The following is a 115,343-nucleotide window of genomic DNA, read 5'->3' as shown; positions in this document are numbered from 1 at the left end:
TTTCTTGAATAGCTGAATATTATTATCTACGCCTTTTTGCTCATGCAGCCGCGATGCCGAAAGGAATACAAGAGCATCCTGTGGGATACACAACTCCTCTCTCAGTTGCTCTTTTAGGAGCACATCATCGCTAAAAAGGGCTTGATCAATACCATTTTCAATCTTAATAACATTATTGCTGTTACAGATTTGATTCGTTGGAAAGCTTGTCAAATCATTAAATACCGCATCACCTACAGCCACAATCCAGTCAAAATGCTTGTAGTGTCTGGCGTCCCCGTAGAATCCTTTTATATTTTTAATACAAGAAAGAATTTTTTTAATTTTACCGGTTTTTATTTTTGATAATATCTCACCAACTGACGTGCCATGCGCCTGCATTATAAACTTGGCATTTGGAAAGTCATTCTTGTACTTCAAACAACTAAATGCACCTGCACTAATACTTATCACTGCTCTAACATTTTCTTTCTCAGGCCAGCCAGAGATAAGTTGTTCTGTCTCTTTCCACCACCCGGTTGAATATTCAGCTATCGGTATGTTTTTTAATGTAATAACATCAGGATACGATGAATTCTCTTTTACTGGTTCAGTTTTCAGTTCGGTTGTCACAACAGTGACTTTATAACCACTCTTACCTAACTCAACAGCCAGATCCCAGGCAACAACTTCCATACCACCTAAATGATGAAAAGGAAGCGAGCGAGAGAATATGATTATTTCATTACTCATTAATCATATCCTTATAGATTTTCTCTAATTTTTTTGTCTGAATATTAATATTAAAATGCTGCCGAACTCTTTCCCTTCCATTGCTACCAAATGTACGTTTCAACCCGGCATCACGTACCAAAGTTAGCATTCTCTCAGCTAGTTCATTACTGTTATTTTCTTCAACCAGAAAACCCGTCTTTGCATCTAGTACTACTTCTGGTATACCACCATGATTGGTGCCAATAACAGGTACTCCTGTTACTGCAGCTTCCAATAACACCATTCCCAACCCTTCTGCATCGCCCGTTTTAGCCGTTAAGCTGGGTAAAACCAGCATACTTGCCTTACGCATCCATTGCATTACCTCTGCATGGGGAATAGCACCAACAAACCGAACATTGGCTTCAAGATCTAAAGCGGTCACTTGTGCTTTCAACTGTGGTAATAAAGGACCATCCCCTACAATGACCAGTTGAGCATCTTTCTCGCTCTTTTTTATCTGGTGTAGAGCCTTCAACAGTACCGAAGTGCCTTTCTTTTCAACCAGACGAGCAACATGCAATATGATACCGGTATCTTCAGACTCATCTCTCTGCTGGTATTTATCAGTATCAATACCGATATAATGCTGAATCAGTTTATTCTCAGGGAAACCATTTTTTAGTGCCTGCTCAGCAATAAAATTTGATACGCAAATAAACTTGTCGCCTTGCTGCTTTAACGCATTCTGGCGGAACAGATAATTTATCCATGCAGGTGAGCGCGAAGCAAGGAGGTCTTTTGCTGTCACAGTAACATCGAAGCCATGCAGCGTTGTAATCAATGGTACTTTTACACGTTTTGCTAAAGCAAGCGCATACACACCATCAATAGCAAAATGCGCATGGATCAGATCTAACGCAGGAGTATTTTTTAGTGGAGTATCATATGGTGCAGCTGATGTCGTTAGCGCATTATACGCTTCTGAAAAACGTTCAGTCACAGAGCCATTACGATTAAGAACATAACTCGGCGTGTCTTTAACCGGCGTACCGATAATCTTCCGACCAATATAGCACTTGTTATAAGCCTGAATTGACTCAGCCTGTTGCTGTATAAAAACTTCAGATCCCTTGAATAACTGATTACGGAATATACCTACTGTTTTCATTTTATTTCCTTATCGTACTTCCGTATTGGCGTATTACCCGCTATACCCAAACCAAGCATGACAGCTAAAGCTATCATTTGATGTTGTTCACCAATTAACCCAAAGTTTTCACCGAAACCATGAGCAAACTGCCACAACAGCACCATAAGAAGTGTATAACCTATGTTTTTCTGTTCTTCGTTAGCTATGGTTGAAATAGCTCGCAAGGCGACTTTTACGCAAGCCAGCATAAATGCAGCCCCCATAAGTGATGCCAACACACCGGATTTGGACCATAAGTAAATCAGTGTGTTATGAGGAGGGAGAAAATAGTCTGTGTGCTTACTGTAATCCGCTTCCCAGCCACCAAACCCTTGCCCCATAATAGGGTTTTTAATAAATTCCCCCAGGGCGTAGCTCCATATCTGATAACGAGTTTCAGCGGTTTCCGTTGATTGGTGCAGAAAACCATGTTGTTCCGCAATACCAGCAACAACCGCAACCATAATGAGTAATAAAGCAAAACTCCCACCAGCCAAAGTAACAACTAATCTACTATTTTTATTTAACTTTAAGTAAAAAATAAAAAGTGGTATTAATACAGCGAATAAAACACCTGCTTTTGATCCGGTAAAGAAAACAGAGACCCACAAAAAGAGAGCCATTAACAGTGAAATTTTCGATTTATGGACTTTAAAAATCCCCCATGCCATAAATGCACATACACCGACATAGCAGGCTGCTGCATTAGCATTAACAAATAGTACCCCACCAGCCTTCACAGGATCGTAGAAGTTATTCCTGACACCATTTAACAGACCACTAAGAACATTAGGCCCCATTAGATAATTACTGATGGGTGAAAGAACTATTGATAACTCCAACTGTTCATCAAGCCTGAACATTATTATTGTTACAGCCTGTAGGCAAACAGCGAATAACATTATATTGATGATTTCATACAATGCTTCTCTATTATTACTGGCGAGACAGTACACAGAGCTACTGATAATAATAAACTCAATATAATATGCAATATCTCTTATTCCCATTGATTTTTCTACTGACCAATACAAACTCACCGTACTAATACCAATTAATAATAGCAGTGAAATGCTTGTTGGTTTCGCAAGAAAGACATTGGCACTTTTAAAAAACTCTGGTAATAAGAGTGCAGGAAGAAGAAATGCAAGTGGGACATCAGACCCACCCAGTTGTACCAAATACAACTGAGGAACTGTGCAAACCAGCACCAGAAGCAACCGATGCTGTAAAGGTAGAGCAAGGCACAAAAAGAAAATAATCGCGCCTAATATCCCTAACAAAACTTCAATCATTTATATTTACCTGTGAGGTTTCACTAGTTAAATTCATTAACTATTAATCAACAGAAGCAACTCATCCCGCTTGCTCTCCATCAACGCATAATCGCCTTTTGTCTCAACATTAAGACGAAGTAAAGGCTCAGTATTGGATGTCCGCAGGTTAAAACGCCATTGTTCAAATGTAAGGCTCAACCCATCAGTGTAATCAACTGAAACGGCATGGGGTAAATACTGCTGTTCAATTTTGGCAATCAGCTGTACCGCATTGGTTACCTTGCGGTTGATTTCACCAGAAACAGGGAATTTCTCAATTCGCGCTTTCACCAAATCTCCCAGCGTTTTCCCGGTTGTCATGAGTAATTCAGCAACCAACATCCAGGGGATCATCCCACTATCACAGTAAGCAAAATCACGGAAATAGTGATGGGCGCTCATTTCACCGCCGTAGACTGCATTTTCTTTGCGCATTCTCTCTTTGATGAACGCATGCCCCGTTTTTGACATAACGGGAACGCCACCACTCTCTGTAACTATATCAATGGTATTCCACACCAGGCGGGGATCATGAATGACCTTCTCACCTTTTTGTTTACGCAGAAAGGCTTCGGCTAATAAACCAACAATATAATACCCTTCAACAAAGTTGGCGTTTTCATCAAATAAAAAACAGCGGTCAAAGTCGCCGTCAAAAGCGATTCCCATATCTGCGTTGTTGGCTAATACAGCGTTCGCAGTATCTTGCCGAGATTCTGGCAACAGTGGGTTGGGAATACCGTGTGGGAAAGAACCATCTGGGTTATTGTGAATTTTAATCAGTTGCACTGGCAGTTTTGCATCAGCGAAACGTTTTTCCAGTTCATCAACTACATGTCCGGCAGCACCATTACCAGAGTTGATAACAAGTTTGAGGGGTTTATGCCTGAAGTTATCAAGGTTCACATACCCCAGTAAGTGATCCACGTAATCATTCAACAAATCAATTTTTGTATACTGCCCGGGTTTGATACTCGCATCAGTAGAGAAGTTATTCTCTTGTGCAAGGCGTTGAATTTCATGCAGCCCCGTATCACCACTGATTGGTTGAGCTCCCTGGCGAACCAATTTCATCCCATTGTAGTTAATAGGATTATGACTCGCCGTTACTTCAATACCGCCATCCATTTCCAGGTGAAAGGTTGCAAAATAGATTTCTTCTGTACCCGACAAACCGATATCGAAGATATCACAACCAGCATCCATCAGGCCCCGGGCAAGCGCCATTTTGAGCGACTCACTGGTTTCGCGTACATCGCCCCCTAACACTACCTTTTTCGGTTTCAGGCATTGCGCGTAAGCACGGCCAATGCGCCATGCTATATCTTCATTAAGCTCAGTACCTAATTTCCCACGGATATCATAGGCTTTAAAACATGTTAATTTTTGTTCTTGTTTGTTGTCCATTTACTGAATCCTTTGAACATCATCTTCACCTAAATAACTGCCAAACTGGATTTCTAAAACTTCCAGGTCAATTTTCCCAGGATTTGAGAGCTTATGTTTCTTACCTACGGGAATAGTTGTTGATTCATTCTCTGTAAGGAAAAACGCATTGTTATCTACCAGAATGGAAGCTGTGCCTGCCAGCACGACCCAGTGCTCAAGCCTGTGGTGATGTAACTGTAAGGAAAGTTCTCCGCCGGGAATAATTGTGATGCGATTGACCTTATAACGTGTATTCATCACCAGAGTTTCAACATGCCCCCATGGTAAATACCGTGTTGGGTGCTCCCGGAATTCGCTGCGCGACTGCGATTTCAGGTATTCAACAACCACTTTTACGTCCTGAACACTGTCTTTATTCGAGACAAGCAATGCGTCCTTCGTGTTCACTATCACCAAATCGCTGACGCCCAATGTCGCCGTTAATTTGTCCTCACTGCGGATATAACAATCTCGCGTATTGTGGGCAAAGACATCCCCGGTAAGTGCGTTCCCATTGTTATCATGATCAGAGGTTTCCCACAGTGCGGACCATGACCCTACATCATTCCAGCCAGCATCCATGGCAGCAACAATACCCGCCTGAGTATGTTCCATCACTGCATAATCGATGGAATTAGATGGGCATTTTGAAAATACGTCTTTATTGAGTTTGATAAAGTCTAAATCACTGACAGGCTGCATCATTGCACTTCGGCAGGCGTCCAGAATTTCCGGACAATATGCACTCACTTCTTTGAGGTAGACTGAAGCCCGGAACATAAACATTCCGCTATTCCACAAGTATTCACCACTATCAAGGTATGCCTGCGCAGTAGCTAAATCTGGCTTTTCAACAAAGCGTTTGATTTTCCAGGCTGTTGATTCCCCTACTTGCTGCATATCTCCGCGCTGAATATAGCCATAACCGGTTTCTGGCTGCCCCGGAACAATACCAAACGTAACCAGTTTTCCTTGCTCAGCAAACGGAATGGAATTACGGATAACAGAGTGAAAAGTATCTTCATCCGCAATCAAATGATCGGCTGCCAGTACCAGAAGAATAGGATCATCACCCGTGCGTATAGCATGTAATGCAGCAAGGGTAATTGCAGGTGCCGTGTTACGACCGACGGGCTCAAGAATAATATTACCAGCCAGCTTATTCAGTTGCCTGAGTTGTTCAGCGACCAGGAACCGGTGATCTTCATTACAGATAACAATAGGATCCTCTACGGCTAACCCCTCAAGGCGGGAAATCGTGTTCTGTAACATCGACCCCCCCTGGTGAAATGACAGAAATTGCTTGGGCTGCAATTCTCGGGACATCGGCCATAACCGACTTCCTGTTCCCCCTGCCATGACAACTGGAAGTAACATCCTTCTTCTCCTGCTTTCTTCAATCAAGACTGGCTTGTGTGTAAAAAAGGCACGCTACCGCCCCTGGCTTACGCTACCAGAAGCAACAGGCGCAAATTGGCAGCGTAACCGCAGCTTCCATACAGGTTGAGGTCACGCCATGTAGATTAGGGCATAAAGCAGAGTCCGTCCTGGAATCTGAAGATAAATTTTATTGGTGTTATATAAGAGAAAAAGACCACCCTGAAAGCATCAAGGTAGTCTCTTCAATTTACTGCATCAGTTGAGTTGGCAATCAGCCATTCGCTTCCAACATCTTCTCAATGCTCTTACGGAACTTCTGCCCTTCTTTCAGGTTACGCAGGCCGTAGTTCACAAACGCCTGCATGTAACCCATTTTTTTGCCGCAGTCGTAGCTTTCGCCTGTCATCAGGGTGGCTTCAACTGGCTGGGTTTGGTTCAGTTCGGCAATGGCGTCGGTAAGCTGGATACGGCCCCAGGCACCGGGTTGTGTGCGAGCCAGAATCGGCCAGATATCTGCAGAGAGCACATAGCGGCCAACGGCCATCAGGTCTGATTCCATTACCTGGGGTTCGTCTGGCTTCTCGATAAAGTCCACAATACGGCTAACTTTACCTTCGTTTTCCAGCGGCTCTTCGGTTTTGATAATGGAATACTGCGATAAATCGCCGTCCATACGTTTCGCCAGCACCTGGCTGCGGCCGTGCTCATTGAAGCGGGCAATCATGGCAGCAAGGTTGTAGCGCAACGGGTCTGCACTGGCGTTATCAATCACTACGTCTGGCAGAACCACCACAAACGGGTTGTCGCCAATGGTTGGGTGTGCACACATAATGGAGTGGCCCAGCCCAAGCGGCTGCGCCTGGCGAACGTTCATAATCGTTACGCCTGGCGGGCAAATAGACTGAACTTCAGCAAGCAACTGGCGTTTAACACGCTGTTCCAGCAGGGCTTCAAGCTCATAGGAAGTATCGAAGTGGTTTTCTACGGCATTCTTAGAGGAATGGGTAACCAGAACAATCTCTTTGATCCCTGCGGCCACAATTTCATCGACAATGTACTGAATCATGGGTTTGTCGACGATGGGTAGCATTTCTTTAGGAATTGCCTTGGTGGCTGGCAGCATTGCCATTCCCAAACCGGCTACCGGAATAACGGCCTTCAAATTACTCATGTTCACTCCCACCTCACTGGTTGAGGAATTATAGTCCTTTGGCACTCTCGCGCCAGCACGTTTTGTTAACAGTGCCTGGCTCGCCATCTTAGCGCCCGGCACAATCGAAATAAATTGAAAAATTTGCTTTTCAGCATTATCCGTACAGGGCATAACCAGTTGTCAGCTTACGTATGCCAAATTTTCAAAAACGGCTATGCTCCGCGGCGCGGTAGTGCAAAATTCAGCTGTTTGGTGTTTACATGCACCTGGTCGATACGGTCGATATCCACCGAAGCGCTGCCATGGGTATCTACCGCATGCACGTTCGCCATAGATAACAGCGTGTCTTCCCGTGCTGAAAAGTGCCCGCGCACATCTTTACGTAAATCGAAATGCAATTTTAATGCCGGGCCGTCTGCCCGGTCGCGAACCACGTTGATATCGCGCAAAAACAGGTGCTGTGGCTTGTTATGCAATTCAATCCCGGCCTGCTGAATATTCAGGTTGGTGATCGCCACAAACGAAGTATCGTTGCCGGAAGAAATTTGAATGCCGCGCAGCGGAAGTTTTGCCTGGCGGTTATCCAGCCGCACGTCATTCAGTTTGAAATTCTGTGGAATAGATAAATACTTGCCGCGCACAGTACCGTAACCAATCAGCATACCTGCGCTATTCACCATATCTATGTTATCTATCACAAAATCATCACAACCATAAATAGCGACGGTGGCGTTATCAATCCCCGCTTTGCGGCTGAACAACGGGCTGATGTTGCGCGCTTTCACATTGCGAATCACAAAGTGTTTGCCGTTTTCCACATGCACTAACTGGCGGCAGTTACTGCCGGTAATATTCGCCACTACAAAGCGTTTTACCGTTTGGCTTTCCGGGTAGTTGTTGTCGTAGGTACTGCCCGCAAGCCCAATGCCAATGCCCCAGTTAATTTTGCCGTTGGTGCAATTAATGTTGTCGATAACATGGTCGGAAATCAGAATATCGCTGTCGTTAATCGCAACATTCCATTCCACGGCATCACCCTGCAAGTCGTTAAACCGGCAGTTGGTAATGCGCACGCCTGTCATCTGGTTATGGAACCCCTGGCGCAGAATGGCGTAGTTGGCGTGGTGAACATGCAGGTTATCTATGGTGAGGTCACTCATCTTGCCGGGGTTACGCCCGCCAATATAAATCTGCATTACCGGGCCGAAGCCGGTCATTTCCAGGCCGGTGATTTTGTTACCCGAGCCACGCACATCCAGAATAATATTGTGCAAATGCCCGCCGTTTTGCCCTGTTACATGGCAGCCATCCTGCAACACAAACCGGCCTTTGCCATTGCCTTTAATTTCACCGCTCACTAACAGCTTTTTATTGGCGGGGATAAACACCGCGCTGTTGAAGCCGTCGCAGGTGAGCCCGGCCGGCACTTCCACTACATCTGCCGCGGCGAATGCCTGTTTAAAGGCCTCTGGCCAGTTGCTCTGGTAGAAGTTTTTGACACTCACAGTAGACGGGCCCGCGGCGCGGGCATAACGGGAAAGTAGCGGTAAGGAAGCCAGTGCTGCGCCGGTCTGGATTAACCGGCGGCGGGAAAGCGTTGATTTAAGTACAGGCATAAATCCTCAGTTTCGGTTTACAGCGTTTGAAGCAGGTCGGCGAGCTGGCGGTAAATACGCTGCTGGTTAAACTCACCTTCCACTTTGGCACGGGCGCGGGCCAGTACCGGCCGCAACTCCTCTTCACCTACATGGGCAAAGGCCTGCAGCCTGTCGGCCAGGGCTTCGGCATCGTGCTCTGGCACCAGCCAGCCAGATTCACCGGATTCAATCAGTTCAGGAATGCCGCTGTGCAGGGTAGATACCACCGGTATCCCCACTGCCATAGCTTCCATTAATGCCACCGGGATCCCTTCCATGTCGCCGTCCGCGCCGGTCACGGATGGCAATAAAAACAAGTCTGCTTCATCCAGCATGGCTTTCACTTCATGGCTGGGTTTAAACCCGGGCATAAAGACCTGGTCGTCCAGCTGGAATTGTTCAATCAGGGTTTTCAGGCGGCGTTCCCACGGGCCAATGCCCAAAATGTGGTAGCGAAACGGCACACCGCGCGCTTTCAGAATGCGGCAGGCTTCAATGGCAACGTGCAGCCCTTTTTTCTCTGTAAGCCGGGCCACAGAAACAATAGATAACGGCGTGCCGGGTACTTTCAGTGGGCGGCGGGAGAATTTCTCCATATCCACGCCCATGCGGGAAACCGTGATTTTGTCTGGCGGGCAGCCCATATCTTTCAGGCGGCTGGCCCACAGCTCACTGATAGGCAGCATCATGTCGCCACGGTTAAACAGTTGCTGGTATTCCGGGGTGTAATGTTGCAGCACTTCACGGTGGGAAATATCAATGCCGTGGAACACGGTGGCGATTTTGCCGCGCAGCGCACCCAGTTCACGCAGCTTGGCGGCACTGACACCCGCCGGGCCAAAGTGGGCGATAAATACATCGGCTGTGACGGGTTCAGGCAAGCCACCGCACACTGCAGACAAAATCAGGTTGCGGGCCTCGTTGCCGTAGCGCTTCATGTTCAGCGCCCGCCAGGTGCTGGCTCGCCCCAGGCCTTTCAGGGTTTGCGACAGCCGGTATTTCATTTTGGCTCCGCGCCCTTCGGGTTCATCCAGCAGGTAGTGGGTTTTCGCCGCCAGGTTGTACTGGGTGTAAGCGGCGTGGGTGTTTTTGGTGTCTCCCTTCGCCAGGGAGACAATTTCTACCTCGTAGCCCATTTCAATAAAGGCGACGATTTGGTTGAGTACAAAAGTTTCCGAAGCAAGGGGAAACTTCAGCAGAAAAAAGCAAACTTTCATGGCTTATTTGGCCTCCAGCACCCGGTCAATGACGCTTTTCACCATGGCCATGCCACTGGCGCGTTCGGCATCCACTGCCGGTTTAAGACGGGCATTCAGGGAATCGAGCTGGCCCAGGGTATCGGCCACTAACCCGGCCAGTGAGCCATCCAGCAACTGGCGAATGTCTATGGCCATTTCTGGCAGGCCCAGTTGCTGCATAATGCCGGCGGATTTGTGTTCGTAGTTGATGGCAATCGCCGGTGTGCCAAAGTTCATGGAGATAATGGCGGAGTGCAGGCGTGTGCCCACCGTCAGTGAACAGGCAGCAAGGATTTTGCCCATTTCCAGGTCGTTCAGTTCATCCATAACCACATGGTAGTTTTCTGGCTGGTTCACATAAGCCGCCAGTTTCAGCGCCACCATGCGGTCGTCTTTGTTGTAACTGTCGATACCGGTACAGGTAGACAACGCCACCACCTGGTAGCCCTGGTCAATAATGCGGTTTACCACAGTGGCGAACGCCTGCTCGTAGGCTTGCTGGGTGGTGCCCAGGCGTTTGTCGAACGGGGCCAGTTCACGCAGCGTTACGGCAACTGTGGGCTTTTTGGCGATGGTATCCAGCCAGTGCTGCACCGCGTAACTGGGGGCAAAGTTGTCAACCTGGTGGTCCACCAGCCAGGCGGTGTCCACCCCGGCTTCCACTTTGCGGGTATCTATGTTGCTTTGCTTCATCAGATCCAGGCTAACGGATTCACGCAAAATCAGTGCGTCACAGTGGCCGAACACATAGCTTGCCAGTTGGTTGAACTGCGGGTCCTGGAACGGGCCCACACTGTGCCCAATCATATACACGGGCTTTTTCGCCATCAGGCTGCACAGCGCGTGTTCAAACTGGGGAACACCGTACAAATCGACAAAGAATGAGCCGCCCACCTGAATAATGGCGTCGTACTCTTTAAGCGCGCCAACAAAATCGGTAAACCCGCGCGGCAGCGTGATGTTGCGCATACGCCCGGTGTTGGTCACTTTTGCCAGTAACACCTGGTGCTGGTAACGGCGGCGCAATACTTTCTTCACCCGCCCTACCAGGCCGCTGGCGTTCAGGTGTTGTTTCATTTGTTTGTACAGTGGGTCGCCCATTACTGGCCTGTCCAGCAACCATGCGGAACTGACAGGGTAACGGCTCATGACATCCACATCGGCCTGGGGCGCAATGGTGGCAATGGCATCGATAAGGCCACGTAAAATGGCACTGTCGCCACGGTTGCCGCAGGTGTGATTGCCAAGAATCAGTAATTTCATACAGACCTCTTAATGGGGTTCTTCCGTTCAGCATCGGGGTGTCCTCACCCCGCCCGTAATCCGGGAACATGCCTAAAGTAAAAAATCAGGGAAATCAGCCAGGTGAGCAGCTCGCCTGCGTTACTGTGCCCGCAATAATGTTTTCAGGCGCTCATTGCGGCAAAACTGCCGTTTCAGCTCCACCACCAGCGGGTTACGCGAAATCACCAGTGTGGCAATAAACGCCAGCACACCCGCCGCAACCTGGGTAGTGAACACCACTCCCAGTGCAGCATGGCCGTGCATTGCCAGCCCCAGGGCGTAGCTCACCACAATGGTGGGCAAAGACAGGTAGAACGGCAGCCAGATACTCAGGGCATACTCTTTGTAGCTGGAGCCCAGCACCGGTTTGATCATCACGAAGTAGCTCAGCACCGTGTTAATGATTTGCACCAGCAAAAAGCCCAGAGTTACCCCCAGCGCGCCGCCCGTCATGCCGCCAACAATAATGGCCGGAATAAACAGAAACGTTTTGAATACGTTGAATTTAAAGCTGATATCCACGCGGGCTTTCGCCATCAGCAAAGAGCCGATAGGGTTACCAATCGCCCGTAACAGACCCACAATGCACAGCAGTTGCAAAATCGGGGTAATGAACGCCCATTTCTCACCGAACACCAGCGGAACAAAAGTGCCGGAAACCACCATCAACCCCAGCAGTGCCGGGAAGTTAATAATCCCCACTACCGAGAGCAGCTTGTAGAAATTGACTCGCAGTTTTTCCGTGTCGTCCTGGATTTTGGCAAATGCCGGGAACAGTACGCGGGTAATAATCGGGTTCAGTTTCATGGGTGGCACAACCGCCACGTTGTACGCCAGGTTGTAGCCCCCGGCCACGCTGGCACCCAGAATACGCGCCAGCACCAAAGTGGAAAGGTTGGTGTTCAGGTAGTTGATAACGCTGTCTGCCGTGAGCCAGGCGCCAAATTTAATATTCGCCGAAACCGATTTCAGGGAGAACATCAGCCCCGGGCGGTAAATTTTGCGGCCAAGAATACCAAATAGTGTGGTGCGCACCGTGGTGTTCACCAGGTAGCCCCAGATGGCGGTCATTGCCACTGGCCAGTAATGGGCGCTCGCCACAGTGAAAGTGAACCCGGAAAGCACCGAGAACGATTCCACCGCGCCAATCTTGCTGAATTCCAGCTCTTTTTGCATCAAAGCGCGGAACTGCTGGCCGTGAGGGATTATCACAAAGGCCACAGACAGCGTCTGGATCAACGGCGCCAGGTCCGGGTTATGCAACACCCCGGCAATCACGTGGCTCAGTGAAAACACCGCCACGCACACCACAATACCAATGCTCACATTCAACCAGTAGAGCGTGGTCAGTTCTAACTGGCTGATGTCTTTGCGCTGAATAATCGAGTTGGCGATACCAAAGTCAGAGAGCGTATCCGCCAGGGCGATAATCACCAGGGAAATGGTCAGCAAACCAAACTGGTGGTTATCAATTATCCGCGCCAGCACGGTCATCTGAATCAGCCCCAGGCTGATAATGGTCAGCGTGGAGATAGCGGACCATTTGGCTCCGCTGATGGTTCTCTCTCTCAGGCTCATTAGTAGGCCGCCTTATTCACAAAGCCCTTGAACACAGTGAGAAAAACAATTTTGATGTCCAGCCAGAGGCTCCACTCGCGGATATACTCCAGGTCGAACTCAATACGTTTTTCCATTTTTTCCAGGGTGTCGGTTTCCCCACGCCAGCCATTAATTTGCGCCCAGCCGGTAATGCCAGGTTTCACTTTATGGCGCAGCATGTAGCCTTCAATCAGGCTGCGGTACTGTTCGTTGTGCGCCACAGCATGGGGGCGCGGGCCAACAATCGACATGCCACCGGTCAGCACGTTAATAAACTGCGGCAGTTCGTCCAGTGAGGTACGGCGCAGGAAGCTGCCCACCCGGGTTACGCGCGGGTCACTGCGGGTGGCCTGGGTAACCACACTGTCGTTTTCCATGACGCGCATCGAGCGGAATTTCCACACTTTGATGGGTTTGCCGTCCATGCCGTAACGGGTCTGGCGGAAGATAATCGGCCCCGGTGAGCTCAGTTTCACCGCGGCGGCAATGCAGCACAGCACAGGCGAAATCAGCAGCAAAATAAAGGCCGACAGGCAGATATCTTCGATGCGTTTAATCACGCTGTTCACCCCATTGAGCGGGGTATCAAATACCGAAACAACCGGCACGCCATTTACGTCAATGGTGCGTGAATGCAGGATGTTAAACGTGAACACATCCGGGATAACCATAACGGAACAGGTGGTGTCTGCCAGTTGGTGAACCAGCTCTTTGAGTTGCACTTCATCTTTCATCGCCATGGCAATGTAGACGTTGTGAATCTTGCCCGCTTTGGCGTCTTCCACCAGTTGGTCCAGGGTGCCTGCCCAGCGGTCTGGTACCCCGCCCGGCTCCGGGTCGTGGTATACGCCCACTACATCAAACCCCATCCAGGGCTCGTTGCAGAAGGTTTCCACCAGCGACAACCCGGCAGGCATTGCGCCTGCGACGGCCACGCGGCGGGTGTTGTACCCACGGTTACGCAGGAAACCGGCACCATAACGAATGGCGGCCCGGCAAATAACCAGCCCCATCGCGCCCAGCACATACCAGCTTAAATACACCCGGAAGGTGCCGCCAAAATCGTTACTGAAGGCCAGTAAACCGGCACTGAAAATAATGCTGAGGGTCCAGTTCTGTAACAGCAGCCCGATCTCGGTGCCAAAACGCACACCACGCCAGGAGCGGTAAAAGTCGGTAATTCCCCCAACCATTTGGAAAACGACCAGGGTAACCAGTGCCATCAGCAAATGCATATAAAAGAAAGGCAGCGCAAAAAGTTTACAGATAGCCCATAAGCCAACAAACATGATGGTGATATCTGAAAAACGCTGCACCATAGAGATCAACGATGCGTTCGTTTTTATACGGTCGCGTTTTGTGAGACTTGTCATCGTTTTACCTGTCTGCGCAGAAGCGCGCGTTATAGCGGCAGAGTAAGTTGTTTTGTCCATCACCGATCTCCAGTTTGATTCGTCCGTTCCCCCTCAAGCTACGCAGCGTCCTTGCTGCGGCAGGTTGAGGGAGAGGGCCTCAACCCACTCTGCCTGGCGGGTTACTGATTCAGCAGCGCCAGAATTTCCTGTGTTCGTGCTTCCATAAGTGCGGTATCCCCACGGGATTCCACATTCAGGCGAACTACTGGTTCGGTGTTGGAGCTGCGCAGGTTAAAGCGCCAGCCACCCAGCTCCATGCTGATACCGTCGGTATGGTCAACGGCGCTTGCCTGGGGTGCGTAATGTTGCTCCACGCGGGAAATCGCGGTTACCGGCTCAGCCAGTTTGCTGTTGATTTCCCCGGAGGCCGGGAACGCAGTCATGCGGTCGCGCACCATTTCGCCCAGTGATTTGCCTTTCACGCTTAACAGCTCAGCCACCAGTAACCACGGGATCATGCCGCTGTCGCAGTAGGCAAAATCACGGAAATAGTGGTGGGCGCTCATTTCGCCGCCGTAGATGGCGTCTTCCTGGCGCATACGTTCTTTAATAAACGCGTGGCCGGTTTTGGACATCACCGGGGTGCCGCCAGCCTGGGTAACGATATCCACAGTGTTCCAGCTCAGGCGCGGGTCATGAATGATTTTCGCCCCAGGCTGTTTTTCCAGGAAGGCTTCTGCCAGCAGGCCAACAATGTAATAGCCTTCAATAAACTGGCCGGTTTCATCGAACAGGAAGCAGCGGTCAAAATCGCCATCAAACGCGATACCCATATCCGCTCCGTGCTCAATCACCGCGTTACGGGTGTCGTCACGGCATTCCGGCAACAAGGGGTTAGGGATCCCGTTGGGGAAGTTGCCGTCCGGCGTGTTGTGCACTTTGATAAAGGTCACTGGCACATTCAGTGCTTTGCAACGTGCTTCAATGGCATCCACCACCGGGCCTGCTGCCCCGTTACCAGAGTTCACCACCAGTTTGAGGGGTTTGATGTTTTTCACATCAATGTAAGAGAACAGGTGGTCGAGGTAGGCTTCACGGGTTGCCACCTGCTGGTAGCTGCCGCGTTTGGCCGGGTCAACCGGTGGGAAGTCGTTAGCTTCCGCCAGGCGCTGGACATCACGCAGGCCGGTGTCGCCACTGATTGGGCGGGCGCCTTCGCGCACCAGTTTCATGCCGTTGTAGTCCATCGGGTTGTGGCTGGCAGTCACTTCAATGCCGCCATCCACACCCAGGTGCCAGGTGGCAAAATAGATCTCTTCGGTGCCAGACATCCCAATATCCAGCACGTCCACACCAGCGTCTTGCAGGCCGCGGGCCAGTGCCAGTTTCAGGCTTTCACTGGTGAGGCGAACATCGCCGCCCAGCACAATACTTTTCGGTTTGAGGTATTCGCCATAGGCCCTGCCAATACGCCAGGCAATATCTTCATTCAGTTCATCACCCAGGCGGCCACGAATATCATAGGCTTTAAAACAGGTTAATTTGCTCATCGTTTTCCCTTCTTCAGGCAACAGTCAGCCTTCCGCAGGCGCGGTGCGCACTGCAGTTGAATAACGCTTTTTATTTAAATTCGCCCGTAACGGTCGGCTAACCGGATTACGTCGTCTTCTTCAAGGTATGCGCCACTGCGCACTTCAATCAGGTCCAGTGGGATCTTGCCGGGGTTTTCCAGGCAGTGTGTCACGCCCAGCGGAATGTAGATGGATTCGTTTTCACCCAGCAGTTTTACTTCTTCACCCAGTGTGACTTTGGCGGTGCCTGCCACCACAATCCAGTGTTCGGCACGGTGGTGGTGCATTTGCAGAGAGAGCCCTTCTCCGGGTTTCACTGAAATGCGTTTCACCTGGTAGCGGTCACCGGCATCTATTGAGTCGTATTTGCCCCACGGGCGGTAAACTTCGCGGTGTACCCGGTGCTCCTGGCGGCCAGTCTGCTTGATTTGCTCAACGATTTTTTTCACGTTCTGCACGTGGTCACGGTCGGCAATCAGTACCGCGTCTTTGGTTTGCACCACAACCAGGTCTTTCACCCCAACGGTGGTAACCAGGCCGGATTCGGCATACACATAGCTGTCCTGGGTTTCATGGCAGATAACATCGCCGTGGCGCACGTTGCCATCTTCCCCTTTCGGGCTGATTTCCCACAACGAAGACCAGGAGCCAACATCACTCCAGCCTGCGTCCATTGGCACCACCACTGCATCGGCGGTTTTTTCCATTACCGCGTAGTCAATGGATTCGTCCGGGCAGGCCAGGAAGGCTTCTTCTGCTACACGGATAAAGTCCAGGTCCGGGTCAACGCCGTTCATTGCCTGCTGGCAGGCATCGAGAATATCCGGGCGGAATTTGGCCAGTTCTTCCAGGTAACGGTCGGCACGGAACAGGAACATCCCGCTGTTCCAGTAGTATTCGCCGGTATTCACATAGTTTTGCGCGGTTGCCAAATTTGGTTTTTCAACAAACTGCGCCACGTTAAAGGCCACGGCATCGGTCGCGTCGTTAGTCAGGTTATGCACTTCGCTGCGGCGAATGTAGCCGTAACCCGTTTCCGGCTGGTCTGGCACAATGCCGAAGGTCACCAGTTTGCCTGCTTCGGCAAATGGCATGGCGGCGCGCACGGCATCGCGGAACGCGTCTTCATTCTGAATAACGTGGTCTGCGGCCAGCACCAGCATCAGCGGGTTGTTGTCCGGGCACTGGCGTTTGGCGGCCAGCGCGGCCAGGGCAATGGCAGGCGCGGTGTTGCGCCCGGCCGGTTCCAGAATGATGTTTTCTGTCAGCATGTGCAGCTGGCGTAGCTGTTCCGCAACAATAAAACGGTGTTGCTCGTTACAGATAACCACCGGGCTTTCACAAGGAATGCCGTCCAGCCGGTGCAGTGTGGACTGTAACATTGTCAGGTCCCCTTTCAGGCAGAGGAACTGTTTAGGATAAAGTACCCGGGACAGTGGCCACAGGCGGCTACCGGAGCCCCCGGCCATAATGACCGGATAAAGTAATGACTGACTCATGATTTAACCCCGAATATCAGCGAGAAATTGGCTTAACACGTTCTCTTTTTCGAGCGTGCGTTCGGCATATTCACGTGCCACCGTGTTGTCCTGCGGCATGTTCAGGGCATGAATAATCCCTGCTGCCAGTGCATCGGGTGATTCTGGTTCCACACACACGGCAATACCCGGCACACTGGTGCATAACTGGCCCAGTTCGGTTTCCGGCTCGGCAGTAATCACCGCGTTACCGCCAACGGCGAGAATATTGGTGAGTTTGGAAGGCAGTACGGCATCCGCCGCGCCACGGCGCTGGATAACCAGGTGGCAATCCCCCATACGCAACAATGCAGGTAGCGCTTCATAGGGTTGCAACGGGAAAAACCGCATATTGTGCAGGCCGCGCTCCTGTGCCAGCGCTTCCAGCCGTGCTTTGCCCCCACCCTGGCCGACAATAACGAATACCCAGGGTTCATCTGTGTAGCGTGCAGCCACATCAATCACGCTTTCCAGCCCCTGTTTTTCGCCAATGTTGCCGGAGTAGAGCACCACTTTGTGCCCGTCCGGTATGCCCAGTTGTTCACGCAAGGCATGTGCCGCCTGGTCATCCACCTGGCGAAAGCGTGCCACTTCAGACCAGTTAGGGAAGAAGATGATCCGTGCCGGGTCCACGCCTTTTTCCCGCGCTTTATTCATCATGGAGCGCGAAATGGTAGAAACCCGGTCAACATTGAGCAGGCCACTGCGTTCAAACAGGCTGGCGAATTTTGCCAGCTTGCCGCCCTTGCCCTTCCCTGCCATGCCAAGGCCCAGCATGGCGTCTACTTCGTAGTCCTGAATATGCAGTACCGTGCGCGCTCCGCTGAGTTTTGCCAGCAGGCGCATGCCCGGTACACAAAACAAGGTGGGAACCACGCCAATAATGCGGTCCGGCTTCCAGCTGCGTTGAGCCATCAGCGGGAAAAACGAACTCGCGGCAAAGCTCCCCAGGTGCAGCAGGCGTTTTATCGTTGACGGTTTTGCCGGGACATACAGTGGGCAACGCCATACGGTTGCGCCGTTGCGCTGTTCTTTACGCCAGCGCCAGGATGAATACTCACCCTGCACTTTCCACTGTGGGTAGTAAGGAGGCGCGGTAATCACCCGCACCTCGTGGCCCTGGCTCACCATCCAGTCCACCATTTCACCGGTGTACTTGCCAATGCCGGTCAGTTCCGGTGCATAGTTGATGCCATAGACCAGAATTTTCATAGGCCGGGCACTCCGGCACGGCGTGCCTTGTCAAAATAGGCCAGTGTGTTGCTGTGAACGTCTTCGCTGTTGAGGACGGCTTCAGGTTTCTGCCAGCGCCAGTCGGCATGCTGTTCGTCCGGCAGGTGCAAGTCACTGGTGTTCACTTTCAGGCGGAAACCCAGCACGATGTAATGAGTGGTAAACGCATCACCGGCGAAGTTGTCGTCGTAAAAATGTTGCCAGACGCCATAAAACTCCCCCTGTTCCATGGGAATTTTGCAGCCCAGCTCGCCTTCGGTCAGGCGTTCAAACGCATGGGCCAGCGTCTCGTCTTTTTGCACCCGGCCACCTGGCACAAACCAGTACCCCTGTGCCGGGCGGTTGTTACGCCGCCCTAACAGGTATTCGCCGCGCTCGTTCTCCACGACTAAATCAATGGAGATAAGCGGAGTGCTTTCCACCACTGTGGCAAACGCTTCACGACTTAAAAACATGGTTACCCCCGGAAACGATCCTGGTGTTCAAGGAACCACGCGTAGGTGCTGGCGAGGCCTGCTTCAAGGCCAATTTCGTGGTACCAGCCCAGGCTGTGCAGGCGGGTCACATCCAGTAATTTACGCGGGGTGCCATCCGGTTTGCTGGCATCAAAGACAATACGGCCTTTGTAGCCCACAACCCGGGCAAGGGTTTCTGCCATTTCGCGAATGGTGCAGTCCACACCGGTACCTACGTTAATGTGCGACAGCATAGGTTCGGTGTTTTCCTGCCACACTTCTGCGTCCAGTTCCATTACATGGATACTGGCAGCTGCCATGTCATCCACATGCAGGAATTCGCGCATCGGGTTGCCACTGCCCCACACGGCGACTTCCGGCGCGTCCTGAATGCGGGCTTCATGGAAGCGGCGCAGCAGAGCCGGAATAACATGGGAGTTGCTCGGGTGGAAGTTATCGTGCGGCCCGTACAAATTGGTGGGCATCACAGAGCGGTAGTCGCGCTGGTGCTGGCGGTTATAAGATTCGCACAGCTTGATACCGGCAATTTTGGCAATGGCATAGGGCTCGTTGGTTGGCTCCAGTTGGCCCTGCAGCAGCTCACTTTCTTTCATGGGCTGGTGCGCCAGTTTCGGGTAAATGCATGACGAGCCAAGGAACAGCAACTTATTCACGTTGTTCACATGCGCTGCGTGAATAATGTTGCTTTCGATCATCATGTTTTCGTAGATGAAATCAGCAGGGTAGGTATTGTTCGCCACAATACCCCCCACTTTGGCCGCCGCCAGGTAGACCTGGTCGATGCCTTCTTCTGCAAAGAAGGCATGTACCGCGGCGGAATCGAGCAGGTTCAGCTCGTCCCGGCCACGCAGCACCAGCTCCACATCTTCACGCGGCGCGAGCTGGCGGGCGATAGCCGACCCCACCATCCCGCGGTGGCCAGCTATAAAGATACGTTTTTTTGTCATGCTCAGGACTCCAGGGCGATAGCCACCTCATAACCGTGGGCTTTAAGCAGTGCGTGTTTCTTCGCTGCTTCCAGGTCTTTGGCAACCATTTCAGAAACCATTTGTTGCAGGGTGGTTTCTGGTTTCCAGCCCAGAACTTCGTGTGCTTTGGTTGGGTCGCCCAGCAGGGTTTCCACTTCAGCAGGGCGGAAGTAACGCGGGTCTACTGCCACAATCACATCACCAGGTTTCACTGCCAGTGCATCGTGGCCGGTAACCGATTCAACAATGCCCTTCTCTTCCACGCCTTTGCCTTCAAAGCGCAGTTTGATACCCAGCTGAGCTGCCGCCATTTCCACAAACTGGCGCACGGAATACTGCACACCGGTGGCAATAACGAAGTCTTCAGGTTTGTCCTGTTGCAGCATCATCCACTGCATTCTTACGTAGTCGCGGGCATGGCCCCAGTCACGCAGGGAGTCCATGTTCCCCAGATACAGGCATTTTTCCAGGCCCTGGGAAATGTTGGCGATAGCGCGGGTGATTTTACGGGTTACGAAAGTTTCGCCACGGCGCGGGGATTCGTGGTTAAACAGAATGCCGTTACAGGCGTACATGCCGTAGGATTCACGGTAGTTTACGGTTATCCAGTAAGCGTACAGTTTTGCCACTGCATACGGTGAACGCGGGTAGAACGGTGTGGTTTCTTTCTGCGGGATTTCCTGCACCAGACCATACAGTTCAGAGGTGGATGCCTGGTAGAAACGGGTTTTCTTTTCCAGGCCCAGGAAGCGAATGGCTTCCAGCAGGCGCAGGGTGCCCATGCCGTCCACGTCCGCAGTATATTCCGGAGATTCAAAAGACACGGCTACGTGGCTCATTGCCCCCAGGTTGTACACTTCGTCCGGGCGAACTTCAGAGAGGATGCGCGTCAGGTTGGAGGTATCCGTCAAATCACCGTAATGCAGGTGGAATTTCGGGTTGGTGGTGTGCGGATCCTGGTAGATGTGATCCACGCGCTCAGTATTAAACGAGGAAGCACGGCGCTTGATACCATGTACTTCATACCCTTTGTCCAACAGGAATTCAGCCAGATAAGAGCCGTCCTGTCCGGTTACGCCGGTAATAAGAGCCACTTTACTCATATTCATTTTCCTCTGTGAATAATTATCGGACTTCGTTGGGAGTCTCAGGCTGCGCCTTCCATTGAAGACACAGGTTGGGTATCCACGCGTTTGCGTATCACCACTGCCGGGTTGCCACGGCAAATTGCGTTGCCGGGCAATGATGCAAAAACACTGCTGCGCGCACCCACTACGGTGCCATCGCCAATCGTCAGGCCAGGCGCGACAAATACGTCTGTCGCCAGCCAGCATTTTTCGCCAATCACGATGGGGTGCGCGGAAATATCGAAGTAGTCACTCATGTAGTCGTGGCTGCCGGTGCACAGGTAGCACTTCTGGGACACCACGGCGTTTGCGCCAATGGTGATATCTCCCAGGGTGTACAGTACGGCGTCGTCACCCACCCAGGCGTAATCACCCAGGGTTAATTTCCACGGATAAGTAATTTTGACTGAAGGGCGAATTACCACCCCTTTGCCAATGCGTGCGCCAAATAAACGCAGCAGGAAAGCACGCCAGCGGTACATAATTTGTGGTGACCAGGCAAATAAGGTGGCCTGTACAGCCCACCATAATTGAACTTTAATGCCACCGGCACCACGAAACCCCGCCGGAACGGTGAAATTTTTTAAATCCTGCATAGTTAATCCTCAGCGGTATAGTGCATGGGAACCCCTTCATATCTCAGGTGATTATTGCTAAACCCTGTGTTATATGAATATTTCCAGTATCAACCAGGCACTTCGTCTAAATCAGGCCAATTTAATTATCAGGCTTTGTTATATAAGGCCTTAGCTTTACCTGTCGTTCTCAGGCGCAATTGATAAGACAATTCCGCCCAAAAACCAGGAACATGCAGTATCTTGCGTTGTACAGTTTTTGCGTCCTGACATAATTCAATGTTATTAGAGGTTGAGACACCTCCCATTGAAAATTCAGAAACCAAACATTTGATGCGTTTAAACCGGTAACCTAATTTATACATACGTGCAGTCAGCGCATAATCTGATGACACACGGTATTTCAGGTCATAAGGGTATTGTTTTAAACCATTTACCGGGAAAAATATTGCCTGATGGCTTGCTGGCAGGCTGTGGTAAATATACCAGCCATGTTTCGCAGTGCGGCGTAACTTATTGCCATCGCCAAAATCAAGCAGAGCATCGCCAAGGTACATTACCTTGCCTTTATTACTGTCTTGTTGCATTTGGCGAACAAATTTCGCCACATCGGCATGGAATACGTCACCCGAGTTCAGGAAGATGGCATACTGGCCCTGAGCCATGGCAATGCCTTTGTTCATGGCATCGTAAATGCCTTTATCTTTCTCGCTCACATAACGTAAGTTATACTGGCCATTACAGTTTTCGAGAAATTCTTCCGTACCGTCTTGTGACAGTCCATCTACCACAATCCACTCAAACGGGATACCCGCCTGTTCCAGGTGAGCCAGAGATTGCCAGGTTTTTACAACACCTGCGTAATTTCTGAAAGCAACAGTAATCACACTTAAAAACGCCATAGCGAACCTCTTCAGGATACTGTCTGCGCCAGCGCTTTGCGCAAAATAAACGGGCAGACAATTAAAAACGCATATTCCGGGCTAAAAATTGAACCAGTAAAGAACAATGACAAAGGCATAAATAAATATAACTGCACGCGATAGTTACGGTTATTACCAAAAGCGGCAGGTACCATTTTTGCCACTTTAGTCATGTACCAGACTGTTAAAGCAACTGCGAACCAGGAAAAATAAATAATCAGCAGATACAACCCATTGTCTATGGTTTTACCCACATCCGCACCGTTAAAAATTCCGAATGATGCGACATATTCGTAAAGCGAGCCAAATCGGACTATTCCGTCAATATTGGTTAATGAATAACCCACCATTACCAGTGGACCAATAATACGGTAGTACGAAGAAGACCCGGCTGTTCCCAGATCACCAACACGTTCTGCTATATAAGGGAACCCCAGTACCAGCCCCACCATGAAAACCGTAAGAGAAATAATTGCCAGCGGTAGTTTCTTTCTGATAGCACTTTTATTCAGGTACTGAAATGCCCACTCCAGCAAATAAAACATGATAAACGTCATTACACCGGAAAAGGACCCCGAGAGAACAATCCCTGTAAGAATCATAACATCAGTTTTCGGCGTTTTGATACCAAACTGCTTGATGCTGAGCCAAATTGAGATTAGTGCCAGGGCGAAGAATGCCGGTTCAAAATACAGTGCTGTGGTACGTTTCCCACCAAAGCTAATAAAATTGAGTACATAGCTGTTACTGTATATGAGAAATTTGGATATATTCTCAATCAGGCTACTGCCGCCAGTGAGTAATATTTGCGCCATTTCTGCCGCGGCTATCATCACGATAATCCCTACCACCACATAAAACGCCCGCAACAGTTTGCGGTGGTTACGCAGTGAAATAGGTTTAAAGCGGCAACTCCATGTCATACCGATTATCACAACGATGTAGACAAACAACAGCGTTGAGGTGACGTACTTACTGGCATCCAGTGATTTGCCGAAAATGTAGTTGTAAATTGTCAGCCCGGCGCCAATGCCCAGTGCGACAAACAGCTTTTTAAGGCTGATACGCTCTAAAAACAGCAGCAAAATAGCGGGCATGAATGTCACTACCGTTATTGGGAAGCTGGCACCGATTTGCGCCAGCTTCACGTTCACCACCAGGTAGGTGAACGGCAGGATAAGGTAGCTACAGACTCTGATAGAACGAGACATATTCCTCCAGCATCTGTTGCCCACTGAACGCTGCGCGGCTGCGTTGTTTGAAATCATTCAGAGATGAACCAAACAAAGTTTGCGCCAGTTCACCCCGGCGCTGCGCCGCCAGCCCACTCGCCTGTGCTTTATCCACCGTGACACCCTGCACTTTGCTGAGCACTTCCTGCGCGGCTTCACTGTGGGTGGCAATGACCGGTAAACCAATAGACAGCGCTTCACACAGAATTAATGGGTAGTTATCTACCCGGGAGCTGAACAGCAGTGCATCCAGTTGGTTGAGTTCCTGCATTAACGCGGCTTTGTCAGTCAGAAAACCGTGGTTAACTACGTTCGCGCCTTCAAAAGGCGAGAACTTGCCAAAGGTGTGCACTTCCACATCGCCGCGGGCAATAATGTCGCGCACCAGTTGCTGGTCAGTTTTGCCGTCGTAGCGTAAATCATGAGCCACCACAGCCAGCCGTGGTTTGCTGTTTTCCGCCGGTGCATCTGGCAGGTTTGCCAGAATGGTTTCGGTAGCCAGATCTATTCCGTTATTGATAACCTGGCAGCGCCCTGCCCCATACAAGCTGTTGAACGCCTGCGCCACATGCTGGCTGGGGGAAATAAACTGGCAGCCCAGTGCCAGCATGGTATTGATCAGGCTGCGTTTTTTATCTATGCGCTTCGCTGCCAAATCGACTTTTACCGGCGGGTAGTTATTCAGCCCCGGGCACGCCTGGCAGCCTGTTTTCCAGCCATCACAGCCATCGAGAAATGCGCAACGCCCGGTAATACTCCAGTGGTCGTGCAGGGTCCATACCAGGGTGGCATCGGGTTTGGCGGCTTTCAGGCGGCGGCAAAAATCCACCACAGAAGCAAAGTTAAGCCAGTAGCTGTGCAATACGTGAAAATGTAAAACCACCGGGCCTTTCGTTGCCAGCAGGCGGCTATACAGGTTGTTCAGGTTGCCGAACGGGTCGCGGTTCAGAACCCGAAACAGCGCCAGGTTAATCATGGAAACCAGTTGCGGTGTGTGTTTTTCGGCATGGGGGATGTTATCGTGGCTGACACTTTTCTTGCCGCCCTTGCCGTAGCCATAAATAAAACGAGACTGCCAGCCCTGCTTAAGCGCACGCTGGTGCAGATCCAGCGCGACCCCGGCCGCGCCGCCTTCTGCCAGGCGTACATTAAATTGCAGAATATTCATTTAATAACCTTCACTCGCGCTTTTTCACCTGTTACCAGCGCGTTATCCGGAATGCTGTCCAGTACGACGCTTCCCGCGCCAATCGTCACATTGTTGCCAATGCTGATATCGCCTATCAGGATGACGCCCGCGCCCAGTTCCACACCGTTTCCAATTACCGGGCAGGCCAGGCTGTCTGGCCCGCGGTTACCAATGGTGACACCGTGACGAATAGTGAAATCATCTCCGGCAACCACAAATTTATTGATAACCACTGCGTAACCGTGGTGAATAGTGAAACGGCGGCCAATCGTGGCGGCGGCCTGGATTTCATAACCAAACAGGCATTCAGTGATAAAGCGGTACAGCAGGAGTAATGGTGCTGCCCAGATATTGTTAATCACGCTTTTTTTGCGCCATACGGAGCAAAAGTGAGCAAAACGGTACGCCACAACCATGCAGCACGGGCGCAGGCTCCAGCTATTTGCGCGTAAATCTTCCAGCAGCATTTATTTTCCTCGCAGCCCGTACGCCAGACGGCGTGAATTACGCACAGAGAACAGTGCCAGCAGTGTACGCAGTGACATCCGTTTGTTGCGGATTTGGTACAGCGTGAACAACTGGTATTTCTTGCTGGCTTTGTCGAATTTGCTTTTGTGTTTGCGGTAGAAATTGAAATAGCCGGAGAACTGTTTCGGCGATTTGGTTATCTGCATTTCACCGTGGTTGATGTGCAGAATTTGCGTGGCTTCTTCCACTTTCCAGGGTTCGCCCCACGACATCACCATACGCAGGAAGATGTCGTAATCCTGTGCGGCACGCAGTTGGGTATCAAACAGGCTTTCTTTAAAACGGTTTGCCAGCGAGAACACCTGGTTGCCAATAATATTGCGTTTAAAAAACAGCTTGCGGGAATACGGTGATTTTGGGTACAGCGGCAGGCTGTTGGGCTGGGTGTACACTTCGCCCTGGCAAATGTAGTCGTTGGCGTATAAAAACGCGTGGCTCACCAGTTGGTGTTTTTGCGCCAAAAATGAGGAAAGCCGGTTTGGCATCCACTCATCGTCGTCGTCAATGCCGGTAATATAAGAACCCTGGGCGCGTAAAATCGCCTGGTTACGCACGGCACAGGCACCACTGTTGATGTCGTTGTGAATATAAGTCAGGCGCGGGTCGTTAAGCGATTCGACAAAAGCCTGTAACTGGTCCCAGGATTCGGAACAGTCATCCACAATAATCATTTCCCAGTTGTCAAAATCCTGGCGCAGCACTGATTTAATAGCGCGAATAGCCAGTTGCTGACGGTTCCACGTCGGCATATAGATAGATACCAGAGGGCGCGATGGTGTGGTCATCTTTCCATTCCCCATTAGCTGAAAGTGAAAAGTCAGGTTGGTGTCCGGTTGCAGGTGGCGGCACCGCCCGCAGGCGGTACCGGTTCACATCAGCCGGTTATTTGGCATCCGATTTATATTCGTATTCGTAGTAACCGTAATCCTGGTAACCCGATGCGCGGCGGAAGATGGAGTTCAGAATCACCCCTTTCACCTGAACGCCGTTCTGTTCAAAGCGACCAAGGCTGGTTTCCACTTCTTTCAGGGTGTTGACTGCATAGCGTGCCACCATCAGGGTGGTACCGGCATGGCGGCCAACAACAGCGGCATCCGTTACAGCAAGGATTGGCGGTGTATCAATCAGTACCAGCTCGTAGTTCTTGCTGGCCCAGTTGATAAGCGCTTCGAAACGTTCACTCATCAGCAGCTCTGACGGGTTCGGTGGGATTTGCCCACGCGGGATCAGGTCAAAGTTGGCAATGGTGGTTGGGCGTGCGGCTTTTTCCAGCGGGCTGTTATCTGCCAGCACATCCGACAAACCATGCTGGTTGCTGCAACCCAGCAATTCGTGGGTGTAGCCTTTACGCATATCACAGTCGATAAGCAGCACTTTTTTATTGGTCTGGCTGATAACCGCGGCAAGGTTGGCACACACAAACGTTTTACCAATGGACGGGCTGACCCCGGTCATCATCAGGACGTTGTTGGATGCCTGCATCATGGCAAAGTGCAAGCTGGTGCGCAGGCTGCGTACTGCTTCAATTGCCAGGTCAGTTGGGTTACCCACCGCCAGCAGTTCGCTCTGCTTATAGCGCCGGTTGGTTGCACTGCCTTTGAGGTGCTTAACTTTACTGCCGCTTTTCCCGGCGTTATCGCGCGCTTTTTGCCATTCAGACAGCGGGATACTGGCGTACACACTGATCCCGGCTTCTTCCAGCACTTGCGGACTTTCAATACCGCGGTTCAGCAGTGAGCGCAGCAGAACACCAACAATGGATAACATCAGCCCCAGAATAATGCTGCCGAGGATAACCAGCGCACCACGGGGTTTTACAATGCCCGGTTCGGTGACCGCAGGGTCCACAATACGCACATCGCCAACGGTACTGGCTTTCTGGATTTTCAGTTCTTGCTGGCGGTTCAGTAATTGCATGTACACTTGCTGGCCGGATTCCACATCACGGGTTAACTGCACCACTTCTTGTTGGGTTTTCGGCATTGCAGCAATGCGTTTACCCAATTGCGCTTTTTCGTTTTCCAGCACCTGGCGCTGTTCAAGCAGGGTGCGGTAAGACGGATGCGCTTTGGTGTACAGCTTGGAGATTTCTGCTTCTTTGAAAGTCAGTTCATTCAACTGGGAATCAATGTTCACCATTGAATCCAGCACAGACTTCGCTTCCAGTGATAAATCCACAGAATCTTTCTGCTGGCGATAAGTGTTCAGTTTGCTTTCAGCGGCATCCAGGTTATGGCGTACCACTGGCAGTTGTTTCGCCAGGAAGTCGAGGCTTTTCGCCGCTTCTTCAGATTTACGCTCAACATTCTGTTCAAGGTAGTTACGGGTAATGCTGTTGAGAATTTCACGGATCTGGTCGCGGTCTGCCCCGGTATAGGTCAGGCTGAGTACCCCGGTATCTTTGCCGTTTTCAGCCACTGTCAGGCTGTTGGTCAGCTGGTTTATCATGCCCAGCGTGGAGTATTTGGTAACGGTAAACTCGCTGCCTTCGTGAGCATTAATCCCGGATACCAATAAAGTCAGACCATTTTTAGTTAATGGCTGCCCCACCCGCCCTTCTGCACTGAAACCGTTGTTACTGGTAAAGCGGTAGCGGGTTGGGCTAAGCACCTCCAGAGTAAACTCGTCTTTATGCATGGCTTTCGGCACGTTAAAGGTGCTGACAGTCACGCTTTCATTCTGCCGCCCCATTAACCGGTCCCAGCCGGCACCGAAAACAGGGAACGTTTTCTTTTCAACGTCAATGTCCAGATTCAGGTCATCAACCGTTTTCCCCAGAACCATACGTGAGGTAATCAGTTGCATTTCTGCATCGGACTGTGGCGCTTTGTTTTGCAGTGCAGAGTTAATGTCCTGCACCAGAGAACTGCTGCCATTCTGTTCGATTTGCACCAGTGCGTCGGCTTTGTAAATCGGCGTCGCGAACATGACATACGTTACCGCAACCATGGCAAACAACGCAGTGATGCCAAGTACCCACCAACGGGCTTCAATCACGGTACCAATCAGACGACCGATATCAATCTCGTCGCTGCCATCAGACGAGGCGGAGGCGTGTTTAATGCGTTCTGTCATTGTTATCCCTGCTGAACTGTCAGTGCGTCCGCCCACTTGCGGGCAGAAAGGTCAAGAAGCTCATACACCGCTTCAAATGCCTCCTGGCTTTTGCGCCAGGGGTCCGGAATTTCACGTTCACTGTCCCAGTGACCAAACAGCATCACTTTGCCACGCATTTCTGGCGCCATTTCGCACAATGCGGCGATATGACGGCGTTCCATAGTGAGGATAAGGTCGTAGTTGCGGCACATTTTGCCTGACACCTGGCGGGCGCTGTGCCCGTCCAGAGAGAGGTTGTGCAGACGGGCGACTTTCGCCGCCGTCGCATCAGCATGCTTGCCGACCAGGGCGCCTAACCCGGCTGAATCCACGTTAAGCTCTGGTTGGTACGCTTTCAGTAAACGTTCCGCAGTTGGGGAACGGCAGATGTTCCCCACACACACCACTAGAATTTTATTGAACATAAGCGGTTACCAGTTATGAACGTCACTCGCCGCATTAATCATGTAGCGAACGCCTGTTATCGTCGGTACCAGTTGGTTAACCAGTCGACCCCAACGCGCCACTGGCGCTGTCGTGACATACACCACGTCGTAAGGTTGCAGGCGGAATTCTGTCGCCATCACCAGCGATGTGGCATCAGACATATCCAGCTGATAGATATTGGCAATTTTCCCGTCTTTGCTGTTACGAATAGGACGAATTACGAAGATGCCACTGGCATTGGCGCTGGTCAGGTCGATACCTTCTGCCTGGCCGAGTGCTTCGGTCAGTGTCATGCCGCTGAAATCCATTTTGAGCGTGGTCTGTTTTTTCACTTCACCCATTACGAAGACTTTCAGGTCATCGTTACGTGGCACAAACAGAATGTCGCCGGGGTACAGTAAGTGGTTCTGGCTCAGGTCGCCGTTTTGCATCAGCGCCTGCAGTGAAATGCGTTGTTCGCGCCCGTTGTGGGTCAGTACCACATTGCGCCAGTCGGCCATATCGGTCAGGCCACCTGCCGCATTCACCGCATCAAGAATAGTCAGTGGCACATTGGTGATCGCCTGTTGGCCGGATTTCAGCACCTGGCCGGAGACATAAACTTTCTGCGAGCGGAACGCAGCGACATTAACGTCCACCTGCGGGTCAGTAATGTACTTCGCAAGGCGGCCGGTAATATCACTACGGATTTCACTCAGGGTTTTCCCTGCTACGTAAACTTTGCCGATATAGGGATAAAAGACCGTGCCATCCGGGGCAACCCAGTTACCGGTGTCGCTGGAGCTACGGTACTGGCCTGCCGGGGTGGTCAGTTCAGGGTGGTCCCATACAGTGACGTTAAGCACGTCGCCCGGGCCAACCCGATACTGGTAATTCGCCATTTCTTGTTCAAGAGACGCATTGGGTTGAGCCACTTCCGGGCGGGGGCGTAATTCTTCAACCAGACGAGGCGTCAATGGATAGACGTTTACTAACTTATCCAGATCAAAGTCAGCGTCCTGTTGTTTTATCACATCTTTTCCCATTGTAGACATGTTGCTACCTGGAAATACTGTACAGCCACTCATCAGGCCCACCGATACCAGCAGGGGCATCAATTTTAGTCTGGATATCATCATTGAATATTAATCACTATGGTAGAGTAATTATCCTGAACGCTGCTGATAGCAACATTACCGCTAACTTAAAAAGAGAATGCGATGCTTATACATAAAATATAACTGGCATCAGTCCTAAAATTTGCTTATTCACCCTCAGAACATTGACAGAATAATTATTGGATATTAGGGGCTTCAGGCACGCTACCGCCCTTGGCTTGCAGTTACCAATCTACTGAAAATTCATTGCCTTGCAATGCACGCAACGGTGCTGAGATGCACAAAAATACTGCAGTGAAATATCCGGCCATACATCTGTTAAAAATATCTAATTTGGGTGTTCTTAATGCAAAACTCATTTAACACCTGATGGATTGTTGCAGCTAAATAAATAGCAGGCAAGGTACGATACCCTGCACCAGTGGTTTTTAAGAATAATATTAAGCACTCATATTTTGATTTTTAGGATTTTCTTCATATTGACAACAAATAATAAGAGCAATATTTATCCAGAAATCAACCAGTCAAGGTGATATCTATATGGCATTATTCCTAAAATATATTCAATCAGTATTAATATCAGATTGTGAAGCTGAATACTCATCTCCAATAAATTCATTCACCTGCATATTTGTTATTAAGACAAATCTCAGTCATTGATTGATTTTTTGGCAAGCTTTCTCCATGATTCCGAAAGAAACAACACATTGGGGTAATTAACTGATTATGGAATGGTTGGCAGACCCTTCAATCTGGGCCGGACTGGTGACACTGGTGGTGCTTGAGCTGGTGTTGGGCATTGATAACCTGGTGTTTATCGCGATTCTGGCCGAACGGCTCCCACCCCGGCAACGCAACCGGGCGCGAATCACCGGCCTGTTTTTCGCCATGCTGATGCGCCTGGTGTTACTGGCTTCGCTCTCCTGGCTGGTCACGCTGACCCGGCCATTGTTCACATGGCAGGCATTCAGCTTCAGCGCACGCGATTTGATAATGCTGGCAGGCGGCCTGTTCCTGTTGTTTAAAGCTACCACAGAGCTGAATGCCCGGCTGGAAGGAAAAGAGAGCGACGCAGATACCCACCGGCGTGGTGCTTTTTTCTGGGCCGTGGTGACACAAATTGTTGTGCTGGATGCGGTGTTCTCTCTTGATTCAGTGATTACGGCAGTGGGCATGGTCAATGAGCTGGGGGTTATGATGGCCGCAGTGGTCATTGCCATTGCGCTGATGATGCTGGCAAGCCGGCCACTTACCGCCTTTGTGAACCAGCACCCCACTATTGTTATTCTCTGCCTGAGTTTTCTGCTGATGATTGGCTTCAGCCTGGTGGCCGAAGGGTTTGGCTTCCTGATCCCGAAAGGCTACCTGTATGCCGCAATTGGTTTCTCTGTACTGATTGAGATTTTTAACCAGATAGCATGGTTTAACCGGCGGCGCTTTTTGCAGGCCAACCACTCACTGCGCCAGCGCACCGCTGAGGCAGTAATGCGCCTGCTACGCGGGCGTAAAACCGATGAAGTGCTGGATGAAGAAGCGGCTGCGCTGAGCGAGGATGTTCCGGTACCTGTATTTAACCCGCAGGAACAAATGATGATTTCCCGGGTGCTGAATTTAAACCACCGCAGCGTATCGAGCATTATGACTTCCCGCCATGATATTGACCTGCTGGATGTCAATGAAGCGGAGCATGCTGTGCGTGACAGGTTGCTGAAGAACCAGCATACCCGCCTGGTGGTCAGTTCAGGGGACGATGAGATTATCGGTGTTGTGCATGTTATTGATTTGCTTAACCAGAGCTTCAGTGGGCATCCGCTGGATATTCAGGCTCTGGTGCGCCAGCCTCTGGTGTTCCCGGAAACCCTGGCGTTATTAAGTGCGCTGGAGCAATTCCGTTCAGCACGCACCCATTTCGCGTTTGTAGTGGATGAATTTGGTTCCGTGGAAGGCGTGGTGACTTTAAGCGATGTGATGGAAACCATTGCCGGTGACCTGCCCAACGAGGCAGAAGATGTTGATGCCCGCCATGATATTGAACGCCACCCGGATGGCAGCCTGACAGTTAACGGCCATATGCCTCTGGATGACCTGGTCCACTACCTGCCAGACCTGCCGCTGGAAGAAAAACGTGATTACCAGACAGTTTCTGGTTTGCTGATGGACGAACTACAGCACATTCCTGTTGCCGGGGAAGTTGTGCGCCTGGGGAATGTGGTATTTACCACGCTGCAGGTTACCCACCACCGTGTGGAGCGGGTGCATGTTGTGGCAGTGCAGCCAGACGAATCACCGGAATATGAAGTGTAGCCAGGAAGTGTAGTTATGAGAGGGGTTCACAAAGCGTAGTGTAATGTAAGATACAGTGTGCCTCAGGCAACGCCGCAACCCACGGTTAAAACCGAAAATTGATTCGCCAGAAATAACAAAGTTAACGCCCCGCCGTAATCGTGCGGGGCGAAACACTATTATTTATCCAGCAGTTTTTTCAGGTCCTGCGCTTTACTGCTCTCTTTGTTACGCTCAGCCCAGGCTTTTAACCGGTCACGCGCTTCGTTTTGCAACTGGTTACGCAATACCTGGTTAACATCAAGTGAGTAATTCATTGACTGCCACGGGCCATAAATGCGCAGCGGAATGGCTGTCTGGCTCAGGGTTTGCGTCAGTTTGCTGTCACCTTTCCAGCCCCCGGTAATACGAATCATAAAATTGGCGTCAGACGCTTCTTTTACCAGATCCATACTGCTGTTCCCGGAAATATTCATAACGGCGGACGAACCCTGGATATTGCTTAAATCCAGTGTGCCGCTGTCTAACGCCAGGTCGGCACTGAAGTCAGCCAGAAGTGTGTTATCACTATTGCCGTTATCACTGCTTTCCTGGATACGGCTGTCTGCCCGCGCAAAAGCCTGGGTTACCAGGCGCTGGAAGTTCAGCCCTAACAGGCGGCTATGTGTCATGGAGAGTGCCCCTTCCCCCTGCCAGTTGTGGCGAAATGCTTCGGCATCCAGTTGGTGGCCGGAAAAACGCCCGTGCAGGGAAATCGCCCCTTCCAGAGCAATGGGGTAGTCGAATGCAGAGAGCACCGGGCCAATTTCCACGTTGTTGATAACCGGGTTGAATGTCAGATTCGCGACATTTTTCCGGGCATCCACGGTTCCCGGGAAAGACAGCGTCCCCTGCCCTAATTTGCCTGTAAGCTGGTTTACCGCCAGCACGCCATGCTGGTTTTCCATATCTGCGGCGACATTGGTGAAATCCAGCCCGCGCCAGCGTACTGAATCTGCAGACAGCCTGAAGTGGGCATCAAAATTCCACAAACTGGTGAATGGCCCGTCAACCGTATCTCCGGCAATAACCGGGCGTGGTAACACCACCTGCCCTGCTGGATTGCTGTTTTGCGCAGACGTGGGCGTTTCTTCGGTATCCGGCTCGCCTATCAGTTCATCCAGGTTCAGGCGGGCAAAATGCAGTTGGCTGCGAATATCCGGTTTTTTCCCCATTGCCAGGGTCAGCCCGCCATCCACTTCGCTATTGTTTGCCGTCAGTTTCAGCCCGGATACCGACACCTGCTCAGGCAACCCCTGCCAGCCAATGTCCAGGGTCCCCTGGCCGCTAACCCCTTTAGCAGGCAGATCAGCACCCGTGAGCTGGTAATCAAGTTGGGTAATTTTGGCGCTGAAGCTGCGGGGCAGGTTTTGTACATCAAGCGTGCTTTCCAGAGAAACTGACAGATCACGCTGGTCGCGGTTAATACGGCTGGAGAGCGACACACTGGCAGTACGCAGGGCGCTGTCGACCGACATATTCAGTTGTAAGTCCCGCACGGTTACCGGGCTACTGTTTTTGTCCTGCGGCTGGAAAACCAGCAGGCTGTCTGCCAGTTTCAGTTTTGCCAGGCTCAGCACCCAGTTCTGGCCAGTGCCGCCGGATTCAGCGGGGCCTTGTGGTGCCACCGGGGCACCCTGTGGCGCGCGGGCAGCGGTATCGGGGGTTACCTGAACCACTGCGCCTTTCAACATAATTTGCCGGACATCAAGCCGGTGAGACAACAACGGCAACAGGCCGACATCCAGCCGCATGTTATCGGCTGTTACCACCGGTGCAGAGGCACCCGGCGCTTTCAGCGAGATTCGGCCAGATAAAATGCTGAGCTGCGGCCAGACATGCCAGCGCAAAGGCCCGTTGAGTGAAAGCTGGTAGCCACTGCGTTCCTCAACCTGGTGGACCATATACGCCCGAAAGTCATTAGGGTTAACCAGCAGCACCAAAGCCGACAGGCCAGCCACAATCACAACCAGCAAAATCATCAACGTTGTTAAAAAACGTCTCATGCTACCCTCATTCGTTCCCCCGGGCGTTTACTCCCCCGGGAGCACGCACGTATCAGTCTTTATCGATTCGGCTGGCGACCGCACCTTGCTGGTCGCGATACTTGGCATCCTGGCGGCGGTTATAAGGCCGGGCTGCCGGGCCGGAAAGCGGTTCAAAACTTAACGCGCCAATCAGCATTCCCGGGCGCAACGCCAGGGGCAATTTACCGGAATTATAGAACTCCAGCACAATACACCCTTGCCAGCCGGGATCAATACGGTGTGCCGTAACGTGCACCATCAGCCCAAGGCGCGCCAAAGATGAACGGCCATCAAGCCAGCCAACTAAATCTGCCGGTAAGGTGACAGACTCCAGCGTAACAGCCAGCGCCAGTTCACCAGGATGCAGGAAAAACGCTTCCTCTTCACCCAGCACAATTTCATCGCTCATGACCCGGTCCAGCGCGGCACTGACTTCCTGTTTCGGGCCGCTCAGGTCTATAAATGCTGCCGTATGCCCACGGAACGTGCGGAATTTATTCCCCAGGCGCACATCGACTGTTGCGCCATTAATACGTTCAACCGGTGGACGCGGCGTAATGGCCAGACGACCTTCGTCGAGCCAGATTTCAATATCACGATCGCAAAGACGCATGGTCATTCTCCTTTCGCGCTTTTTTGCTGCCCCCCGGCCATTCAGGCCGCAGGTGAGTTCACCTACTGTAACCCGAATTAACCAGAGTAAATACCCAGTGCCAGGCAGGGGGCACTGCACACCCCATGCAAACCTGAGGGTTTATTCAAAGAACTGGCTGATTTTTGCCTTGAGAATATCAATCGCGATGCGGTTTTTCCCCCCACGCGGAACAATAATGTCGGCATATTGTTTGGACGGGTCAATAAACTGCAAAAACATGGGGCGCACCGTTTTCTGGTACTGTGCCATCACGGAATCCATAGAACGCCCGCGCTCATTCACATCGCGCTTAATACGGCGCATCAGGCAAATATCCAGCGGTGTATCGACAAAAATGGAAAAATTCATTTCCTGGCGTAACCGTGCATCTGTCAACAACAGGATCCCTTCCAGAATGATGACTTTCTTTGGCTCGATATGCACAGTTTCCACCATCCGGGTATGCTCAACGTAGCTGTATACCGGAAGCTCAATGGGTTTGCCTTGCTTAAGCATTTGCAAATGCTGGAACAGCAGGCTGTGGTCCATTGCGCTGGGGTGGTCATAATTTGTTTTTACGCGATCTTCCATCGAGAGATGGCTTTGATCTTTGTAGTAGCAGTCTTCCGGAATGACACCAATGTGTTCATCACCTACCTGATCGCGCAACTCACGATAGAGAGTACTGGCAATAAGGCTTTTACCTGAAGCCGATGCACCGGCAATCCCGATGATGACGCACTGATGAGACTTGTCAGTCATAAAATTAACGACCTGATTACAGAAAAATGAAGGAAGGGAAACGCGGCGCAGTGCCGCAAACGCGCCAATTATAGGGATTTCCCCTGGCTGATGCCAGTCACCCGCTTTATCAGTGAACGAAAAGTATGCAGAATGCGGGACTTATCGAGAATAATTAACAGGACCCTGCCTATTTTGCCTGTCTGCGTGTATATTTTGTGCTTGAAACATTCTAATGTTTATTACTTGCATAGGAATCAGTAACAGTTTGTACTAGCATGATTTCTTACTATTTCGGTGTTCTGGCCGGGTCTTTCTGAAGCAGTTGGTGCGGATTGCGTGGTAATGACAAAAAATAATAATCATCCCCGGGGATTCCTGACATCTAAGCTTAACCAGTTTTTGGGACTGGGGATTGTCAGCTTTCTGTTTACCGCCTTCTCCCTTGAACTGCTCTTTTCCTCAACACACCTTGCGCCGGTGTGGTTTCCCAGCGCGATTATGATGTGTGCTTTCTGGCGCTTTCCCGTGCGCCAGTGGGCGGCCCCTGCCGTGGCATGTATTGTGGGCAGTGTGTGCGCATCCATGTTGCTGCTGTCTCATGATCAACTGAATTTTATGTTTCCGGTAATCAACCTGGCTGAAGCGGTAACCGGTGCATTATTACTGAAATATTTACTGCCCAATGATTACCCCCTTGAATCCCTGCCAGACTGGCTGAAACTGGTCGTTGCCAGCGCAGTAGTGCCGCCAGTGCTGGGCGGTTTGCTGGTGTTACTGGCAACCTCACCTCATGAACCACTGAATGTTTTCTTTGTTTGGGTCGTGTCAGAAGCCATTGGCTGCCTGGCAATTGTCCCTATTGGGCTACAATTTTCGCCCCAGAGCCTGCGCCGCTTACTGAAAACCCGCAGTTTTCTGGAAACCCTGGCGACCATGGCTGCAACATTGCTGCTGAGCTACCTGGCACTGCGTTTTCTGCCATGGCCGTTCACCTTTGTGATTGTCTTCCTGATGTGGAGCGCCATTCGTCTGCCTCAGGTTGCAGCATTTGCCGTGGCACTGGTGAGCATTATGGGCATTTCCCTGATGTTCGCCCTTGGGCACACCCCTGCCGCCCTGATTACCGGCTCTGAAATTAATACTCACGCTCCCTGGCTGCCTTTCCTGCTGCTGCTCTTGCCTGCACACATCATGACTATGGTGATGCACTCTTTTCGCGAGGAACGTAAAAATATCACCGCCAGTGAAACCCGCTTTCGTAATGCCATGGAACATTCAGCAATTGGAATGGCACTGGTAGGGGTTGACGGGCGCTGGTTGCAGGTCAACAAAGCATTGTGCAAGTTTCTGGGCTACACCCATGACCAGCTACGTAATCTCACCTTCCAGCAAATAACTTTCCCGGAAGATTTGCACACCGACTTGCAGTACATGGATAAACTGCTCAGTGGTGAAATTAACAGCTACTCCATGGAAAAGCGTTACTACAACAGTAAGGGCAATATTGTCTGGGCGTTACTGGCCGTTTCCGTTGTGCGTGATGCCAATAACACGCCACTGTATGTCATTGCCCAGGTTGAAGACATTAACGACCTCAAACATTCAGAATGGATGAACAAGCGCCTGATGGAGCGGATTACGCTGGCAAATGAAGCAGGCGGCATCGGTATCTGGGAGTGGGATATGCTGAACGACCAGATTAGCTGGGATAAGCGCATGTTTGAGCTCTACGGCGTACCCGGCCACCTGAAACCCTCATTCCAGCTGTGGATGGATTGCCTGGTTGAAGATGACCAGCCTGTGGTCAAAACAGAAGTCACAGACGCATTACGGCGTAAAGAGCCGTTCAAGGTGGAGTACCGGATTCAGGTTCAGGAAGAAACCCGCCATATTCGTACCCTGGCAAACCGGGTGCTGAATAAGCAAGGCAACGTGGAGCGTTACCTGGGTATCAGCATGGATATGACCGAGGTTAAACAACTCCATGATGCGCTCTACCAGGAGAAAGAACGCCTGCATATCACCCTGGATGCCATCGGTGAAGCCGTTATTTGTACCGATGTCGATATGCGCATCACCTTTATGAACCCAGTGGCAGAAAAAATGAGTGGCTGGCCGCAGGAGCAGGCGTTTGGCCAGTATATTCTTTCCGTGCTGCATATCACTTTTGGTGAAAACGGCCCGGCTATGGAGAACATCTACAGTGGCGATGCCACCCGCTCAGCCATGGAGCAGGACGTGATTCTGCACTCGCGCACCGGCGACAGTTTCGATATTCACTACTCAATTACTCCACTCAGTACGCTGGATGGCGAAAGTATTGGCACAGTGCTGGTTATTCATGATGTCACTGAGTCTCGCAAAATGCTGCGCCAGTTAACCTACAGTGCGTCACATGATGGCCTGACACACCTTGCCAACCGCGCAAGCTTTGAAAACCACCTGAAACGCCTGTTGGCCAGCGCCGTTGAAAACCGCCAGCAACACGCACTGGTGTTTATTGACCTGGACAGGTTTAAAGCGGTGAATGATACGGCAGGCCATGCAGCGGGCGACAGCCTGTTACGGGAGCTCTCCACGCTGATGCTGAGTTTGCTGCGTAATAACGACTTCCTGGCACGCCTGGGCGGTGATGAATTCGCGCTGTTGTTACCTAACTGCTCTGTGGAAAGCGCCCGCCATATTGCCGAACACATTACCAGCATGATTAATGACTACCACTTTATCTGGGAAGAGCAAACTTACCGGATTGGTGCCAGTGCCGGTATCACGATTATTGACGAACACAATTACGACGCCAATGAGGTACTGTCTCAGGCCGATATCGCCTGTTATGCCTCCAAGAACAGTGGTCGTGGGCGTGTTTCCGTTTTTGAAGCGAAAAAGCACACCAACCAGCGCAAGAAAAACCAGCTGTCTGCAGAAGAACAACAGGCAATTATTGCTCACAACCCGGTACTGATTACCGCTCGCCCTGTTGCTTCACCACGCATTCCGGAAAGTTGCAGTTTCTATTTACTGGGCGTTCAGCTCTGGAATAACGCGGGCGACATGATAGAAGAAAACCATTTCCGTGCCGCGCTGAGCAGCACCGATCTGCACAAAGCACTGGATCTGCGCATGATTGAGTTGTTCTTCAAGGAACATGCGCGACGGGTTATTGTGAAAGGCTTTACTGTAGCACTCTCACTTTCAGTTGCCGGGCTTAACAGCGGAACAGTGGTTGAAACCCTGGTGCGTTTATTACGTGAAACTCGCTTCCCCCCTGCCCGTTTGATGGTGATTGTCGAAAACCAGGTTGTTGGCCGGATAGATGGCCCTGTCAGGCAGGGGCTTGAGCAACTGGTTGATGCCGGTTGTGTATTAGCGCTCAGCCAGGTTGGCGACGATCTCGATATCTTTAACCAGATCCCCCGCCATTTGTTTAAAGCCATATTACTGGAGCAGTCTCTGGTGCAGCATGTGCATGAAAACCTGATGGATGAAATGATGGTGACTATCATCCAGGGCCATGCACAACGCCTGAAATTACAGACTATTGGTGGCCCGGTGGCCCAGGCGATAACCATGGACACCCTGTCGGGGATTGGTATGGATCTTATCTTTGGCGACAGCATCGGCCCGCAGCAGCCACTGGAAGTGCTGCTGAATGGCAGTTATTTTGCGATTAACTGAGTTCTGGCTGCCAGCCTGCATTGTTCCAGATATGCAGTAGCGCCAGTGAACGCCAGGGTGCCCAGCGCCCGGCATAGCGGCGGATTTGTGCGGGCGTCATCCCGGCAAAGCGTTGTTTGATCAGGTAGTCGTCTTCCAGAAACACATCCTGAGCGCCCCACCCGCGCAAAGCAAAATAGCTCGCTGTCCAGCGGCCAATACCCGGCCAGGACATGAGTTGTTTCAGGCCAGCAGAGGTATCTTCCGGTGGGGTCAGCGGGAACTCCTCCGCCACAACCGACTGAGCCAGAGTAATAATGGTTTGTGCGCGGCGTAACGACATACCCAAACTTTTCAGTGCCAGTGGGTCGCAACCGGCAAGTACCTCTGCCTGCGGGAACAATTGCCCGTGAGCGCAGGCCGTTCCGAAAGTGTCTACCAGGCGCGTGGCAAGCTGTGCTGCCATTTTCACACTCACTAACTGGCCCAGAACTGCGCGTACCATTTGCTCAAAAGGGCAGATACAGCCAGGCATCCGAATACCAGGGTTTAGTGCAGCAAGTGGCCCCAGTACCTGGTTAACCTCTTCCGGGTTCAGGCCAAGGTTCAGCCAGTGGCGCACACGCTCCAGGACAATTTCAGCAACCGGTACCAGGCTGGGGCTCAGAGCCACCTGTAAGCGGTGGTGCTGTGGTTCAGGCCGGGCAACCACCAGCCCGGTAACACCACCAATGGTCATTACACGGCTGAACGATTCCTGAGTAATGGCTTCCAGGCCATTTACTGCACGGGCAGCAAGAAACTGGCTCATCCACGCCCAGTCATAGGGTGGGTGGTATGAGATGGTGTATGTTGTATTTTCTGCAGAGCGGGGATTACTGGCTGGGTTTGCTGGCAGCATGAAGTGTCCTTAGGGTGCGGGCAAACAAGGCGGCGCAATGCCGCCATTTGAGCCACATGATAATAGCCACATCCTGCCCGGGCGTCTAACCCGAGGTTTTCTGCCCAGGTGAACAATCTACCCCAGGCGCGGGAAAACACCCGGGCCAATGGGTAAACCGAGTAAATACCAGCTCACCAGCAGAATTAACCACACAGCGAAGAAAATCAGTGGGTAAGGCAGAATCAACGAATAATAAGTCCCCAGGCGTGCTTCGGGGCGATAACGCTGTAAAAAACCCAGGAACAGAGGTACGAACGGCGATACCGGAGCCAATGGTAAAACCGAAGAATCAGCAATGCGGAAAACAATTTGCGCGAATGCCGGGTGAAACCCCAGCAGAATAAAAATGGGAACAAACACGGGCGCCAGCACAGACCAGATGGCTGAGCCACTGGCAATGAACATGCACAGCAAAGAAGAGAGAAACATAAGCCCGATAAATGCCGGTATCCCGGTCATCCCTGAGCCCTGTAACGCATCCGTGATGCCCATCGCCATAAATTTTCCCATGTTGCTCCATGAAAACATCGCCACAAACTGTGCAAGCGGGAAAACCATCACAATAAACCCGGCCATCTCTTTCATGGGTGCAATCATCAAGTCAGGAATATCTGCCTGGCTGCGAATTTGGCGCGTGGAAATACCAAAGGTCAACGACACCACAAAAAAGAACAGGATGATAAGCGGCACAATACCCCGGATGAAGGGAGATGGCAGCACAGTGCCCAAATGAGGATCACGCAACGGCCCCCAGGCGGGAACCACCATTAACGCGACAATGGCAATAAATACCAGCGCCACCAGGCCGGTAATGCGCAGGCCGCGATTTTGTACTGGTGTCAGCACGTCCATTCCCTGTTCCTGCTTTCCAGTCCAGGGGCCAAGACGCGGCTCAATGAATTTATCGGTGATCAGTGCACCAGTGATAGTCAGCACAACCACCGATGTCGCCATAAAAAACCAGTTATCAATCACACTGACATGCAGCGCCGGATTTATACTCTTTGCGGCTTCCGTACTAATACCAGAAAGCAGTACATCAGTGGTTACAATCAGCAAATTAGCGGTAAAACCAGAACCTACCCCGGCGATGGCAGCCAGTAAACCAGCTATGGGATTACGCCCTACAGCAAGAAACATCAGTGCCCCCAAAGGAGGCATCACAACCAGCGCTGCATCGGAAGAGATATGGCTGAAGAAAGCAATAAACACCACCAGATAACTGGCGTAGCGCGCACTCACCCCGGAGGCCATTTTCACCATCAGGCTTTTCAGCAACCCAACTCGCTCAGCGAATCCTGCGCCCAGCACCAGTGCTAAAATCGAGCCCAGTGGGGTAAACCCACTAAAGTTTTTGATGATATTGGGCAATAACCACTGTAAACCGGCAACACTCAGCAGATTTTTTACCCCCACAGCAGCGCCACTCGTTGGGTCCCGCACCGTTGCACCACATCCTGCCAGCACGGCAGACGCTATCATCAGCACTATTATCAGGTAAACAAACAGCAAGAAGGGATGTGGCACTTTGTTACCAAGGCGTTCTACCCAGCGAAACAACCTGCCGGGACGTGAGCGAACTTCCGTTGAGGTCATGGTCATAATGTTTCTCAGTGTTGTGTCTGAATGGTTGTTATTATTGCCAGTGGCCGGCATGGCGCACTGGCATCAGTGACCTGTCAGCTTTGCGCTAATCCCTGCTTCCAGGGAAAGTTACACGCCAGCATGGCATGGGTTTTTACTGCGACTGCCAGTACCTGTTCGTCAAAATCAAACTTCTCGTTATGATGCCCGGCGCTTAAATCGCAACCGAAGATCACATAGGTCGCCTGCCCGCCGTGCGCTTTTACGCGCTCCATCATAAAGGTGGCGTCTTCCGAACCTGCGGGGGCATTTTTGCTGTCCACAACTGAAGTCAGTTCAGGGATCTGTGTTGCCTGCTGGTGTACATAGCGAACCAGCCCGGGGGAAGGCTCGCTGCTTTGCGCAGCGCCCATCAGCGTGATACCCACCTCAACGCCGTACATTTCTGCGGCCGCTTTCACAACAGCCTGCGCCCGTTGCCAGACATATTCATTTATGTCATTCGTGGCTCCGCGCGTTTCGACTTTCATCACAGCCTGCCCCGGTATGACATTGCGCCCACTCCCGCCCTGAAGAACGCCGACGTTAACCCGCGAGGCGCCGCCGCTATGGGGGGCAATACTGTGTAATCCCAGCACAGCCTGAGCAGCTGCCAGCAATGCATTGCGCCCACATTCCGGCGCGGCCCCGGCATGAGCCGCTACCCCGGTAAAACAGGCGTCAAACTTGGTGGTGGCAAGAAAACTGTTACTGCCGCAAACCAGTTCCCCGGCTGGCACACCGGTACCCAAATGTGTCGCGATGAAGTAATCAACATCGTCCACCACACCAGCCTCTGTCATGGCTTTTGCACCGCGGGTACCTTCTTCTGCTGGCTGGAAAATCAATTTGATACGCCCGTTTAACTGGCTTTGCAGCTGTTTGAGCGCTGTTGCCACCCCAAGGCCAATTGCGGTATGCCCGTCATGGGCACAAGCGTGCATCATGCCCGGATTGCATGAGCCAAAGCCGGAGTGATGAGGTAAATGGTTTTCCTGCTGGCTTTCATCCAGATCCAGAGCATCCATATCCACACGCCACGCCAGTGTTGGCCCGGGACGGCCAGTATCCAGCGTGGCGACAATGCCTGTGAATCCACCTTCAAAAAATGGCAACCACTGTGGCAATGCGCCCTGCTCTTGTGCCCGCTGGTATTCCCGGGCCAGCACTGCCTCATCCGGTACACCCATCCGTGCTGATGCGCAGACAACATCTCTGCCCAGTGCCAGTTGATAACCCAACTGGTGCAATGTTTCAGCCACGATGGTGGCAGTGCGAAACTCCACCCATCCTGATTCGGCATAGTGGTGAAAGTCGCGGCGCCACTGGGACAGACGTGGAGTTAATTGGTTAAGAATGGCATCAAGCTCTTGCATAGGGTTTTCCTTTCTGCCCGTAGAGGGTCATCACAGGTGATAATTTTTTCTTATCAAGATGGCGTTATTCATACATAAATAAGCTTATAAACAGGCATTTTTTGCATGAATATTCATTTTTAAGTCTTAAAACCACCATAACCAATGGTGTTTTCTTCGGGAAGATGCAAAATGATTTACGGTGATAAACAAGAGTTATCAGGTGAGAGATGGCAGCACAGATAAAATTTCATCAATTACGCGCTTTTGTGGCAGTTACACGGCACGGGAGTATTCGCAGCGCAAGCCGCCAGTTGAATATTTCCCAACCCGCTTTGACTAAAGCGATTAAAGAGCTGGAAGAGAGTGTGGCCACGCAGTTGTTCACCCGGCGTAGCCACGGCATGAGCCTGACTGAAGCCGGTGAAAGTTTTTTTCAACATGCCAGCCTGATTCTGGAAGAATTACGTGCGGCTCAGGAAGATTTACAACAGCGCCAGGGTTGCGTTTCCGGGCAGGTAAATATTGGGATTGGCACCAGCATTTCGCGCAGTGTAATGCCGGAAGTTATTAAACGCTTTCACCGCCAGTACCCCGGTGTCCGTGTGCGGATAATGGAAGGTCAGTTGGTGAATATGCTGCATGAATTGCGCCAGGGAGAGCTGGATTTTACGATAAACACCTATTACCAAAGCCCCTACGACCATGAACTGACTTTTGAGAAATTAATGGCGAAGCGCTATGCGGTATTTGCCCGTAAAGGCCACCCGGCAAGTGAAATAAGCCGCCTGGACGAATTAATGGACTGGGAATGGACGATGCCAACACCACGGGGGAGTTATTACCGACAGCTCCATGAGCTGTTTGCCAGCCGCGGGCTGGCTCCCAATGTTTCTGTGGTATGTGAAACTTTCACGGCCTGCAGTAGCCTGGTAGCTCACAGTGATTTCTTAAGTATTTTACCGGCAGCACTGGCAGATGACGCGGGGCTGGCTCCATTGTTACAACGCCTGCCGCTGGATGAATCACTGCCGCTCGCAACCTTTTATTTAATTCAGCGCCGCGATACCACACCAGCGCCCATAACCTCAGCACTGATGCAACTATTCCGGCTGATATGCCATAGCGAACCGGCATGAAGCCCGTTCCTGGTGTTCATTATTGAAAGCCTGCCAGCAGGCTGGCGGAAAATCAGTGATTAATCAGTGCCAGTAGCGCAGCCTGAATCTCTGGCTGCATTATGATTATTAATACTAATAGTATTTAATGTAATTAATACCACCACTCGCCTGCGACTGATATTTTCAATAACCGATGAAAAATAAACAGAAAAACCAATCTCCAGATAAATGCTGATTTAAAACAACAATAAATTGCGCGCGGTGTATTAATTACCCACCCTGTATTATAATAGTTTACCAGGTAACAATTACATCACGCAGGAAAAATACTTAACGCATAATTTAACTATGCCGAATGTTATTGTTCAGCCTGCGTTTACTGCCATTTTCTGTATCGGAACTGTTATGAAAAAAACACGTATTTTTCTGCCCGCTCTGGTGGCTGTGCTACTCACACCTGTTGCCATTGCCAGCGTTGAGGTGAGCGGTGGGAGTATTGATAAAGGTAGTATCGAAAAACCGACCATTGAAAAACCCCGTGTCGTTGGGCCACAGGTTAAAGTTGGTGTTCACGGTGTCCGGGTTGAAAAGCCCCATGTGGAAGGCCCTAAAATCAATGGCCCGGTAGTAGAAAAACCGCATGTCACGGCACCTGAAATCACCATCAAACCGGGTGTTAAAAAACACTAACCGGGTCGTTGTGTTATTCGGGCAGCAATCAATAGCACATAAAGCATAATAACCTGCAGCAGACTTCCTCTGCAGCGCACTCCTGTTTCCCCTATATTCCATTTGCCGTCAGTGCCACATTCCGCTAAAGTCCTGCCCCTTCTTCACTGGCATGGGGATAATGAGGCATTATGTTTATTGGTTTTGATTACGGTACAGCGAACTGCTCCGTGGCGGTGATGCGTGATGGCAAACCCACAATGTTAAAACTGGAAGGCGACAGTGTTTTATTGCCTTCCATGTTAAGTGCGCCTGCACGTGAAGCCGTCAGTGAATGGCTTTATCGCCACCAGAATGTAAGCTTTGAAGACGCGGAATCTGCGGCGTTGTTACGCCGGGCTATCAGTGCCAACCGTTTAGAAGATATCGAAGTGACTGCGCAGAGTGTCCAGTTCGGGCTGACATCACTGCGCCAGTATATAGAAGACCCGGAAGAAGTCTGGTTTGTTAAATCACCCAAGTCATTTCTTGGCGCGAGTGGGTTAAAACCCCAGCAAGTCGCGTTCTTTGAAGACCTGGTGTGCGCTATGATGCGCCATATACGCCAGCAGGCCGAAAACCAGTTACAGGAAACAGTCAGCCAGGCCGTCATTGGCCGCCCGATTAACTTCCAGGGGTTGGGTGGCGAAGAAGCTAACCAACAGGCTCAGGGTATTTTGGCCCGGGCAGCGGCGCGAGCCGGCTTCAGCGATATCGAATTCCAGTTTGAACCTGTTGCCGCCGGGCTTGATTATGAAGCCTCGCTGAGCCAGGAACAGCGCGTGCTGGTTGTGGATATCGGTGGGGGTACCACCGACTGCTCTTTCCTGTTGATGGGCCCGCAATGGCACAACCAGTCTGCGCGTGAATCCAGCCTGATTGGGCACAGTGGTTGCCGCGTTGGGGGCAATGATCTGGATATCATGCTGGCATTTCGCCAGTTAATGCCCGCTCTGGGGATGGGTGGGCTCACCGAAAAAGGCATTGCGCTGCCCATTCTTCCCTGGTGGAATGCCGTCGCGATAAACGATGTTCCGGCACAAACCGAGTTCTACAGCAAAGAAACCGGGCGGTTGTTGCAGACCCTGATTCGTGATGCCCGCGAACCTGAGCAGGTTACTCGCCTGTTGAAAGTGTGGCGTAATCGCCTGAGTTACCGCCTGGTGCGCAGTGCGGAAGAAGCAAAAATAGCGCTTTCCCAGGCCGATGAAACCGGTACAACACTTGATTTCATTGCAGATTCGCTGGCTGTGGGTACACATAAGGCGGAACTGGAAAGTGCTATTGAGCAACCGCTGCAACGGATCCTTGAGCAGGTCAACCTGGCGCTTAGCCAGGCAGATACGCAGCCGGATGTGATTTACCTGACCGGCGGCAGCGCACGCTCGCCCATTATTCGCCAGGCGTTGCAACAAACACTGCCAGGTATTGCCATTGTCGGTGGCGATGACTTTGGCTCTGTTACAGCAGGCCTTGCCCGTTGGGCAGGGGTTATTTTCCGCTAACTGCCGGCCCCCGGCCCGGAGAGTGTTAAACCGTTCTCCGGGCCGGCAATATACTCACTGTTATGCATTTTTGGCGGCCTGCAACGCGTTTTGCGAGCCAGACTGAATAAATTTTTGTGATATAAAACGGCGTTCCAGACTGTTCCATACAGTCTTCCATTTTTCCTTCATTTTTATAGGTTCCCACCTCTTTAAACTAGTATGATTAACGCCCACTGGTTTTAAGGAAGAGACAACTATTCCATGAAGAGCGCGACAAAAACACGCTGGTATTTTGGTGCAGGGCTAACTATTGCCATTATTATTGCAGCCGTTTGGTACAACCGGCATGAAACAAATACCAATGGAGTGGATGGAACTAAAACCAGCCAGTCACGCCCGGGGAGTAATGGGCGCCATAGCATGCGCCCTCTTGCCCCTGTGCAGGCGGCCACAGCGCAAAGCCAGGCAGTGCCCCACTACCTGAGTGGGCTTGGAACCGTAACCGCAGCCAATACCGCCACAGTGCGCAGCCGGGTAAATGGGCAGTTAATTGCCATTCATTTTAAAGAAGGCCAGCAAGTAAACGCTGGCGACCTGCTGGCAGAAATTGACCCCAGTGAATTTACCGTTGCACTGGAACAGGCTGAAGGCCAGCTGGCAAAAGACCAGGCAACGCTGGCAAATGCCCGGCGTGACCTTGCGCGTTACCAGCAACTGGCAAAAACCAGTCTGGTTTCCCGCCAGGAGCTGGATGCCCAACAGGCACTGGTTGCAGAAAGTGCAGGGACAGTAAAAGCAGACCAGGCGGCAGTTGACAGCGCCCGGTTACAACTGAGCTGGAGCCGGGTAACGGCACCTATTTCCGGGCGTGTTGGCCTGAAACAGGTTGATATCGGCAACCAAATTTCTACCAGCGACACCACCGGCATTGTGGTTATCACCCAAACGCATCCCATTGACGTTATTTTCACGCTCCCGGAAAGCGATATTGCGCAAATTGTCACAGCACAACATGCCGGTAAAACCCTTGAAGTGGATGCGTGGGATCGCACTAACACCAAAAAGCTTGCCAGTGGCGAATTACTGAGCCTCGATAACCAGATTGATGCCACAACTGGCACCATCAAACTCAAAGCCCGTTTTACTAACGGTGACGACACTCTGTTTCCCAACCAGTTTGTTAACGCGCGCATGCTGGTTGATACCCAACAAAATGCGGTTGTTATTCCGGTTGCCGCCCTGCAAATGGGCAATGAAGGCAATTTTGTATGGGTGCTGAATAGCGAAAATAAAGTCAGTAAGCATCTGGTAACGCCCGGCATTCAGGATAACCAGCAGGTGGTGATTACTGCCGGGATTTCTGCCGGAGACCGGGTAGTAACAGATGGTATAGACCGGTTAACTGAGGGTGTAACCGTCGAGGTCGTTGACCCACAACAGACATCGGCCCAGGCAGCTCAGCACCCGGCTGAAACCAGAAAATCGCACTCAGGCCAGCATAAAGGAGCGCGTTCCTAATGCAGGTATTACCACCCAGCACCACCGGCGGCCCTTCCCGGCAGTTTATTCTGCGCCCGGTAGCCACCACGCTGTTTATGGTGGCGATATTGCTTGCCGGGATAATCGGTTACCGTTTTCTGCCTGTTTCAGCGCTGCCAGAAGTGGATTACCCCACCATCCAGGTGGTCACGCTCTACCCGGGAGCCAGCCCGGATGTCGTGACCTCGGCCATTACTGCGCCACTGGAGCGGCAATTTGGGCAGATGTCTGGCCTGAAACAAATGTCATCGCAAAGTGCCGGGGGCGCTTCGGTGGTGACATTGCAGTTCCAGTTAACCCTGCCGCTTGATGTCGCTGAACAGGAAGTTCAGGCCGCGATTAACGCCGCCACCAGCCTGCTGCCCAACGACCTGCCCAACCCGCCGGTTTACAGTAAAGTTAACCCGGCAGACCCACCAATAATGACGCTGGCGGTAACGTCTTCCGCCCTGCCCCTGACCCAGGTGCAGGATTTAGTGGAAACCCGTATTGCCCAAAAAATTGCCCAGGTAAATGGCGTAGGTATGGTTGGGGTGTCTGGCGGGCAACGCCCGGCGGTGCGGGTTAAACTCAATGCCCAGGCGCTGGCCGGGCTGGGTATCAGCACAGAAACCGTGCGCAGTGCTATCAGCAACGCTAATGTGAATTCTGCCACGGGTAGTCTGGATGGCCCGGAGCGTGCAATCACTATTTCCGCCAATGACCAGATGAAAACGGTACAGGAATACCGCGACCTGATTATTGCATATGTTAACGGGGCTGCCGTGCACCTTGGCGATGTCGCCACCGTTGAACAGGGGGCAGAGAATGCCTGGCTTGGTGCATGGTCAAACCATGAACCGGCTATTGTCATGAATGTTCAGCGCCAGCCTGGCGCCAATATTATTGAAACCGCCGACAGTATTCGCGCACTGCTACCCGGCCTGAAAGAAAGCCTGCCCAAATCTGTTCACCTGGCGCTGGTAGCTGACCGGACTAATAATATTCGGGCTTCAGTAGAAGACACCCAGTCTGAGCTGTTGCTGGCAATTGCGCTGGTAGTCATGATTATCTACCTGTTTTTGCGCAATGTTCCGGCCACAATTATTCCAGCAGTGGCCGTACCGCTTTCCCTTGTAGGCACTTTCGCGGTCATGGTGTTTCTCGATTTCTCCATCAACAACCTGACACTAATGGCTCTGACCATCGCTACCGGGTTTGTGGTGGACGACGCAATCGTGGTGATTGAAAACATCTCCCGGTATATCGAAAAAGGCGAAAAACCACTGGCAGCCGCACTGAAAGGTGCCGGGGAGATAGGCTTTACCATTATTTCGCTTACGGTGTCTCTGATTGCGGTACTCATTCCGTTGCTGTTTATGGGTGACATCGTGGGGCGGTTATTTCGGGAATTCGCCATCACCCTCGCTGTAGCAATTTTAATCTCGGCCGTGGTTTCGCTAACCTTAACGCCTATGATGTGCGCCCGTATGCTCAGCCATGAATCCCTGCGCAAACAAAACCGTTTTTCTCTGGCCTGCGAGCGTTTCTTTGAGTGGGTTATTGCCGGTTATGGCCGTGGGCTGAACCGGGTATTGCAACACCCGTGGCTCACGTTGAGTGTGGCATTTGGAACCCTGGCGCTGACTATTTTGCTGTGGGTCTGGATTCCGAAGGGATTTTTCCCGGTGCAGGATAACGGCATTATTCAGGGTACTTTGCAGGCTCCACAGTCGGCTTCTTTTGCCAGCATGTCGCAGCGCCAGGCGCAGGTGGCCGACCTGCTTCTGAAAGACCCGGATGTAGCGAGCATGACCAGTTTTATTGGGGTGGATGGCACCAACCCGGCACTGAACAGCGCGCGCATCCAAATAAACCTGAAACCGCTCAGTGAGCGTGATGACAGGGTTTCAGAAGTAATTCAGCGCCTGCAGGATAAAGTAGCGACGCTGCCCGGTGTCACGCTGTACCTACAACCGGTACAGGACCTGACGATTGATACCACCGTCAGCCGCACGCAATACCAGTTTACCCTGCAGGCCAATACGCTGGATGCCCTGAGCACCTGGGTACCCAGGCTGATGGCTCAACTAAAAACGCTGCCTGAACTGGCTGATGTCAGTAGTGACTGGCAGGACCAGGGCTTACAGGCCATGGTGAAAGTGGATCGCGACAGCGCAAGCCGCCTGGGTATCTCAATGGCAGATGTAGACAATGCGCTGTACAACGCCTTCGGCCAGCGCCTGATATCCACTATTTATACCCAGTCCAACCAGTATCGGGTGGTGCTTGAGCATGATACCCACAACACACCAGGTCTGGATGCGCTCAGCGGTATCCGCCTGGTGAGCAGCAATGGCGGGATGGTGCCACTGAGCGCCATTGCCCAGGTTGAGCAGCGCCATATGCCGCTTACCATTAACCACCTGGACCAGTTCCCCTCTACCACCATTTCGTTCAATGTGGCAAAAGGCGCCTCATTGGGCGAAGCCGTGGAAGCCATACTGGCAGCAGAAAAAGAGATGGATTTCCCGGCCGATATCATGACCGCCTTCCAGGGCAGTACACTGGCGTTCCAGGCGGCACTGAGCAGCACAGTGTGGCTGATTATTGCCGCCATTGCCGCAATGTATATTGTGCTGGGTATTTTGTACGAAAGCTTTATTCACCCAATAACCATACTGTCCACACTGCCTACCGCCGGGCTGGGCGCATTGCTGGCGTTTATGGTTTCAGGCTATGAACTGGATGTGATTGCGATAATCGGCATTATTTTGCTGATTGGTATTGTGAAGAAAAACGCCATCATGATGATAGATTTCGCCCTGGCGGCAGAGCGCGAGCAAGGCATGCCACCACGCGAGGCGATTTACCAGGCCTGCCTGTTGCGTTTTCGCCCTATTCTCATGACCACCCTCGCCGCACTACTTGGCGCACTGCCACTGATGCTCAGTACCGGGGTGGGCGCAGAACTGCGCCGCCCGCTGGGAATAGGTATGGTGGGCGGTTTGCTGGTCAGCCAGGTGCTGACACTGTTTACCACCCCGGTTATCTATTTGCTGTTCGACCGCCTTTCTCACTGGCTGCGTAGCCGTTTGCCGCGCCACGAGGAGGCCTGAGTGCGCTTTTTTGCTCTGTTTATCTACCGCCCTGTTGCCACCATTCTGATTTCGGTGGCAATAACACTGTGTGGGGTTCTCGGGTTCAGGCTGCTGCCTGTCGCCCCTCTGCCCCAGGTGGATTTCCCGGTAATTATGGTAAGCGCGTCACTACCGGGCGCGTCGCCAGAAACCATGGCATCGTCGGTTGCCACGCCGCTGGAACGCTCATTAGGCCGCATAGCCGGCATTAATGAAATGACGTCCACCAGCTCGCTGGGTAGCACCAGAATCATCCTGCAATTTGAACTCAGCCGGGATATTAACGGCGCGGCACGGGATGTGCAGGCAGCAATAAATGCCGCGCAAAGTTTGCTGCCAACCGGCATGCCTTCGCGGCCAACTTACCGTAAAGCTAACCCGTCAGATATGCCCATCATGATTCTGACGCTGACGTCCGACACGCTGTCGCAAGGGGAATTATATGATTTCGCCTCCACGCAACTGGCGCAAAATATTGCCCAGATAGATGGCGTTGGCGATGTGGATGTTGGTGGCAGCTCATTGCCTGCGGTTCGGGTGGATTTAAACCCACAGGCACTGTTTAACCAGGGTGTTTCGCTGGATGCCGTGCGAACAGCTATCAGTAACGCCAATGTGCGTAAACCTCAGGGCGCAATCGAAGACAACACCCATCGCTGGCAGTTACAAACCAATGATGAACTGAAAACAGCCGCTGAATACCGCCCGCTGGTTATTCATTACAACAATGGCGCAGCCGTGCGGTTAGGTGACGTAGCGAATGTCACTGACTCTGTGCAGGATGTACGCAATGCCGGGATGACCAATGCTCAGCCCGCTATATTGCTGATGATCCGTAAACTGCCTGAAGCCAATATTATTCAAACTGTTGACCGAATTCGTGCACGGCTGCCGGAGCTGGAGCAAACCATTCCGGCAGCCGTTAATGTTCACATAGCCCAGGACTCCTCTCCCACTATCCGTGCTTCACTTGCCGAAGTGGAGCAGGCACTGTGTATCTCGGTGGCGCTGGTTATCCTGGTGGTGTATCTGTTCCTGCGCTCCGGCCCGGCAACATTAATTCCGGCTGTGGCGGTGCCTGTCTCCCTGATAGGCACCTTTGCGGCCATGTATTTGTGCGGCTTCAGCCTGAACAACCTCTCGCTGATGGCGCTCACCATTGCCACCGGGTTTGTGGTGGATGATGCCATTGTGGTGCTGGAAAATATTTCCCGGCACCTGGAAGCCGGAGTAAAACCGTTACAGGCCGCGTTGCAGGGCGCCCGTGAAGTGGGCTTCACCGTGCTTTCCATGAGTGTTTCGCTGGTTGCTGTATTCCTGCCGTTATTGCTGATGGGCGGTTTGCCCGGCCGGTTATTCCGCGAATTTGCCGTCACACTTTCGGTGTCTATTGCGATTTCGATGGTGGTTTCCCTGACACTCACCCCCATGATGTGTGGCTGGCTGCTGAAAAACCCTAAACCCGGGGCTAAGCAACAAGGTGCGGGGCGTTTGATGCTGGCTGTGCAGGGCGGCTATGCCCGTTCGCTCGCCGTGGCACTGAAATACAAACGCCTCATAGGTGTGCTGCTTCTGGCGACAATCGGGCTCAATATCTGGCTGTATATCGCAGTACCCAAAACCCTGATGCCAGAACAGGATACCGGGCGAATCATGGGGAATATTCGCGCCGACCAGAGCATTTCATTCCAGGCAATGCGCGGCAAATTACAAGACTTCATGAAAATCATCCGTGAAGACCCGGCAGTAGATAACGTGACCGGTTTTACCGGGGGTTCCCGGGTTAACAGCGGCATGATGTTTATCTCGCTGAAGCCACGCAGTGAACGCAAAGAAACGGCGCAACAGGTGATAGACCGCCTACGGGTAAAACTGGCAAAAGAGCCCGGTGCCACGCTGTTCTTAATGGCAATGCAGGATTTAAGAGTTGGTGGGCGGCAGGCAAATGCCAGCTACCAGTATACGCTTTTGTCAGACGACCTCAGCGCCCTGCGCATATGGGAGCCGAAGATTCGCCAGGCACTGGCCGCTCTGCCGGAACTCACTGATGTTAACTCAGACCAGCAGGACAAAGGCTCAGAACTGGCACTGACCTACGACCGGGCCACGTTATCGCGCCTGGGAATTAACGTAGCGGATGCCAATGGCCTGCTTAACAATGCCTTCGGGCAACGCCAGATTTCAACCATCTACCAGCCGATGAACCAGTACAAAGTGGTGATGGAAGTTGACCCCCGCTATACCCAGGATGCCAGCGCACTGGAGAAAATGTTTATTATCAACAGTGAAGGTAAGCCCATTCCACTCTCGTGGTTCGCCAAATGGTTACCTGCCAATGCACCACTTTCGGTTAACCACCAGGGGCTTTCGGCTGCCTCAACCATTGCTTTTAACTTGCCTGATGGCGTGTCTTTATCGCAGGCCAGCGATGCCATTGACCGCACCATGACTGCACTGGGTGTACCGTCCAGTGTGCGTGGTACCTGGGCGGGTACTGCACAAATTTTCCAGCAAACAATGAACTCCCAGCTCATTTTGATTCTGGCCGCAATTGCCACAGTCTATATTGTGCTGGGTATGCTGTATGAAAGTTATATTCACCCGCTGACCATTCTTTCTACGCTGCCCTCTGCCGGGGTTGGTGCGTTACTGGCCCTGGAGATGTTCAGCACGCCTTTCAGCCTGATTGCGTTAATTGGCATTATGTTACTGATTGGTATCGTCAAGAAAAACGCCATTATGTTGGTTGATTTTGCCCTTGAAGCCATGCGTAGCAGCAATATTTCCGCGCGGGATGCCATTTTCCAGGCCTGCCTGCTGCGTTTCAGGCCCATTATGATGACAACGCTGGCGTCCATTTTCGGCGCACTGCCTCTGGTACTGGCAACCGGCGATGGCGCTGAATTACGCCAGCCGCTGGGGATTACCATTGTCGGTGGCCTGGTAGTAAGCCAACTGTTAACGCTGTATACCACCCCGGTGGTGTTTTTGTTTTTTGACCGTTTGCGGCCTGGCAGCCGGGCTCGGGAAAACCAACATGTACAACTGGCTGGTGAGTAACACTGGCTTTTTCACCCGCAAGGCTTAACACGCCGTAGCGGATATTGACTGAACTGGAGCCCTGTATGAAGTTCTGGCGCCTGGGTATTACTGGCAAATTATTTATTGCTATTCTGTCCACCTGCATTCTGTTGCTTATCACCATGCACTGGGCAGTACGTGTCAGCTTTGAACGGGGCTTTATTGATTACATTAAGCACGGTAACCAACAGCGATTAGTACTGCTGCGGGACACCCTGGCGGAACAGTATGCCATCCATGGGAACTGGCGCTTCCTGCGCCACAATGACAGGTTTATGTTCCAGCTTTTGCGCTCCTTTGACCGCGATCTGGCCGGTGCACCAATGCCCCCTCCGCGCGCGGAGGAACGAAATATGGAACAATATACGCCTGCTTTAGGAGCCCAGGATGAAAACGATGTTGCCATGCCAGGTGACGGCGGGCCTGGCAACATGGATCATGGGCAGCCCGATCCCTTTGCGCCCAACAGCGAACCACCTCGTGAGGATAACGGCGATCCCCATGGCCCGGGGCCGGGAATGGATCCACTCCATGGCTGGCGCACACAATTTTGGGTTCTGGATCAAAAAAGCCGCCTGTTGGTTGGCCCTCCCTTCCCTATTCCGCCAGACAGCAACCGGGAGCCGATTAAATTCAACGATACTACCGTTGGCTGGGTGGTGGCTTCCCCGGTTGAACGCCTGACCAGAACCACAGATATCAGCTTTGATCGCCAGCAACGGCGTACCAGTTGGCTGATAGTCGCACTGGCAACATTAATGGCTGCCGGCGCCACATTCCCGCTGGCCCGTGGGTTACTGGCACCGGTGAAGCGCCTGGTGGAAGGGACACACAAATTAGCTGCAGGTGACTTCAGTACCCGGGTAGAGCAAAGCAGCAACGATGAACTCGGCCGGCTTGCCAGTGACTTTAATCAACTTGCCAGCACGCTTGAGAAAAACCAGCAAATGCGCCAGGCCTTTATGGCGGATATTTCCCATGAACTGCGCACACCACTGGCAGTATTGCGTGGCGAACTGGAAGCGATTCAGGATGGCGTGCGCAAATTTACCCCTGAATCTGTTGCCTCGCTGCAGGCCGAAGTGGGTACGCTGACCAAACTGGTTAATGACCTGCACCAGTTATCGATGTCTGACCAGGGTGCTCTGGCCTACCAGCGCCGCCACATTGAGGTGATTTCTCTGGTGGAAATGGCCGCAGGTGCATTTCGTGAACGCTTTAACAGCCACGGCTTAAGCATCAGCCTGAGTTTGCCAGACAGTGCCACATTGTTTGGCGACCCGGATCGTTTGATGCAATTATTCAACAACCTGCTGGAAAACAGCCTGCGCTATACTGACAGCGGTGGCGGGCTGTCCATTAATGGTCGGATACAGAATGGCACACTCAACCTGCAATTCGCTGACAGTGGCCCGGGGGTTACAGATGAACAGCTTGCACAATTATTTGAGCGGTTTTATCGTGCTGAAGGTTCGCGTAACCGGGCCAGTGGCGGCTCTGGTTTAGGTTTGGCCATTTGCCAGAATATTGTGGAAGCCCATGGTGGTAAAATTTCCGCCGGGCACGCCGCTGCCGGGGGCATCAGTATTGATGTCACCTTACCTTTAGAGAGTGAAACACAGAGAAGCGTATGAGCGAATTCCCGATTGATGAAAATGCACCACAGATCCTGATTGTGGAAGATGAGCCAAAACTGGGCCAGTTGCTTATCGATTATCTGCGGGCGGCAAGCTATGCTCCAACCCTGGTTAACCATGGAGATCTGGTGGTTCCTTATGTGCGCCAGACCCCGCCGGATCTTATCCTGTTAGATCTGATGTTACCGGGTACAGATGGCCTGACAATTTGCAAAGAGATCCGCCGTTTTTCCGATGTACCTATTATTATGGTCACCGCAAAAATTGAAGAGATAGACCGCCTGTTGGGGCTGGAAATTGGCGCGGATGATTATATCTGTAAGCCCTACAGCCCACGTGAGGTTGTTGCCCGGGTTAAAACCATTCTGCGCCGCTGCCAGCCAAAAGCGTTTCAGAGCGACACAGATACTGGCCCAACACTGAAAATCGATGAAAGCCGTTTTCAGGCCAGTTGGAATAACAAAGCGCTGGATCTCACCCCGGCAGAGTTTCGCCTGCTAAAAACCCTTGCCCATGAGCCGGGCAAAGTCTTCTCCCGTGAACAGTTGCTGAACCATCTTTATGATGATTACCGGGTGGTCACAGACCGTACCATAGACAGCCACATCAAAAACCTGCGCCGCAAACTGGAAGCGTTGGATGAAGAACAGCCATTTATCCGTGCTGTTTACGGTGTGGGCTACCGCTGGGAAGCCGACCCCTGCCAGTTTCTGTAACACCCACCGGGCGTGCTGACGCCCGGGTTTATTTCCCCTGCAGCAAGCGCTACAATGCCCGCCCTGAAAGTGTGGCATTACGCCGCATACCTGCCGTTTCACCTGGTGAAGCGGTTCTGACCTGACATCAGAAAGAGCCCAACATGTTTAAACCGGAATTACTTTCTCCGGCGGGAACGCTGAAAAATATGCGTTACGCCTTCGCTTATGGCGCAGATGCCGTTTATGCGGGACAACCTCGTTACAGCCTGCGGGTGCGTAACAACGAATTCAACCACGAAAACCTTGCACTGGGGATTAATGAAGCCCATTCGCTTGGGAAAAAGTTTTATGTCGTGGTGAATATTGCCCCCCATAACGCCAAACTGAAAACCTTTATTCGCGACCTGAAACCCGTTGTGGATATGGGCCCGGATGCGCTCATCATGTCTGATCCTGGTTTAATCATGATGGTTCGTGAAGCCTTCCCGGAGATAGCCATTCACCTTTCCGTACAGGCGAATGCGGTGAACTGGGCGACGGTAAAATTCTGGAAACAGATGGGGCTGACCCGGGTCATTCTTTCCCGCGAGCTTTCTTTAGAAGAAATTGCAGAAATTCGTGAACAGGTTCCGGAAATGGAACTGGAAGTATTCGTACACGGTGCATTATGCATGGCTTATTCAGGCCGCTGCCTGCTTTCTGGTTATATCAATAAGCGCGACCCGAATCAGGGCACCTGTACTAATGCCTGCCGCTGGGAATACAAAGTACAGGAAGGCAAAGAAGACGATATCGGTAATATTGTACATGTGCATGAACCCATTCCGGTACAGAATGTAGACCCAACGCTCGGAGCTGGCGCGCCAACCGACAAAGTGTTCATGATTGAAGAAAGCCAGCGCCCGGGTGAATATATGACCGCGTTCGAAGACGAACACGGCACCTATATTATGAACTCCAAAGATTTGCGTGCCATTCAGCATGTTGAGCGCTTAACCCAGTTGGGTGTGCATTCGCTGAAAATTGAAGGGCGCACCAAATCGTTTTACTACTGCGCCCGTACCGCTCAGGTATACCGCCGGGCCATTGATGATGCCGCTGCCGGGAAACCTTTCGACCCGTCGTTACTGGAAACACTGGAAGGTCTGGCACACCGTGGCTATACCGAAGGTTTTCTGCGCCGCCACACCCACGACAGCTACCAGAACTATGAATACGGGTATTCAGTTTCCGACCGCCAGCAGTTTGTCGGGGAATTTACCGGAGAGCGGAACGGCGAGCTTGCTGCCGTGGCGGTAAAAAATAAATTCAGCAAAGGCGACAGCCTGGAATTAATGACGCCACAGGGCAACATCAGCTTCACACTGGAACATATGGAAAACGGTAAAGGCCAGCCAATGGACGTGGCTCCGGGCGATGGCTACACAGTCTGGCTGCCCGTTCCGGCAGACCTGGCGCTGGAATATGGCCTGTTGATGCGTAACCTGGCGGGGCAAACTACCCGTAATCCGCACGCAAAGTAACAGCCAACGGGTGTTCATGTATACCAGCGTGCTAACCTTAGAACTGGATCACATACGTGACGGTTTAATATGGATATTATTAGCACGCTGAAAAACATAACCCATAAATGCTAGTTGTACCAGGAACCACCTCCTTAGCCTGTGTAATCTCCCTTACGCAGGCTTATTTTTTTATGTGCTCCACTAAAAGCTAACGTCTGCGTATAACCCACCTGAATAGCCGGTATCAGGCTTGTTGTATCTGGCATAACAACGCTGGTGTGCCTTTGTATTCCCTCCCCTGTGGCATCCTGATGCTGCTGCTGTCTGCTTTATAAATCGCCTGGCTATTCGGAACAATATTTGGCGAATGGTGATATTCCCTTCATACGCGCCATACCAAAGCGCCATATTTAAATCAGGGGGAAAATAAAATTAACCGTTTTCTGTTTAATATACTCTTTCTCTTTCATGCTCTGGTTGAATGAACATGATATTAATTATCACTTCATATTTTATGGCAATAAAGAAGTTATTGTACCCATAACTATTCAGGCTTAATGTGCGGTTAATACGGAGGGAATAAATTATTTGCCAGCACAGCCTGTTATATATTAGTAATGTGTGGTGTTTAATCAGTGCTTAAAAGGGAAACTGAAACATGCATCTGGAACGACACAGTATCGAACGAGTGGGATGGCTAAGGGCTGCCGTATTAGGTGCAAATGATGGCATCGTCTCAACAGCAAGTCTTGTCCTTGGCATTGCTTCGGCAGGCAGTTCATCTTCAGGTATTTTACTGGCAGGAATTGCCGGGCTTGTTGCCGGTGCCATGTCGATGGCGACAGGGGAATATGTCTCAGTTTCGTCCCAGACAGACACAGAGCGTGCCGCTCTCGCGCAGGAGAAGAAGGAGTTGCAGGCTGACTATGAAGGCGAGGTTCATGAACTCACTTCTTTGTATATACAGCGTGGTGTTGAACCAGTTCTGGCTCACAAGGTGGCATTACAACTTATGGAAAAAGATGCTCTTGATGCTCATTCCCGTGAAGAGCTGGGGCTTACAGAAACGAATTCGGCACGCCCCCTGCAGGCAGCAATTTTTTCAGCGGCGAGTTTTTCTGCAGGTGCTCTGTTGCCTTTAATCGTCGCATGGCTGGCTCCATCCACACTGGTTTTTCCGTTTGTCATTCTTTCCACCCTCGTAGCACTGACTTTCCTCGGGTATATTTCATCCGTTGCGGGCAAGGCATCGCCACTGAAAGCAATGCTCAGAATCACTTTCTGGAGCGCAATGGCAATGGCTTTATCCATGGGAGCAGGAACACTCGCAGGCCAGGTTCTGGCTTAGCTCAGTATTTAATATGCTGAAGATGTATGGCTGAAAGTATGCGCACATCTGAGAGAAAACGTATTACGTGAATATTGCCCCTGATTTGGGTTATTTCAACAGTGAGTTAGCTCTGGTGCAAGAAAAAAAGTGTGTACACCGAAAATACTTTGTAACTTATTGAGCTGAACAGCATGTTCCCGCCACATCAACCTGGCACACAGCCATTCATCATTATATTAAGTTGCAATACTTTTCCTCTTGCATTCTGTTGGCATCCATTTTTTAAAAGAAAAATCGTTTTGTTAAGCTGCCGTTTAACTTTCCCCAACTGTTATTTGTTGCGAATAACCTGATGGGCGAGTAATTTATTTTGGCATGAACAATTCGTGCTTTTCACAGGAGATAAGTTTCTTTCTTCTAACAGACAGTCTTATTGTTTTCTACTTTTCTGAATGTGAGCAGGCAGCACAGTTTTCTGGGTGTTTAAAGTGCTGCATCCGGCCACAGACAGTTAAAAAAACCTTTAATATCCTGTGGATAGCATGTCCGCGGCAGTGTGTCCATATTACTGACAATTACATTTCGTAATGGGCAGTGTGTTAATTTATTAATCAAAGCGATAGCAAAAAATGGGTAAATTATTGATAACGGGTTGCACCGGGTTTCTTGGTGGCTGTGTTTTAAGTTATGCGCTAAAAAAATATAATATTAAGGATATTTTAATATTAGCCAGAACAGCAGAAAACTACCCGGCATTAACACGAGTACAAGATAACCTTGCTCGTTTTGGGCTTTCTCCTGAGATAACCAGCCAACTCACTGGTAGTAATATTATTGAAGGTGATTTAGCTCAACCTGAGCTGTTTCTGAACAACCCATATCTGAATGAAGTCACGCATGTAATTAACTGTGCAGCAGTTGCATCGTTTGGTAAGAACCCATTGATCTGGAAAGTGAATGTAGAAGGTACTTTTGCTTTCGCAAAAAGAATGTCAGAAATTGCTTCATTGCAGCGCTTTGTGCATGTTGGCACCGCCATGTCCTGTTTGCCAACACCGGGGCACAATATTAAAGAATCACTCATCATAGCCGACGACTCTCAACATATTGTTGACTATACTCGCGCCAAGGCAGCAATTGAACGGAAAATGCGTGAAGAGTTACCACAACTCCCGTTAGTAATTGCCCGACCGTCAATTATTGTTGGTCATTCAGAGTTAGGTTGCCAGCCATCAAGCAGTATTTTTTGGGTGTTTAAAATGGCACTTACTCTGGGTAAATTTATGTGTAATTTACAAGACAGAATTGATGTAGTGCCGGTTGATTTTTGTGCTGAAGCGTTACTGGCATTAACAGAAAATGAAAATGTCAAAAACGAAATATACCATATTTCAGCAGGGCCGGAATACAGTGTAAATTTTGCTGAAATAGACCAGGCGATGGCCCAGGCCGGGGGGACGGAACCGATAGCAGATAATTATCGGATGGTGGATATGGGGTATTTTATGGGGATTCGTAAATCCTTCCCATTACTTTTCGGCGAGTGCAATGAACGGATTATACTCAGAGCGATTAATCTCTATGGCCAGTTCTCCCGCCTGAATGTTACTTTTGACAATACTCAACTGCTCCACCTGGGTGTTTCAGCTCCGCGTAAGTTTACGTCTTACATTGATAAGTGTGTGGATTCAACTCGCGGGCAAAGTGTGACGGAAATGATGGCCTGCGACTTTAAATAACAAAAATTTGTTAAATGGCAATAGATTTTCCGGGCTTTAAGGATGCGGTTTGCTGAATGTACAGCATAAACCATTACCCGGGATCTAATACCTGTATGGTGCGGTGAAAGCGGTTGTAGCAGACCACGCAATGGCGGGCATCGCACCATTTCCGGTGGTGTATAGCAGAAATAACTAAAACCTTTACACAGGCTTATTTTTCCCTCCAGTTTTCAGGCTGTTCTGACGATAACAATCTCTATATAGCACTACACTTTGGGTGTGGAGCACTTTACAGGGAATACAAGCCATGAAAACACTTGCCTCTTCCATGCTAATTCTTAATGGCAAACTTGCTAATGATCCCATTTTACGGGATACCATTCATCAGTTTCGTGAACGAGGGTTTGATCTCCACGTCCGTGTGACCTGGGAGTTTGGTGATGCAGAGCGGTTTGTTAATGAAGCTCACCACCTGAAAATCGAAAACGTCATTGCCGGGGGCGGCGACGGTACGCTGAACGAAGTGGTCAATGGTATTTACAAGCTGGAAGAAAAATCACGCCCAATCCTGGGGATTTTGCCGCTGGGAACCGCTAATGATTTTGCCACGGCGGCCGGGATCCCGGATGCCCTGAATAATGCACTGATGCTGGCAATCAATGGCCGCCCGCGCCAGATTGACCTGGTCCAGGTTAACCGTGGCCGCTGCTTTATTAATATGGCATCTGGTGGGTTCGGTACCAAAGTGACCAACGATACCCCGGAAACCATGAAAGCAACCTTCGGTGGGGTTTCCTATCTGATCCATGGGATCCTGCGCCTGGATAAACTGGCTCCGGATCATTGCGAAATTCGCAGTGGCGATTTCCTCTGGGAAGGTGATGCCCTGATTATGGGGATAGGTAATGGCCGCCAGGCTGGTGGCGGGCAGTTACTTTGCCCGGGAGCGTTAATTAACGACGGTATGCTGAACCTGCGTATTTTTACCGGGGAGTCTCTGGTTCCCACCCTGCTCAGCACTTTGGCACGCAGTGAAGATGAAGAACATATGATAGAAGCCAGTGGCAGCTGGTTTGAAATCCGGGCTGAACACACCATGACGTTTAACCTGGATGGTGAGCCAATCAGCGGTAACCAGTTTTCCCTGGTGGTGAAACCAGGCGCTGTTTTCTGCCGCCTGCCCCCGGACTGCCCGTTACTGAAATAATACCAGCGCGCCCCGGCATCTTACCGGGGCGCTTTCAATAAAAGTTATCTTGTTTTGAATGTAAACGGCTCAGGCAATAGTGACCTGTTTACTGAGGTACACGTCCTGCACGGCATTAATCAGTTTAACCCCGTCGGCCATAGATTTTTTAAACGCTTTACGCCCCAGAATTAACCCCATACCACCAGCACGCTTGTTAATAACGGCAGTGCGCACCGCATCAGCGAAATCGGTTTCGCCACCTGCGGCGCCACCTGAGTTAATTAACCCGGCACGGCCCATGTAGCAATTCGCCAGTTGGTAACGTACCAGGTCTATGGGGTTTTCCGTGGTGAGTTTGCTGTAGACGCGTTCGTCGGTGTAACCAAAATTAACAGCTTTGTAGCCGCCATTGTTTTCAGCCATTTTCTGCTTAACTATATCAGCCCCAATAGTGGCTGCGATGTGGTTCGCCTGGCCGGTAAGGTCGGCGCTGGCATGGTAATCCACGCCATCTTTTTTGAATGCCGGGTTACGCAAATAAGCCCACAGCACCGTCACCAGCCCCAGTTCATGGGCACGCTCAAATGCCGCAGAGATTTCTTCTATCTGGCGGCGGGACTCTTCTGAACCAAAGTAAATCGTAGCCCCTACCGCTACCGCCCCCAGGTTAAATGCCTGCTCTACGCTTGCGTACAGCGTCTGGTCATAAGTCGTTGGGTAGCTCAGAGTTTCGTTATGGTTCAGCTTCATCAGAAATGGAATGCGGTGAGCATAGCGGCGGGAAACCGAAGCCAGCACGCCATAAGTGGAAGCCACACAGTTGCAACCGGCTTCAATCGCCAGTTCCACAATGTTTTTGGGATCGAAATAGAGAGGGTTGGCAGCAAATGACGCACCGGCCGAATGCTCAATCCCCTGGTCAACCGGCAGTATCGACAAGTAGCCGGTGCCGGCCAGGCGGCCTGTGTTATAGAGCGTCTGCATGTTACGCAGTACAGCCGGTGGGCGGTTGTTGTCCACCATAACCCGGTCCACATAATCCGGGCCGGGCAGGTAAAGTTGTTCGGCGGAAATCGTCATACAACGGTGTTGCAGCAGGTTATCGGCGTCATTTCCAAGAAACTGAATAATATCGGTCATCATAAACTCCATTATTTGTCTCTGTTTGCCAGCGAACAATGCCTGAAACAAGCCGCCTTACCGCAGAAGAATTCACTGCCAGGAGCAGCCTGAACCCGGCTCATCATTCGCTGAGAAATATAACCGTAGCAGATTTTCAGGGGAGCCCCTTGTGTAAAAATGACATCCTGTAACTTCCCGTTAGCCCTGGTTTCAGGGGGAAGTGCTGGTTTACCCCTCTCGTGTACCTCTCTCACAAAACCAATATGGGTGCACACTGAATGGAACAGCTTCTCCAGCGTGCAGCCTTGCTTTCGACACACACCACCGGCCGATTTGTGTACAACAAAACTGTTACACTGATCAAGTAATCATCACAAAGGTATTTCAAAGGTATTATTGAATGGTATTTTAAAGGAGTACCCTATCTGACATGAAGGATTAAACAATGAAAACCAAAGTCCAACTGTCATTCATGATGTTTGTTGAATGGTTTATCTGGGGCGCGTGGTTTGTGCCACTGTGGTTATGGCTCAGTAAAAGCGGCTTTACCGCAGGTGAAATTGGCTGGTCATATGCCTGCACTGCTATTGCTGCAATCCTCTCGCCTATCCTGGTCGGTTCACTGACCGACCGCTTCTTCGCAGCGCAGAAAGTGCTGGCGTTATTGATGTTTGCTGGTGCCGTACTGATGTACTTCGCCGCACAGCAAACCCAGTTCAGTAGCTTCTTCCCGTTACTGCTGGCTTACTCGCTGACGTATATGCCTACCATCGCACTAACCAACAGCATCGCTTTTGCCAACGTGGATGACGTGGAGGCCGACTTCCCACGCATTCGTGTGATGGGAACCATAGGCTGGATAGCCTCCGGGCTGGCATGCGGCTTCCTGCCGCAGATGTTGGGCTATAACGACATTTCGGATACCAATGTCCCCTTGCTGATGACCGCAGGAAGCTCCGCGTTGCTTGGTGTTTTTGCCTTGTTCCTGCCGAATACGCCACCAAAGAGCACCGGCAAGCTGGATTTCAGAGTGATGCTCGGGCTGGATGCACTGATCCTTCTGCGTGACAAAAACTTCCTGGTGTTCTTCTTCTGCTCGTTCCTGTTCGCAATGCCGCTGGCGTTTTACTACATCTTTGCCAACGGTTATCTCACAGAAGTAGGCATGAAAAACGCCACCGGCTGGATGACGCTTGGCCAGTTCTCAGAAATCTTCTTTATGCTGGCGCTGCCATTCTTCACCAAACGCTTTGGTATTAAGAAGGTCTTACTGCTGGGCCTTATCACTGCGGCTATTCGCTATGGTTTCTTTGTCTACGGTGGCGCAGAGCAATACTTCACTTATGCCCTGTTGTTCCTCGGCATCTTGTTACACGGCGTGAGTTATGACTTCTACTACGTAACGGCGTACATCTATGTGGATAAAAAAGCGCCGGTACATATGCGAACTGCCGCACAGGGTTTGATTACGCTGTGCTGCCAGGGCTTTGGCAGCCTGCTGGGTTACCGACTGGGCGGTGTGATGATGGAGAAAATGTTCGCCCTGAATCCGCCGGTGAATGGGCAGACCTTCAACTGGGCCGGGATGTGGACATTCGGCGCAGTCATGATTGCCGTGATAGCCATACTGTTTATGCTGTTTTTCCGCGAATCGGATAAAGAGATCACCGCAATTGAGGTGGTTGATAGCGATAACGCGCTGACACAAGGGGAAGTTAAATGAAACAAGAACGTGTTCTCGGTGCTCTTTATGGGCAGGCGTTAGGGGATGCGATGGGCATGCCATCTGAGCTGTGGCCAAGAAAGCGCGTCAAAGCGCACTTTGGCTGGATCGACCGCTTTTTACCTGGCCCCACAGAGAACAATGCCGCCTGCTATTTTAACCAGGCTGAGTTTACTGACGACACCTCCATGGCGCTTTGCCTGGCTGATGCCATTATTGAATGTGACGGGCAGATCAACGCCGATGTCATCGGCAAGCATATTTTGCGCTGGGCAGAATCATTCGACGCCTTTAACAAGAATGTATTAGGCCCAACCTCTAAAATTGCACTGAACGCCATTCGTGACGGGAAACCGGTGAGCAAGCTGGAAAACAACGGTGTGACCAACGGCGCAGCGATGCGTGCTTCACCATTGGGTTGCCTGTTACCGGCCACCCATCTGGCACAGTTTGTTGACCAGGTGGCTCTGGCCTCCAGCCCAACGCATAAATCCGACCTGGCGATTGCCGGTGCTGTAGTAGTTGCCTGGGCGGTTTCCCGCGCTATTGACGGTGAAAGCTGGCAAAGCATTGCTGATGCCCTGCCCGGTATCGCCCGTTATGCGCAGGAAGCCAAACCAACTACTTTCAGCCCATCACTGGCGGCCCGCCTGGAACTGGCACTCAAAACCGTCCGCGAAGCAAACGGCACTGAATCCGCCAGCGAACAGGTTTATCAGTTGGTTGGTGCCGGTACCAACACCATCGAATCCGTTCCGGCAGCCATTGCAATGGTGGAGCTGGCCGGAACCGACCCGAACCGCTGCGCAGTTTTATGCGCCAACCTGGGCGGCGATACAGACACCATTGGCGCAATGGCAACCGCCATTTGCGGCGCGTTGCACGGGGTACAGGCGATTAACCCGTCCTTTAAATCTGAACTCGACGCTGTTAATCAGCTCGATTTCACCAGGTATTGCGCTGCACTGTTGCGCTATCGGGAGCAAAGGGAGGATGTATGAATTCAGGTTTTGCCCACCAGCTTGAAACACTGCATGCCACACGCCCGCTTACTGTGCTGGGTGCAGCAGTCATTGACGTGATTGCGGACGCCTGGGCTTTACCGTGGAGCGGTTGCGATATCGAGCTAAAACAACAAGGGGTTAATATTGGTGGCTGTGCACTGAATATCGCCATCGCCCTGAAACGGCTGGGTATTGCCGCGCAAAATGCCCTGCCCGTGGGGCACGGTGTGTGGGCCGATATCATTCGCAACGCAATGGCAAAGCAGAGTCTTCATAGCGTGGTAGAAGCTGAAACGGGTGATAACGGTTGGTGCCTGGCACTTGTTGAGCCGGACGGCGAACGCACATTTATGTCCTTCAGTGGCGTAGAAAACCAGTGGCAACCAGCGTGGCTGGCTCAACTCGATGTGCCCCCAGGCAGCCTCGTTTATCTTTCCGGATATCAACTGGTATCGCCGTGCGGTGAACTGTTGACGACCTGGCTGGAAGGATTGCCGGATGTAACCGCGTTTATTGATTTCGGCCCGCGTCTTGCCGATATCTCTGATGCGCTGATGGCACGGATTATGGCCTGCCGCCCCGTAGTTTCGCTGAACCGCCAGGAAGCGCAGATTGCCGCCGGGCGCCTGGGTGTGGCGGAGGAACAACTGGGAGAGGCATGGCAGCAACGGTTTGCCTCTGCACTGATTGTTCGCCATGACAAAGAAGGAGCCACCTGGTACGACGGCACTGAATCGGGCTATGTTCCGGCATTTCAGGCAACCGTTGTGGATACTATCGGCGCAGGCGACAGCCATGCAGGCGGAACGCTGGCGGGCCTTGCCGCGGGTTGGACTCTGGCTGATTCAGTAAGGCTTGGCAACGCAGTGGCAGCCTGGGTTGTCAGCCATCGTGGCGGAGACTGCGCCCCAACGCGTGAGGAGTTACTCCTCGCACACAAAGACGTATAGATCGCTGCGGCAGTAGCTGATGCTGTACTCAACCGGCCGGTGTTGCTGGTCAAGCGCCACTTGCTTAATCACCAGCACCGGTATTTTGTCATCCATACTGATATGTTCCTGAAATTCGCTGTCCGGCATGCGGGCGCTGACGCGTGAGCGGGTGCGCTGAGGGAATATATTCTGGCTGCGAAAGTAGTCGTACAACGAGATACCAATCGCATCGGGATCATGGATTAACCCCGCCGGCACCCAGGACTCCTCAATTGACACCGCGTCTTCATCGACATAGCGAATACGCTTAAGCAAAAAAACATCGCTTTGCGGCGCAACCGACAACTGGCTGGCTACCTCTTCCGGGCATTTCACCACCCGTTTATTGACCCACAAAGTATTCGGTTTTTTACCACGCAACACCACCTGCTGAGAAAAACCGCGCGCCTCTTTCAGGGAATATTCAAAGATATTGTTGATTTGCGTGCCGTAACCACGAGCGCGGGTTACCACGCCCTCTTCTTCCAGCGCCTGCATCGCTTTGCGTACCGTGATCCGCGACACCCCGGTCAGCTGGCTCAGGTCTCGCTCACCTGGCAGGATATTGCCATGCTCCAGCAGGCCACTGCGCACCGCGTTTTTTACCGTTTCGGCAAATTTAAGGTACAGCGGCGTGTTGTCGGGCGCGGCAATCCGTTCATTAAGGTGAGCAATTAACCGGGTATGCGCTTGTTCCATCTCTGTTTTTCTCTGGCCGGGGTTTCATGCCAGTATACCCTAAATAATTCGAATTGCAGGAAGGTGGCAAGGAGTAACCCCCAGGTGCCTTGCAATAGTACGCAACGGGGGTGAAAGAGCACAGCCAACGCGCCTGCAACCTGAAATATGGCAGGTATTTACGGCTTACCACCACTCGTGAAAATGGTGAACCGGACCAATCCCGTGCCCCACTTCCAGCGTGTCGGCTTGCGCCAGCGCGGCAGAGAGCCAGCTTTTAGCCTGCTGCACCGTATCTGCCCAGGTGCTATGCCGTGGGCGTAACGCTGCAAGGGCGGCAGAGAGCGTGCAGCCTGTGCCATGGGTGTTTTTGGTCAGCACGCGCGGTGTACTAAAACGCCATTCGCCGTCACGGGTAAAGAGCCAGTCCGGGCTTTCCGCATCATCCAGATGCCCCCCTTTCATTAGCACTGCGCCGCACCCCATTGCCAGTAGCGCCTGCCCCTGTGCTTTCATTTCACCTTCAGTTTGCGCAGATGGCGCATTTAACAGTGCAGCGGCTTCTGGCAAGTTTGGGGTGATAAGCGCCACCTGCGGCAGCAATTTTTTACGCAGCGTCTCGACGGCAGAGGCAGAAAGAAGCGGGTCGCCGCTTTTGGCCAGCATCACCGTATCAAGAACCACGTTGTGGCTCTGATAGCGGCGCAGTTGCTCTGCAACCGCCTCCACGATGTCGGCCTCTGCCAGCATGCCGATTTTAGTGGAGTCAATACGCACATCACTGAGCACTGAATCCAGTTGCGCCGCGACAAAATCCGGCTCAATGCGGTAGACCGACTGCACGCCGCGTGTATTTTGAGCCACCAGTGCGGTTATCACCGAACACCCGTAAGCACCCAGCGCTGAGAACGTCTTCAAATCGGCCTGAATACCCGCGCCACCACTGGGATCTGTTCCGGCAATTGTCAGAGCATTAATTCTTTTCATGCCAGAGCCTCTTCACTGAGGTTCCACAAAGCATCCAGCATGGCCGGAACAAAACTGCCCGGGCCGTGGCTTGCTGCAACTGCACGCTCCCCGGCGCAAGACATAATCCGGCATGCGCCCGCCACATTGACCAGCCTGTCCCCCGGTAATGCGCAACTGGCAGCAACCACGGCAGAAAGCGCACACCCGGTGCCCACAACATATGTCATCAGTACATCGCCCCCGGGGACAGCCAGAGTGCGTTCGCCATCGGTGACATAATCCACCTCGCCTGTCACAGTAACAACAGCCCCGGTGCTACGGGCAAGGCGCATGGCTGCATCTATTGCCTGCTCTGCAGGCTGCAACGAATCCACCCCGCGCCCGCCTGTACCAGTACCTGCCAGCGCCATAATTTCTGAAGCATTGCCCCGTATAGCCGCCGGGTGTAATTCGCATGCCTGATGGGCAAAGGTGGTACGCAACTGCAACGCGCCCACCGCAACCGGGTCCAGCGCCCAGGGTTTACCCGCGTTATTGGCTGCATGAATCGCTGCCATCATGCCTGCCGCACGCGGTGTGGTGAGTGTGCCAACATTAATCAGTAAGGCATCTGCCAGCGCCGCGAATTGTGCAGCTTCCTGCTCGTCCGGCACCATCGCGGGGGACGCACGCAAAGCAAGCAAGGTATTGGCAGTAAAAGTTTGTACCACGTCATTGGTCAGGCAATGGACCAGTGGGCGGTGAGTATGGAAGTGTTGTAAAACATTGGCGGCTTGATTGCCGCACAGCAGGTCAGGTTGCATTACAGGCTCCTGTCCGGCGTGAAGAAGCGATACCGGACAGGTATCTGACTTCCCTACGCTGGCATTATCCAGATCAGGTATTACGGGTATTTCTCAGCCCATCTATGATGGGGCACCCCGAGTCATTTAGCGTAAATATCTATGCTGGTGCCAGATTAGAGGAAGAGGCTTGCTGACGCAAGCCCGCCCTCCTCGGGTATAGCTTCTTCACCTTAAAAATACAGCCGACACCTTTTTGCCCCATCCCGGACAACAAAAAAAGGGCGCTATGCCACTACGCTATGAGATTTGAGGGATGAGCCGATCACAAGTTTGACTTAGGGATGACTCATGCGCTATCCAAAACCTCAATAATAATGTGACAATAGGAGGCTAAAAAAACAACACAAGTACAGGACGTTATGAGTAACCACTTATTCCATAGAAGAACACATGTGGGTGGTAACTTCTCTGGCGGTTGAAGGCGCTAAATCTGCCAACAAACTACATTAAGGATGATTCATGGCAACTGGCTATTTTCTTCGCATCGGCGATAAAACCTCATGCGGCGGCAGCATCCTTTCAGGCTCTGTGCATCATAGCTTGGGCGATCTGCCAACAGCAAGGCATGGTGATAGTGTGTCATGCGGTAAAGATGGTAAAACATACAGCATCGCGGGTGGCATTCCCAATTACAGAATTCGTGGTGTTCCCGCTGCCGGAACATTACACAGCCATTCAACTTGTCCCTGCAATGCGAGGCTCATCACATCCCTACCTGGGGCCGAATATTGGGTAGAGGAAGAAAAAACAGTTAAAGCCGCCCCTGTTGTAGCTCCACTGGTAGCCTCTCCCCCAACTCCTGAACCTGCAAAGGTTGCAGAGCCTGAACAGCATGCACAGGTAGCTAAGAAGAAAGTAGCAACCAGGCGCGAACCTGTAGACGCCGGTTTTTGCGTACTCCCATACGGTGCTGAAACGAGAGCCTATGAGCCGTGGCTATTTGAAAATGAGCCACCAGCAGGAACACGCGAACTTTATCGGTCTTTGAACGGTGTAGATAAGGAGTACAAAGCCGGTTCTATTCTGCTTCTGGTTGATCCTGATAAGCAGGATGACAAACAAATTGCCCACATGAAAGCAGCAAAACAGCGCATTGATACAGCGCTGGAACCGCTGACACATGAGGAGGCTAACTTACTGCACAAGCATTACGCAACCATAGCTAATTTCACCAGCTATGCTGACACGGGAATTGGTCTTGCGGCTGATCCTGTTGGAAAATACTTTGATAATATTGAAAGAATTCTCAAAGAGATCCAGGAAAATTATAAAAATACGTACATGACACGAGGCGCATTAATCGGCGAACAGTTTTATGTAAGACGTAGCCAATTGTTTAAAGAGCTTGAATCCATACTCAAAGTCGGTTTCCTGAATAAGGCTATGAAATTCGGAGAGTATACCAAAATAAAAAATGCACTCGGCCTGTCCAGCAGTTCTATTACCCACAAATGGAATGAAACGGGGATCAGAGACATTGAAGGCTATGCTACCCACATCGAACGGGCAGCTAAATACGTAAAAGCAATGAAGTACACGGGTTATATGGGGATCGGCTTTAGCGCTCTTCACTCTCTTAATGAAATTCATGAGGCGTGTTCTATTGGTCGCGAAGCTGAATGTACTAAGAAAAAATATACTGAAATTGGTAGTTTTGCTTTGGGTACAGGTGGCGGTGTTCTCGCTGGTAGCGGCGCTATACCATTATGCGTCGCAATCGGTGTTGGTACTGCTGGTGTTGGCGGGCTTGTTTGTACCGTTATTGCAGGTGTTGGTTTAGGGTACGCTGGTAGCACGGTGGGGAGTGCTGTTGGGGAATTAGGTGGAGAACAGTTGTATGACGTTTTCGGCAATTAATTTTCTGATGATACATCGAGTTGAAATCGCTGGGATCTTTTTGATTCTCGGAATAATTAATTATGTTTCCTACGTGATTTATGACAAATTAGTCAAGAGAAAATTTATGACTCTCTGCTCACTATTTGTTGAAAAATTTGGTGCAAGACCAGCAGAAGTCTTAATTTATCAGAATGGGGGGGGCTTTTTCTCGTTTATGCGTGATGCATTCTTTATTAAAGCATTATACTTTAAAGAAAACTCATTCCATACGCGAGGAATGGATAATGAACAAATACGATTTATTAAATCACTTCCTAATCAGTACACCGATTGGTTACGTGTAAAAGTGCGACTTTCCATCGTCGGTATTATTTTACTGTTCATGATGCTAACAGTTTTCTATTTACCATCATTCATTTGACGGCGATAAAATAGCCAGGCTTCATGCCTGCCTATTTTATTCACTCCCAATCAATACCATCAATTACATAAAAAACTGAGGATTGCGAAACGTATGCAAATAGCGTTTAGTGATCCCTGCGATTTTCTCGTGTCAGAAAGTTTTCTGTAGATACAGAATGTTTCTCACCCACCCAACTATTGCCGAAGAGCAGACTCTATGACGAATCAAATGCAGTAACTGCAGTTGTCCGTAATCATCACGATAAGAGATACCTGGCTGAGCACTAAACGCAGCAAACACTTTGCCGACCTTAGTCATGTTTGTACCTTCCTCTTCTGAGGAAATCGGTTCTTGCCACTGGCGATCAAGGTCATCCCCCAAGTAAGTGTCAGGATAGCTGTCACCCTCTCTGAAAAAATACCTGACGGCGATGGAGTGACAATGACGCGAATTTCCCTTGAACGAAAAACCAGCATACTGGCTAAACTGATGTCATCAGGAACCAGAAGAACAAACATTTATAACCTCAGATGTACCATAACCTCAGATGCGGGTTTATCTGATAACGGCGAAAACGCCAGGCATGCCCAGCGTTGCTGGTCATACGAATATGTACAGCCAGTATTCAGGCTTTACCAACAAACCAGGGCATGTACACTAATGGTAGGCAGGAGCACTTTCTGCCTAAGGATGATGGAAACAGGTACAAAGTCATTTGATGTAGTAAAATAATCTATAAATCAGTTATAGCTCTATTATCCCCATGCGTATGGTCACTTTCTATTGTTAATTAGGAACATATCATGCTAGACCTCTGCTTAGGATACTTAAAAGAAAGGATGAACCAGTCAATAAAGAATGTTTTTGATTTATCAAATGATTTAGTAATTGTCTCACCACCCACAGACCTGGATGGTTCAAAATCACACGAAATACAAAACAAGGTCCTCATTTTCATTAGCAATATCGAAAAAGACGCATTTTCTAAAAGTTACCGGCCAGACAACAATAGCAACAGAACAACCCTCTCTTCGAGACCACTTTTTATCACGTTGACCGTGACTATCGCCGCGAACTTTAGCACGAGCCATTATTCAGATGGGTTAAAAGTGCTGTCACACTTACTGGCATTCTTCAACCGCAACAGCAATTTCACTCACCAGAACTCCCCCGATTTACCTGAAAGTATTGAACAAATTAACATGGAGCTGGAATCCATACCGGGTGAGCAATTAAACCATATGTGGGGAGTATTCGGCTCACACTACCTGCCATCATGCGTTTACCGGGTGAGAGCACTGGTGCCAGACAGTGAAGCCATTCTTTCCCAGGTGGGCAACATTCATATTTCCGATACAGATATCACCAAAAGGGATAGCTAAATGGCAGACTATCAATCCATCTTGTCCATTAAGGTACAGCATGAGTATTACAATTCATTTAAAGATGAGCTGGCACCTTTTGATATCATTGCAGATGAAAATACAGAAAATTTATTCAGGCAATACAGTATCCTGGCGAAGTCGAAACCAGGAACCATACAACTTGTAGTGGAAACAGAACTATTTAACGATTTAGCTGCTTTAACGGAAGAATTTAATCTGACATTTTATCTCGTAAGTACCGACTCCGTTGTCAGGAGCATTACCGAGATGCCGAATGCATTTGATATTGCTAATATAAATGCTGAATTTACTCAAAGCACCACTATGAAGATCAGCGTTGAGAATTGGATTAACAGCAGCCAATTACATGAAATCACACAGCATGATGGAACAACCATTTATAATAAAAACCTGATGGGGATACTTAGTATTCACATCCCCAAACAATTATTCAACTTAGATAAAAAGTCCATTATCCTGCAATTCAACACCGTTTCCACTTACTGGAAATACTATTTCTGCTCATTAAATACCAAATCCAGCATCAACATATCTGGAACATCTGGCATAGAAAGTGCGTTTACTGAACAAGACAATGAACGGATCCTGAATCAAACGGCACGGGTTTTTATTTCAGACAAAAGCATGCCATTAATGAAATCAGGTGCAGAATCATTTTCATTGTTAAGTGACAAGAAAACGATTATTAAGTCACTCCCTATTCCAGATGCAAATAATATCTCAACATTACTTGTTGACGGTAGCATGCGTTTAACTTCTCATATCTATGTGGTCTGTAACTAACATTTTTTATAACCAAAAATCATATAACACACACCAGAGAAAGCGGGTATTGAGGCAGTTCACACCATTGACACCAAATGGGCTCAACGCAGGAGCAACAACCATTTAACATAAAAATTATTATAACTAATTGTTTTTATTGATAATTCAATTACTAATTTGGTGTTATGGCTACAGAGTTATCTGCAATAGCCACCCCACAGGTAAAGTTCTGGCTGGAGCATGTAAATCTCGCCGCCAGCTAACATCCCCCCAGTAAAACCCGGCCAATATAGCCTGCCAGATAACAAAAGATGAATCTCAAGGAATATTGAAAAATACCAAAATCGTGCTTAGATTTAATTGTCAATCGGAGTTGACAGAAAACTGAGCAGACGCTATACCAAGATTGTCAATAGTAAAATAGTCTTAACTTGCCTGAATGCCTCTCTTAACAGTGTATTTCACAGTGTGTATTCCTGTGTGTTAATCGTTGGGCATGGTTGCCAATCAATTACATGAAGGTCCAAACTATGGCCGTAATGAAAACACCTGGCGTATATATTGTTGAGAAGAATGCATTTCCAAACTCCGTTGTGGAAGTTGCCACTGCGGTACCAGCATTTATTGGATATACAGAAAAGGCTGACAACGGTGGTAAATCCCTAAGTAATCAAGGATGGCGTATTACTTCGATGTCGGAATATCGCCAATATTTTGGTGGAGAACCCCAGCATACATTCGAAATAGCCGAGGTTCCCGAAAAACCTGACGCCGATACCCAGGAAGCATTTAAACAGGCAGGAAAAGCATACCAAATAACTCAGTCGAATACCCGCCATCACCTTTACTACAACATGTTACTTTTCTTTCAAAATGGTGGTGGCCCTTGTTATATCGTTTCAGTGGGTAGTTACGCCGATGATATTGATGCAGATGTATTAAAAGGCGGTATTTTACCTCTTATTAAAGAGGCTGAACCCACCATGCTGCTTATCCCTGAAGCAATCCAGTTGAAAGAAGACGACTGTATTAACGTCGAGCAAGCCATGCTGGGGCATTGTGGCGGGAAAATGAAAAACCGTGTTGCTATTTTAGATATCTGGAACGGTTACAAAGACCGCCAGCACCCTGATGGCGACTGTGTTGAAAATTTCCGTTCCAAACTTGGCATTAACTACCTCGATTATGCTTCTGCCTATTACCCCTGGCTCAATACATCAATTGTGCAAGACAGCGATGTGAGTTTTCGTAATGTCAGCAATATAGATAAACTGGTCGAACTACTGAATGCCGAAGTTGCTGCCATGTTCAGTGATTTGGATGGCCTTTCTCCGGAAGACCTCAGTACGGGAAGCAACAAATTAAGAGCAACACGCAAACAAGGCATGCTGGATGAAATAACTAAGCTGAGCGGTGCAATATCCAGCGCAGATGCCGTTCTGCTGCATAAAACTCTTTCAAACATGAGCCCGCTATACCAAACCATTATGGCGGACATTAAATTCCAGCAAAATATTCTGCCACCTTCCGCTGCCATGGCGGGTATCTATACCATGGTCGATAATTCGCGTGGAGTATGGAAGGCCCCGGCGAATGTCAGCGTGAATGCCGTCGTCTCGCCAACCGTAAATATCAGTGACGATGAACAAGAAGATTTAAATGTGACAACCCAGGGGAAATCGATAAATGCCATCAGGCCATTCATTGGCGAAGGTACATTAGTCTGGGGTGCAAGAACGCTGGATGGCAATAGCCTGGACTGGCGTTATATCAACGTCCGGCGCACGATGATCATGCTGGAAGAGTCAATTAAGCTCGCCTCAAAAGCCTATGTCTTTGAGCCCAATGTCGCCAACACCTGGGTGTCAATGGAAAGTATGCTGGGTAACTTCCTGTATGGGATCTGGAAACGTGGTGGTCTGGCCGGGGCAATTCCGGGTGATGCTTATAATGTGAGTGTCGGCCTGGGTAAGACAATGACTTCCAACGACATTTTGGAGGGTATTCTGCGGATTACCGTGCTGGTTGCGATTGTCCGGCCTGCGGAATTTATCGAAATAACCTTCCAGCAAAAAATGCAAGAATCGTAGATGTGCACCTGATGTCTGTATTTGGTTAGCATTCAATATCGGCAAATTCGGCAAATAATAACGTGGTTAGTTATTTAGGAGAGCCCCATGGCAGACGATGGTTCAGCACAATCCCAAACCGTATGGCCCATGCCCAAATTTCATTTTGAAGTGAAATGGGACGGTGGTGCCGGCGCAGGAATGGTTTCCGCATTTCAGGAAGTTTCAGGGCTTGATTCGGAAGCACAACCCATCGAATATCGCGCGGGTAATAGCCCGGTATTCTCAACCATAAAAATGCCCGGTTTGATAAAAAGCGGAAACGTCACACTTAAGAAAGGCATTTTTAAAAGTGATAATAAGTTCTACGAGTGGTATGCGAAGATCAAAATGAATACCATCGCGCGAACTGCCGTCACAATAAATTTGTTAGATGAAGGCGGCAAACCGGTAATGAGTTGGAAATTAAAAAATGCCTGGCCAACAAAAGTTACCGGTACTGACTTAAAATCCGATGGCAATGAAGTTGCGGTGGAAACCATTGAACTCGCCCATGAGGGATTAGAAATCTCCGTGTAATTTTTATAACTAAGCAGGGGCTTACTCGTCATTCAGAGGCAGGCTTATTTTCCCTAACGAGTGAATAGTGACATTATGGAACAAGCCATGGGTGAAACTCAGGGTAATGGCGAATGGCCTCTTCCTGCTTTCTACTTTAGTGTTTCTATCAGTGGGTGTGCTGGTGATACTGCTTTTCAGGAGGTTTCTGGTTTAGAATTCAGGATAGATACTGAAGAGTATTTTGAAGGTGGGAACAACCTAGTCTACCACTTACCAAAATCGATTAAAAACAGTAATCTGACATTAAAAAGAGCGGTAACTGATAAGACATCTAAGTTACTAACCTGGTGTCTGGGTATTTTAGATGATCAATTTTCCAAACCGATCCCAACGAAAAGCGTGTCGATCAATTTGCTGAATGAAAATGGCGTCACCTGTAAAAGCTGGACGGCATCAAATGCATACCCGGTAAAATTGAAGATGGAACCATTTAATTCAACAAAAAATGACATTGCAATTGAGGAAATTGAAATCTGTTTTAACCATCTGAAAAGGAACTTATAACTGTGCCATTAGAGATAAGACAGCTGGTCATCAAATCAAAAACAATAAGCGACAATAGTGAAGATGAGCATGCAGATACTGATTATCCGGATCAGGCTCCAGACCAGGGCCCGGTGGAGAAAAGTATCGTTTATCAGCTTATTGGTTCTTCTGACGAATTAAGAGAAAGGTGAGTGAATTACGTTGAGGGCATAGCGAATGGAAAGAATTATAATAAAATCAATCACATCAAAAGGAAGTGTCGCGCAGACATTCTCAGCCACGCTAAACCCTAATAGTGTTAAACATGTTTATGGTATTTCTTATACAAATACAGGGCTACAGCAACAGGGTGATATCTCGCCCAAAACGGCTTTTAAAGGATATCAAAGCGAAAAACTGGATTTCCAACTATTACTGGATGGAACCGGGGTTACGGGAAAGACAACGACCGCCACCGTACAGAAGCAACTTGCGACACTCAAGAAAGTAATTTACGCATATAATGGCGAACAGCATGAGCCCTACCCGGTAGTAATAACATGGGGATCATCGGTAAACTTTCGAGGCCGCTTAACATCTATAAATGTAGATTACTCACTTTTCGACTCCTCTGGTAATCCGTTACGTGCCACCGTAGCGCTGAGCTTTACTAAATTTTTAACTCAAAAAGAAAAACAGGCATTAAAGAAGCAATCATCGCCTGACTTGACACATATTATTGAATTTAAAGCCGGGGATACGCTCCCCATGCTGTGTTATAAAATTTATAATGACAGCAGTTATTACCTTGAGGTTGCGCGCGCCAATCACTTAATCAGTAGCAGGCAGATAGAGCCGGGCACCAAACTGTACTTTCCACCACTTGTGTAGCTATCAGGCTTATTATGGCAACGTCTCCTTCATCCAATAGTACTGGCGTAACAACCTATACCATTAAGGTTAATGGTAATGCAATTGACAGCTCCATCGGGATTATATCAATTCATATCCATTACCAAATCAATCATATTGCCTCCGCCGAGATAACTATTAGCGATGGTGATATCGCTTCACAGAAGTTTGAAATTAGCGATGCAGACACCTTTAAACCCGGCGCAACAATTTCTATTTCAGCAGGATACGCTTCTGTTGAAAATAATATTTTCGACGGGATTATTATCGGCCATGGCATCGAAATAGGCGCTGATAACAGCACATGCCTTAATATTGTGTGTAAAGACAAGGCCATTGCGATGACGATTGCCAAACATAGCCAATGTTTTCTCGCTAAATCGGACAGCAATATCATCAGCAGCCTGATTGCCAATTACTCCGGTCTGACAAGTTCTGTGGGAAGTATTACAGATACACATGCTGAACTGGTTCAGTTCAACAGCACTGACTGGGATTTTATTCTCACTCGCGCTGAGGCAAACGGCTTTGTTGTCACCAGCCAATCCAATAAAGTTACTGTCGATAAACCTTCGGTAAGTGGTTCTGCTGCGCTCGTGGTCACGTATGGAACTGATTTAATGTCATTTTCGGCAAAAGTAGACGCACGAAACCAATTGAGTTCCGTTACCGCAACCGCATGGGATTCAACCAAACAAGATATGGTTACAGGCAAAGGGCCGGTTCAGGCTATCGCAGGCCAGGGCAATTTTACCAGCCAGGATTTAGCTAACGTATTGGGCATTAGCGATTATACGTTGCAAACCGCATCAACCATCAGTTCAGACTCGCTCGCGAACTGGGCTAAGGGCCAGCAAGTGAAAGCAATGCTGAGCAAAGTACGGGGTAATGTCACTTTTCAGGGAAACGCCAGTGCCAAAATTGACAGCTTAATCGAACTTGCCGGGGTTGGAGAACGTTATAATGGAGCACATTATATTGGCGGCATTCACCACAATATTGAAAAGGGCCAGTGGATTACCACGGCAGAACTGGGGTTGTCACCCATGTGGTCTGCAGAGCACCGTGATATTGGTGCGCCTCCAGCCTCGGGGTATTTACCTCCGGTTGATGGCCTGCAAATTGGGGTGGTAACCAAATTAGATGAAGACCCTGATTCAAATTACCGTATTCAAATAAAAATACCCATATTAAATAGTGAAGCTAATTTAATTTGGGCTCGCTTAGCCACTTACTATGCTTCTTCTGGCTTCGGTAATTTTTTCATTCCTGAAGTGGGCGACGAGGTTATTGTTGGCTGTATCAATCAGGACCCGGGCAACCCGATTATTATTGGCTCGCTATACAGTAGTAAAAATAAGATGCCCGAGGAGCTTACAGCTGAAAACTATATCAAGAGCATCGTAACCAAAAGCAAGCTGAAAGTTATATTTGATGATGAAAATATAGTTATGACGCTACAAACACCAAATGGCAATTCCATCGTATTAAGCGATAAAGCTAAGTCAATCACGCTTACGGACCAGAACAGTAACTCGATAAGCTTAGGTGAAGGTGGTATCAGTATCACCAGTAGTAAGGATATCACTATTTCAGCCAAGAATTCTGTCAGCATTGAATCCACCAGTGACACGACTATCAAGGCCACTGGCGACGCAAAAATATCAGGCCTGAATGTTTCAGCACAGGCCAATACCGGATTAACTTTAAAAGGGAATGCAACGGCTGAGCTGTCCTGCTCGGGGATAACAACCATTAAAGGTGCACTGGTTAAAATTAATTAACTGTCTCTTATCGGAGTTCACTTATGCCTTTTGCAGCGAGAATTACCGACTTACAAATCTGCCCCATGGCAACCCCCGGGCTTCCTCCAGTGCCTCATGTTGGAGGCCCCATTATTGGCCCCGGAGTGCCAACAGTATTAATTGCCAACCTTCCGGCGGCAGTGCTGGGTGATAACTGCACCTGCGTGGGGCCACCATCTACCATTATTAAAGGTTCAGCCACCGTAATGATTGGCGGTAAACCTGCTGCACGCATGGGAGACACAACAGACCATGGGGGAACCATCACGTTAGGGTGCCCCACTGTCATTATTGGCGGTTAATCCCTCCAAAAGGATGCATGTAATTTATGGCAAACGACAATGCGTTTTTAGGGACTGGCTGGGCATTTCCACCCAGATTCGATGGCCCGAATCATGACGTGGTCATGAGCTCTGATATTGAGGATATTGAACAGAGCTTAACAATTTTACTCTCCACAACTCCCGGAGAGCGGCCGATGGTGCCCGATTTTGGCTGCCGAATTAACCAGTTTGTATTTGAAGAGCTCACGCAGACGGTCCTGACCCAGATGGAGTCTGAAATTCGTCTGGCAATTTTATTTTTCGAATCACGTATCAATGTAGAAGACATCTATATTTTACCAGAACAGATTTCGGGAAAATTACTCATTCAAATAGATTTCAGTGTTATCACCACCAATACGCGCAGCAACATGGTTTATCCATTCTATTTAAACGAAGGCACGTTGATATCATCTCAATTACTGCCGCTACCTGATGAATGGGATAAAGCATAATGACATCCCGACAGCAACGGCTGGATGATGCGATTAATTCATCTATCGTTAAACCACACGAGCTCAGTTTTGAACAGTTAATTTCCTGGGCGCAACAATTTGCTCAGCAGTTACCCTTTCGGAACTTGCAGGACCAGATTGAGGGTGACTGGGGAAGCTTATTTCAAAAAAATGAAATTGTAGTGTGTGCAGCGATATCAACCAGCAGTACCCGGCAGATTCAGGCGCAGTTTAAAGAAGCTATGGGCCAGAGTGAAGTCGTTACCGCTGAATTTTTGTTTCTCCTGCTAAAACGGCTACAGGCATGGTATCAGCACCTGCCTTCAACCCCAGAGACAGCTTACCAGTTCAGGTACTATTTACTGCATGAATATCAATATCACCTTTCATTGCCACTCAGCCTGATGATTAGCCGGTTGCCAGAGCAATTCAGGCACAATGTGCAGGAGCTCGATGAGCTATGGAAGCTTGACCAACAAAAGTTAGCCACCGCATCGCGCGCATTACAACACGATAGTTTTATTGACCACATGCGGCATTGTTTTGCAAAAATAGTCTATGTCATTAAACAAATAAAAAAGCACAGCCAGAAGGTATTACAAACCGCATTAATGCATCAAGAGAATGACCCACAACAGGCACTCTACTTTTCTTTCCTGAAACTATTTAAACTGGCTCAGCAAAAACTCAATACTTTTACTGAAAGGCATCTTCAGTTCTATTACCAACGTGTTCTGCAACAAGAAAAAAAACCTGCAGAAGATAACTCCATATATCTAAAGCTGTCATTAAACAACCAAACTAAAAATACGATTAAGTTTGATCGCGGTGCCGAATTCAGCCCTGGTGATGCACCGGACTTTAGCCCAATCATTTATCGCAGTAGCTACCCAATTGAGATTACCAATGCAGAAGTATCGCATATTTTCAACCTCACATTACAGCGTGACCCACTGGTTTCGCCAGAGAAAGAAACTGGTTTAGTATGCGGAGTCAGTGGGCAAAAGCTGCAGATAACGGCTAATGCAACAGGTGAAAACTTCCCTGGAGAGCAACTTTTTAATATTTTTAACAATAAACACAAACAAGAGAACAGTACCCAGCTGATGGGGCTTATTATCACTGACCCAATATTATCAATGCAACAAGGGAACCGAACTATTAATATCGTAGTTCATCTCAAAGAGGTGCGTTCAAACATTGTTGCTCAAGAATTACTGGCAGTTAGTGATAACGTTACTGGAGCATTAACGAGAGCATTTAGTCTGTTACTCACCGTACATGCCCATTTATTCGAAGACTGGGCAACCCGGGTAAACGCCAGTGACCTGGCAAAACAGGTTTCAGCAGAACAACTCAATGAATTGCAAAAATTAAAACCACCGCAACGAATTTGGCTGGCGTATAAATTATTTTACTTACAATTAGTGCAATTTATTTGCTCAACTCCTGATAAAGGCGAGCAATATGGCTTAGCTAAAATTGATTTCCTGTTTCGTGTTATTGGTCAGATAACCAGCCGGCGCTGCCTTTACAATGTTCGCTGGTTAACTGAAGCTGATATCAACGGGATCCTCACTGCTATAGAGCCGCAGTTTACCGAAGATCCCACTGCTTATACTACGATAAAAGAGCTGCTCAGTTACTCCACCATTGCCGCTTTTTATCAACTCTTTCAGGGTGTTTTTCAGATTGAAGTTACCACCGAAAATGGTTGGAAAATGCTCACTGACGTTGAGATTCACCCTTGTGAATCACATGAATGCAAAATCGGGCTAAAGATAAAATGCAATATTGATACTGGCTTCACGCCCATCATTCCTGTGGATGCCCACCTGCCACACAGTGCATCGCTCAAAATAACACTAAAACGGCAAAGTAATTGTTTCCCCTACGCGATATTCCGTGATTTTGAGTTATCAAAACTCGCGATGACAACTCAAGTGAAAGGCGTCACGCAGATGCAACTGTTTAACCCAGAGGGGCAAGTGGACTCCGCTCAGCCCTTTTTCTTGTTTGGGTCACTCCCGTATATTGATGCTTATGCGGTCATTGCTAATGAGGAGATTGCCAGAAAAACTGTCAACCAATTATCTTTGCACCTTAACTGGGGAGACCTGCCGCGCGGTTCAGATGGCTTTCAGCAGTACTATGCTCAGTACCCTTACCACTACACCAATGCAAGTTTCCAGGTAACCCCGGAAGTGCTCAAAAATGGGCAATGGACTGAGTTCGGCCCCACTCAACTGCCATTATTTACCCCCGTGAGTGGTGTGCTTCAACATGGCAGAGTGTTTCGGTTTACTAACATGGATAACTGTTACACACCCGTTACCCATAGCTGGCCAAAAACACCCTATAGTAATCAGTCTGGCTTACGTAACGGGCTATTTAAATTAAGGCTGACTGGCCCAGAACCCGCATTTGGCCATAAAGATTATGCCCCTTTATTGAGTGACACGCTGACTTACAATGTCACAAAGAAACGTAAAAAATTAATACCCAACCCACCTTACACTCCATTAGTCACCCATATATCTGTCGACTATTCGGCAGAGTCAACAATTGACTTAATCAGTGCCAGCGACGATAACTCAATGCAAAGTAAAGTTGTCCACTTGCATCCTTTTGGCGAAAGGGTCATTTACCCACGAGCACAAACTCGCCAGCTCATGTGGCCACGATTCTTTCCCAATTATCAGGAAGACAGCCATTGTTTTATTGGCATCACCGCTACAGAACTGTCTGGTTATTTAAATCTGTTCTTTGTATTTGACGGAAGCTCAAAACTACTGATGCCTTTTCCGTCAACTGCCTATATTTGGTATTACCTGGTTGATAATGAATGGCATGCATTTAACCCCAACCAGATTATTCACGATACTACTCTCAATTTTCTTACTACAGGTATTGTTACCTTAGATATCCCGGGCGAAATTAACACCGAGCACACCGTGATGCCATCGGGCCTGTTTTGGTTACGTGTGAGTACTAATAAAGGGGTTGACCATTACCCTGACTGCCTGCATGTTGCAACGCATGTGGTGACCGTGACAGGCAAAGGCGCGCCGCTGTCTGCCGACGGTGCCACTGTCTTACCTTTTTCTGCATGGCGTAGCACACCACGCAAGGCCAATTTGGCAACCATTGCCCAATTGAATGCGCTGACAAAAATTCCCGAAACAGAAAGTGACTACGCATTTCAGGTACGCGTAAGTGAAAGTTTGCGTCACAAAGGGAAAGCCTTAACGCCATGGGATTACGAACATCTGGTTCTGGAAAACTTCCCGGAAGTAGGTTCCGTACACTGTTTTCCCACCCGGACTTTTTCTTCCCAGGACCCGGTACCCGGGCACGTACTCGTCATCGTCACCCCTTTACACACCACGTGCGACCACTCGCCTTGTATACCAAAGCAGCTGGATTCTTCTTACCTTCTCAATATCCGGCGTTTCCTGCTCGCCATCTCGCGCCCGCAAGTACAAATAGAAGTACGTAATCCTGGTTACGAAAAAATCCAGATTAGATGCAAAGTCGCCTTAAAAGACGGTGTGAATCATGGCCCCGTATTGCGGCAACTGGAATATGCCATAAAAACGCAATTATGCCCCTGGGAACCGAATACGCTTAATACTGGTTTAGGATTCAGCTTATCGCTTGAAAAACTGAGTGCTTTTATTCGCAGGCAAGAAGATGTTGTTGAAGTTAGCGCATTATCGGCGCTGAAGATCAGTGTGGATGACGACGCTGACTATACGTTGCTGGACAGTGCGGTAAATAGCCACCCCATCAGCGCGGCTTATCCCTGGTATTTACTGATTCCCGTGGAGCATCACTTCATTCAAATTTCCCCCGATAACCTTATTCACGACCCCGTGGCCGTTGGCATTGGGGAGTTGGTAATCGGCGAGCAGTTTATTGTCAGTACATCAACGGCTGCGAATCAAAAAGGGACGAAAAAATAATGTCAAAACGTAATCGAAGTACGCTTAAGAACTATTTTCGTCATGGGACAATGCCGTCAGCGGAGCATTTTTCTGATCTGATTGATTCCTGTGTTAACCAAATTGATGAAGGGTTTATCAAGCCCCCTGAAACGGGGCTTCAGCTCAGAGCATTAGACCAGGAACATCTGCTGAGCTTCTATCAGCAAAATAGCCCTGACACACCGCTATGGCATGTTGGGTTTGCCCCTCAGGATATTAATCTGCAAATTTTCGCCAACCCACAGGCAGATATCACGGACGATAACCCGGACAATACTGCGCCTGTGCAGGCTATCAACCTGGCTTTAACACCCAAAGGCAATGTGGGAGTCAATACAGCCACGCCGAAACAAACGCTCGATGTCAATGGCACAGTGGCCTCTCAAGGCCGGATGGGCGCCACGTTTATTGAAACCCCCGTGCCTGCCGATGGCGAATGGCACGATATTACTCCTGAGCTGGAGGGGTGCCATATGTTAGAAGTGGTGGCGGGCATTGGTATCCGCCACAGTGGGCGTTATGCCCTGGCTCATGCTGTCGCCATTAATACCTGTGCGCCTAACAAGCACTGGTGGCAATTTCGGGATAAAAACCCCATTCATATGACTCAGGCTTACTTTCAGTCTTCTGCAGATAAGATTCAACTGCGCTGGCGGCAAAAGAACCATAAAGGCACTGTGCGCCCCTATTTTTTACAAATCCGCACCAATACCTCTTTTGGTGAGAACCAAATTATCCAGTACCACATTACGCACTTATGGAATGACCCATTTATGCAGCACTGCCAACAAACGGCTGTGGAGGAATAATCTGACGCATGTCTAAGACTATTTCGAAAAAACGCCATGGTGATAACACGAATAGTTTTGAACATCTGTATCAACTTGGCCTAACGTATATTCAGCAGCTGAGTGGTCATATTTGGACTGACTACAATACGCATGATCCAGGTATGACTATCCTGGAGCAGGTCTGCTATACCCTGACGGACCTGATTTACCGATGCGAATTTGATGTCGCGGACTACCTGAGCGACACATCCGGAAATATTGATTACCCGACGCATGGGTTAGCGTTAGCGCAAGACATCATTCCGGCCTGCCCGCAGCAGCCTGATGAGTATGAAGCATGGTTATTAACCCGGCTTCCCGAACTCGACAAAGTGTGGTTTCGCTGGTGTGAAAACGCCCCGGGGCTGGGTATTTACACGATTAACGCCCAACTTAACCACTTTTACGCGTTAAGTCAGTTCCGTTCAGATTCCGGCAGCCATTCGGTTTACACCCAGCAGCATGCCGCCATCAGCCATATTCGCCGGGAGTTCTACCGTGTTCGCGCGCCGGGTGAAGACCTTGCCGATATTGAGTTAACCGGGCAGCGCCCCCTGGCACTCACTGCGACCATTCATATTAGTGACGATGTTACCGATGTCACCTGGCTTACTGCCAACCTCTACCACCGCATCAGCCTGTGGCTGGAATCGACTGCCCAGAACACACCCGTATATGTAATTAAAGAAGCGCTTCTCGCTGAAGATGGTATTCAACAAATCGGGCAACTGCAATTTACCCAATACAATGATAATACGGGCCGGGGTGCGCCTGTTCCTGTTGATAATATTGCACCCTTTTCTTATTTGAAACTGCCGGAATCTTCGGCCGATTCTGGCATTGAAATAATCCAGTTTCAGCACCCGGTTGACATCGATTACGCTGATCTGGCTATTCAAATCGAGCAGATCCAATACCTGCGGCGAGCAGAACGGCTCAACACCACCAACGCGCCCACTTTGCCGGAGGGCCGCTATTTTGATTTCAGCCGTTATGAATCAGTCCAAACCCTCTTCCCCAGAAACTACCACCTGGCACCGGGGATACCGAATCATTACAACGCGCAACAACAAGCTCAACGCCATCAGTTACGCAGTTTTTTACTGCTGTTTGACCAACTCATGGCCAATTTTTGTGACGACATAGCGGGATTAAACACACTGTTTTCTTTGTCATTAGACTCAGAAGCAACCTACCACACGCATCTGTTACAAGATGATGAATTTCATAATATTGACCAGCATTATCCGCCAAATGCCAGTGCCAGGCTTGAACGCCTGCGCGCAAAATTTGATGATTACCCGGAAAGAAAAAACCGCATTTTTAATTATTTTCTTGCTCTTTATAGTGAGCGTTTTCCGGATTTTTTACACCGCCAGTTTAACCCTTATTTTTCTGCCGAAGCGGTGGAAAAACAGCTGCTGAAATATAAACAAGCTTTTATCCGGAATATAACCACGATGACTAATGGCCGGGGCCTTGGTGATAATTTGCTCCAGCCTGAACACCAGGGGGGTTACAGCCAACGCCTTTCATTACTCCTTGGGCTGTTTCCCCACACGCTTTCACCCCTGGGTTACACCCATGCCATTACTCAGCATGCACTGAATCTGGTACCCAATGAACCCTGGATCCAGAGCGATATTGGCAAAAAAGTCATGCCATTGCTCACCCCCGAAATACTGGCAAACCTGCAACCTGTAGCGGATAACCACACAGAAGAAGGTGTGGATGAGGAGCAGGCCCGGAAAATTAAGTTAGCCATGACCCTGTTCAGTGCGCAGACACTGCCCGAAGTATTGCTGCAATTGGGTATTGATAACCGCAGGTACCGCCTGCTTCACCGCGAAGAGCACGACGATTACCAACTGTTTTTTAATGCCAACAGTGAAGAACCGCGCCAGTGGTTATATATTGCCAGCCATAATAACAAACAACAGCTCACTCAGTTTTGCCACCAACTACAACGCTGGCTGATTCAGTTAAACCAAAACAGTGAAGGGCTGTATGTTGTCGAACCTATTTTGCTGCGTACACAGGAAAATAACGCGTCATGGAGCGATTATGCCAACCGGATAACAATTGTATTTCCCGGTTACACCGCTCGCTTTACTAACCCGAAGTTTCGGGAACAGGTTGGGCAATTAGTTATTGAAAATACCCCGGCACACCTGCTGGTTCAATGCCAGTGGCTTGATTTCTCTGCTTTTAGCCAATTTGAAACCCTGTATACCAAATGGCGGCAAGCTAAATCCAATGCATTGCAACGCCGGGACAACCAGCCAGAATGTGATGCCATTGCTACACAGTTATACCCGCTGATTCAACCCCCTCAAGCTGCAACAAATGAGGCGTTGAAAACATGAACCAATTACACAAGATTAACCAGGCCAGTATCGAATTCGACTTCACTGAATTTTCTGATGCGGAGACTTTTGAGTTGCGCGCCGCTCAGTGGGTCACTCAACAATTACTTCCAGTAATGGAAACTACCTTCGACGATATGTGCCCTGAGCACCAAACCCTGGTTATCGACACATTAACGCTCGACCTCGGTGAATTTAACTCAACAACGTTTTACACACAGGCGCCAGAAAAACTCAAATATGTGCTGCAAGAAAAGCTGCGTGATCTGTTGCAAACAGCCACACAGCTTCACTCCGGGCCATGGGTCACTGGTGCCAACGCCGTAAATGAACAGGCTCACCGTGAGCCCAATAAGATGGTGGTGTTAAGCCAGCAGCAACAGCGCTGGAGTGTACTCTGGCAGTTTCTCACCACAGGCATTCTGCCGTGGACAGCTCAGGGTGAACAGCCGCAGGAGTATCCTGGTTTAGCTAATGAATTGACGGGCCATATCGCACAATTAATTCATGCACTCAATAATACGCCCCAGCCTGAACAGATATTACGCCGGGTGGTACTGCAATTTTCCGACGCCTGCATTGCAGCCTTATTTGCGTCGTTAACCACTGCGTATCAGTGGGAAGTAATGACGCTTTTATTAACACACCCCAAAAGCCAGTCAGGTGAATTACACACTCGCCTGGCGCAGGCCTGGTACGCTCAATTTATCCGGTTATTAGCGCAGCACAATTTAGCGCCTCTTCGCCCCCACTGGGCAAACATTATTCGCCAGTTTGCCCCACAACTGATTAACGCCCTCTGGCAACGCCACACAGACAGCCAACTGCCCGGCAACCTGGTGCGCGATATGAATGAAACCGAGCGCCTGCTGCTGCTTAGTGTGCTGACACCGCAAGAATACCCATTTCTGGCCGCAATATTGCGAACGCCTGATTTGTGGAAGCAAACAAACCAGCCCGCAGGCAGGCAGGCACTGCCCACGGTAACGCAGGCAACAGACTCAGATGAGCCCATTGCCACATTACCCCCATCACAAATTCACCAGCAGGTGTGGCTTTTTACGCTGCACTACCTGCTGGTTGACCGTGGCAGTGCATTCAATCGCCAAAGCTATATGTCCGGGCTGATTATTCATATGGCAAACAGACAAAATCAAACTGCAGACACCCTGCTGGCGTCGTTGATTGCTGCAATAAACAACACCACCACAGGCAGCACACTGCAAGGGCAACTACTGGATTTACTCCTGACCATTCAGCCGACGATTACTTCCCAAAGCATGTTAAAAACGCCGGAACCCGCCGAAGCGGTTTTGCCCATTGCCGGGATTAATGAGACCGCCACTGAGCACGCAAACCCGCCAATACCCGCTGACCAGTTGCGCCATATAAACGAACTGGTGGTTGCTCTTTGTTCAGGTACTGAAAACCAACTTATGCAATTTTGGCCAGGCAATTCGCAGGCATTTGCGGCCTTACTACGCTGGTGCGGCCAACTTGATAATGTACGCCGCCACTGGTCTGAAACGTACACGGATAAAACCTTACTGGCGTTAGTGGACGTGCTGGATCCCCTTGCCACTCTGGCGATACGCATTCTGGTCGTGGAAAAACGCCTGTTGGCGGTAAGTAAACCAACCGCCGCACCAGAGCGTGCTGCAGCTGTTCGTTTATGGCGCTATACCTTCGCGTTTCTTATTGTGGAAAAAGGTGGTGCGTTTAACCACAAGAGTTATCTCCAGTACGTAATACAGCGGATGGCAGCCCGGCTGAATGTTTCTTATACCAGCCTGTTAGATGCAATGCTGGCAAACACAGCCACTGCCGGTGATTTCTTTCTGCCGGGTACCACAATGCGCAGCGCCCTGGAAGAGCTTGCTGTGGCAGCGCACCCGCAAACAACAGATAACAGTGGCGAGTATTCCCTTCCCCTGCTTTCTCAGCCGTACGCATCAGTGTGGCCAGGTGCACTCTCTGTTACACAGCTGGCTGAAATTGAAGACATCATCGCTACGCTGCAACAAAGCGGGCAACCCTTGTCGGGTAGCCATATTGACCAGTGGCGGCATGATTATGGCCAGCACCTGCCGCAGATTATTCGCCAGCAAGGGCGCTCCCTGCCATTGTTGAAACACTGGGTCACTCATTTTGCTGATTCAGCCTTATTCACCATTACCGCCCTCCTCAACCCTCGTGCCTCCGGGGCAGTGCGCAGGCTTATTGATGAGAGCCAAACAATAGGCACTGCCATTCATCTGGCGTCAGGCCAGGCTGGCTCAACCAATGCCCGCAACGCACTATGGGAGTTAACGCTACATTATTTAATTAGCCGCCGCGGCAGTGAGTTTAATCAGTACCAATTTTTACTCAGCATCACTGAGCAGCTTGCAACCCGTTACCAAATTAATGCTGAGGTATTAATTCAACAATGGCTGCACCTGAGTGGTAGTGGTTTCTTGTGGCGCCAACAGTTGATTGCGCTTACCACTCATCACAATCCCCCTTCTGCAACTGCTCCCCAGTTGCTTGGTGAGATTCAGGCTGCCACTCAAACGGTATTAAGTGAGCAACAAAAAACCCTGTTACAACACTATGCCGCCATTAACGCCACTGGGCTGGCAACACAATTGCAAACCTGGAATACAGCACAGCTGGCGCGCATGGTAAGCCTCATGCAACCCCAGTTAAGTGAGCGTGTCATTGTTCTGCTGCCTTTGCTGCTGTCCATCGTTCATGAATTTAAACTGGCCCCCCAGTGGTTTTATCAACTGCTGTTGAGTACCGACTGCCCCACAACACCAGAGCAATGGTTGCAACGGTTATGGCACCAGATAAACAAATACAAGACATCACAAGACCTGGCGCATTATCACCACCTGGTACAGTGCGTGCTCAGCAGCAATGACATTCATCATGGCCTGGTTGAACGCCGGCGCTGGTTATACAGCATTGCTCCCGAAGAAGACATTCTGGATAAGCTACAACAGTGGCTGGATGGTAAAGCGGCAGTTCCTGAACAGGCTTTGCTGGCCTGCCTGGCGTCTTCTGCTGCACGGCAGCAGCCTTTAATACCCTGGTTACAGCGCATGCTTACCAACCCGCGTGCGCTTCAACGCTGGCTTGATGCGTTGGCACCTGAAACACACCAGGCGCTGTTGTTACCCACGGTAACCAGTACCACGCTCTCATTACTGGCGCTACGCCATGCATTTGGCCAACTTTTTGAATCCCCAAAACAGGGAGAACGGCTGTTCTGGCAAACGCTTTATCGCCAGTTGTGGTTTAAAGGTGTTGCACTGTCCGGCAGCGCATTAATGAACCACTTACTCAGCGAGTTAAACCAATTATGGCTCGCTCATACCGCACTGGGGAAAGCATCACCGGGCCCCAAAGTTGCTGTTCTGGTTGAGCGTTTATTGCCGTTGGTATCGTCTGCATCTTTACAAAAGGCATTAACGAAAATTGCACACCAGAGTGAGCCGCGCCAACCAGAAACACGCCCTTTTCTGGCACAATTAAATCACCAGCAACCTGAGATAAAACAGCTGGTTGATTCTCTGGAAATACCCGGCAACGAGGTGAAGGAAGTAAGCCCGGGCCTTCCCTGGAAAAAACCGCAGGAAGACGCTCAGGCGAGCCAGGAGCCGGTTACCATACACAATGCGGGGTTAGTGATTGCATCGACCTGGATCCCGATTTTATTTCAGCGCTTAGCGCTTACTGACGGGAATAAATTTGTTGATATTCAGGCCCAATATCAGGGGCTGTTCTGCCTGCAATGGATGGCAAACCATACCAACAGCGCGCCTGAATACCAGTTACTGCTGAATAAAGTTTTGTGTGGTATTGCGCCTTCCTGGCCTGTACCGCAACAAGTCCCTTTACCGGATGGGGCTGAAACCGTTATCGACGGCTTGCTCACCGCCATCATTGCCCACTGGAAAGCTTTAGGAAACACCTCGATAAGTGGGTTGCAATCCACCTTTATTCAACGTGAAGGCCTGCTCACTTTCACCCCCAAACACTGGCAACTGAATATCATCCCAGGCACGTTCGACATGCTGCTCGACCACCTGCCCTGGCGTTTTCAGACCATTAAATACCCCTGGATGAACAAACCTGTGTTTGTTTCATGGCGTTAAGGACGAAAACAATGATAAACCCTGAATTCAGTCTGTTATCACTTATTCGTAAACCGGTACAACAGTTCTCCAGGCGTGTTCCTTTCTGGTTATTGTGCTTCGGGTTGTATGTCGGGCTGCCCGGTGGCCTCCCCATGCCCGGTTACTCCGCCCAAAGCAACCTGCTCGAGCCGATAAAGGCATATAAAACATGCAGCCAGCAGTTAACACCGAGTGACGACCGCTACCTGGGAAGAGTGATCCAAACCCAGCTTGCGTCGCTTTATCAAAATAATGAGGACTTTCAGGCGCAACTGAAAAAGAACAGCAGGCCGCTCACTGATGGCATTGTTGGCCCAACAACCCGCTACTGGCTGGATTATTTCTGTGGTGAATTTGCGTTCAGCGCGCCTGCTTCATCTACCAACCAGCACCAGTATTTTATTGAATCATTGCTGATTGACTTAAGCCGTGCTGCCCAACTAAATACGTTATTCCCAACATGGCGCACCGCAATAAAACCGCCGGAACTGCTCCACTTAACATCTGCCGAAATAGTAAAAAGGCTCTCACTGAGCACATCAAATACCGATAACGGCAGCGGGACATCCATCCCCGCAACCACGCCGGGCACAGACAGACCAGACAGTGATACCGAAGCCTATTATTATCAACTGACAGAAAATGATTTTGCCAGCCTGGCGTTACGCCAGACCGTGCTGGAAGAATTTGCAAAATTAGAAAAGCAACAGTTTGACCAGCGCAGCCAGCTTTATAATCAACTCAGCGGGTTATTTACTCAGCTGAATATTCCCATCACCCCACAACTGAATCTCGATAACTTAATTGATTCTTACACCATAGAGATCCACCAACCCAGTACCACGGCAACAACCAGTACCAGCACCAGCCAAATTACGAACAGTGTTAATAATGATGCCAGCACCGGCAATAATGACACCAACGCCGGGACTACGGGTACCAATACAGATAATAAGAACACCAGTGAAAACAACGCTGCCAGTAATCCAGACAGTGTAAATACTGATAACAGCCAGACCAGTCCAGATAACCAGGACAGCACCACACCTAATACATCAAATCAGGTGGTGGAAACCAGCACGCAAAGTAATACCGAAACAACAGCGCAACAGTTAGTGTGGCAGGTCAATGCGGATGAGCTCAGTAAAACCATTAAACAGGCAGGTATTACCACATTATCTAAAGATGAATTAAAAGCACTGGCACCACTGCAGGATGAAGTCTTCCCCAGCCTTTACTTAATGCAAATGGCAGTAAAAGAATCTGGTATCTCACCTGCTATCTTGCAGGATAAAGGCGTCTTTACTCTGGCAAGGAAAACCGGCCTTAGCCCTGTCCATGCAGTTCCCGTGCAGTGGGTGGCTCCCCCGGACTGCGATTGCCAGGACAGTGTCCGGTCGGTATTTAACGTGGGTACCTTTTACGGTTTTTACCCGTACTGGCAACATTTAGGTAAAGGGCAAACCCTTGATTTCAGCCGGTTAGACCGCATTGGTTATATTGGTGCAGTGATGAAACCTGAATTGAATGGCAACACGTTAGTTTTGCCACAAAACTGGTTAGCCGACCCGAGGTTTAGTCAATTTATTCAGACGTCCCACCGCTATCGCACTAAACTCGACCTGGTGGTGACCACGCCACGGAACCTGTCCACTAAACAACTGACCGGGCTGTTCACGGATGACATGGTGAAACGCCTGGTCGAATCCGTCACCACCCCAATGGATAAATATTTAATTAATAATGTACAACCCTGGATAAGTTTTGGCGCCGAATCTGTTCCTGCTATGGCAGATGGTATAACTTTGGATATCGACCTTTCTGTGTTAAACACTCCGGAAAGCCAGCAGGCCTTCTTTTCGTTCCTGAATAAGCTTAAGATTGCATTACGCCAGAGTTACCAGCCTAAATCTGTCGCCAGTGACTTAGATGGCCCCGCCCAAAGCAGCGATGAATATTATTTAAATATTGTTGTTCCCATTAGTGATATGGTGGCATCAAATAATGGTTTTTACAGCTTTCAAAACATCGATACCTTATCACAACTGACCAATCTCCTGATTGCCCGGCCGGGTTCACCGGTAACCAGTGACGACGCTTACAATGGGATAAAGCAAATCAAGGAACTGCAGCGCTGGTTGAGTGACCAGAAAAACCAGTCAGAAGTGCAGCAGGTTTATAAACGGCTGGTTCCGATGTTGATAACTGAAGATAACCGCAACCAAACACCAGAGCTGACTCAGCTGGTTAATCTTTCAAGCTGGAGCTTCCTGGGCGCAGCTTACTGGCCACTGCCATTAAGCGAAACCAATGAGAAACTGATTGAAAAAACCTTCTTCCCGGCGGCCAAACAATACCCGAAACCCATTAACCAACTGCTCAATGGCATTAACAGCCTGTTAAACTGGTTTTGTATTTATCGCCTGGAGCTGAGGGCCGGTTTATTTGTGTCATTTATGTTTATTCTGGGTTTCCTGGTTGCCTGTATTTGGTGTTTCCCACTGAGAAAACACCTGAGCCGCGTGCCATTTGTTGCTCTGACATCAATATCTATCAGTGGGTTAATGCTGGTATTCGTGGCCGACCCGGCATTCCAAAATTACCAGGGACCGATTATGTTAGTCTCTATCGTGGTGATTGGCTGGATATTATTCGCGGTGCGGATGGTAAGGAAGGAAGGGGATAAGCCTTAGTAGCTTTAGCCATGCGATATTAAGTGCTGTTCAGTATCATAGTACTGAACAGCACCTGATATTTTTCCTGGTTAAGGATATCTTTTATATGTTATTTCTGTATTATTGAAATCTGTGTTTACAGCTGCCTGCAAGGGGTATTTTTGGTACTTTTCTTGTTGTATTTTTAACCAAATCTACATTTCAATTGAGTTTTCATGTCATGTTTCACCACTGCATACACAGCGAATTAGTTTCATTATTAAAAATCAGGATTAAGCCATGCTTAATCAGTTTGTCTATTTAAAATTCTTATTGCTGCATTTTACCAACTACGGAATTAATAATTCTACAGCGTGTTTTAGATTATAATTACTGAGATCCTTTATTTAGGATTTCCAAACTCAAGCTTTTTCCCCCATCTTGATTCAATAAATGATTCTTCATTATTATAACTAATACTTCCATCTTTGTTTTTGGTACCAGGTACTCCTCTTTGTTTCTGGTATCGTATTGTTAGTGGGTGCTCAGTATTTGCGATGCCATATCCACTGTCATAATTACCTGACGAAAAGGCCTGTCCCATATACCCACCGATTGTCGCTTGAGGTGCCATATTCTTCTTGAAAAATTTATCATCTTTCATCGCTTGTTGAAAATCATAAAGCATTGAACCTTTTCCTGCCTTCTTATCTTCATCAATCACTGGTTCTGCAGTATGGCACCCTTCAAGAATTATCCTGCCAACAAACTGTTCTCCTTTATATTTATTGGAAAATTTCTGCAATATACTTTTTACTATATTTTTCACTTGACCACCACTCTTACCTCCCAGAGCCGCCTCCTTGGTTAAGGATATTCCCGGGTTATCACCATGAGCAATTAAATAAATTGTCTCATCCGAGAGTGGGGTTTTAAAATCACCATTAGATATGTCTTCTTCTGTGTAATAGGAACTCTCTCCGAATCGACCCATTAATGTTACAGCTCCATCATGTAATGTTGTAGATCCAGCGGGAACTTCTTCTCCTATCACAGCAATAAATGCACCCTGAATAACATCAGAATAGCCTTGCGACTGAGATTTTAATTGATGATTCCCTTTACTCCTCTCCTGAGAAACAGTGAGGGTCCGGTTATCAATAAATGAAAAACCTCTCCTCTCATTATTTTTATTTTGAGAGACAGAAGAACTAACTGATCTTTTTTTATGTTCCTCTGTCGGGAAACTGTTATTTTTAGGCTTTGCAACTTGTTTATACACACAAACCTCTTTTAAATATGCTCTTATTCTCTATTAGCTTCACCAGTCTTTTAATTCAACCATTTCTACTTTTATTGTCAGGATGTTAAATGGCTAATATCCACACTGACATTGCCAGTTGCATCAATATAGCTATCACTCTTTTCATCAAATTTACAGTTAGTTACTGACCATTTTCCACCAAGGTACTTCTTATTATTTGCAACTTTTGCTGTTACATTCCCTTTCGTTCCAATAGCTTCCCATCCATCTACCTCAACTTTGACAAGCCGTTCCTCCCAATTATCAGATGTATCGCCATAATAATCACCTGACCATTCTCCTGCTGGCGGAACAAGTGCATCACTGTTATCAATTGCACTTTCCCAGTCGGCCCGTTTTGCGAGATTGTTTGGTGCAGTACCCGCCACAATTCCGGGAGGCCCACCCGTATCAATTCTGGCTTCGGTAACAGACACTGCTTCTCCAATATTGTTGGCGACATGTTTAGTGATAAATTCTTGATTAAGAGTATAAGGTACCGGTTTGTCTTCTTGTGCAGTACCCTTCGCTCCTTTCAAACGTTGAACAACTTGATCATCAAAAAATTGCGCTACCACTGCGTTTCGCACTGAAGGTGATTGATCCGGACTGGCAACCTCTTGTGCCTGCCGTTGTTTTATAGTCTCAGCCCGATTATCTACAAGCTCATGACCATAATTCTCAGTATTTTTCTTCTGAGCACCCCCCCTTGTTTGAAGCTTTCTCAATCTCTCAACATGTGTAAACATACAGGAAAACCTTTCAGATTTAAGCAACATTAATTACACATCATATTGGTTATGAGAGATAAATTTATATTTGTCAATACTGTTTGGCATAAATTCCACTTCAAGAAAATTTACTTTTTAACTGTTTTATCATATTAAATAATGCTCTGACCACATAAAAACCGTTGTCAGGATTTTCATGAACATCAATCAGTTCCTCAGATAGTTTTTGAGCTGTAAGGCCATAAACCTCAAGATCTTTTTCTTTTTTGTTTTTAGAGGAAAGTAAGGTTTGATAAAACTGCTCTTCCATTTGAATCAGTTCTTTGGCCCTGGCATCAAGAAAATCATTTTTTTCTTCATTATTTTTCATTTTATTCCAGCGAGTAACCCAGGAAAAGGTTTGATCATCTTCATAGGATACACGTTTAGGGCCAGCAAACAGGTTTTCATTGCATAATACATTATGATATTCCAATAGCAGCACTGTAGTATTATCACTATTAAATCCAGAAACTATATTTTGTTTATGATGCCCCAGTTCATGAAGAATATTTCGCTCATAGTTTTCCATTTTTTCAGTTATAACAACGGCACCAATTTTATGATTATAAGCAGCCCCACCTAATAAACTAAGCAAGTCTTTAGCCGTAGCTTCGGTATATTCTTTCTCCTGGCCAGGCCCTTGTTGCATAGATGTTAGAGATTCTTTTTTTTCTTCTTCGGAAAGACCAATAACGTACCCTTCGGGATAGTCCTTAAACTTGGTATTAGCCATAACTTTATCGGGAACTTCAATTATTTTATTTCCTTCGAAAGGAATATGCAGTTTTTCACATGCAAGTGAGACTGCTTTATAATCTATTACACGCTGAATAATCAATCGGGATGATAAGGTATTATGAGCAAAAGTACTTTTTGAATATAACTGAACAAAATCAGCTGCTTGAGGATTATTGTTAATAAGCTTTTTAATTTTTCTTTGAAACACAGAAGCATCCCGGTTATCACTAAGCCAACTCTTTGATTTTTCCTTATGTTTATTCTGAGCAATGGGATGAGCGGCCACTCTTTTTTGGTCTTTTCGCTCTTCTGTTTGTGCATACATATCTCACCCCTGTGTATTTTTATGTGTTATGACTCATTCATAGCCTGTAACAACCAGCCTGAAGATCGTTTTTCTTCACAACCTAACCACTGCGCAGCGCCTTAGCACCCATTACATCCGCCTCATGCTCTAACGCAGGGTTATCATTCACCGCCATGCCTGCAACAGAGGTGGTTGGGGCAACACGCCCCTGAGCCTGCTGCACTACATGGCCAAGTTCATGGGGTAAATGTTTTTCCTGGCCGGACGCAAGGTGGATATCACTGCCCTGGGCATAAGCATGGGCCTGCACGGCAGCGGGTTTTGCCGAGTTGTAATGCACTCTGACGTGGTCCAGGCTCATACCGCTGATATTTTCCATGCCGCTTTTTAAATTATCGGGTAGCCCGGTTTGATTGGCCTGCCGTTGCACGGTTTCAACCCGGTTATCTTCCAGTGCAGCGGCCTGATTCTCTTTACGCTGCGGTACCGCAGCCTGGGAAACTGCCTGCCGGGTGGATTGCTGTTGTTCTGTCTGTCTGGAAAACATAAGCAGCCGTCCTCGTTCTCAATCGCGTTGTATCAAACAGAAAAATGCCCTGTTCCGCTTTCTCGCGCCAACAGTGCTGACTTATTCACTCAAAAAACATTTTGTTATCTTTTCTGAATTCCTGGCGAATGCTGGCAATAATGTCGCTCTGGGTCACTGTGCGCTCATCACGCTGAATAGCGGTTAATGCGCACTGGCGCAATACGTTAATAATCTGCCCACCGGAAACTTCATAGCGGTCGGCAATGGCGGGCAAATTGACATCCCCGGCGAGTTCACACACGCCATTAAAAGCGTTCTTCCATAGCTGTAAACGCTCCTGCGGGCCAGGAATAGTAAATTGCACCATACTCTGGAAACGCCTGGTAAAGGCTTCATCCATATTAGTTTTTAAGTTGGTGGCAATAATAACCGTACCGGGGAAGTCCTCTATTTTTTGCAGTAAATAACCTGTCAGTTGGTTGGCATGCCTGTCGTTGGAGGAACTGACTTCAGAGCGCTTGCCAAACAAGGCGTCGCCTTCATCAAAAAACAGGATCCACTCTTTGTAGCTGGCGGCATCAAACACCCGTGATAAGTTTTTCTCGGTTTCACCAATGTATTTCGACACCACCATGGATAAATCGACGCGGTAGACTTCCCGCCCGGTGGCTTTACCCAGTAATGCAGCAGTCAGGGTTTTCCCCGTTCCCGGAGGGCCAAAAAATACAGCGCGGTAACCCGGTTTTACCTTTTTCGCCAGTTGCCATTCATCCATCAACTTATGGCCATAATTGAGCCAGGCATGGAGCTCTTCAACTTGCGCCATAACTTCGGGGTCGAGCACTAGATCGTGCCATTCCAGGGGTGATTCCAGTATATGAGCCGGGAAGCTGGCGCTTAATTCCGGGCGCAACCGCTGCCCGGTAATAAAATAGTGCAGCCACTCTTCGTTTAGCCGATAAACACCCGCCCATTTAGGTACGCCGTCATCAACAGATAACAGTTGCGTGACCTGCTCGGCCATCAGACGGTGTTTATTTGAAAAGATTTCCTGTGTGTAAATACGCCAGTCGGGGTTATTGGCGCTGATCAGAAAATTGAGCGTTTGCCCGGTCGGAATAAAACCACTGAAGGCTTTGTCACTGACACCGCCAAATTCAGTAAAAGGGCGGTCTATCAGGCTGTTAAGACCAAAGAAAATATCAAGGGTATCGGGTTTTATACTGGGTGCCATGGCAAGCGCCAGCCCCAGGCGTTCAAAAATGGATAATTGCCAGTCAGTAACCAGATCCGCATAGGGCGCCCCTTTTACTAATTCCGGAGGCGGAATATCCAGCCAGTGACGTTCATGCCCTTCTTGTTTGAGGTAACTGCATATAACCTGATTGATAACCCGTGACAACCACGCCATTTCGCGCCAGAGCACAATGACATTGGCTGTTTGTTGGTTATCTTCGACATCTGCTGGTTTGAGCATGGCACATCCTTGAAAAGAGGTGCATCAGGCAGAGTTCTGCTGTTTGCCAGCAGCGTACACAACGAAACAATTATAGCACGCAACTCATTTTGGCTAATTTTTAAACACTTTTATTCACGATATGCCATTGGGCGCTAATTCCAACACTGGACCGGAATCCACCGGTAACACATTCTGCGCTTAACAGATTCTGAAGTGGCCGACAAAAACTGACTACGTCTTCTGCGTTTTTCCCGTACCGGCTTTCTGATTCGTTTTACCTGGGTGCTTATGTAAGCAACAGTTGGCGTGCTTTGACTGGGTGTTAGAAAGGATAAGTAATGAAGCAGCACGCAAGACGTGTGGTGCTGCTTATATTTGTTAAAATATTGAAAATAAAATATTTATATGCGGATGCATACTCATTTATGCGGACAGAGGCTAAACCTTAAAGCCCGGTTTACCATTAACTTGACGCCATTCTTTTACTTCTTTGACCACCCCTTCGGGGCTATCTTCACGGCCTTCTCGTGGATAATAAATAAGGTCGGAACCATCTGGATGCTCACATAGACGTTCAAACTCCAGAAGATTATTCACATCTTCTTCTTCACTTTCTTCTTCTGCATTCCGCACGATACAAGTTCACCCGTGCCCCCGCCACACCATACCAGCTCATCGTTTCATCCCCGGTCAGTATCTTTCCCCCACAGTTAGTCGAATCACCCACCCGCAGGTAAAACCCCATCGCTCCCATTAGTCCGTTCTCCTGACTTTAAAAACATGACCTGACGAAATACCGGGGGGAAGTTCACTGGTATATTGACGACGCATTCCTTTTCCTTGTCATGTTTATGGTTAAATTGATGCAATACTAACCGATTTGCAATTTGACTTAAAATCACTTTATCTTTATGTGATTACAAAAAAATTTGTTATTTATTTAATATAAAAGCACCAAATAAACACGCATGAATGGCACATGACATGGGCTGATACCACAGCATACGATTTAGATTATTTGGCAGAGTTTGTTCCTGACACACTCAACACGGAAAGTGCAGAAAACGATTTAATCCACGCTGATAAAGGTAGATATAATCCTGGCAAACCAACTATTCTGTGCAAAAAAGAGCCCCGGATACTTCCCGTGCTGCACCTGGTTTATCTGCAAAAAGGTAAAGTATGCATTTCACTTCGTCCCGCTTACTGCTGCGCCCCGTCATCCCCGGTGATGCTGATTGCCTGTTTCGTATCTATGGCGACCCACAAACCCAGCAATTCAACCCTGCCGGGCCTTACCTTTCCCTGGATTATGCTCGGGAAACGTTGCGTTCCTGGCTGGAACACAGCAACCAACCCGGGTTTGGGCACTGGGCAATTATTCTTCAGGAAAACCCGCAAGAAATTATTGGCTTTGGTGGGTTAACACCGCGTGTTGTCTGCGGTTACCACATCAATAATCTGGGCTACCGCTTTGCCACTCAGTGGTGGGGAAAAGGCCTGGCAACAGAATTTGCCCGGGCAGTGGTGGCGTGGGGTTTTGAGCAAGGTAAGCTTAATGAAATTTCAGCGGTGATACGCCCGGGGCACAGTGCTTCACAGCATGTGCTGGAAAAAACAGGTTTTCATTTTGAACGGAAAGTAGCAGACCCGGAATACCACTCTGCGCGCCTGTTCTTCACGCTAACACAAGCGCAATGGCGCGCCAGCCACCTGGCTGACGCGAAATGATGAAGCGGTGGGCGGTCTATGCTGCCAGGAAAGCATCGGCAAGGTGGGTAACCCGGTCAATCGCCTGGTAGAGCGCCTGCGGTGTTACTTTCCCTGGCATATTTTGCATATCTGGCGCGATAACCGATTCCTGAACAATGGCGTCCAGTTCATCCGGGTTAAGGTCGGCAATTTCAGCAAGGCGTAGTGGCACCGCGCAGGCATGGGCCAGGGCGATGGCCTCCAGCATCTCCTCGTCACTACGGTTTTCCAGCGCCAGCAGGCACAGGTTGCCAAAGCCCACTAATAAACCATGGCCGAATTCCCGGGTTTTGTCGCAAACAGTAAAGCCTTCATAAATTGCGTGTGCGGCAGCAGCGTGTGCGCCACTGCTCATTAGCGATGTCAGCCCGGCGAACATAAAAATGGCATCCAGCACTTGTTCCAGTGCTGCGTTCGATTGCCCGGCTCGGGCAGCTTCACAGGCTTCACCGCCAAAAGTGGCAATCAGGTCATAACAAATACGGCTGTTGGCGCTGGATGCACTGGCAATCCCGCTCAGTTGGGTATGTTGTTCGCCAATAGCACGGAATTCGTACCATTTTGCCAGCGTGTCGCCCAGGCCTGCCGCCAGCCAGCGCAGAGGTGCCCGCGCCAGTAATTCGCTGTCGATAATTACAGCATGGGGAGCCTGGGGCAGCGGGTAGAGATCACGGAAATGCCCGTCATCATGGTAACGGATGGTGAGTGGGGTTACCGCCGCACAAGTGGCGGCAATGGTAGGAACGGTAATCACAGGTACATGGGCTGCCACACCCACTGCTTTACAGGTATCCAGAGACTTGCCGCCGCCAACACCAATAATAACATCTGCACCCAGTGTTTCTACACAACCCGCAAGGCGGGTGATATTGCTTTCGCTGGACTGCCCACCAAACCATTCACAGCCCACCAGAGTTACGCCACTTGAACTAAGTTGTTCACGGATGGTGGATTCAGTGGCCGCAAGGGCCTGATGCCCGCCAATCACTAATGCCCGCTCCCCCGCCTTAGCACATATTTCGCCAAGCTGAGCAATCACTCCCGGCCCCCGCAGTATCTGTGCCGGAAAAATGATGTTTTGAGCGCTCATAGTACTTCTCCCTAATTTGTATGCTTGTGTATGACAATAAAAGTAATCGCTCACCGGCCCGTATGCACCACTCTGATGCACAAAACGCACTACTAACGAACAGCTCCCCAGGCGGGCAACCATGCGTAGATACAGCGCAGGCAGGTAAGCAGGCAGCGAATCACTTCACAAGAGGGGTGACTGAGCAGGCGGTAACCTTATAAATAAGCAAGGGTTGTGCCATAACCGGCACAACCCCTTCAGGAAACAAACAATGCGCTTACAGGCGATCAGGAACTGTAGCCTGACAACAACGCAGTAATGGCTTCCGGCCACTGTTCACGGGAAGCCCACAGGCGCATATTTTCGATATCTGGCGCCATCAGGCGGTCTTTTTCCAGGAACGGCACAACAGCGCGAATGGCTGCCAGTTCTGCTTCCAGGTAGCTGGCGCTTTGTAATGGGCGGTGGAACTCAATCCCTTGTGCGGCAGCCATAGCTTCAATGCCCACAACCACACTGGTGTTAAAGCACATATCCCGCAGGCGGCGGGCGGCACCGGTTGCCATTGAAACGTGGTCTTCCTGGTTTGCCGAAGTAGGCAGGCTGTCCACACTGCCCGGGTGAGCCAGTGATTTGTTTTCTGAAGCCAGTGCAGCTGCGGTCACCTGAGCAATCATAAAGCCGGAGTTAACCCCGCCATCTTTTACCAGGAATGGTGGCAGGCCAGACAAACCGCTGTCGAGCAGCAATGCCATACGCCGCTCAGAAATCGCTCCAATTTCCGCTACCGCCAGCGCAATAATATCTGCAGCAAATGCAACCGGCTCCGCATGGAAGTTACCACCAGAAATCACATCACCGTTATCGGCAAACACCAGCGGGTTATCGGATGCGGCATTGGCTTCAATGCGTAAAATGCGCGCAGCGTGCGTCAGGTTGTCCAGGCATGCGCCCATTACCTGCGGAACACAGCGAATGGAATACGGGTCCTGAACCCGGCCACAATGAACATGAGAAGCGACGATCTCGCTGTCGGCCAGCACCTCACGCAGTGCCGCCGCCACGGCGATTTGCCCGGCCTGGCCACGCGCTTCGTGAATACGCGCATCCAGCGGTTTCACGGAACCTTTAATCGCCTCCAGTGAAAGTGCGCCAGCCATCAACCCGGCAGCAAACACCCGTTCCGCTTCAAATAACCCGGACAACGCCAGTGAAGTGGAAACCTGAGTACCATTCAGTAATGCCAGCCCTTCTTTCGGCCCTAATTCGAAAGGCACCAGCCCGGCCAGTGCCAGCCCGTCACCTGCCGGGATCTTTTCACCATTAACCCGCACCTGGCCTTCGCCAATCAGCATCAGAGATAAATGCGCCAGAGGCGCCAGGTCACCAGAAGCGCCAACCGAGCCTTTTTCCGGAATACAGGGCATAACACCGGTATTAAACAGGGCAACCAGTGCGTCGACTATCTCCGGGCGAATACCAGAATGCCCGCGCGATAAGCTCAGCACCTTGGTTGCCATCACCAGTCTGACTACGTTATCCGGTAAATCATTGCCCACACCAACACTGTGAGACAACACCAGGTTGCGTTGCAATTCAGCCAGGCGGTCTGCCGGAATTCGGGTTTGCGCCAGTTTGCCAAACCCGGTGTTAATGCCGTAAACCACCTCGCCGGTATCAACAATATCCAGCACTCGTTGTTGGGCAGCCTCAATACTGGCCCGGGCTTCTTCTGCCAGTCCCAGTTGTACATTACCCTGGTAAATCTGGCGTAATTCTGCCAGCCCTACCTGGCCTGGGTGAAGTTCACAACGGGTTAAGTGCGGGGTAGTTGCAGCCATAGTCTATTCCTGTATATACAAGTGTGGCGAAAAAAAATCGTTTAGTTAAGACGCCCTGCGAGCACCCGCTCTCAGGCAACCTGTGGTACCGGCCACCTGGCATGCAGGTGAACCGGTACCACTCCGTTAGTGTGCCAGCATGGTTTCTGCCCGAATTTCTTCAGTTACGCGGGCCTTGAGTGCCATAAACTCTGGCGATGTTTTCAGCCGGTAATCCCGTGGATGCGGGAAATCAACCGGCACTTCTGTCTTAATGCGGCCTGGACGGGCGCTGAAGATAGCTACTTTATTTGCCATAAAGATGGCTTCGTCAATATCGTGCGTAACAAAGAGTACGGTTTTGCGCGACGCCTCCCAAATTGATAACAACAGCTCTTGCATCATGACCCGGGTTTGGTTATCAAGCGCACCGAAGGGTTCATCCATCAGTAGCACTTTTGGGTCGTTTGCCAGTGCGCGGGCAATTGCAGTGCGTTGTTGCATACCGCCAGATAACTGGCGCGGGAAGTGCTGTTCAAAGCCACGCAGCCCTACTTTATGAATAAAATAATCACTGCGGGCTTTCTGTTCCGCCTTGCTGATACCGCGCTCTTGCAAGCCGAAACGGATGTTTTGCTCAACTGTCAGCCAGGGAAACAGCGTGTAGCTTTGAAAGACCATTCCGCGGTCTGCCCCCGGGCCTTCCACCCGTTCACCATCCAGCCACACTTCCCCCTTTGTTGGGGTATCCAGCCCGGCAACAATGCGCAGTAAAGTCGATTTGCCACAGCCAGATGGGCCAAGAATGGTAATAAAATCGTTTTCATTCACCTGATAATCTACCGGCAACAGAGCCTGGGTTTGCTCCCCGTTTGGCCCCCGGAATACCCGTTCCACCTGGCGAATGCTGAGTTTGGGATAGTGCATTACAATGAACTCCACATAAACAGGCGGCGGTTAACCGCTTTGAACACCAGGTCAGACAGCAAGCCAATAACCCCAATAACAATAATCCCGAAGATCATTTGCCCGGTGTTGAGCAATGCCTGGCTGTCAACAATCATATGGCCAATCCCGCTGGATGAACCAATCAGTTCAGCAACAATAACGTAGGTCCATGCCCAGCCAAGCACCAGGCGTAATAACTCGGCAATTTCCGGCGCGGCTCCGGGAATAATCACCCGGCGCACCACACTTTTATTGGTGGCCCCCAGGGTATACGCCGCTTCAACCAGGTCACGACGGGCCGCACCTACCGTAACCGCCACCATCAGGGTTATTTGGAAAAATGACCCAATGAAAATAACCAGTACTTTTTGTAATTCCCCTACCCCGGCCCACAGAATCAGCAGTGGAACGAAGGCCGATGCGGGAAGGTAACGGCAAAATGAAATAAAGGGCTCGAAGAACGCTTCCACCATCTTCCAGGAACCCATCATAATGCCCAGAGGAACCCCCAGGGCTGCCGCCAGGATAAAGCCTGCCAGTACCCGGAAAATAGTCATGCCCACATCACCGGCAAAACCATAATCCCGAAACAGGTAGAACCCTTCTTCCAGCATGGTGGCCGGGTTGGCGAGGAATGTGGGTGAAATCAGGCCAGTAAAAGTCGCCAGCGCCCACACGGCGAAAAAGAGAATAAAAAAGCAAATACCCAGCAAAATACGGTGGCGAATATTCACCGGGCGCAACGGCACCATCAGTGGGTTATGCCACACCTTTTTACTGGCCGGCAACGGAGCCGGCTCAGCAAAATGGGATGTGCTATTGACGTTAGTTTCTGCGACCTGGCTTGCAGGACTTGTCATATCACGGTCCTTCATTACTTGTTCACATACTGCGCATCGTACAGAGTGCTGATATCCGGCGTTTTACGCAGGATTTTCATTTCAGTCAGCAGGTGAGCGGCTTCATTACTGAAGGTGGTAATCTCGCCACTGAAGAATTTTTTATTCGCGGCACGGTCCTGCCAGCGCAGGTAACTGGCTTCCTCAGCAAACTGTTTGCCGGTTTCTTTTACTGCAGCGCCCATAATTTCATTCGCTTTATCCGGGTTGCTTTTGATCATATCCAGCGCGTCGAAATAACTGTCCACCAGCCCCTGAGCCGCTTTCGGGTTATCTTTCAGCCAGTCTGGCGTACAACCCAGGGTATCCATAACAACCGGGTAATCCAGCGTAGTGGCAAGGATTTTGCCTTTTTCCGGGTTCTGGCGAATAGAAGATAAATAAGGCTCATAACTGACTGCGGCATCGTTCTGTCCGGCAATAAATGCACGGGCTGCGGCATCCGGGCCCAGTGTTGCCAGTTTGACATCTTTCATACTCATGCCGTTTTTATCGAGGATCCATGCCAGCAGGAAGTAAGACGATGTCCCGGGCGCATCCACGCTAATCGTTTTGCCCTTCAGATCTGTGATTTTACTGATGCCGTTACGCACAGCGATGCCATCCGCACCGTAAGATTTATCTAACTGGACAATTTGCTTAATCGGTACGCCACTGGCGTTCCAGGTCAGGTAGGTTTCAACAGTAGTGGCAGCGCATTGCAGTGAACCAGAAGCAATCGCCAGGTGGCGGGATTGCTGCGGCACCATTTTCAGTGTCACATCCAGGCCGTGCTTTTTAAAAATGCCGGTTTTCTGTGCCAGTGTCAGAGGTGCAAACCCTGTCCAGCCAGAAATACCGATGACGACGGGCGTATCGGCAGCCTGTGCAAGACCACCCGTTACCGCACTTATTGCCAGCGCCACGCCACATACAGACAAGACGCGCTTCAATCTGTTTTTTGCATTTTTTTTGTTCATCGACCACTCCTGAAAAAGCAACCTGTTAATGGAAAGTGATAACCCCAAATGCTGTGCTGTACGCCCAGTGTTACAACCCGCAAATGCGATAAAGGCGGACGCGTATAGTCTTGTCTATACAAGCGACAGTCATAAAGTTGCAATGCCTGTGCCAGCTTTTTTCAAACCCGGTACAGGCGGGACAGATGGCAGGAGCGAAGAAAGAAGTGTGCATAAAGACAGGGCGGTCGCCCTAATACAGTGCATGCCCTGCGCAAAGGCAGGGCATGAGGGAACTGAATAGTCCCGGCTGTTGCTTATCAGGCCGGGCGGGCTTCCAGTGCCGGAAGTGCATTTTCGCCGTACCCGCGGGCTGTATCACTGGACTTGAGGGTAAAGCTGTTAACGCTTTCCAGTAAAGCAGCCGCGTGGTGATGCAACTGGCTGGCAGCATCGCTGGACTGCTGAGACAGCGTCGCGTTCTGCTGCGTGGCGGAATCCATCTGCGTTACCGCAAGGCTTACCTGCTCAATGCCTGCACTTTGCTGGTTACAGGCTACCGAGATAGTTTCAACCAGTTGCGATACCTGGCGAATATTATTCAGCATCTGTTTCATCGCCACACCCGCTTCCCCGGCAAGGTCGTTCCCTTGAGCAATGCGGCTGGAGGTGCGGCTTATCAGGGAATTAATCTCTTTCGCAGCATTAGATGAACGCTGCGCCAGCGCCCTAACCTCACTGGCAACAACCGCAAAGCCGCGCCCTTCGGCCCCCGCTCTTGCCGCCTCAACGGCGGCGTTGAGCGCCAGAATGTTGGTCTGGAAGGCAATGCTTTCAATCACTGTTACGATGCTGTTTATCTCTGTAGAGAAGCGGTTGATATCGCCCATTGCTTCCACCAGGCGCTCAACGGAGTGGTTGCCGTCCTGAGCCATGGCGTCGGTATTCTGGCTGAGTTTATTCGCTTCAGCCGCGTTGTCTGCCGTATGTTTAACAGCGGAAGTCACTTCTTCCATTGATGCAGCCGTTTCAATCAGTGCACTGGCCTGCGCTTCATTACGGGTAGACAGCGCCTGGCTGCCATCAGCAATACTTGCGGATGCATCGGCAATATTCTCCGCACCATCTATCACTTCACTCACAATACGCGCCAGGCTGTTGTTCATGGTTTGCAGCGCGCCCATCAGGCCGGCAATTTCATCTTTCCCGGAGACTTCAATCGTGGCCCGCAAGTCACCAGAAGCTACCTGGCGGGCAACCTGCACCGCCTGAGCAACCGGGCGGGTAATGCTGCGGATAATCAGCCAGGTCACCACCCCACCCGTCAACACTGCCAGAACGATTACCAGAACAATAATGGTCTGAATTTGTTGGTAATGGCGGGTATTCTCTGCATTAATTTCCTGGTGCAGCATTTGGGCATGTTGCAGCGTTTTCTCTACCACATCGTCAATCATTTTGGTGGGAGCGCGGTCAATACCGCGTACCTGTTTATCGACCCTGGCAGGGCTGTTGATGTCAGCAATATCGTATGATTCCAGTGCGCTGAGGTACTGGTGAAGTAACTGCGAGTGTGCCTCACGGGCCGCCAGAACATCCTGGTTGCTCATGCCAAGCGCAGGTAATTGCTGGCTCAGGGTATTGAGTAGCGCCTGGGTTTTGTCATTCTGCTCCAGAAACGCCGCTTTATATTTAGTGAACAAATCACCGCCCTGGACACCACGCAGCAAGGTATCTTTCCACTCCTGGACCTGGATTTTGAATTGCACCTGTGCATTGCGTGCAGTATCAATGGATTGTTCAATCAGCATTTCACGGGCAATAAATTTTTGGCTGCTCTTGGTCCAGTGGTAATTCACGTAACCGCCAATTGCGCCAGCGCACAATGTCAGGACTAATAGCAGGACAGATAACAGCCATAAACGCGGCCCAATACGAAATTGATTTAATCTCAGTGCAGAAAGCATAACGGTGTTCCTTAACGACAATACCTGCCAGTGTTATCGTCCTTTCTGCTCATTTCTTCATCACTAAATCGTTTCAGGGGCAAAAGGGTGACCCCCTTCTCATTACTGTTTCACTGCTGTTTCACCGGTATTATTTTTTTATGACGGAGCGCAACAACCGGCCGCCCAGGCTTTATCAACCGCCAATTCGCGGGCATTGAGAAGGCAAAAACTCCAGGCCACAATGCGGGCATTTCAACAGGGTATTTTTACGAAGTTTGGCTGCGCGCTGGTTGGCAATATGGGCGCATTTGGGGCATTTTACGGGGACTGGTCGTTCACCAAAATGGCGCAGACCCTGAGTATATGACATATGCGAACACCTCCGGGGTATTGAACGGCTAAGCAATAGCAACCCGTTTGTTCTGCTTATTTTTCCAACAAAGAATAAACCCACAAAAAATGAATGGCAATAACCAGCTAATGGCTGAACTGACTGTTTGCCTGTGCACAGATGTATGAGACGTATGCGCACAGGCATTTATTACTTAATCATGCCACATCCCGTAATGTGCTGAGATCCAGTGTGATGGCAACTTGCTGCCCGTCTGACAGTAAGTCAGCCACACTGCGGTTCAGTACATCAACGCGTAATTCAACACCCTGCGCCAGCACCCGGTAGCGCACCACGTTACCCAGTAAACTGCGGTCAAGAATAGTGGCAGGAATGCCCTGTCCAGGGGCACAAATAGTGATGGATTCCGGGCGTAACGCACACTGCCCGTGGTGTTCAATACCGCTCAAACGCGCCATATCCTGAGCACTGAGTACGTTGTAGTTGCCAATAAAATTCGCGGCGAATAAATCGGCAGGCTCGGTGTACAGGGTTTCGGCACTGCCATTCTGAATAATATTGCCCTGGTTCATCAGGATAATCCGGTCTGACAGTGTCAGCGCTTCTTCCTGGTCGTGGGTGACAAACAGAGTGGTCAGGCGCAACTCCTGCTGGATACGCCGGATTTGTTCACGCAAATGGCGGCGGATGCGCGCGTCCAGCGCAGAAAGCGGTTCATCCAGCAACAATAAACGTGGGCGGGTAACCAGCGAACGGGCCAGGGCTACACGCTGGCACTGCCCACCAGACAACTGGTGTGGGAAGCGATGGCTGTATGCAGATAACTCAACCAGTTCCAGCACTTCGTTCGTGCGTTGTTCAATTTCACCGACCGGGATTTTTTGCATTCTCAGGCCAAACGCCACATTCTTTTTCACTGTCATGTTCGGGAACAGCGCATAGCTCTGGAACACCATCCCAATGGCGCGTTTTTGCGGCGGAAGCGGCACAATATTTTGCCCGGCAACTTCCACCGAGCCACTGTCCGGGTCAGTCAGCCCGGCAATACAGCGCAACAATGTGGATTTACCGCAACCACTGGGGCCAAGTAAGGTAACAAACTCACCTTCATCCGCACTGAAATCAATATTTTCAAATACCCGGGTTGGGCCATAGTGTTTATTGAGTTGTGAAACTTTTAAATAAGACATAACGCCCTCACTTACGGTTCAGTGCACTGGCAAGCCAGGTAATCAACAGCACGACACAGAAATAGGAAATCACCAGCGCACTGGTAAAGTGACCGCTGCCGTTACGCATGTTGTAGAGATAGACCTGCAGCGTCTCGTAGCGTGTGCCCACCAGAATGTTGGCAAACACAAACTCACCTATCAGGAAAGAAAACGAGAGCAATACGGCAACCATTGCCCCTTTACGCAGGTTCGGCAGCACCACCAGAAACGCCGCCTGGAATGTGCTGGCACCCAGCAGGTTTGCGGCACTCACCAGTTCTTTGATATTCACCGCCTGCATATTGTTGCTGATAGCCCGCCAGATAAACGGCAGGGTTATCGTGAAATAGCAGGCGACAAGTATCCAGGGTGTACCTGTAAGCACCAGCGGGCCTGATGCATAGAGCTGCAATAACCCCACAGAAGAAACAACCGGTGGGATGGCAAAAGGCAGCAAAATCAGTACGTTCATGATGCTGCCCAGGAACGGGAAATACCAGGCAATCACAAACATCACAGGCAGCACCAGCACAAAAGAAAACACCAGCGCACCAAAACAGATGAGTAGTGAACGGCCCAGCGCAGCCAGAAAACGCGGGTCATGCCACAACTGCGAAAACCACTCAATAGTCAGGCCATCGGGCAGAATAGTGGCGCCCCATTCAGTTGCCAGCGCGTACAGCAGCGTTGCCAGTAAAGGGACAACAAGAATCAGTAATAACAAACCAATCACCACACGGTGGTAAACATATTCACTTTTCGACATGGGTACCGCTCCTTGATTCAGCGCGCATTAAGGTAACTGCGGCGCTGGATCCACTGCTGGATAACCGTGATCGCCGACATCAGCACAACCAGTAACATCGCCAGTGCACTCCCCATATTGGGATCAAGGGAAATGTCCCCGGACACCAGCGCGGCAATACGCACCGGTACAACGTTGAAGTTGCCAGAAGTCAGTGCGTAGATAGTGGCATAAGCACCCAAAGCGTTTGCCAGCAAGATAACAAACGTGCCAATCAGCGCGGGAGACAGTACAGGCAGCCCAATATGCAGCCAGTAGCGTATCCGGCTGGCACCCAGCAGAGCACTGGCTTCTTCCCAGTCTTTTTTCAGGCCGTCGAACGCCGGAAACAGCAGTAATAGCCCAAGTGGAATTTGGAACCAGGTGTACACCAGAATCATACCGTCAATGGAATAGAGCCGGAAATCGCCCAGCAGCCCATATTTGCGCAGCAGCAGTGTGATACAACCGTTCAGGCCCAGTAAAATAATGAAGGCGAACGCCAGAGGCACACCGGCAAAATTACTGGTCATATTGGTGAATGACATAATAATGCGCTGCAACTTGCCATTACCGATTTGGTGCAGGGAGTAGCCACCAATCAGCGCAATAATCAGACCATAACAACTTGATAAAATGGATATTTTCAAGGAGCTGGTAATAGCCTGCTGGTAAAACGGCGAGGTAAGAATGTCCTGGTAATTGCCCAGCCCCCACGCCTCCATGCTGTCGCTCCAGAAACTGTTCACCACAATCCAGATAAGGGGCGCAATCTGGAACGCGAGGTAAAACAGCGTAAATGGCAACAGGCACAGTAACGCAAGCCATTTTCCTCTCATCATTAGTGCCACTCCTGCTTCGGTGCCAGCAACGCACGGCAAACCGGTTTATCGTGCTCCACCCCCAGTAATTCACAAACAGTGCCGCACAAGGTGGTTTGGGGAATGGTTAAATCAGGAAGTTTTGAGAACCCGTCACCAAATACAAACAAAGGCACACAGGTTTCTTCTTCCAGAATCCCGCCATGGCTGCGGTCATCATTCATCCCGTGGTCAGCAGTGACCAGAACCTGGTAGCCTTCAGCAAGCCAGACAGGCATCCAGTGGGATAAATAACCGTCTGCAAAACGGGCTTTGTTACGGTATTGCGGCGATGAAAGGCCAAATTTGTGCCCGGCGTCATCAATGTTCATTGGGTGAATCAGCAGAAAATCCGGGTCATGGTTCAGGCGCAGGCTCTCTGCATCTTCAAACAAGTGTGAATCTGGGTAGGTGTCATCAGAATAAAAATGGCCATACTGCACAGGGAGTGTTGGATCCTGCACATGGCGGTCGCGCGCCGGGTCGAAGGGTGTACGGTTGTACAACTCACTGACCCAGTGGTAAGCCGCGGCCGCAGTGGTTAACCCTGCAGCACGCGCGTAATGAAAGATACTCTGTTCACGGCTCAGCCGACTCACCCCATTATGAATGATGCCACTTCTCACCGGCGGAACGCCGGTGAGAATGCACTCATAAAGTGGGCGGGATAACGACGGCAGTTCACAGGTCAGCGAATAAACCTGCCCTTTTCCCTCGGCGCATTCTGCTTGCAGGTAGCCCATCGCATGTGATGCCACCTGGTTGCTCAGGCCATCGAGGATAACCAGAATCGTTTTCATACCGCCCTCAAACTTATTGCTGCATGTTGATCATGACGTTTTCCTGCCACAGACGCGGCAGCATTTTGGCGCTCTTTTCCCAGGCCTGCTGGTCGGCAATCGGGCGGGCATTTTTATATTCGCTGTCTGGCAGCATTTGATCTTTCACGTCTGCCGGGTAAGTCAAATGCTCAGCACGGATCGGGCGGGCAAAACCACGGGCAAGGTTTATCTGCCCCGCGTCAGAGAAGATATATTCGCGGGTCAGTTTGGCTGCATTCGGGTGCTTGCCGTATTTATTGATGATGGTGGTATAACCCGAAGTAACGGAACCATCTGAGGGGATAACCACTTCGAAGCGTTTCGGGTCGATTTGTTTGCGGTAGTTCAGGCCGTTGAAGTCCCACACGACCCCAACCTGGACTTCGCCTTTTTCAATGTTGGCAATGGTTGGATCTGTTACACCCAGGCGCCCTTGTTTTGCCAGCTCAGCAAAAAATGCCAGGGCAGGTTTGAGATTCTTCTCATCACCACCCAGTGCGTAGTTAGCTGCCAGCACGCCAGACGCGGCCTGAGAAGCAACCCCAACATCACCGATATCCACAACGTACTTACCTTTTTTCAGGTCTGCCCAGCTGTGAGGCGCATCTTTTACTTGTTGTTTATCAATAATAAACGCAATAGTGCCAGTGTATGCCACTGCCCAGTAGCCATCTTTATCTTTCGCCCAGGCCGGTACTTGATCCCAGGTGCTGGGTTTATACGGCAGAGCCAAACCCTGTTTTACCGCGATTGGTCCAAAAGAGATCCCCACATCACCGATATCGGCAGTTGCATTTTCTTTTTCTGCTGAAAACTTGGCTAACTCCTGAGCCGAAGACATGTCCGTATCCATATGCTTCAGGCCATATTTAGACAGCATATCTGCCCAGGTACCTTTCCAGTTTGCCCAACTGTCGGGCATACCCACGCTATTCACTTCGCCTTCACTCTTTGCGGCTTTTTCCAGCGCACTCAAATCTGCCGCATGGACATTGGCTACCTGCAACGCCACGAGCAATGTACTGGCTAACAAAGATACATACATGCGTTTCATAAATGCTATGCTCCAGTGATGTGGTTGTTATTGGACTAGTCCAGCAAAATCGTTGTTGCAAAACACAGGCCAAAGCAGAACAACGAATTAGGAGACTGGAGCTTATCTCTGATTTATAAACGTTTTATTACAGAAACATGACAGTCTGGCCGCAAGTTGTTTCCAGGCTGGCGTTAATCCGTGGGTCAGGGTATGCACTATTTTGGCTATTTGGCACATTTTTAAGGCTGGGGAAAATGGCGAAGAAAACCGTCGAAGTGATTTGTGAAGCACTGGCAGAACGCATTCAGTGTGGTGAGTTTGACGAAGACCGGCGTTTGCCGTCTGAGCGCACGTTAAGCCAGCAGTTTATGACTACCCGTATTACGCTGCGTGAAGCGCTGCGCCAGTTAGAAGCACAGGGTGTGATTTACCGCGAAGTGCGCCGTGGCTGGTTTATTGCCCCGCCCCGGTTAGTTTACAACCCACTGCACCACTCCCACTTTCGCGAAATGGCTCAGGCACAGGGGCGCCACACCTGTACCGAACTGATTAGTGCGGGCCTGCAACCCGCCAGTAGTGATGTCGCTCACCAGTTAGGTATTGCACCCGGCAGCGAGATAATTTGTATCCGCCGCCTGCGCCATATTGACGGGCGCGCCGTGTTGTATGTCGAAAACTCCCTTAACCCTGGTTATTTTCCGGGGCTATTAGAGAAAGATTTGACCGG

Annotated in this window: 90 protein-coding genes and 1 riboswitch (2 of these 91 cut by a window edge); of the genes, 36 read left to right on the top strand and 54 right to left on the bottom strand. The window is 49.9% G+C overall.

Features of this window, described 5'->3' with window-relative positions:
- The 26 genes from DT73_RS21740 to DT73_RS21615 form a co-directional block, all read right to left on the bottom strand.
- A protein-coding gene (locus DT73_RS21740) for a glycosyltransferase family 4 protein (RefSeq protein WP_036115106.1) crosses the window boundary here: on the bottom strand, positions 1 to 732 show its 5' portion. The gene continues 420 nt to the left of window position 1, outside the view; 732 of the gene's 1,152 nt are visible here — the first part of the coding sequence; the start codon lies at positions 730 to 732; its stop codon lies beyond the left edge, outside the window.
- The gene (locus DT73_RS21735; RefSeq protein ID WP_036115103.1) at positions 725 to 1,864 is read right to left on the bottom strand and encodes a glycosyltransferase; all 1,140 of its coding nucleotides are present in this window, start codon (positions 1,862 to 1,864) and stop codon (positions 725 to 727) included. The genes DT73_RS21740 and DT73_RS21735 overlap by 8 nt, the downstream gene beginning before the upstream one ends.
- On the bottom strand, positions 1,861 to 3,180 hold the full coding sequence (locus DT73_RS21730; RefSeq protein ID WP_036115101.1) for an O-antigen ligase: 1,320 nt from the start codon (positions 3,178 to 3,180) through the stop codon (positions 1,861 to 1,863). The genes DT73_RS21735 and DT73_RS21730 overlap by 4 nt, the downstream gene beginning before the upstream one ends.
- Before the next feature lie 36 nt (positions 3,181 to 3,216).
- Positions 3,217 to 4,608, bottom strand: coding sequence for a phosphomannomutase/phosphoglucomutase (locus tag DT73_RS21725; RefSeq protein ID WP_036115099.1), 1,392 nt, complete (start codon positions 4,606 to 4,608; stop codon positions 3,217 to 3,219).
- Entirely contained in the window at positions 4,609 to 6,006 is a 1,398-nt protein-coding gene (locus tag DT73_RS21720; RefSeq protein ID WP_036115097.1) for a mannose-1-phosphate guanylyltransferase/mannose-6-phosphate isomerase, read from the bottom strand.
- 274 nt (positions 6,007 to 6,280) lie between these two features.
- The gene (gene galF / locus DT73_RS21715; protein ID WP_036115325.1) at positions 6,281 to 7,180 is read right to left on the bottom strand and encodes a UTP--glucose-1-phosphate uridylyltransferase GalF; all 900 of its coding nucleotides are present in this window, start codon (positions 7,178 to 7,180) and stop codon (positions 6,281 to 6,283) included.
- Between the two features lie 194 nt (positions 7,181 to 7,374).
- Positions 7,375 to 8,778 (bottom strand): colanic acid biosynthesis protein WcaM, encoded by a 1,404-nt coding sequence (gene wcaM / locus DT73_RS21710; protein WP_036115094.1) that lies wholly within the window; start codon positions 8,776 to 8,778, stop codon positions 7,375 to 7,377.
- A gap of 17 nt (positions 8,779 to 8,795) precedes the next feature.
- A complete protein-coding gene (gene wcaL, locus DT73_RS21705; protein ID WP_036115091.1) occupies positions 8,796 to 10,016 on the bottom strand; it encodes a colanic acid biosynthesis glycosyltransferase WcaL in 1,221 nt (406 codons plus the stop codon).
- Between the two features lie 3 nt (positions 10,017 to 10,019).
- Entirely contained in the window at positions 10,020 to 11,300 is a 1,281-nt protein-coding gene (wcaK, locus tag DT73_RS21700) for a colanic acid biosynthesis pyruvyl transferase WcaK (protein WP_036115088.1), read from the bottom strand.
- A 120-nt stretch (positions 11,301 to 11,420) separates the two neighbouring features.
- Complete coding sequence (locus tag DT73_RS21695) at positions 11,421 to 12,899, bottom strand: MOP flippase family protein (protein ID WP_036115084.1); 1,479 nt, start codon at positions 12,897 to 12,899, stop codon at positions 11,421 to 11,423.
- Positions 12,899 to 14,293 (bottom strand): undecaprenyl-phosphate glucose phosphotransferase, encoded by a 1,395-nt coding sequence (gene wcaJ / locus DT73_RS21690; RefSeq protein ID WP_036115324.1) that lies wholly within the window; start codon positions 14,291 to 14,293, stop codon positions 12,899 to 12,901. The genes DT73_RS21695 and wcaJ overlap by 1 nt, the downstream gene beginning before the upstream one ends.
- Before the next feature lie 161 nt (positions 14,294 to 14,454).
- Positions 14,455 to 15,825, bottom strand: coding sequence for a colanic acid biosynthesis phosphomannomutase CpsG (gene cpsG, locus DT73_RS21685; protein WP_036115080.1), 1,371 nt, complete (start codon positions 15,823 to 15,825; stop codon positions 14,455 to 14,457).
- 74 nt (positions 15,826 to 15,899) lie between these two features.
- Entirely contained in the window at positions 15,900 to 17,345 is a 1,446-nt protein-coding gene (cpsB, locus tag DT73_RS21680; RefSeq protein ID WP_036115077.1) for a mannose-1-phosphate guanyltransferase, read from the bottom strand.
- 3 nt (positions 17,346 to 17,348) lie between these two features.
- Positions 17,349 to 18,575 (bottom strand): colanic acid biosynthesis fucosyltransferase WcaI, encoded by a 1,227-nt coding sequence (gene wcaI / locus DT73_RS21675; RefSeq protein WP_036115074.1) that lies wholly within the window; start codon positions 18,573 to 18,575, stop codon positions 17,349 to 17,351.
- Entirely contained in the window at positions 18,572 to 19,051 is a 480-nt protein-coding gene (locus DT73_RS21670; protein ID WP_036115071.1) for a GDP-mannose mannosyl hydrolase, read from the bottom strand. Before DT73_RS21670 ends, wcaI begins: the two co-directional genes overlap by 4 nt.
- A gap of 2 nt (positions 19,052 to 19,053) precedes the next feature.
- Positions 19,054 to 20,019 carry a GDP-L-fucose synthase gene (locus DT73_RS21665; RefSeq protein ID WP_036115069.1) on the bottom strand — a complete coding sequence of 322 codons (966 nt, stop codon included), beginning with the start codon at positions 20,017 to 20,019 and terminating at the stop codon, positions 19,054 to 19,056.
- Between the two features lie 2 nt (positions 20,020 to 20,021).
- Complete coding sequence (gmd, locus tag DT73_RS21660; RefSeq protein ID WP_036115066.1) at positions 20,022 to 21,143, bottom strand: GDP-mannose 4,6-dehydratase; 1,122 nt, start codon at positions 21,141 to 21,143, stop codon at positions 20,022 to 20,024.
- Positions 21,144 to 21,187: 44 nt separating this feature from the next.
- Complete coding sequence (gene wcaF / locus DT73_RS21655; protein ID WP_036115062.1) at positions 21,188 to 21,763, bottom strand: colanic acid biosynthesis acetyltransferase WcaF; 576 nt, start codon at positions 21,761 to 21,763, stop codon at positions 21,188 to 21,190.
- Between the two features lie 128 nt (positions 21,764 to 21,891).
- Positions 21,892 to 22,644, bottom strand: a complete 753-nt coding sequence (wcaE, locus tag DT73_RS21650) for a colanic acid biosynthesis glycosyltransferase WcaE (protein ID WP_036115059.1) — start codon at positions 22,642 to 22,644, stop codon at positions 21,892 to 21,894.
- Between the two features lie 11 nt (positions 22,645 to 22,655).
- Positions 22,656 to 23,876 carry a colanic acid polymerase WcaD gene (gene wcaD, locus DT73_RS21645; RefSeq protein WP_036115054.1) on the bottom strand — a complete coding sequence of 407 codons (1,221 nt, stop codon included), beginning with the start codon at positions 23,874 to 23,876 and terminating at the stop codon, positions 22,656 to 22,658.
- Positions 23,851 to 25,065, bottom strand: coding sequence for a glycosyltransferase (locus tag DT73_RS21640; protein WP_036115050.1), 1,215 nt, complete (start codon positions 25,063 to 25,065; stop codon positions 23,851 to 23,853). Before DT73_RS21640 ends, wcaD begins: the two co-directional genes overlap by 26 nt.
- A complete protein-coding gene (wcaB, locus tag DT73_RS21635; RefSeq protein WP_110025050.1) occupies positions 25,062 to 25,550 on the bottom strand; it encodes a colanic acid biosynthesis acetyltransferase WcaB in 489 nt (162 codons plus the stop codon). The genes DT73_RS21640 and wcaB overlap by 4 nt, the downstream gene beginning before the upstream one ends.
- Before the next feature lie 3 nt (positions 25,551 to 25,553).
- Positions 25,554 to 26,399 carry a colanic acid biosynthesis glycosyltransferase WcaA gene (gene wcaA, locus DT73_RS21630; protein WP_036115043.1) on the bottom strand — a complete coding sequence of 282 codons (846 nt, stop codon included), beginning with the start codon at positions 26,397 to 26,399 and terminating at the stop codon, positions 25,554 to 25,556.
- A gap of 97 nt (positions 26,400 to 26,496) precedes the next feature.
- Positions 26,497 to 28,689, bottom strand: a complete 2,193-nt coding sequence (wzc, locus tag DT73_RS21625; protein WP_036115040.1) for a tyrosine-protein kinase Wzc — start codon at positions 28,687 to 28,689, stop codon at positions 26,497 to 26,499.
- A gap of 2 nt (positions 28,690 to 28,691) precedes the next feature.
- On the bottom strand, positions 28,692 to 29,135 hold the full coding sequence (gene wzb / locus DT73_RS21620) for a low molecular weight protein-tyrosine-phosphatase Wzb (RefSeq protein ID WP_036115035.1): 444 nt from the start codon (positions 29,133 to 29,135) through the stop codon (positions 28,692 to 28,694).
- Between the two features lie 6 nt (positions 29,136 to 29,141).
- Positions 29,142 to 30,275 (bottom strand): polysaccharide export protein, encoded by a 1,134-nt coding sequence (locus DT73_RS21615; RefSeq protein ID WP_036115032.1) that lies wholly within the window; start codon positions 30,273 to 30,275, stop codon positions 29,142 to 29,144.
- 705 nt (positions 30,276 to 30,980) lie between these two features.
- On the opposite strand from DT73_RS21615, the gene DT73_RS21610 reads away from it, so the two are divergent.
- Positions 30,981 to 32,558: a TerC family protein gene (locus DT73_RS21610; protein ID WP_036115030.1), complete on the top strand. Its 1,578-nt coding sequence runs from the start codon at positions 30,981 to 30,983 to the stop codon at positions 32,556 to 32,558.
- A 158-nt stretch (positions 32,559 to 32,716) separates the two neighbouring features.
- On the opposite strand, the gene asmA is transcribed toward DT73_RS21610, so the two are convergent.
- The 3 genes from asmA to udk form a co-directional block, all read right to left on the bottom strand.
- Complete coding sequence (gene asmA, locus DT73_RS21605; protein WP_036115028.1) at positions 32,717 to 34,582, bottom strand: outer membrane assembly protein AsmA; 1,866 nt, start codon at positions 34,580 to 34,582, stop codon at positions 32,717 to 32,719.
- A gap of 52 nt (positions 34,583 to 34,634) precedes the next feature.
- On the bottom strand, positions 34,635 to 35,216 hold the full coding sequence (dcd, locus tag DT73_RS21600; RefSeq protein ID WP_036115024.1) for a dCTP deaminase: 582 nt from the start codon (positions 35,214 to 35,216) through the stop codon (positions 34,635 to 34,637).
- A 141-nt stretch (positions 35,217 to 35,357) separates the two neighbouring features.
- Positions 35,358 to 35,999, bottom strand: a complete 642-nt coding sequence (gene udk / locus DT73_RS21595; protein ID WP_036115019.1) for a uridine kinase — start codon at positions 35,997 to 35,999, stop codon at positions 35,358 to 35,360.
- Between the two features lie 324 nt (positions 36,000 to 36,323).
- On the opposite strand from udk, the gene DT73_RS21590 reads away from it, so the two are divergent.
- Positions 36,324 to 39,656 (top strand): diguanylate cyclase, encoded by a 3,333-nt coding sequence (locus DT73_RS21590; protein ID WP_036115014.1) that lies wholly within the window; start codon positions 36,324 to 36,326, stop codon positions 39,654 to 39,656.
- On the opposite strand, the gene alkA is transcribed toward DT73_RS21590, so the two are convergent.
- The 3 genes from alkA to DT73_RS21575 all read right to left on the bottom strand — a co-directional run bounded on the left by alkA (position 39,649) and on the right by DT73_RS21575 (position 43,577).
- Entirely contained in the window at positions 39,649 to 40,536 is an 888-nt protein-coding gene (gene alkA, locus DT73_RS21585) for a DNA-3-methyladenine glycosylase 2 (protein ID WP_051691509.1), read from the bottom strand. The genes DT73_RS21590 and alkA overlap by 8 nt on opposite strands.
- Positions 40,537 to 40,653: 117 nt before the next feature.
- Positions 40,654 to 42,180, bottom strand: coding sequence for a p-aminobenzoyl-glutamate transporter (gene abgT / locus DT73_RS21580; RefSeq protein ID WP_036115319.1), 1,527 nt, complete (start codon positions 42,178 to 42,180; stop codon positions 40,654 to 40,656).
- Between the two features lie 77 nt (positions 42,181 to 42,257).
- Positions 42,258 to 43,577 carry a M20 family metallo-hydrolase gene (locus tag DT73_RS21575; protein ID WP_036115010.1) on the bottom strand — a complete coding sequence of 440 codons (1,320 nt, stop codon included), beginning with the start codon at positions 43,575 to 43,577 and terminating at the stop codon, positions 42,258 to 42,260.
- Positions 43,578 to 43,786: 209 nt separating this feature from the next.
- On the opposite strand from DT73_RS21575, the gene DT73_RS21570 reads away from it, so the two are divergent.
- The 12 genes from DT73_RS21570 to yegS all read left to right on the top strand — a co-directional run bounded on the left by DT73_RS21570 (position 43,787) and on the right by yegS (position 62,709).
- On the top strand, positions 43,787 to 44,695 hold the full coding sequence (locus tag DT73_RS21570) for a LysR family transcriptional regulator (RefSeq protein WP_036115006.1): 909 nt from the start codon (positions 43,787 to 43,789) through the stop codon (positions 44,693 to 44,695).
- A gap of 387 nt (positions 44,696 to 45,082) precedes the next feature.
- Complete coding sequence (locus tag DT73_RS21565) at positions 45,083 to 45,367, top strand: hypothetical protein (protein WP_152552560.1); 285 nt, start codon at positions 45,083 to 45,085, stop codon at positions 45,365 to 45,367.
- 170 nt (positions 45,368 to 45,537) lie between these two features.
- The gene (gene yegD / locus DT73_RS21560) at positions 45,538 to 46,890 is read left to right on the top strand and encodes a molecular chaperone (protein ID WP_036115000.1); all 1,353 of its coding nucleotides are present in this window, start codon (positions 45,538 to 45,540) and stop codon (positions 46,888 to 46,890) included.
- Positions 46,891 to 47,133: 243 nt separating this feature from the next.
- Complete coding sequence (locus DT73_RS21555) at positions 47,134 to 48,390, top strand: MdtA/MuxA family multidrug efflux RND transporter periplasmic adaptor subunit (protein ID WP_036114997.1); 1,257 nt, start codon at positions 47,134 to 47,136, stop codon at positions 48,388 to 48,390.
- Positions 48,390 to 51,509, top strand: a complete 3,120-nt coding sequence (locus DT73_RS21550) for an MdtB/MuxB family multidrug efflux RND transporter permease subunit (protein WP_036114993.1) — start codon at positions 48,390 to 48,392, stop codon at positions 51,507 to 51,509. The genes DT73_RS21555 and DT73_RS21550 overlap by 1 nt, the downstream gene beginning before the upstream one ends.
- On the top strand, positions 51,510 to 54,590 hold the full coding sequence (gene mdtC / locus DT73_RS21545) for a multidrug efflux RND transporter permease subunit MdtC (RefSeq protein ID WP_036114990.1): 3,081 nt from the start codon (positions 51,510 to 51,512) through the stop codon (positions 54,588 to 54,590).
- 65 nt (positions 54,591 to 54,655) lie between these two features.
- A complete protein-coding gene (baeS, locus tag DT73_RS21540; RefSeq protein ID WP_036114987.1) occupies positions 54,656 to 56,245 on the top strand; it encodes a two-component system sensor histidine kinase BaeS in 1,590 nt (529 codons plus the stop codon).
- Positions 56,242 to 56,964 carry a two-component system response regulator BaeR gene (gene baeR, locus DT73_RS21535; protein ID WP_036114984.1) on the top strand — a complete coding sequence of 241 codons (723 nt, stop codon included), beginning with the start codon at positions 56,242 to 56,244 and terminating at the stop codon, positions 56,962 to 56,964. The genes baeS and baeR overlap by 4 nt, the downstream gene beginning before the upstream one ends.
- 143 nt (positions 56,965 to 57,107) lie before the next feature.
- On the top strand, positions 57,108 to 58,469 hold the full coding sequence (gene yegQ, locus DT73_RS21530) for a tRNA 5-hydroxyuridine modification protein YegQ (RefSeq protein ID WP_036114979.1): 1,362 nt from the start codon (positions 57,108 to 57,110) through the stop codon (positions 58,467 to 58,469).
- A gap of 640 nt (positions 58,470 to 59,109) precedes the next feature.
- On the top strand, positions 59,110 to 59,799 hold the full coding sequence (locus DT73_RS21525) for a VIT family protein (RefSeq protein ID WP_036114977.1): 690 nt from the start codon (positions 59,110 to 59,112) through the stop codon (positions 59,797 to 59,799).
- Between the two features lie 611 nt (positions 59,800 to 60,410).
- Positions 60,411 to 61,520 carry an SDR family oxidoreductase gene (locus tag DT73_RS21520; protein WP_036114974.1) on the top strand — a complete coding sequence of 370 codons (1,110 nt, stop codon included), beginning with the start codon at positions 60,411 to 60,413 and terminating at the stop codon, positions 61,518 to 61,520.
- A gap of 289 nt (positions 61,521 to 61,809) precedes the next feature.
- The gene (gene yegS / locus DT73_RS21515; protein WP_036114972.1) at positions 61,810 to 62,709 is read left to right on the top strand and encodes a lipid kinase YegS; all 900 of its coding nucleotides are present in this window, start codon (positions 61,810 to 61,812) and stop codon (positions 62,707 to 62,709) included.
- Positions 62,710 to 62,778: 69 nt separating this feature from the next.
- Here yegS and fbaB read toward each other — a convergent pair whose 3' ends face one another.
- Positions 62,779 to 63,831 (bottom strand): class I fructose-bisphosphate aldolase, encoded by a 1,053-nt coding sequence (fbaB, locus tag DT73_RS21510; RefSeq protein ID WP_036114969.1) that lies wholly within the window; start codon positions 63,829 to 63,831, stop codon positions 62,779 to 62,781.
- A gap of 427 nt (positions 63,832 to 64,258) precedes the next feature.
- Between fbaB and DT73_RS21505 the strand changes: the two genes are divergently transcribed.
- The 3 genes from DT73_RS21505 to DT73_RS21495 are packed head-to-tail and all read left to right on the top strand — an operon-like array spanning position 64,259 to position 67,490.
- Entirely contained in the window at positions 64,259 to 65,536 is a 1,278-nt protein-coding gene (locus DT73_RS21505; protein WP_036114966.1) for a nucleoside permease, read from the top strand.
- The gene (locus DT73_RS21500) at positions 65,533 to 66,537 is read left to right on the top strand and encodes an ADP-ribosylglycohydrolase family protein (protein WP_036114962.1); all 1,005 of its coding nucleotides are present in this window, start codon (positions 65,533 to 65,535) and stop codon (positions 66,535 to 66,537) included. Before DT73_RS21505 ends, DT73_RS21500 begins: the two co-directional genes overlap by 4 nt.
- Positions 66,534 to 67,490 carry a PfkB family carbohydrate kinase gene (locus DT73_RS21495; RefSeq protein WP_036114959.1) on the top strand — a complete coding sequence of 319 codons (957 nt, stop codon included), beginning with the start codon at positions 66,534 to 66,536 and terminating at the stop codon, positions 67,488 to 67,490. Before DT73_RS21500 ends, DT73_RS21495 begins: the two co-directional genes overlap by 4 nt.
- Here the strand turns inward: DT73_RS21495 and DT73_RS21490 are convergent.
- The 3 genes from DT73_RS21490 to thiM form a co-directional block, all read right to left on the bottom strand.
- Positions 67,464 to 68,210 (bottom strand): GntR family transcriptional regulator, encoded by a 747-nt coding sequence (locus DT73_RS21490; protein ID WP_036114956.1) that lies wholly within the window; start codon positions 68,208 to 68,210, stop codon positions 67,464 to 67,466. The genes DT73_RS21495 and DT73_RS21490 overlap by 27 nt on opposite strands.
- Positions 68,211 to 68,375: 165 nt before the next feature.
- Positions 68,376 to 69,176, bottom strand: coding sequence for a bifunctional hydroxymethylpyrimidine kinase/phosphomethylpyrimidine kinase (thiD, locus tag DT73_RS21485; protein ID WP_036114953.1), 801 nt, complete (start codon positions 69,174 to 69,176; stop codon positions 68,376 to 68,378).
- Complete coding sequence (thiM, locus tag DT73_RS21480; protein ID WP_036114950.1) at positions 69,173 to 69,961, bottom strand: hydroxyethylthiazole kinase; 789 nt, start codon at positions 69,959 to 69,961, stop codon at positions 69,173 to 69,175. The genes thiD and thiM overlap by 4 nt, the downstream gene beginning before the upstream one ends.
- Before the next feature lie 33 nt (positions 69,962 to 69,994).
- Positions 69,995 to 70,091, bottom strand: a riboswitch (TPP riboswitch).
- A 371-nt stretch (positions 70,092 to 70,462) separates the two neighbouring features.
- Here thiM and DT73_RS21475 point away from each other — a divergent pair.
- The 17 genes from DT73_RS21475 to DT73_RS21395 all read left to right on the top strand — a co-directional run bounded on the left by DT73_RS21475 (position 70,463) and on the right by DT73_RS21395 (position 95,104).
- The gene (locus DT73_RS21475) at positions 70,463 to 71,860 is read left to right on the top strand and encodes a PAAR domain-containing protein (RefSeq protein WP_036114947.1); all 1,398 of its coding nucleotides are present in this window, start codon (positions 70,463 to 70,465) and stop codon (positions 71,858 to 71,860) included.
- Positions 71,841 to 72,263 (top strand): hypothetical protein, encoded by a 423-nt coding sequence (locus DT73_RS21470; RefSeq protein WP_036114944.1) that lies wholly within the window; start codon positions 71,841 to 71,843, stop codon positions 72,261 to 72,263. Before DT73_RS21475 ends, DT73_RS21470 begins: the two co-directional genes overlap by 20 nt.
- 785 nt (positions 72,264 to 73,048) lie before the next feature.
- Positions 73,049 to 73,627: a DUF4255 domain-containing protein gene (locus tag DT73_RS21460; protein WP_036114937.1), complete on the top strand. Its 579-nt coding sequence runs from the start codon at positions 73,049 to 73,051 to the stop codon at positions 73,625 to 73,627.
- Entirely contained in the window at positions 73,628 to 74,434 is an 807-nt protein-coding gene (locus DT73_RS21455; protein WP_036114933.1) for a hypothetical protein, read from the top strand.
- A 512-nt stretch (positions 74,435 to 74,946) separates the two neighbouring features.
- Positions 74,947 to 76,506, top strand: a complete 1,560-nt coding sequence (locus DT73_RS21450; protein ID WP_036114931.1) for a phage tail sheath C-terminal domain-containing protein — start codon at positions 74,947 to 74,949, stop codon at positions 76,504 to 76,506.
- A gap of 87 nt (positions 76,507 to 76,593) precedes the next feature.
- Positions 76,594 to 77,064, top strand: coding sequence for a phage tail protein (locus DT73_RS21445; protein ID WP_036114928.1), 471 nt, complete (start codon positions 76,594 to 76,596; stop codon positions 77,062 to 77,064).
- 87 nt (positions 77,065 to 77,151) lie between these two features.
- A complete protein-coding gene (locus tag DT73_RS21440) occupies positions 77,152 to 77,610 on the top strand; it encodes a phage tail protein (protein ID WP_036114925.1) in 459 nt (152 codons plus the stop codon).
- A 2-nt stretch (positions 77,611 to 77,612) separates the two neighbouring features.
- Entirely contained in the window at positions 77,613 to 77,783 is a 171-nt protein-coding gene (locus tag DT73_RS26520; protein ID WP_160173988.1) for a hypothetical protein, read from the top strand.
- Between the two features lie 25 nt (positions 77,784 to 77,808).
- A complete protein-coding gene (locus tag DT73_RS21435) occupies positions 77,809 to 78,462 on the top strand; it encodes a hypothetical protein (RefSeq protein ID WP_036114922.1) in 654 nt (217 codons plus the stop codon).
- Positions 78,463 to 78,476: 14 nt separating this feature from the next.
- Complete coding sequence (gene vgrG / locus DT73_RS21430) at positions 78,477 to 80,267, top strand: type VI secretion system tip protein VgrG (protein ID WP_036114919.1); 1,791 nt, start codon at positions 78,477 to 78,479, stop codon at positions 80,265 to 80,267.
- A 23-nt stretch (positions 80,268 to 80,290) separates the two neighbouring features.
- The gene (locus DT73_RS21425) at positions 80,291 to 80,590 is read left to right on the top strand and encodes a PAAR domain-containing protein (protein ID WP_036114916.1); all 300 of its coding nucleotides are present in this window, start codon (positions 80,291 to 80,293) and stop codon (positions 80,588 to 80,590) included.
- A gap of 26 nt (positions 80,591 to 80,616) precedes the next feature.
- Positions 80,617 to 81,066, top strand: a complete 450-nt coding sequence (locus DT73_RS21420; RefSeq protein WP_036114914.1) for a GPW/gp25 family protein — start codon at positions 80,617 to 80,619, stop codon at positions 81,064 to 81,066.
- A complete protein-coding gene (locus DT73_RS21415; protein WP_036114911.1) occupies positions 81,066 to 85,031 on the top strand; it encodes a hypothetical protein in 3,966 nt (1,321 codons plus the stop codon). The genes DT73_RS21420 and DT73_RS21415 overlap by 1 nt, the downstream gene beginning before the upstream one ends.
- Complete coding sequence (locus DT73_RS21410; protein WP_036114906.1) at positions 85,031 to 85,861, top strand: hypothetical protein; 831 nt, start codon at positions 85,031 to 85,033, stop codon at positions 85,859 to 85,861. The genes DT73_RS21415 and DT73_RS21410 overlap by 1 nt, the downstream gene beginning before the upstream one ends.
- A gap of 8 nt (positions 85,862 to 85,869) precedes the next feature.
- On the top strand, positions 85,870 to 88,248 hold the full coding sequence (locus DT73_RS21405) for a hypothetical protein (RefSeq protein ID WP_036114904.1): 2,379 nt from the start codon (positions 85,870 to 85,872) through the stop codon (positions 88,246 to 88,248).
- Entirely contained in the window at positions 88,245 to 92,390 is a 4,146-nt protein-coding gene (locus DT73_RS21400; RefSeq protein ID WP_036114902.1) for a contractile injection system tape measure protein, read from the top strand. The genes DT73_RS21405 and DT73_RS21400 overlap by 4 nt, the downstream gene beginning before the upstream one ends.
- An 11-nt stretch (positions 92,391 to 92,401) precedes the next feature.
- Positions 92,402 to 95,104 (top strand): hypothetical protein, encoded by a 2,703-nt coding sequence (locus DT73_RS21395; protein WP_051691508.1) that lies wholly within the window; start codon positions 92,402 to 92,404, stop codon positions 95,102 to 95,104.
- Positions 95,105 to 95,468: 364 nt separating this feature from the next.
- On the opposite strand, the gene DT73_RS21390 is transcribed toward DT73_RS21395, so the two are convergent.
- From DT73_RS21390 to DT73_RS21365, 6 genes are all read right to left on the bottom strand, one after another.
- The gene (locus tag DT73_RS21390) at positions 95,469 to 96,347 is read right to left on the bottom strand and encodes a hypothetical protein (protein WP_036114899.1); all 879 of its coding nucleotides are present in this window, start codon (positions 96,345 to 96,347) and stop codon (positions 95,469 to 95,471) included.
- A 77-nt stretch (positions 96,348 to 96,424) separates the two neighbouring features.
- Positions 96,425 to 97,117: a hypothetical protein gene (locus tag DT73_RS21385; RefSeq protein ID WP_152552559.1), complete on the bottom strand. Its 693-nt coding sequence runs from the start codon at positions 97,115 to 97,117 to the stop codon at positions 96,425 to 96,427.
- A 100-nt stretch (positions 97,118 to 97,217) separates the two neighbouring features.
- Entirely contained in the window at positions 97,218 to 98,204 is a 987-nt protein-coding gene (locus DT73_RS21380; protein ID WP_036114893.1) for a hypothetical protein, read from the bottom strand.
- Between the two features lie 82 nt (positions 98,205 to 98,286).
- On the bottom strand, positions 98,287 to 98,733 hold the full coding sequence (locus tag DT73_RS21375) for a DUF4157 domain-containing protein (protein ID WP_036114891.1): 447 nt from the start codon (positions 98,731 to 98,733) through the stop codon (positions 98,287 to 98,289).
- Positions 98,734 to 98,818: 85 nt separating this feature from the next.
- Entirely contained in the window at positions 98,819 to 100,192 is a 1,374-nt protein-coding gene (locus DT73_RS21370; RefSeq protein WP_036114887.1) for an ATP-binding protein, read from the bottom strand.
- A 420-nt stretch (positions 100,193 to 100,612) separates the two neighbouring features.
- Positions 100,613 to 100,810: a bacteriocin immunity protein gene (locus DT73_RS21365; RefSeq protein ID WP_051691507.1), complete on the bottom strand. Its 198-nt coding sequence runs from the start codon at positions 100,808 to 100,810 to the stop codon at positions 100,613 to 100,615.
- A 546-nt stretch (positions 100,811 to 101,356) separates the two neighbouring features.
- Between DT73_RS21365 and DT73_RS21360 the strand changes: the two genes are divergently transcribed.
- Positions 101,357 to 101,905: a GNAT family N-acetyltransferase gene (locus DT73_RS21360; RefSeq protein ID WP_036114885.1), complete on the top strand. Its 549-nt coding sequence runs from the start codon at positions 101,357 to 101,359 to the stop codon at positions 101,903 to 101,905.
- 16 nt (positions 101,906 to 101,921) lie between these two features.
- Here DT73_RS21360 and DT73_RS21355 read toward each other — a convergent pair whose 3' ends face one another.
- From DT73_RS21355 to DT73_RS21300, 12 genes are all read right to left on the bottom strand, one after another.
- Positions 101,922 to 103,016 (bottom strand): iron-containing alcohol dehydrogenase family protein, encoded by a 1,095-nt coding sequence (locus DT73_RS21355; RefSeq protein ID WP_036114882.1) that lies wholly within the window; start codon positions 103,014 to 103,016, stop codon positions 101,922 to 101,924.
- Positions 103,017 to 103,285: 269 nt separating this feature from the next.
- Positions 103,286 to 104,839 (bottom strand): histidine ammonia-lyase, encoded by a 1,554-nt coding sequence (gene hutH, locus DT73_RS21350; RefSeq protein WP_036114879.1) that lies wholly within the window; start codon positions 104,837 to 104,839, stop codon positions 103,286 to 103,288.
- Between the two features lie 126 nt (positions 104,840 to 104,965).
- A complete protein-coding gene (locus tag DT73_RS21345) occupies positions 104,966 to 105,745 on the bottom strand; it encodes an ABC transporter ATP-binding protein (protein ID WP_036114876.1) in 780 nt (259 codons plus the stop codon).
- The gene (locus DT73_RS21340) at positions 105,745 to 106,626 is read right to left on the bottom strand and encodes an ABC transporter permease (protein ID WP_036114873.1); all 882 of its coding nucleotides are present in this window, start codon (positions 106,624 to 106,626) and stop codon (positions 105,745 to 105,747) included. Before DT73_RS21340 ends, DT73_RS21345 begins: the two co-directional genes overlap by 1 nt.
- Positions 106,627 to 106,640: 14 nt before the next feature.
- The gene (locus DT73_RS21335) at positions 106,641 to 107,624 is read right to left on the bottom strand and encodes an ABC transporter substrate-binding protein (RefSeq protein ID WP_036114870.1); all 984 of its coding nucleotides are present in this window, start codon (positions 107,622 to 107,624) and stop codon (positions 106,641 to 106,643) included.
- Positions 107,625 to 107,923: 299 nt separating this feature from the next.
- Positions 107,924 to 109,570 carry a methyl-accepting chemotaxis protein gene (locus DT73_RS21325; RefSeq protein ID WP_235234572.1) on the bottom strand — a complete coding sequence of 549 codons (1,647 nt, stop codon included), beginning with the start codon at positions 109,568 to 109,570 and terminating at the stop codon, positions 107,924 to 107,926.
- A 175-nt stretch (positions 109,571 to 109,745) separates the two neighbouring features.
- A complete protein-coding gene (locus tag DT73_RS26875) occupies positions 109,746 to 109,922 on the bottom strand; it encodes a YnfU family zinc-binding protein (RefSeq protein WP_235234571.1) in 177 nt (58 codons plus the stop codon).
- Between the two features lie 179 nt (positions 109,923 to 110,101).
- Positions 110,102 to 111,094, bottom strand: a complete 993-nt coding sequence (locus tag DT73_RS21320; protein WP_036114865.1) for an ABC transporter ATP-binding protein — start codon at positions 111,092 to 111,094, stop codon at positions 110,102 to 110,104.
- Between the two features lie 7 nt (positions 111,095 to 111,101).
- Positions 111,102 to 111,881: an ABC transporter permease gene (locus DT73_RS21315; protein ID WP_036114863.1), complete on the bottom strand. Its 780-nt coding sequence runs from the start codon at positions 111,879 to 111,881 to the stop codon at positions 111,102 to 111,104.
- A gap of 17 nt (positions 111,882 to 111,898) precedes the next feature.
- Positions 111,899 to 112,738: an ABC transporter permease subunit gene (locus tag DT73_RS21310; RefSeq protein ID WP_036115306.1), complete on the bottom strand. Its 840-nt coding sequence runs from the start codon at positions 112,736 to 112,738 to the stop codon at positions 111,899 to 111,901.
- 2 nt (positions 112,739 to 112,740) lie between these two features.
- The gene (locus tag DT73_RS21305; protein WP_036114859.1) at positions 112,741 to 113,559 is read right to left on the bottom strand and encodes an alkaline phosphatase family protein; all 819 of its coding nucleotides are present in this window, start codon (positions 113,557 to 113,559) and stop codon (positions 112,741 to 112,743) included.
- A gap of 13 nt (positions 113,560 to 113,572) precedes the next feature.
- Positions 113,573 to 114,634, bottom strand: coding sequence for an ABC transporter substrate-binding protein (locus tag DT73_RS21300; RefSeq protein ID WP_036114857.1), 1,062 nt, complete (start codon positions 114,632 to 114,634; stop codon positions 113,573 to 113,575).
- A 236-nt stretch (positions 114,635 to 114,870) separates the two neighbouring features.
- Between DT73_RS21300 and DT73_RS21295 the strand changes: the two genes are divergently transcribed.
- On the top strand, positions 114,871 to 115,343 hold the 5' portion of the coding sequence (locus DT73_RS21295; protein ID WP_051691517.1) for a UTRA domain-containing protein. 283 nt of this gene lie beyond the right edge of the window; 473 of the gene's 756 nt are visible here — the first part of the coding sequence; it begins with the start codon at positions 114,871 to 114,873; its stop codon lies off the right edge, out of view.

The sequence above is a fragment of the Mangrovibacter sp. MFB070 genome (assembly GCF_000705335.1).
In the GTDB taxonomy this organism is placed as follows: domain Bacteria; phylum Pseudomonadota; class Gammaproteobacteria; order Enterobacterales; family Enterobacteriaceae; genus Mangrovibacter; species Mangrovibacter plantisponsor.
This window is presented reverse-complemented; position numbering and strand designations above follow the sequence as displayed.

Excerpts from the sequence above, each read along its gene's own strand:
- DT73_RS21735 (WP_036115103.1), bottom strand. The coding sequence starts at position 1,864 with ATGAAAACAGTAGGTATATTCCGTAATCAGTTATTCAAGGGATCTGAA.
- DT73_RS21720 (WP_036115097.1), bottom strand. The coding sequence starts at position 6,006 with ATGTTACTTCCAGTTGTCATGGCAGGGGGAACAGGAAGTCGGTTATGG.
- DT73_RS21725 (WP_036115099.1), bottom strand. The coding sequence starts at position 4,608 with ATGGACAACAAACAAGAACAAAAATTAACATGTTTTAAAGCCTATGAT.
- thiD (WP_036114953.1), bottom strand. The coding sequence starts at position 69,176 with ATGAAAAGAATTAATGCTCTGACAATTGCCGGAACAGATCCCAGTGGT.
- DT73_RS21475 (WP_036114947.1), top strand. The coding sequence starts at position 70,463 with ATGGCAACTGGCTATTTTCTTCGCATCGGCGATAAAACCTCATGCGGC.
- wcaK (WP_036115088.1), bottom strand. The coding sequence starts at position 11,300 with ATGAAATTACTGATTCTTGGCAATCACACCTGCGGCAACCGTGGCGAC.
- dcd (WP_036115024.1), bottom strand. The coding sequence starts at position 35,216 with ATGCGTCTTTGCGATCGTGATATTGAAATCTGGCTCGACGAAGGTCGT.
- wcaJ (WP_036115324.1), bottom strand. The coding sequence starts at position 14,293 with ATGACAAGTCTCACAAAACGCGACCGTATAAAAACGAACGCATCGTTG.
- DT73_RS21500 (WP_036114962.1), top strand. The coding sequence starts at position 65,533 with ATGAAACAAGAACGTGTTCTCGGTGCTCTTTATGGGCAGGCGTTAGGG.
- DT73_RS21570 (WP_036115006.1), top strand. The coding sequence starts at position 43,787 with ATGGCAGCACAGATAAAATTTCATCAATTACGCGCTTTTGTGGCAGTT.
- DT73_RS21420 (WP_036114914.1), top strand. The coding sequence starts at position 80,617 with ATGGCAAACGACAATGCGTTTTTAGGGACTGGCTGGGCATTTCCACCC.
- DT73_RS21400 (WP_036114902.1), top strand. The coding sequence starts at position 88,245 with ATGAACCAATTACACAAGATTAACCAGGCCAGTATCGAATTCGACTTC.
- DT73_RS21395 (WP_051691508.1), top strand. The coding sequence starts at position 92,402 with ATGATAAACCCTGAATTCAGTCTGTTATCACTTATTCGTAAACCGGTA.
- DT73_RS21665 (WP_036115069.1), bottom strand. The coding sequence starts at position 20,019 with ATGACAAAAAAACGTATCTTTATAGCTGGCCACCGCGGGATGGTGGGG.
- DT73_RS21590 (WP_036115014.1), top strand. The coding sequence starts at position 36,324 with ATGACAAAAAATAATAATCATCCCCGGGGATTCCTGACATCTAAGCTT.
- udk (WP_036115019.1), bottom strand. The coding sequence starts at position 35,999 with ATGACTGACAAGTCTCATCAGTGCGTCATCATCGGGATTGCCGGTGCA.
- asmA (WP_036115028.1), bottom strand. The coding sequence starts at position 34,582 with ATGAGACGTTTTTTAACAACGTTGATGATTTTGCTGGTTGTGATTGTG.
- DT73_RS21445 (WP_036114928.1), top strand. The coding sequence starts at position 76,594 with ATGGCAGACGATGGTTCAGCACAATCCCAAACCGTATGGCCCATGCCC.
- wzc (WP_036115040.1), bottom strand. The coding sequence starts at position 28,689 with ATGACAGAACGCATTAAACACGCCTCCGCCTCGTCTGATGGCAGCGAC.
- DT73_RS21335 (WP_036114870.1), bottom strand. The coding sequence starts at position 107,624 with ATGAACAAAAAAAATGCAAAAAACAGATTGAAGCGCGTCTTGTCTGTA.
- DT73_RS21345 (WP_036114876.1), bottom strand. The coding sequence starts at position 105,745 with ATGCACTATCCCAAACTCAGCATTCGCCAGGTGGAACGGGTATTCCGG.
- DT73_RS21340 (WP_036114873.1), bottom strand. The coding sequence starts at position 106,626 with ATGACAAGTCCTGCAAGCCAGGTCGCAGAAACTAACGTCAATAGCACA.
- DT73_RS21455 (WP_036114933.1), top strand. The coding sequence starts at position 73,628 with ATGGCAGACTATCAATCCATCTTGTCCATTAAGGTACAGCATGAGTAT.
- baeR (WP_036114984.1), top strand. The coding sequence starts at position 56,242 with ATGAGCGAATTCCCGATTGATGAAAATGCACCACAGATCCTGATTGTG.
- cpsG (WP_036115080.1), bottom strand. The coding sequence starts at position 15,825 with ATGAGCAAATTAACCTGTTTTAAAGCCTATGATATTCGTGGCCGCCTG.
- DT73_RS21375 (WP_036114891.1), bottom strand. The coding sequence starts at position 98,733 with ATGTTTTCCAGACAGACAGAACAACAGCAATCCACCCGGCAGGCAGTT.
- DT73_RS21405 (WP_036114904.1), top strand. The coding sequence starts at position 85,870 with ATGTCTAAGACTATTTCGAAAAAACGCCATGGTGATAACACGAATAGT.
- DT73_RS21425 (WP_036114916.1), top strand. The coding sequence starts at position 80,291 with ATGCCTTTTGCAGCGAGAATTACCGACTTACAAATCTGCCCCATGGCA.
- DT73_RS21520 (WP_036114974.1), top strand. The coding sequence starts at position 60,411 with ATGGGTAAATTATTGATAACGGGTTGCACCGGGTTTCTTGGTGGCTGT.
- DT73_RS21450 (WP_036114931.1), top strand. The coding sequence starts at position 74,947 with ATGGCCGTAATGAAAACACCTGGCGTATATATTGTTGAGAAGAATGCA.
- DT73_RS21730 (WP_036115101.1), bottom strand. The coding sequence starts at position 3,180 with ATGATTGAAGTTTTGTTAGGGATATTAGGCGCGATTATTTTCTTTTTG.
- DT73_RS21370 (WP_036114887.1), bottom strand. The coding sequence starts at position 100,192 with ATGCTCAAACCAGCAGATGTCGAAGATAACCAACAAACAGCCAATGTC.
- DT73_RS21555 (WP_036114997.1), top strand. The coding sequence starts at position 47,134 with ATGAAGAGCGCGACAAAAACACGCTGGTATTTTGGTGCAGGGCTAACT.
- DT73_RS21490 (WP_036114956.1), bottom strand. The coding sequence starts at position 68,210 with ATGGAACAAGCGCATACCCGGTTAATTGCTCACCTTAATGAACGGATT.
- fbaB (WP_036114969.1), bottom strand. The coding sequence starts at position 63,831 with ATGACCGATATTATTCAGTTTCTTGGAAATGACGCCGATAACCTGCTG.
- wcaA (WP_036115043.1), bottom strand. The coding sequence starts at position 26,399 with ATGACCACACCATCGCGCCCTCTGGTATCTATCTATATGCCGACGTGG.
- wcaD (WP_036115054.1), bottom strand. The coding sequence starts at position 23,876 with ATGTCTCGTTCTATCAGAGTCTGTAGCTACCTTATCCTGCCGTTCACC.
- galF (WP_036115325.1), bottom strand. The coding sequence starts at position 7,180 with ATGAGTAATTTGAAGGCCGTTATTCCGGTAGCCGGTTTGGGAATGGCA.
- DT73_RS26875 (WP_235234571.1), bottom strand. The coding sequence starts at position 109,922 with ATGTCATATACTCAGGGTCTGCGCCATTTTGGTGAACGACCAGTCCCC.
- DT73_RS21355 (WP_036114882.1), bottom strand. The coding sequence starts at position 103,016 with ATGAGCGCTCAAAACATCATTTTTCCGGCACAGATACTGCGGGGGCCG.
- DT73_RS21415 (WP_036114911.1), top strand. The coding sequence starts at position 81,066 with ATGACATCCCGACAGCAACGGCTGGATGATGCGATTAATTCATCTATC.
- DT73_RS21695 (WP_036115084.1), bottom strand. The coding sequence starts at position 12,899 with ATGAGCCTGAGAGAGAGAACCATCAGCGGAGCCAAATGGTCCGCTATC.
- yegD (WP_036115000.1), top strand. The coding sequence starts at position 45,538 with ATGTTTATTGGTTTTGATTACGGTACAGCGAACTGCTCCGTGGCGGTG.
- DT73_RS21440 (WP_036114925.1), top strand. The coding sequence starts at position 77,152 with ATGGGTGAAACTCAGGGTAATGGCGAATGGCCTCTTCCTGCTTTCTAC.
- yegQ (WP_036114979.1), top strand. The coding sequence starts at position 57,108 with ATGTTTAAACCGGAATTACTTTCTCCGGCGGGAACGCTGAAAAATATG.
- DT73_RS21470 (WP_036114944.1), top strand. The coding sequence starts at position 71,841 with ATGACGTTTTCGGCAATTAATTTTCTGATGATACATCGAGTTGAAATC.
- DT73_RS21550 (WP_036114993.1), top strand. The coding sequence starts at position 48,390 with ATGCAGGTATTACCACCCAGCACCACCGGCGGCCCTTCCCGGCAGTTT.
- DT73_RS21615 (WP_036115032.1), bottom strand. The coding sequence starts at position 30,275 with ATGATGATATCCAGACTAAAATTGATGCCCCTGCTGGTATCGGTGGGC.
- vgrG (WP_036114919.1), top strand. The coding sequence starts at position 78,477 with ATGGCAACGTCTCCTTCATCCAATAGTACTGGCGTAACAACCTATACC.
- DT73_RS21525 (WP_036114977.1), top strand. The coding sequence starts at position 59,110 with ATGCATCTGGAACGACACAGTATCGAACGAGTGGGATGGCTAAGGGCT.
- wzb (WP_036115035.1), bottom strand. The coding sequence starts at position 29,135 with ATGTTCAATAAAATTCTAGTGGTGTGTGTGGGGAACATCTGCCGTTCC.
- gmd (WP_036115066.1), bottom strand. The coding sequence starts at position 21,143 with ATGAGTAAAGTGGCTCTTATTACCGGCGTAACCGGACAGGACGGCTCT.
- DT73_RS21360 (WP_036114885.1), top strand. The coding sequence starts at position 101,357 with ATGCATTTCACTTCGTCCCGCTTACTGCTGCGCCCCGTCATCCCCGGT.
- DT73_RS21385 (WP_152552559.1), bottom strand. The coding sequence starts at position 97,117 with ATGTTTACACATGTTGAGAGATTGAGAAAGCTTCAAACAAGGGGGGGT.
- DT73_RS21565 (WP_152552560.1), top strand. The coding sequence starts at position 45,083 with ATGAAAAAAACACGTATTTTTCTGCCCGCTCTGGTGGCTGTGCTACTC.
- wcaM (WP_036115094.1), bottom strand. The coding sequence starts at position 8,778 with ATGCCTGTACTTAAATCAACGCTTTCCCGCCGCCGGTTAATCCAGACC.
- wcaF (WP_036115062.1), bottom strand. The coding sequence starts at position 21,763 with ATGCAGGATTTAAAAAATTTCACCGTTCCGGCGGGGTTTCGTGGTGCC.
- alkA (WP_051691509.1), bottom strand. The coding sequence starts at position 40,536 with ATGCTGCCAGCAAACCCAGCCAGTAATCCCCGCTCTGCAGAAAATACA.
- yegS (WP_036114972.1), top strand. The coding sequence starts at position 61,810 with ATGAAAACACTTGCCTCTTCCATGCTAATTCTTAATGGCAAACTTGCT.
- wcaL (WP_036115091.1), bottom strand. The coding sequence starts at position 10,016 with ATGAAAGTTTGCTTTTTTCTGCTGAAGTTTCCCCTTGCTTCGGAAACT.
- DT73_RS21300 (WP_036114857.1), bottom strand. The coding sequence starts at position 114,634 with ATGAAACGCATGTATGTATCTTTGTTAGCCAGTACATTGCTCGTGGCG.
- thiM (WP_036114950.1), bottom strand. The coding sequence starts at position 69,961 with ATGCAACCTGACCTGCTGTGCGGCAATCAAGCCGCCAATGTTTTACAA.
- DT73_RS21505 (WP_036114966.1), top strand. The coding sequence starts at position 64,259 with ATGAAAACCAAAGTCCAACTGTCATTCATGATGTTTGTTGAATGGTTT.
- wcaE (WP_036115059.1), bottom strand. The coding sequence starts at position 22,644 with ATGGCGTTTTTAAGTGTGATTACTGTTGCTTTCAGAAATTACGCAGGT.
- DT73_RS21305 (WP_036114859.1), bottom strand. The coding sequence starts at position 113,559 with ATGAAAACGATTCTGGTTATCCTCGATGGCCTGAGCAACCAGGTGGCA.
- DT73_RS21610 (WP_036115030.1), top strand. The coding sequence starts at position 30,981 with ATGGAATGGTTGGCAGACCCTTCAATCTGGGCCGGACTGGTGACACTG.
- abgT (WP_036115319.1), bottom strand. The coding sequence starts at position 42,180 with ATGACCATGACCTCAACGGAAGTTCGCTCACGTCCCGGCAGGTTGTTT.
- cpsB (WP_036115077.1), bottom strand. The coding sequence starts at position 17,345 with ATGAGTCAGTCATTACTTTATCCGGTCATTATGGCCGGGGGCTCCGGT.
- DT73_RS21410 (WP_036114906.1), top strand. The coding sequence starts at position 85,031 with ATGTCAAAACGTAATCGAAGTACGCTTAAGAACTATTTTCGTCATGGG.
- DT73_RS21325 (WP_235234572.1), bottom strand. The coding sequence starts at position 109,570 with ATGCTTTCTGCACTGAGATTAAATCAATTTCGTATTGGGCCGCGTTTA.
- DT73_RS21310 (WP_036115306.1), bottom strand. The coding sequence starts at position 112,738 with ATGAGAGGAAAATGGCTTGCGTTACTGTGCCTGTTGCCATTTACGCTG.
- DT73_RS21640 (WP_036115050.1), bottom strand. The coding sequence starts at position 25,065 with ATGAATATTCTGCAATTTAATGTACGCCTGGCAGAAGGCGGCGCGGCC.
- wcaI (WP_036115074.1), bottom strand. The coding sequence starts at position 18,575 with ATGAAAATTCTGGTCTATGGCATCAACTATGCACCGGAACTGACCGGC.
- baeS (WP_036114987.1), top strand. The coding sequence starts at position 54,656 with ATGAAGTTCTGGCGCCTGGGTATTACTGGCAAATTATTTATTGCTATT.
- DT73_RS21320 (WP_036114865.1), bottom strand. The coding sequence starts at position 111,094 with ATGTCTTATTTAAAAGTTTCACAACTCAATAAACACTATGGCCCAACC.
- DT73_RS21460 (WP_036114937.1), top strand. The coding sequence starts at position 73,049 with ATGCTAGACCTCTGCTTAGGATACTTAAAAGAAAGGATGAACCAGTCA.
- DT73_RS21495 (WP_036114959.1), top strand. The coding sequence starts at position 66,534 with ATGAATTCAGGTTTTGCCCACCAGCTTGAAACACTGCATGCCACACGC.
- DT73_RS21575 (WP_036115010.1), bottom strand. The coding sequence starts at position 43,577 with ATGCAAGAGCTTGATGCCATTCTTAACCAATTAACTCCACGTCTGTCC.
- DT73_RS21315 (WP_036114863.1), bottom strand. The coding sequence starts at position 111,881 with ATGTCGAAAAGTGAATATGTTTACCACCGTGTGGTGATTGGTTTGTTA.
- DT73_RS21670 (WP_036115071.1), bottom strand. The coding sequence starts at position 19,051 with ATGTTTTTAAGTCGTGAAGCGTTTGCCACAGTGGTGGAAAGCACTCCG.
- hutH (WP_036114879.1), bottom strand. The coding sequence starts at position 104,839 with ATGGCTGCAACTACCCCGCACTTAACCCGTTGTGAACTTCACCCAGGC.
- DT73_RS21380 (WP_036114893.1), bottom strand. The coding sequence starts at position 98,204 with ATGTATGCACAAACAGAAGAGCGAAAAGACCAAAAAAGAGTGGCCGCT.
- DT73_RS21435 (WP_036114922.1), top strand. The coding sequence starts at position 77,809 with ATGGAAAGAATTATAATAAAATCAATCACATCAAAAGGAAGTGTCGCG.